We start from the raw sequence: 110,774 nt of genomic DNA, 5'->3' as shown, positions 1-110,774 counted from the left end.
TTCTTGTGACAGGCTGGCGGGGTCGGCGGCGGCGAAAAAGGCTTCATCCTCTGTCAAAAGCCAGCGCGCATTGGGGCCATCGTTCATCAAGACGGCGCACTGGCAGGCGGCCAGTTCCAGCGGCATCAGCGACAGGTTCGTGCCGCTTAGTACTACCCCAAGATCACTGCGGCGAAACACATCGCCAAGCTGCGCCTCGGGCATTTCCCCCAATAGCTCGTACTCAAATGGCATATCGATCCCGGACATATCGCCGCCCACGAACAGCACTTTGAAATCAGATCGTCTTTGCGCCAGCCGCATCAATGCGGCCAGGCCAAGCTCCACAAGGCGTCGTTGGGTCACATGGCGGGCATAAAATAAGATGACCTTTTGCGCACCCTCTGACTTGCGACCCTTCGGATGGTAAATCTCGTGGTTGACGCCAAAGGAGATAGCATGGGTTTTCATGCCAAAGTCCTTCGCGAGTTTTTCGGCCAGCCAATCGCCCGCCGTGACCCCGATCAGGCCCAGCCGATAGGTGCTTTCGGCCATGTAGCTTTCGGAGGAGACCGGGAAGAAATAGGGTTCGTAATCCTGCACGAAATAAAGTCGATGGGTCGCTCCACGATAGGCGGCGACCGTATGCGCAGTTTGATGGCCGGTCGCGATCAAAGCATGGCAGGGCAGGATCGATTCACGACCGAGAACTACTGTGGCATTGAGCGGCATATACCACTCGGCAATAGCGCGTTGGGCGTCTTCTGCTGTGTTGAAAGAGTGCGGCGGCAGGATCACCACGCGCTGTGGATGCCCGAGTGCGGCGAGATTGTTGATGAAGCGAAAAATCGTCATGTGGCCACCGGAGCCGAAGCCGAAGCTGGGGATCACCCATTGCATGAGGTTGGAATTCTCACCCGTCGCCTCAGGGCCAAATGGATCACAATAGACCGCATTCAAACGCGCTACCCTATCTGTCATGCCGGTGGGAGTTTGGCCGCCGCCGCCGGAAAGATAGCGCAGAGCGATGGTGGCCGCGTGGCGTACCCCGCCCTGACGGGCATGACGCATGAATTTTCGAAGGTTCGAACGCGTGATCATGGCGACTTTCGTAACCGATTGTCCCGTGACAGGAAAGACAGGGTGCGCCCATCGCTATGCGCAGCGAGGGTTCCGAAATATTGACCAAGGGGTCGCATGAAATCGACCCCAATCCGGCGTAAAACGCGTTTGGGGTGAGTAACAATCCACCCGCGCCGTAGGCCTAAAGCCAAATCTCGAAGGATTTGAGTGAGGATCGAGCGGAGTGCGTGCAGAGGGCCTCGGATCATGCGATATCCGAAGTTTCTGCGAAAAGAGCGTGCTTCGTCAAAACTGCGTTGAAAGCTTTCCCACGGGCCGAAATCGTGACTGTGTCGTACCGGTGCATCGGCAGCATAAGCAATGGCATAGCCCGCATGGAGAGCCGCAAGCGCCCAAAGCTGATCCTCGGCGAAATCGACATCGGGGTAGGGCAAGGTCACCCAGACGTCACGACGCATGATTGAGGCATTGTCGGAATAAAAATGACAAGTTTGGCGCAGGCGCTCGTCCTCATCGAAGCGGGGAAAATCGCGTTTGCGAACAACCGGCGGCGTGATGCGTGCCGCAAAATGGGCGTTCAAATCTCGTATGACGTAGGGGTCTGTCCTGAGATGCGGAAGGTGACGCCCATAGGCCCCGGCGATATCGGGAGCGCTCTGCAGTGCCGTCACGAGGTGGCGTAGCCACGCGGCATCGACAGGTACTGCATCATGAGTGAGAAAGGCGACGAGAGGGCTGTCGCAGAGTTCAAAAGCGAGATTGCGCGTCCGCCCGTGACCAAAGTTCTCCGGTGAGATTTGGTGCAGGCGAAATCCGTGTTCGCGGACGATGTCGAGACTGCCATCCGAAGAGCCGGAGTCGATGCAGAGCACGTCAAAGCCAGGGTAGTCTTGATCCCGAAGCGTTGCGCAGACTTCGCGAAACCTTGCGCCGCCATTCCGGACGGGGATCGCGACGGTGACATGTGGCCATTCAGACGGCCGGTCATCGGAAAATGAGGTAAGCGGCTGTTTCATTGCCGCTCACCTTAAAGCGTTTCTTGCGGAAGCTGAATCACAGAGTTCACACTCTGGTTTAGGCAATCTCGATATAGTTCAGGAGTTCGTTGGTGTCGCTGATCCCTTCGACAATGAGCACATCGCCGTTCCCGAAGTCGAAGATTACATTGCCACCAGAAACGGTGGCATAGCTCAGAGCATCCTCGGCACTGGAAGCCAGAGTTGAGGAAAACTCCAGTACATCGCCTTCAGCAGTCGAGAAGTCGTAGATTGTGTCCGTGTCGTCGCCAAGTTCGAACACGAATGTGTCTGCCCCCGACCCGCCATACATGCGGTCGTCACCTTCGTTGCCTCCAATCCGGTCATTTCCCCTGCCGCCAGACAGGCGGTCATTCGACGTGCCTCCATAAAGCGTGTCATTTCCAGAGCCACCGAAAATATTGTCTTTGCCTTGCGCGCCATCGACGAAATCGTCACCCGCGCCGGCTTCAACGCGGTCACGGCTTTTGCCAGCTTCGATGGTGTCGTCCCCGTCTTCGCCGTAAAGGTAGTCAAACCCGTAGCCGCCGTATATCGTGTCATTGCCTTCGCCGCCATTCAGCTCGTCGTTGCCACGGTTGCCGCGCAGGGTGTCATTGCCGTCGTTGCCATAAATGATGTTGTCGTAATCGTCGCCAATCAGAACATCGCGTTTCTGGCCGCCCATGATATTTTCGAAGTCACCTAGAGTGATGGTTCCCGACCCCACTGTGCCGAGATCCATTTCGCCCGTGTCCAGACGAACGGTCAAAGACACGTCTAGCATTGCGTAGTTCAGCCAGTCGGTGCCGCCGTTGTCATCGCTGATGACGGTACGGCCGCCTTCTTCTGCGGCCAGCGCGCCGTAGTCGGCGGTGAAGTGATAGACATCGTTGGTGTCATAGGTGTCACCGTAAAATTCGATGGTCATATCGTTGATGGTTGTGGAGTAGCCATCGCTCTCGTTGTCGATCACGTAAAGCTGCCACGTGCCGGAAGAGTCCATCCCGTGCAGGCCGTTCACATGGAATGTGTATTGATAATTGTAGAGGTTGCCCTGAGTGGCGTTGTAGATGTTTTCCTGATCGAGCAACATCATCATGTCTCCATCAGGTGTAACGAGATACACGCTGACAGATTCCAGATCATAGCTCGACAAATCCACGGTTACATAGGCGCTGTCGATTTCGAAATGCGACGTCGTGGTGATGCTGATGCTATTGCTGCCGCCATCGCTCACGGTTCTGCTGGAGCCGGTGTAGTTCAGGGTCAAGGTCTCTTCGTTGGCGGATGTGCCATAGTCATCGTAGAGAATGTCCCAAACTTCTGCCAGGCGCGTCGCGGCAAAGGCATCAACCATGCCGTAGCCGTAGGAGAGGTGATAGGTCATGCCTCCACCGTTCCAATTCGTTGCGCCATTGGAGAACCAGGTTCCATATTCATAGCCACTGGAAGCGGAGCCAAAGGCCGAGCCGGTCTGTTGCGCGGAGAGAGCGAGAATCTCGTTCACGTCACGCCAGCCCAGATCCTCGTTGGCATCGAGGATGAGCGCCACGACGCCAGCGGTCACGGGCGTCGCAGCCGAGGTCCCGCCAAAGCTTGAGGTGTAGTCATCCGAGGAATAGCCATCTGTGCCTGTGCGGTCCGTCGTGACCGATGCGGCGGGGGCCGTCACCATCAGGCTGACGCCGTAATTGGAGTAATACGTCACATCGCCGTTGGAGTCCGTGGCGCCAATGGTCACTGTGGCCCGGCTGTTTGTTTGGTAAGATCCGGAGGCATTGATCCCGTCATTGCCCGCAGCATAAAGCGAAATCGTTCCCAGACCGCCACGACCGGTTTCCAGCGTATCCATCATGGTGTTGATGTAGAGATAGACGTAGTTGTAGCCGGACGTGCCACCGAGAACCGAGTAACCGGGGTCGAAATCGGCATATATTGCAGGCAGGCCGAAACTGTTGTTCACGATGTCGAAGTTCCCCGACTGGGTGAACGCGGCGAGCTGCATATAGTAATCAGCAGAATACTGAATCGTCTCGAGATAGTCGAAAGATGTGAGCGATACGTCATAGGCGACGCCAACGCCGCCGATACCGTTGTTTTCGGCGCCAATCAGCCCCGCGACTGCTGTGCCGTGATTGGAGTTTACGCCTGCCGGTAGGCCATCGTAGGTAATGCCACCGTAGGTGAAGTTGTAGGTTCCATCGTAATTTCCGTCGAGATCCTCGTGCGAGAAATCCACGCCATCATCCATGACCAGCACACTGATGCCGCTCCCGGTGTAGTCGTCCCATACCTGTTCGATGTCACCAATTAAGTCGAAATGCCACTGGGATCCGTATAGAGGATCAGTTGGAGTAGTCATAGCGTCGTCACCCTTTAAAAAATCATCGGCATGCTGGCGATGGATCGACCTTGGTTCTGTTGGGGCAGCTCCATAGGTTTACCTTATGTTCTATCTCAAACCATTATGTCAGCAAAATGGAAATTACGGCATTTATCTTCCGTAAATGATTGTTAAGCATTCCTTGCGCGCCGTCTCATTTAGATTCAATTTCGGAAAAATTTTTCATCTAACCTGCGGGAAAAGCGCCAGTTCGGCCATATTCTGGTACCGCATTTATCCCCCATGCGCGCCCATCTTGCACCTATCAATATGGGCGAATGGGGGTTCGATCATGGTGGGTTTGATCAATAGCAAGCACTTCGACATAGACACTCTGGAACATGATATCAGGTTTTCCGACTTGAATCTGGTGCAGACTCCGAACGGGCTTTTCCTTGTGGCCAGTTCACGCGAACTCGGGGTCGTCATCACTTACGCCTATGATCCCGCAAGCGGAGCGTTGAGCCATGTGGACGAGGCCTATTTCGTCAGTTCCGCTGCGCCCCCTGACGGGGTGACCATTCAGGAGATCGGCGGGGTTTGGCATTTTGCGCTAGAAGGCACGGACACACTTGCGGGTTTGTCTATCTCAATGGACGCTCATGGTAATCTGACGCGTGGCGCCTCCGCCGGGGCCGAGAGCACCGCGCTCAACATGACCGCCGTTGGGTTCGCCGAGGTGGACGGGATCGGGCATGTTATGATCGGCTCTGCTGTCGGATCGGGCGCGCTGACCAGTTACACGGTCGATGCGGCAGGGCATCTCACAGAAGTCTCATCTCTTGTGCTGATGGGGGGCGATGGTGTCGCTGCACTGGCCACATTCGAAGTGAATGGTACGGATTTCGTCATCTACGGCACACTCAATGGCAACAGTATCACCTGCGCAACAATCGATGAGACCGGCGCCCTGACAGCGTCGGCCTCTTTCGGCGCTGCGCAAGGTCTGGGCATCAACACGATTCAGGACATCTCTATGGTCGAGCAAGATGGGACTACCTATGCCATCGTGGCCTCCGCGGGCAGTTCTTCCCTGACCGTGATTGCGATCTCCGAGACGGGCGAGATGATGCTGACCGATCATGTGATCGACAGTTTGAACACGCGTTTCATGAATGCTGATCAGGTCGAAACCATCGTGATCGACGGTGTGGTCTTTGTGGTGGCGGTCGGCTCCGATGACGGGGTCACCGTGTTCAACCTTATGCCAGACGGAACCCTCGTACATCGGGTGTCGATCGTAGATGCCGCCGAGTTCGGGCTCACGAATGTGTCAGAGATTCAGCTCTACAGCGATGGCAATACCCTTACGATTCTTGCGGCTTCAGATGCCGAAACGGGCCTTCAAAGCCTGACATTAGACACCGGTTTCGACGGTGTTGTCCTTTTCGCCGATGGCACGGAAAGTCAGCTGATCGGTACGGCAGAGTCCGACCATATCGTCGGAAGCGATTTTGCCGATGATATTTGGGGAGGCGGAGGAAACGACTTTATCTACGATGGCGCGGGCTCCGACACGTTGTCGGGTGCGACGGGATCGGATGTCTTTGTCTTTGCTGCGGATGGCGAGACTGACACCATCGTCGACTTTGAATATAGCAAGGATCGTCTGGACCTTTCGGCTTTTGATTTTCTGCGCAATGTCGATCAGCTGACCTTCGTCAGTACGGCGACCGGCGGACGTCTGATCTACGGCGACGAGGTCATCGAGCTGGTCACCCGCAATGGAATGCCTCTGACTTGGGAGCAGGTCTCAGGTGCCATTGATCTGGATTTGTCACACTACATGCCCGAAATCGGCAATGGAGTAATCATGCATCCGGAGGGGACTTACGAGGGTGTGCTGTATGGCACTTCAAATAGCGATGTCATCACTGGAGGCAGCGGCGACGATATTCTGATCGGTTTTGGCGGTGGCGACACCTACAATGGTCAAGATGGGGTGGATACGGTCGACTATTCGGCGCTGGGCTCCAAGGTAATCGTCGATCTGGCAGATTCAAATCACAATGCTGGGGCGGCCTACGGCGATAGTCTGAGCAATATCGAAAACATCGTCGGTACGAGTTATGATGATCGGGTGGCCGGGGATCCTGCGGACAACCACATTTACGGTGGTTTGGGCAATGATACGATCTATGGCCAGACCGGGCGCGATCAGATCTATGGCGGCGATGGCAATGACAAATTGCATGGTGGCAAGCATAAAGATCGTGTGTACGGCGACGACGGGGATGATCGGGTCTACGGGTACTGGGGCCACGATTATCTCAAGGGCGGCGATGGCAACGATCTCCTTCGCGGACATAGCGGCAATGATCGTCTCTATGGCGGCAATGGAGATGATCGCCTAGAAGGCGGCGAAGGCGATGATTACCTTTCCGGAGGACGTGGAAGCGACGAGTTCGTGTTTGACCTCGGGCACGATTACATCCGCGATTTTAACTCAGGCATGGACATCTTGATTCTGGACAACGCCCTCTGGGGTGGGGCTGATTTGACCAGCCAGCAAATCATAGAGATCTATGGCGTGTGGGATGGAGACCTATTCATGCTTGTGTTCGATGAGAAAAACTCTTTGGCCTTTGAGGGTATCACGGACCCAAACGACTTGGTCGGCGCCATGGAATTTATCTGACGCTTTGTGGCGACACGACAAGGATGTCTAGCCGAAGTGGCGCTCGCCTCGTGCCTTCGCCAGTGCAATCTGCTTCTGACGCTCGCGGAAACGTTCCTTGCGGTCGTCATCCGTTTCATCGATGCACTGATGGCAGGACACACCATCCTCATATTCCGGGCGCGCTTTGTCCTCAGGTAGGATCGGGCGGCGGCAGGCGTGGCACAGCTCATGCGGCCCCTCGGTCAACCCATGCCCGATGGACACGCGTTGATCAAACACGAAACACTCACCTTCCCAAAGGCTCTCCTCCTGCGGCATCTCTTCGAGATATTTCAGGATACCGCCCTTGAGGTGGTAGACCTCTTCGATGCCCTGTCCCAACAGGAAATTCGTCGATTTCTCACAGCGGATACCTCCGGTGCAGAACATCGCGATGCGTTTGTTGTGGAAGCGATCCTTGTTCTCTTCCCACCATTGCGGGAACTCGCGGAAGCTCTTTGTCTTCGGGTCGATCGCGTCTTTGAAGGTGCCAATCTGCACTTCGTAATCGTTGCGCGTGTCGATGATCGCGACGTCATCCGCTGAAATCAGTTCGTTCCATTCTTCGGGGCTGCAATAGTGCCCAACCCGGGCTTTCGGGTCGACATCGGGTTGCCCCATGGTGACGATCTCTTTCTTGAGCCGCACTTTCATTCTGTTGAACGGTTGTTCGGCGGCGGTCGAAAGTTTGTATTCGAAATCGGCACATCCCGGCAGGCTGCGAATATGTGCAACCAGCCGTTCAATTGCGGCGGGCGTGGGCCCTGCAACCGTGCCGTTGATCCCCTCTTTCGCCAACAAAAGCGATCCGGTGATGCCCTCGGCCATACAAAGATCCAAGAGGCCCGACCGCAGGGCGGCGGGGTCTTCGAAGCGGGTGAAGTGATAGAGCGCGCAGACTGTAAACATGTGCTGTTCGATACGCCTGTGTGTCACATCAGGCAAGCCCTCAGTGCATCCATGTCCTGTGCATCCATGTCCTGTGCGTCCGTGTCGCAGCCTTTGCGTCCTGAGCCGGTGTTTATGCCTGCGCTATTTGCGCCGCTCCTGCCGTCAACGTCTCCACGAGACCGGAAATTTCCGATGTCAGGGCGTCCATCGGCACGCCGACAAAGCGGCCCTGTAGGGCAAGATAGACCACGCCATGCACGGCGGCAAAAGTGGTGCGGGTTCGTAGGATCAGGGCCTCTTGCGTCATGTCTGGGCGTAGTTTTGCCAGATGTGGCGCGATGACTTCGACGAGAACCGCATGCTCCTGTTTGTGCCAGTCGGGGATGTCCTGACCTTCGGGCAGGCGATGTTCGAACAGCGAGAGCCAAAGCGGCTGATGCGCGATGGCGAAATCGGCGTATCGCAGGGCGAGCGCCTGAAGCGCCTGCTGCGGCGTGTCGCCTGCCTGTGTGACTGCTTCGGTCAGCGCCGTGCCCAATTCGGAAAGGGTGCGCGAATTTACCTCGATCACCAACATGTCGAGATCTTCGACCACCGTATAAAGCGACCCCAAGGCGCAGCCCGCCCGGGCTGTCACGGCCCGTGCTTTCAGTCCCGCCAGACCATGTTCGATGATCTCCGCCTCGGCGGCTTCGATCAGGCGCTTTTTCAATTCGGCTTTTTTAGCTTCGCGCGTGGTGCTCACATCGACCCTCGAAATTTTTTTGAACAACGTTCATTTTAGTCTTGAACAACGTTCATGATTGCTGCATACAGGTTTCATGAACAGCGTTCATAAAGAAGGAGCTTACGATGTTCAAGATGTTTACGACCCTCGTTCGGGCCCGTTCGTATGATGCGACAGAGGCCATTGAGGACGCAAATGCGCTGACCATTCTGCGCCAGCAATTGCGCGACGCCGCCGATGGGCTTCAAGGCGCAAAGCGTGCTGTCGCCATTGTGATCGCATACGCCGAGCGTGAAAAAAAGAACGCCGCCAAGATTGCAGATCAGATCAATGATCTTGAGGTGCGTGCCGTTGAGGCCCTGCGGCAAGACCGCGAGGATCTGGCCACAGAAGCCGCCTCGGCGATTGCCGAACTCGAGGCCGAAGCCGCCGCCTCGGCGCGGGCTACGGCCCACTATGATGCGGAAATCCGCCGCCTGCGCGAACAGGTGAGTTTGTCTGAGCAGCGTTTGCGCGCATTGCAGCGGGGCAAACAAATCGCTGATGCCGCCGCCCGCACTCAAAAGCTGCGCGGCACCATGCCGGACGGCGTTGTCTCAAGCCTGCGCGAGGCCGAAGCCACCTTGGAGCGCCTGCAATCCCGCCAAGAGCACGCCGAGGCTGTCGATGTTGCCCTGCGTGATTTGACCACGGGGCCCTCAGCGGAGGGCACAGTGGCCCGCCTTGCTGCCGCCGGCTGCGGCGCGCCGCTGCGACCGGAAGCCGCCCATGTGCTTGACCGTCTGCGCGCCAAAACTGCCTGACACTCGACCTATTTCGCTAAGCCCAATCAAACACACAGTCAAAGGAACCTAAAAAATGTCGAAATCCTATACCCCCAAAGTGTCCAACGCCTGGAACCTCTTCACCTATTTCAATTTCTCTATCGCGGCCTTGATGATGGCCGGTGGCATCTGGTCGCTGGAGGCCAGTTTCTCTGCCAAAGGCTATTACGCGATGGCCGCCTTGATGCTCGTCTACTCGACGGCCTCGATCACCAAGGCTCTGCGCGATAAAGAAGAATCAGAACGCCTCTACAACAAGCTTGAAGACGCACGCACAGAGCGCCTCTTGGCTGAAGCCCGCGGCGACACCGACGTTTGACCCGTCTTGGGCGGCCCCGAACGATGCGGGCCGCTTCCCAAACCTTTTGAGATATGAGTGCTCCCATGACCCGTTTGATGAAATATACGGCCCATGCCCTCTTTGTTCTGATCGTTGTCGCAGGTACGGCCTGGAGCGCGACCGCGCTTTGGCTGCACCTCACCGGCGGGCCGCGTATTCTTGCGCTTTCTGGTCTGGTCGGGCTCGCACTTTCGGCGCTCGCTCTGCGGTTTGTACGCGCGCGTCGGTTGGGCTGGGCCGTCTTGGCGCTCGGAGGGCTTGCGGTGGCGGGGTGGTATCAAACCATCACACCTCAGCAATCGCGCGATTGGGCGATGGATGTGTCCAAAGGTGCGCTGGCGGATGTCGAAGGCGATCAGGTGCGGCTCGCGAATATCCGGGATTTCGCATGGCAGAATGAGACCGAGGCAACGCCGCGTTGGATCACCGAAGAGTATGATCTGAATGACCTTGAGACGGTTGATATGATCACCTCGGTCTGGGACAATCCCGACATCGCCCATCTCTTGGTGAGCTTTGGCTTTGCCACGGGTGAAAACGTGGTCTTCTCGGTCGAAATCCGCCGCGAGGCAGATGAAGAGTTCAACGAGATCGGCGGTTTTTTCCGCGAGTTCGAATTGGTCCTGATTGCTGCGACCGAACGCGACATCGTCAAGCTGCGGACCAATTACCGTCAGGAACAAGTGCGGCTCTATCCGGTGCATCTGACCGCAGAGCAGCGCCGGACCCTGTTCCTGTCCTATGTCGAACTGGCACAACGGCTCGAGGAAGAACCGGGGTTTTATAACACGATCACGGCCAATTGCACGACGAGCGTCTGGATGTTGGCCCATGCGTTGACGCCCGATCTGCCAATGGATGAGCGCCTGATACTCTCCGGTCGCCTGCCGGACTATCTCACTGACCTCGGCGTGATTGACGTGACTCCAGCCAAAGAACGCGATGCCGCGGCGCTTATCACGCCACTGGCGCTGAACGACACCAGCGGCGCGCCCTTTTCATCTGTCATTCGTCGTAAATGAGCCAGTCATGGCGACAAGGGCATGGCGTATGTAGGAAATCAGCAGCGCTTCGATATCTCTGAGAATAGAAGAAGGCCGCGGAAGCGGCCTTCAATTTCGTTTCACTTCCCGACTTTGGGAAAATCAAATGAGAACACTTATATGATATAAATGCGCTTAATATATTAAACGCACATCTTAATGATCAGTAAGGGCTGTCCTCGAAATAAAAATCGGCTGCATTCTCTTGAGTGATGAGCTCAGAGGCGATGATGAAATCACCCGTCATTGGAGCGCTCGTGGTCAGGCCCAAAACCGTCATCTCAATCGCGGTTGCAATCATCGACGGCGGATAGGTCACATCGACGGGCACGGTCGCGTCGCCTTTGCTAATACGGTCTACCATTTCTTTCATGCCAGCGCCGCCCACCACGATCATTTCGTCCGTGCGGCCAGCCTGTTCGATGGCTGCGAGCGCGCCGACCGCCTGGTCGTCATCTGCGGCCCAAACGGCGTCGATCTCGGGGAAGCGCGACAGGTAGTCTTGCATCAGCGTGAAGGCTTCGTCGCGGTTCCAGTTGCCGTGATCCATCGCGACGACTTCGATCCCGGAGCCTTCGATGGCTGCTTCGAAACCGGCGACGCGCTCATTGTCCACGACGGAGGGAATGCCGCGCATGACCACGACCTTTGCGCCTTCGTCGAGCGTGTCGGCGAAGTAGGCGCCAGCGGTGTGACCAAAGCTCGTGTTATCGCCCGCGACATAGAGGTTTTCGATGCCCTCTTGGGCAAGGCCGCGATCGACGACTGTTACCCAGGTGCCGCTCTCCGCAATGCGCTTGATCGGACCGGTCATGGGCTCCGATTCAAATGGTAGGACGACGAGGGCGTCGATGCCACGGGTCGCGACCATATCTTCGAGGTCGGAGACCTGTGTCGCGGCATCTGGCGTGGTCGCCAGAACGAAATCCATGTCCGGATAGGCTTCTTCTAGGCGTTCGATGGTCGCCTCTGCGTGGTAGTTCAGAGCCCCGGCCCAGCCATGGGTTGCGGCCGGGATGGAGACGCCGATGGTTTCTGCCGAAGCTGCGCCCATAACGCCCAGCGATACAGCCCCCGCCAAAGCGGTCGTTGTGAAAAAGGTCTTCGTCATTGGTTCCTCCCTTTCGACGAAAAGTTAGCGGTTATCTGTCAGTGGATCGGCTGCGTTGCAGCACCACCGCCAGAATGATGACCACCCCTTGGATCGCGCCGTTCAGATAGGGGCTTACGAAATCCGTGAGGTTGAGAATGTTGCCGATGAGGCTCAGGATCAGAACGCCGACCACCGTGCCCCAAACGCGTCCGAAACCGCCCTTGAGAAGCGTGCCGCCGATGATGACCGCCGCGATCGCCTCGAGTTCCCACAACAGACCCGTAGAGGAGGAGGCGGAGCCGAGGCGCGGCACATACATCACGACGGCAAAGCCGACGAGCAGACCCAAGAGGGTGTAAGTGGCAAGGCGGACTTTCAGAACGGACACGGCCGAATAGCGCGCAACCTTTTCGTTCGACCCGATGGCGGCGCAGTGGCGTCCAAATGCCGTGTGGCGCATGACGATTTCGCCGAGCAAAGCCACGACGAAAAACGCGATGATCGGCCAGGTGACGCCAAAAATTCCACCGTAATAGACGGGGCGGTAGAGTTCGCGCATCTCAAAGCCGAGGCTCAAAGTGCCACCGTCGGCCAGCCATGTGATGAGCGAACGATAAATGCCCATCGTCCCCAGCGTCACGATGAAGGCTTCGATCCCGACTTTCGTGATCAGCAACCCGTTCACAAGCCCGGCGATCAGACCCGCGACAAGAGACAGGGCGATCCCGATCAGGATCACATCGACGCCGATCCCCATGCTGTCGGTGAGCAGATTCATCGTCAGGATCATGAGCCCCGCCACAAAAGCCGCCATCGAGCCGACCGACAGGTCGAGTCCGCCGGCGGTGATGACAAAGGTCATGCCGACAGCGATGATGCCAATGAACGCAGAGCGTGCGAGCACATTTGTGATGTTGGCGTAGCTGAGAAAGTTCGGGTTAAGCGACATCCCGATCAGGATCAGCACGATCAGCGCAACAATCGGCCCGATCACTTTGAGATCAAGCTTTGCGCCACGCGGCTTTTCGGTCGTCTTCGCGCTGCTCATAGTCATGCGGCATCCTCTCCGTGACCCGTCAGGCCCATGGCAAGACGGACGATATTCTGTTCTGTGACCTCCTCGCCTGCGACCTCTCCGACGACATGGCCCGCGTGCATAACGAGCGCGCGCGAGGCGAGGCCGATGAGCTCTGGCATCTCCGAGGAAATGACGATGATCGCATGGCCGTCAGCGGCAAGTTTGGCGATCAGGTCGTAAATCTGTTGTTTGGTGCCGATGTCGATGCCGCGGGTCGGCTCGTCGATGATGATGACCTGCGGATCGTTCAAAAGCGTCTTGGCGAGCAAAAGTTTCTGTTGGTTCCCACCAGACAGATTGCCGACCAGCATGTCCGGCGACGGCACCCGAATGGCAAAATCAGCGATCGCTTTCTCAAGCGCGGCCTCTTCGGAGTGTCGGTCGATCAACGGGCGACCGAATTGCTCCAGATAGGGCAGCGTCAGGTTTTCACGCAGCCCTTTCTCAAGCAAAAGCCCCGCGCCTTTGCGGTCTTCGGTCAGATAGACCAGTCCGGCGTTCATGGCGGCACGCACATCGTCTGCTGGCAACTCTTGTCCGTTCAGTCTCACTTGGCCCGACCGTTTGCGCAGGCCCGCGATGGCTTCGGCAAACTCGGTACGCCCGGACCCGACCAGACCGCCGATCCCGAGAACTTCACCTCGACGCAGATGCAGGCTCGCATGGTCGACCTTGCCGGGCACGCTCAGGTTTTCGACCTCAAGCAGGATCTTGTCCTGCGGTATGGCTTTGGCGGGATACAGATCGGTGAGTTCACGCCCGACCATGGCGGTCGCCATCTCGTCTTCGCTGATCTCGGAAACCGGACCGGATTTTACCATCGCCCCATCGCGCAGCACCGACACGCGGTCGCAGATGCGTTTGACCTCGGAAAGCTTGTGCGAGGTGTAGAGAATGGCGACGCCTTGATCCCGCAAACGCTCGACCTGCTGGAACAGGATTTCACATTCGCGCTCGGTCAGAACGGCGGTCGGCTCATCCATGATCAGAACCCGCAAATCGCGTGACAGCGCCTTTGCGATCTCGACCATTTGCTTGTCGGGGACGGACAGGCTCGACACCGGCTGAGACGGGTCGATCCGGCAATTGAGTTGATCCAAAAGCTCCTGCGTCTTTTGGCGCATCGCTGCGTGGTCCAGACGCCAGCCTTTTTTGATCTCGCGGCCCAGAAAGATATTCTGATCCACGCCCAGATGTTCGGCGAGATTGAATTCCTGATGGATCATGACGATGCCACGGGCCTCGGCCTCGCGCGATGAGGTGAATGTGGCGGGCGCACCATCGCAGGTCACCTTGCCACCGGAAGCATCGAGGTAGCCGGCAATGATTTTCATCGTCGTCGACTTGCCCGCGCCATTCTCACCGATCAACGCGTGGATTTCGCCGGGCCGGAGCGCAAAATCGACGCTGTGCAGAATTTCAATCGGCCCAAAGGACTTGGAGACCCCCTCGAGGGCAAGGATCGGCGAGGTCATGGCATAAGCTCCACCCATGCCGCGTCCTTGGCGTTGGAGCGCAGGCAGGCGTCAATGAAACGTAGGCCTTCGATGCCGTCCTTGATGCCGGGCAAAAGCGTTTCGATAGCTTGACCGGCTTGATAGGCCCGGATCGCATCCGCCGCCTCGCCATAAAGCGTGGCGAAGCCTTCGAGGTAGCCTTCCGGGTGACCCGCGGGAACGCGACTGCCGATCATTGTGCCTTCGGGGCCGCCACGGCGCAGCTTGCGTGCGGGCTCGCCGAGTGCCGTGAACCAGAGGGTTTCGGGCGTTTCATGCGACCATTCGATCCCGGCTTTTTCCCCGTAGATGCGCAGTTTCAGACCGTTTTCCGTGCCCGGCGCAACCTGTGAGCACCAAAGCGTACCCTTGGCGCCAGAGGCGTAGCGCATCATCACATGCGCATTGTCATCCACGCGCCGACCGGGGACGAAGCTGGTCAAATCGGCCGCAATTTGTGCGGGGCGCTGGCCGCTGACAAAGCGGGCAAGTTGGAACGCGTGGGTGCCGATGTCACCGATCGAGCCACCGGCTCCGGCGCGCGCCGGATCGGTGCGCCAATCGGCCTGTTTGCTTTCGGTCGGCTCCGCAAGCCAATCCTGCGCATATTCGACCTGCACAAGACGGATCGGGCCAAGTGCGCCGGACTGAACCAACTCCCGCGCCAGACGCAGTTGCGGATAGGCGGAGTAGTTGTGCGTGAGGACAAACAGCGCATCGGCCTTGCGGGCAATCTCGCCCAGCTCAAGCGCCTGTTCTAGGGTCGAGGTCATCGGCTTGTCGCAAATGACGTGAATGCCCTGCTCCAGAAAGGCTTTGGCCGCTGGGAAATGCAGGTGGTTGGGCGTGCAGATCGACACAGCTTCGATGCCATCGGTGCGCGCCGCTTCCGCGCGGGCCATCTCGGTGAAATCCGAATAGGTGCGTTCCGGGGCGATGCCGATTTTGGCGGCGCTCTCTTCGGCCTTCTCAGGCGTCGAAGACAGCGCGCCCGCGATCAGATCAAAGCTGTTGTCGAGGCGGGCGGCAATGCGGTGCACCTCGCCGATCATTGCACCGATCCCGCCGCCGACCATGCCGAGACGGATTGGAATATGACGGTCCATGATCAGCCCTCCAGCCCAAGCATTTTGCGATTGGCCGCCGCATCCGTGCCCGCCGCTGCAAAGTCGTCAAACGCATGTTCCGTGACGCGAATGATGTGGTCGCGGACGAATTGTGCACCTTCGCGGGCACCGTCTTCGGGGTGCTTCAGCGCGCATTCCCACTCGACAACGGCCCAGCCGTCGAAACCCATCGCGGTGAGTTTGGAAAAGATCGCTTTGAAATCGACCTGACCGTCACCCGGACTGCGGAAACGTCCGGCGCGGTCGGTCCAGCCTTGATATCCGCCATAGACCCCTTGGCGCCCGGTCGGGTTGAACTCGGCGTCTTTCACATGGAACATGCCGATCCGGTCGGCGTAGATGTCGAGGTGATCAAGATAGTCGAGCTGCTGCAGCACATAGTGCGAGGGATCGTAGAGCATCATCGCGGCGGAATGCTGATCCAGGCGGTCGAGAAACATCTCGAACGTCACGCCATCATGCAGGTCCTCACCGGGATGGATTTCGTAGCAAATCTTCACGCCTTTTTCTGCGGCATGATCCAGTAGAGGTCGCCAGCGGGCTGCCAATTCGTCAAAGGCTGCCTCGATCAATCCAGCAGGGCGCTGGGGCCAAGGGTATAAATACGGCCAAGCCAGAGCGCCGGAAAAGGCGGCCATTCGGTCGAGGCTGAGATTGGCTGAGGCGTCGATGGTCTTTTTTACCTGATCGACGGCCCAAGCCTGACGGGCTTTCGGATTGCCGCGCAGGGAGGCGGGGGCAAAGCCGTCAAAGGCGAGGTCGTAGGCCGGATGCACGGCGACCAACTGGCCCTGCGTGTGGGCGGACAGTTCCGTGATGGTGATGCCTTGGTCCGCCGCGCGGCCTTTCAAGGCGTCGCAGTAGTCTTTTGAGGTCGCGGCTTTGTCGAGATCAATGAGGGTGTCGGCGCCGCTCGGCACCTGCACGCCCTCATAGCCACAGTCGGCCGCCCACTTTGAGATCGCGTCGAATGTATCAAACGGCGGCGTGTCGCCGACGAATTGCGCCAGAAACAGTCCTGGCCCTTTCATGGTCTGCATAGTTCCTCCCGCCGATTCCATCAATGTAATCGGTTTCATTTAACCTCACACAATATGTAAAGGTTTTCAAGGCCCGAAAATGACACTAGGCTGAAAGAGCTGTGGAGGGCCAAGAACGTTGAACGAACACCAGAAAACACCGCGTATCCAAGACGTCGCCAAACGGGCGGGCGTTTCGACCGCAACGGTCAGCCGGGTTCTGTCGAATCCGTCCATCGTTTCGGAACGCACACGAAAAGCCGTTGAGCAGGCGGTCGCGGAAACCGGGTATACGGTCAATTTGACGGCTCGCAATCTGCGCCAACAACAGGTTGGTGCGGTGCTCGCGTTGGTGCCCAAATTGGCCAATCCGTTCTTTTCGGAAATTCTCTCGGGCATTTCATCGGCATTGCGGCAAGAGGGCATTAACCTTCTTGTTCTGGACACGCAGGCTGGCGATGGACCGCCCGATCTCTCCGCGATCGCCCCCTATCTCACCCGCTCTCATGCTGACGGGGTGATTGTTCTCGATGGCAGTCTGGACGCGGGGTTGTTCAAGCATCATGGCTGCCCGCCGGTCGTGCAGGCCTGTGAATGGGTCGAGGGTCTCGATGCCCCGCGCGTGCTTGCCGACAACGAGGGCGGCGCGGCGCTCGCGATCTCGCATCTTATCGAGCTGGGTCATCGCAAGATTGCGCATCTTTCCGGACCGAGTGCGAATACTTTGACAAAGTCCCGCTCCAAAGGCGTCGAGGCCGCGATGCGCGCGGAGGGAGTTGACCTTGTGGCGCGCTTCGAGGGGGATTTTAAGCTGAAATCGGGTCACGATGCGGGCGTGTCGCTTTTGGCCCTTTCGGATCGTCCGACAGCCGTGTTTTGTGACAACGATGAAATGGCGCTCGGTCTTCTTCAGGCGCTGGTGCGCGGCGGGCTTCGGGTGCCGCAAGACATCTCCATCGTTGGCTTCGACAATATCGAAATCGCGGCCTACGCTTTGCCGCCTCTGACCACCATTCGTCAGAAGCGCGCGAGCATTGGGTCGCGCGCGGCCGAGATTTTGGTGGGCTTGATGAAGGCATCTAAGTTCGATGTGCAGACGGAGATCATGCCCACGGAACTGATCGAGCGCGAAAGCTGCGCGCCGCCTCCCGGTCTTGAGCATCAGGACTGAGCACGCAGTTCGCCTTACACCTGCCGCCCTTTCGTAAGAAGCGGCGGCAGGCGTTGTGTGTGTCAGCGGGTCTGTTCGATCCGGGCTTTTACGATCTCATTGAGAACGGCGAGACGCTTTTCCGCGCTCTCTTCTGCGGCACCCTCAAAGGCTTCGACATCCGCTTGAAACATGTCGAAATTCCGCTCGAGCTCTTCGCTCGAGAGCGGCTGACGTTCGTGTAGATCGACGAAATTCTCCGCGCTTGTCGCGAGGAAATAGAACGCGGCGGTATGATCGGGTTCCGTCACAGCGCGTTCGAATGCCGCTTTTGCGACGGCGGAGTAGGCGTGGATGCCGCGACCTTTTTCTTGGGTCAGATCGAGAAGGAAGGTGAACATGGCTGTCTCCTTAAAAACAGAGGTTAGAATGTCAGGCTGCGCGCGCCACCATGGGCGGCAGACCAGTCCAGAGGGGCGTCGAGAAACGCGGCGATGGTGTCGCGCTGCTCGGCGGTAAAGCGGTCGTGCGTCCGGGCAACGTCGAGAATGTCCTTCCACGTCGCCAAGGCATTAAGCCGAATACCCGCGCGTTCCATCGCGCTTCGGGTCTCCGGGAAGATGTCATACTGGAACAGCATGAACACATCCTGGACCACGAGACCCGCCGCTCGCAGGGCCTCGCAGAAACGGAGTTTAGAGGCGCCATCGGTGGTCAAATCCTCGACCAGCAGCACGCGCTGGCCGGGCTCCCACAGGCCCTCGATATGCGCCTCTGGGCCGAAACCCTGCGCACGTTTGCGGACATATTGCATCGGCAGGCCGGTCTCCGCGGCGATCCACGCGGCAAAAGGGATGCCAGCGGTTTCCGCACCTGCGATGGCGTCCAGATCAGCGCGCCCGATTTCGGCGTCGATCACTTCGGAGGCAAACCCCATAAGCTTTTCGCGCACCGCCGGGACGGAGATCACCTTGCGCACGTTGATATAGACCGGGCTGGCGATCCCGGAGGAGAGGATGAAGGGGCGCGTTTCGGCCACTTCGACGGCGTGAATGTCGAGCAACGCAAGCGCTGTGCGGCGGGCGAAATCGGCGCGGGTCTCGGGGCTGAGTGGCATGGTCTGGGGCATAGCGCGAGGCTCCTTCATGATGCCGCCTCCATATAGGTGGAAAGGATATCGACGCCCACCATGAAATCGGCGATTTCCATTGCTTCCTCTGGATTGTGAGAGCCATTGCGATTGCGGACAAAAACCATGCCAGCGGGCACGCCGGCTTGGGCAAAGACCGCCGCATCATGGCCGCCACCGGAGGCCATCGAAAATGCTTCGCCAGTGACCTCTGCCATGGCCGCTTCCAGCCCCTGAACCAGATCGGCATCCATCAAGGCGGGCGCAACCGCGACCTCGGCCCCAAGTTCAAAGCGAACGCCACGGGAGCGCGCGATATCCGCCATTTCGCCTTTCAGGTAGCTGCGCATCTGGTCGAGCGTTCCGGCGTCTTGCGAACGAATGTCGAGGGTAAAGGCAATCTCGTCGGGAATGCGGGCAATCGCATGGCGCGCCGGATCGGTGCCGACCACACCGGAGGTCAGCACGAGATCCTTGCCGGTGTTGAGCAGGTGCTGCCATGTGCCGTCGAGCCGGTGCATCAGTTCGGCAAAGGCCAGAACCGGGTCGTGGCGATAGGCGCGCGGTACAGCGCCGGAATGCCCGGCCTGCCCGATACAGCGGCTGTCTCGATAGCGGAAATTGCCGCGAATGCCGGTGACCACGGCGGCGGGAATATTGCGCTCGACGAGAAGCGGGCCCTGTTCGATATGAAGCTCTAGATAGGCTTCGATCTGGGACAAATCACAGATCGGCTCCTGCGCCTCAATCGGCGCGGTGTTGATGCCGAGGGCCTGCAAATGGGCGCCCAATGTCCGACCATCGCCTTTGTGTGCGGCGTTGAACTCTCCCTCGGGCAAGCTGCCCGTCAGCATTTTGGAGCCAAGATAGCAGGCGCCGAACCAAGCACTTTCCTCACCGCGCATGGCCAGAACCCTGACCGGTCGGGACAGATCGCGCAGGCCACGGCGGGCGGCGATCAGGACCATCAGCCCGGCGATGACCCCCGCAAGCCCGTCGTAATTGCCGCCCATCGGAACCGAGTCCACATGGCTTCCGATGACGGTGAACCGTTTGGCCGAGGCGTGTTGCGGCAAATAGAACAAGAGGTTTCGTCCGGCGTCTTCTTCGACACAGATCCCTTCGGCACGCGCCTGTTTGGCGAGATAGTCGAGTGTCTCGGTCTCGATTTCGGAAAAGGCGGGACGACTAACGCCCGCCGCATCGCGTGAGAGGGCGCGGATGTCCTCAAACAGTTCGGCGGCCTTGGCGGACAGGTCCGCTGTGCTGGTGGTTTCTGAGCGGTGATGTTTCATTCGAACACCCCGGCCTCAGAGCCTTCGATGGAGCCGATGACTTCTTCGAGCGAGGTGATCTCCTGCGTCGTCATCCAACCTTCCAACTCCGCGATCAGGCGCGCCATGACCGTGGGCGATTGGAAGGTTGCCGTGCCGACCTGAACCGCCTGCGCCCCGGCGATGAGGAATTCGAGCACATCGTTTAGCGTCGAGATTCCGCCGCAGCCGATCACCGGAATGTCGCAGGCGCGGGCGCATTGATAGGTCATCCGCAGCGCAATGGGTTTGATCGCCGGACCGGACATGCCGCCCATGACATTGCCAAGACGTGGGCGGCGGCTGTCGACGTCGATGGACATGCCCAGCATGGTGTTGGCCACGACCAAAGCATCGGCCCCCGCCTCTTCCGCGGCGCGGGCCACCTCGACGGGTTCGCCGGTGTTCGGCGTGAGTTTGGCCCAAAGCGGCAGATCGGTTTCGGTGCGCAGACGCGTCACGATCTCTTGCGTTGTGTCGGGCCGCATGGCGAAGGCGTTGCCGTCCGCCTCGATGTTCGGGCAGGAGATATTCGCCTCGATCGCAGTCACGCCGGGCAAGCTGACTTCACGACAAAGTCGGGCGAATTCATCGTAGGAATGCGCAGAAATCGACACCACGAGCGGGGCTTTGAACTCTGACCAATAGGGCAGCATTTCATCGCGGAAATAGTCGATGCCTTTGGAGGGAATGCCGATGGCGTTGATCATGCCCGACTGAATATCGCACACCCGCGGAGTCGGGTTGCCCGCGCGCGTGCCATGCATGATGGTTTTGAGCACATGCGCACCCAAGACATCGAGGTCGAACACATCTGCCAAATCTTCGGAGAAGGTGCCAGAGGCGGGCATGATCGGATTCTTGAGGGTCAGCGCACCAATGCGGGCGCTAAGGTCGATGGTTTGCAGGTCTTTCATCACATCGCCTCCGAAATAGGGAACACCGGGCCTTCGCGACAGACGCGGCGTTGAATGATGCGGTCGCCGACCCGGAAACTGCGCACACAGGCCTGACACATGCCGAGACCACAGGCCATTTGTTGCTCCATGGCGATCTCGCCGGGGATGCCATGGCTCTCACCGAGGTCTTGCAGCATCCGCAAAAGCCGCGAGGAGCCGCAGGTGTAGAAGGCATCTACGTCTCCTTTGGCGATCCGTGCCTCGATCAACGGGCGCAGCGCCTCGGGCGTAGAGCTTCCATCCTCGTCGTGGACGACGATCACTTCGGCGCCATAGCTTTCGAATAGCTCGACGGACATTGCCAATTCCGGTCGGCGCGCGGAACAGATCGCGGTCAGCTTGCGCCCCCTCTCCTGCGCCATGCGGGCGAGCGGAGCGAGGGTCGCAAGGCCCACGCCGCGTGCGACGAGCATGAGATTTTGCCAGTCGTCGGGCATAGAGAACCCCTGTCCCAGAGGGCCAAGCACATTGAAGGTGTCATCGGGGCGCAGCGTGGCGAGACCGCGCGTGCCGGCGCCCGCAATTTTATAGAGAAACTCCAGACGGCCCGCCGATTTGTCATATCCGTAGATACTCATCGGGCGACGCAGAAAAGGGTTCTCCCCTTCGGGCGCAGGGCAGAGCAGTTGGAAAAACTGACCCGGCTGACAGTCGAGAATGGCCTCGGGTGCGTCGAGAGTGAGCAGGCGATATTCGCCATTTACAGGGGTATTCGAGACCACGCGACAGGTGGCTTCGGAACAGCGGGGCCGTAGCCCCTGCGGAACAGGGACGGACACGGTGGTCGGAATGTAGGTCATTGGTCTGCCTCGGATTAGCCGTAGATCAGCTTTGGAATGAAGAGGGAGATTTGCGGGATATAGGTGATCAGCAGGAGCACGATCAGGTTCACCAGCACGAAGGGCCAGACGCCGCGAATGATGTCCGCCACAGGTTTATTGAGCGTGGACGATGCGACGAAGATATCGAGGCCGAAGGGCGGCGTGATCATCCCGAGGCTGACATTGAGCGTCACCAACATGCCGAAATGCACCGGATCGATACCGAAACTCATGGCGACCGGATAAAGCGGCGGCACCAGAACCAAAAGTGTTGAGTTCGGATCAATGAACATGCCTGCCACGAAGAACAGCACGTTGACCGCGATCAGGAAGGCGATCTTGCCCGCGCCGGTGGCCTCAAGGAAGGCGATGATTTCATTGGGCACTTGCGCCAAGGTGACGAAGAAGGAAATCAACCCGCCCATGGCCAAAAGCACGAAGATGATTGAGGTATTCACGGCGCTGTCTTCGGTGATCTTGGCGAGACCTTTGAGATCAAGCGCGCGGAAGACGAACATCTCGACGAGGATGGCATAGACCACACTGACTGCGGCGGCCTCTGTGGGGGTGATAAAGCCGGAATAAATGCCGCCCAGAATGATCACCGGCATTCCAAGCGCCCATTTGGCGTCCCAGATCGCCTTGAAGCGTTCGGACCACGGCAAGCGCGGATCATGGCTGACGCCGTCGCGCGCGGCTTGGATACGGACGTAGACGGAGAACGCGAGGCCAAGGAGCAGGCCGACGGCGAGACCGCCCGCGAAGAGTTTGGAAATCGACGTGCCGGTGATCCAGCCGTAGACGATCAGCGTGATCGACGGCGGAATCAAAAGCGCAGTTTCTGCCGAAGAAACCAGAAGCCCAAGGCTGAACCGGTCGGAATAGCCCGCTTTGCGCAGCTCCGGGTAGACCATGCGGCCCATGGCGGCCACCGTGGCAGGTGCAGAGCCAGAGACCGCGCCAAACGCCATGCTGCCGCCGACGACGACATGGCCCATGCCGCCCTTGGTGTGACCCACGAGGGCCTTAACGACAGAGATGAGTTGGCGCGCGATTTGGCCGGAGCCCATGAGATTCGCCGCGAAGATGAAGAAGGGAATGGCCAGAAGCGTCGAATGGTCGATGCCACCGACAATCTTTTGCACCACGGCCGCATCGGGCAAGCGGCCATAGAAAGCTTCTTTGTAAGCGAGTGCGGGGATACCCAGCACCAAAAGCATCTCAAAGCCAGCCACCAACAAGAGGATGGCCAAAACGATAATGAGGGCGAAGATCATTCGGAGGCCTCCTGATAACGGTCGATGAGGCCCAAAAGGCTTAGCCCATAGCGCAGGCCCAAGAGGAGAAAGCCAGCAACAGGCGCGAGGTAGATCACGCCCATGGGTACGCCAAGGGTCGGGGATTTCTGGCCGGATTTGAGCACGAATTGCACCAGATCGACCGCCAGCCACGCGACATAGAGGCTCATGCACAGCCCGACGAGATCAATGAGTTTCAACACCCCCTTGAGCAACGGCGCGGGCAGGCGATCGCGCATATTGGTGATGCCCACATGCTTGCCCCGTTCAAGCGCCAGCCCGAGAGCCAGGAACACGAGGAACAGGTTCATGATCCGCACTGCTTCCTCGATCCAGGCAAAACGGCTGGCAAAGGTGCCACCGATTTCGCGGGTCACGACCGAGCCGCTGTAGAGAAACACCATGATCAGGAAAAGGGCGATGAGAACGGTTCTTTCGACCGTTCGGAGCAGATTGAGAGCTTGCATGAGGGGGCTTTCGATCACTGTGGAAAGAGACGCTCCGCATCTGGATCGGAACCGATGCGGAGCGGAGAGACCCGAGGCGGCGCGCCCCGGATCCGTCAGGTTTTACAAATCGCCGTAGGCTTGCGTGTAGATGTCGAGCAGGGTCTGACCCGCGTCGCCGGTTTTGGCAACGTAGGCGGCAGAGGCCGGGCCGAACATCGTGTCGCGGAATTCTGCGCGCTCAGCCTCATCGGCGACGCGCACGTTGGTGCCGGCTTCGGTAATGGTCTCAAGCGCGGAGTCGACGGCAGCGGTTTTGTGAGCGGTCAACTCGGGGATGACTTCGGCAAAGGCGTCCTTGATGATGGTCTTGTAATCTTCCGGGAGGCTCTCCCAGAACATCGGGTTGAAGAGGACCACATCTTCCATCGCGCCGTGATCGGAGACGACGAGGTTTTTCTGAACCTCGTAGAATTTCATCGCCTTGATCGTGTCGAGCGGGTTTTCTTCGCCGTCCACAACGCCGGTTTGCAGCGAGGTGTAAAGCTCACCGAACGGCAGAGCGATGGCGGAGGCGCCAAGTGCGTTGAACTGTTCGATCAGGATCGAGCTGTCCATGACACGGAATTTCTGACCGGCGAAGTCGGCGAGCGTGTCGAGCGGCTCGTTGGAGGTGAACTGTTTCTTGCCGTTGGGCCAGAGATCAATCGCCACCATGCCTTTGTCGGAGAAGCTGTCGAGCAGGGCCTCACCGAAGGGGCCGTCACGCAGTGCGGCGGCTTTGTCGGCGTCTTCGGGGATCAGGTAGGGGATGTCGAGGATCGACACCAGCGGGTTAAAGCCGCCAAGGAAGGCCGCGGGTGCAACGGTGGCCTCAATGGTGCCGAGTTGCACGCCTTCGTTCATTTGACGCTGGTTGCCGAGTTGGCCCTGCGGGAAAATCTGAAACTCCACATCGCCGTCCGTGCGTTCGGCGACGAGCTCTGCCACTTTTTCGAGGTGAACGTGACGGCTCTGCTGCGTGCTTTCGAGGTGTCCGATCTTGGCCACATACTCTTGGGCAAGCGCGGGGCTGGACAGGGCCAGTCCAGCGAGCAGCACGGCGGACAGAAGGGGTTTGGGTTGAGACATGGAGCGCTCCCGGTTGGTTTGGTTCTGATCATCATAGACTCCCCAAAGTGGGGGGGAGGTCAATAAAAAAGTCTAAAAAATGAGACGAAACCCAAAATTGACCAGTCGTTTAAATTTTTTGCTGAATTTTTAGGCTGAAATCTCCGCCTCAATACCCTCGCGCGCAATCAGCGCTTCGACATGCTCGGCCGCCTCGCGCCCTTTGAGCGAGGTGTTCCAAAGCCGCTCGGCAATGCCTTCGTGAAGCTCGAGGGCTTCCGGCGCAGAGGTGATCATGCCGACACCGATGCGAATGTTGGGGTTATGACCAAGGCGGAAAGGGCTGATCGTGAGGATCGAGCGCCCGGCTTGGCGCATGATCTGGAAAGAGGTCGAGGGAATCGGTTCGCGGGCCACGCCGATCTGGATGCCAATATCAGGCGCGCGCAACATTTCGACGATATGGCGCACCTCCGCCAAAGCCATCCGGCGTCGCTGTTTGCGGATCTCGGACGACAACTCGGGGCTGCCCTCCAATCCTTCGCGAAGGAATTTGCGGATGTCCGCATCCGAAATAATAGAGGCCAGAAGCGGGCGCCTTTGAGCAAAGCGCTGTTTTCTTTTCTCAAGAATATCAAGGATTTTTGCAATATCGTCATGTTCTGAACTGGGTACGGATTCGCTTAGGACATCCTTGAGAACGGCATCATAGCGATCCGTTGTCACCAGATAGGAAATCGGGCTGAAGAGGCCGATGATTTGCTCACATTCATCTTCGATTTGGCGCATGCGTTCGAAGAAACTAAGGGCGTTGTCGACGTATTCGATTCCAACCCCGAGAAGGCTCGGCAAAGACACCTGAAGTTCCTGAGCGATGGCGGAGAGCATGTCGATCTTCGCGATCTCGCCTTTTTCCGCACGATAAAGCGCCGCACGGGAAATGTGCAGGCGGGTGGCGACATCTTCCGGCGACAGGTTGCGGCCCAGGCGGTGGGCCTTTAGGCGCGCGCCGATGTCTTTGAAATTGATCTGTGTTTCTACCAAGGTGCGCTCATTCGAAAACATGTAAGATACCTGTGCGTCGTCTAAACTTTGAGCGCACATCGAGATTTGTCGCAATTATGAGACAATCACGCTTTTCGAAAGGTCGCAAGGGGCATTTGCGAGCCACGAATCTCAAAATGAAAGACGCGCCGCGATCTTTTCCCTGAAGCTGGCAGGCTCCAGTCGCGTTTAGACCATCTTGATCACATCGCGCGGGCAAGACAGCATGTAGCCTTTGCGGGCGATGTTTTTGACCAACAGCTCGCTCACCATCTGATTTCCCAAAGTATCGCGCAGGCGTTTGATCCGAGTGGCGCCGGCGGCCTCGTCGCAATCCGCGGAATTGCGTCCGGAAATTACCGCTTCGATTTCGGCACCGGACAGGACGTCATCATCGAGACGCGCTTCGGCCAGAACCGACAGGGTTTCGATGGCGGCGGGGGTGAGTTTGAATTCCATGTTGTTCAGATAAACCGTGTTCTCCGCGCGTGAGATCAACAGGGAGGACACTTCGATCCCTCGCTTCTCGATCTCGCTCATCCGCTTGTTGAGCGCGATGATCACAACGAGGAACACAAGGGCTGCGATCAAGAGGGCGGTGGAAAACACCAGCAGGACAAAAATCACCATACGGTAGGAATTGAGCACGCCGGAAAAGGACGTCCCCGATTGCGCGAGAATTTCGAGCAATTTGATTTCCGCCTGGGTGGTCAGGTCGTTCTCAACGAAAATACGCTCGACCCGCGCGTTAAAGGCGTTCGCGTCCGGCAGGTTCACGAACAACAACACGGCAGCGATCAACAGGATCGCGACAATCGCCACGATTCCATAGATCGCCACGCGGGACACTTTGCGGCTGTCAGTATCGGAGGAAATAGTCGCCAGCATCGGCTTTGACCTCGCCCAGTTTCTCTTCGGGGATCATCGCGACGATGGAGAGAAGATGCCAGCCTTCTTTCTCGAGGCGCGGACCAATCGCGTCGGCGGCGGCGCCTTTTGAGCATTGCGAGTCGCCCACCTCGGCTACGCCGAAGTGCAGCTTGAGCGGATTGTCACGCTTGGCTTTGTAGCTGGCGTAACAGGACGCACTGGCCAGTCCGGGAAGGGTGACGAGCGCGATCACGAGAGGAAGAAGGTGCTTTTTCATGCTCGCGATCCTGTGAGTTTGGCCGATGTTATTCAATAGCAAAGCCGGTTTTGTCGTCTGCTATCAAATGACAGGCCGCTGTTATTGAGCGATTTTCCCGAAACCGGCCATCACCGTCCCATCAACGTGCCCCAAACTTCGTAATGCAGATTCGAGACATGCAGAAACGAGGCGGGCCGCAGGCTTTGAAAGGACGACCGATGAGACTGACAAAATTCACCGCTGGGCTGCTTGCGCTTTCCATTGCCACCGCGGGCTTCTCCGCTGCACCGGCCCGCGCCGGAGACAATGATGCCGCTTTGGCACTGGGCGGGCTTTTGACGCTCTTCGTGATCGGCAAGGCGCTGGATGACAAGAACGACAAGAAAGCCAGAGCCACGCGGCCACGTCATGATGATGAACGCAAGCCAAGACCTGACTGGGGTCACGATCTTCGTATCCCGAACACCTGTGTAATGAGCGCGGGCCAAGGCAACAAACATCGACTGGTCGTCCTGGAGAACTGTGTGAAACGCGAAACGCACCAAAACCGTGTCCGGTTGCCGCGCGCCTGTGAGACCCGGGTGCAAACCCGTCAGGGTAAAAAAGACGCCTATGACGTCGGTTGTCTGAGCAATTTTGGCTACCGCATCGACCGCGACCGCAACCGCGGCTACGTCCATCGCTGAGTTATATAAAAATCGAGCAGATACGCGGTTTCATGTCCCCATGTGTCGCGTCAACTTGCGGGTGGGTTCATGCGTCCCACCCGCTTTTTTCTTGCGCCACTGCCCGGCTTCGGCTTCACAGGGGTATGACAAAAACGATCCCTGATTACAGTTTCGAAGAGGCCGCCCAGCGGCGTGGCTACTCCCGCATCGTTGGTGTGGATGAAGTGGGGCGCGGGCCTTTGGCGGGACCCGTGGTGGCCGCAGCAGTCTGGCTCGACCCGGAGCACATTCCCGAAGGTTTGAACGATTCCAAGGCGCTGACGGCAAAACGGCGCGAAAAGCTTTTTGAAGAGATTCTCGCGAAGTCCGATGTTTCCATCGCCTCCTGTTCGGTCGAGGAGATTGATGAGATCAACATTCTACAGGCGTCTTTAAGGGCGATGGAGCGCGCCGTCGCTGGGCTCACGGTCAAGGCGGATTATGTACTGGTGGACGGGAATAAGGTGCCGCCCGCCTTCGGGCTGGATGCCGAGGCCATCGTCAAAGGAGATGCCCGGTCGATGTCGATTTCTGCGGCTTCAATTGTGGCCAAAATATGGCGCGATCGTCTTATGGTGGATTTGGCGCAACAGTATCCGGGATATGCCTGGGAGAAAAACGCGGGTTACGGGACCAAGGCGCACCTCGAAGGACTCCGAGATTTTGGTGTGACCCCGCTCCATAGACGTTCGTTCAAACCGGTCCACAATATATTGTATCAAGACAAAAACATAAGTGACTGATTCGAAAAAGAAATTGACTGCGAATCCCGGATGACTCATCTTTAGACCCATAAATGACGTCAAAAATGGCGCGTTAAAACGACGTCCCTTAAGGGGCGCGATATGAGGCAGAACATGAAGAATACCATCCGCAAGGGGGCCAACGCGCTCCCTCTCAATGAGATATTGTCCGGTGATTGCATCGAGGTGATGAACGCCCTCCCTGAGGAAAGCGTCGACCTGATTTTCGCCGATCCGCCCTATAACCTGCAACTGCGGGGCGATCTGCACCGTCCGGACAATTCCAAAGTGGATGCGGTCGACGACGCGTGGGATCAGTTCGACAGCTTCAAGGTTTATGACGATTTCACCCGTGAATGGCTTAAGGCCGCGCGGCGCATTCTCAAACCGAATGGCGCGATCTGGGTGATCGGCTCCTATCACAACGTCTTCCGCCTCGGCGCCGAGCTTCAGAACCAAGGCTACTGGATTTTGAACGACGTCGTGTGGCGCAAATCCAATCCGATGCCGAACTTCCGGGGCAAGCGCCTGACCAACGCGCATGAGACCCTTATTTGGGCGTCGAAGGGTGAAGCGGCGAAATACACCTTTAACTATGAAGCGCTCAAGTCGCTCAATGAGGGCATTCAGATGCGCTCTGACTGGGTCCTGCCGATCTGTAACGGTGGCGAACGCCTCAAAGACGACAATGGCGACAAAGCGCACCCGACGCAAAAGCCCGAGAGCCTTCTGCACCGCGTGATCGTCGGCACCACCAATCCGGGCGACGTGATCCTCGATCCATTCTTCGGCACGGGCACCACAGGCGCGGTCGCCAAGATGCTTGGCCGCGAGTTCATCGGCATCGAGCGCGAAGAGAAATACCGTGAGGTGGCCGCTAAACGCATCGCTTCCGTGCGCAAATTCGACAAGGACGCGCTTCGTGTTTCCACTTCGAAACGCGCTGAGCCGCGTGTGCCGTTTGGTCAGCTTGTGGAGCGTGGCATGCTGCGTCCGGGCGAAGAGCTTGTGTCCATGAACGGTCGCCGCACCGCGAAGGTGCGCGCCGACGGGACGCTGGTTTCCAATGACGTGAAGGGCTCGATCCACCAAGTCGGCGCTCACCTCGAAGGCGCGCCGTCGTGCAACGGCTGGACCTATTGGACCTTCAAGCGCGATGGCAAACACGTCCCGATTGATGTGCTGCGCCAGCAAATCCGCGCGGAGATGCAGTAAGTCTCTCAATAAAATTCAAAGTTACCGCCTGGTGCCTGCGGCCTGACTTCGCGGCACCACCTTCTGCCCCGCTGTCTGTTCAGCGGGGCTTTTTTTAAAGCCGAGGCAGTGGATTGGTGCCGTTTTTATAAGGTTCCCAATCGGCAAATGTAGCCAGGTCGGGATAGTAGCGCTTGCGCCAAGCTTTAACCTTCGGGTTCATCATCCTGCGCCAGACGGGCGGCACCATCGCGGCCACGCCCATCAACGTATAGCCGTAAGGGAGCTGCGGCGCTTCGGTCTCGTCGTAATTCTGCAAAAGCGGAAAGCGACGGTCTGGTTTGTAATGGTGGTCCGAATGGCGTTGCAGATTGATCAGCAACCAGTTCGTCGCCATATGCGCCGCGTTCCAGCTGTGATGCGGTTTCACGTGTTCGTATTTACCTTCACCCAGATGCCGCCGGGTGAGGCCGTAATGTTCGACGTAATTGGTGAGTTCCAACTGCCATATCGCGACGATGGCCTGCCAGACAAAGAGCATGAGCCCCGGCACACCGCCAATCAGCGTGGCTAAGATCAGCATCATGAGCTGCAGCGTCCAATAGCGGAAATGCGGATTGCGCGGATGCCAAGCCGACAAGCCTCTGCGCGCAAGCAGTGCCTTTTCCGCCTCCCAAGCGGACCGCGGACATTCCCGCAGCACGCGGAAGAAATAGTGATGAAAGCCCTCATTATAGAGCGCCGTCACCGCATCGCGCCGTGTGCCTACATGTTTGTGGTGGACCAACAAGTGCTCGGTGCGGAAATGGGAATAGAGAACGGAGGCCAACAGCAGATCGCCCAGCCAACGCTCCATATTGTTACGCTGATGGCAAAGCTCATGGGCATAAACCATGCCGGTCGTGCCGGAGGAGACGCCAAGACCAAAGAACACCACGAGGGTTTCCAGCACGGAGAGGTGATCCGTGTGGGTCACAAACCAGATCAGCCCAAAGATGTTCACGAATTGCACCGGGAACCAGATGATCGTGATAGCGCGATACCAGAAAAGCTCGCTTTCCGCTGTGTTCGGATCTGGATTGTCGGTGTTGAGCCCCAGAATTCCGTCGAGAAATCCGAACATATACCACGCATAAAGCGGCACAATGATCACGGTCCAGCCGCCGACAATGGCGCCAAGCCAGATCAAGGGCACAAGGGTGAGCGACAGCCAAAAGGGGATCGCATTTCGAAAACTGATTTGGGCCATATTCATCGGATCAAACTTCCAGACGCCAGCGGGACTGGCGCTAATCCTCTAGGCTCTGATGGGCGAGGTCAAACGCCTTTCGCATTACGGTCGGAAGATCAGAGGCGCGGAACGCGTTTTGGCCCCGCAAGGCAAGTCCTTCGGGTGGATTTGTCACATCTTTCGCGGCATGAACCGTCAGGATCAGATGGAAATGCGTGAAGGTATGACGCACCTCGCCAAGCTCGATCCAATTCCCCTCAAAAGGCGCCTCTTTGGGGTGCTCTTCCTGCCATTCGGTACCGGGCCAGCCCAACATGCCGCCCAAAAGACCCCTCTCTGGCCGTTTCTCCAAAACCCATTCGCCGCGCGACGTACGTCCGATATAGGCGTGGCCATGCCGGGTAGGTTTCGGCTTTTTGGGCGTTTTCAGCGGGAATCGAGCCGCATCTCCGGCCTCTCGAGCCTCGCAATCATCCATCAAGGGACAAAGCGCGCAGGTCGGAAATTTCGGGGTACAGATCGTCGCCCCCAGATCCATCATCGCCTGCGCGTGGTCGCCCGGACGTTCTTTGGGCGTCAAAGTGTCGGCCAATTCCGTCAATTCTGGCTTAGCCGAGGGAAGCGGTGTTTCGACCCGAAACAGGCGCGAAACGACCCGTTCGACATTGCCGTCCACGACCGTCTCTGATTGGTCAAAGGCGATGGAGGCAATGGCGGCAGAGGTATAGGGGCCGACGCCTGGAAGGGACTGCAACTCAGCTCTCGTGCGGGGAAATTCGCCCTTATATTTGTCCCGGATCACGCGCGCGCATTTCAAAAGGTTCCGTGCGCGGGCGTAATAGCCAAGGCCGGCCCACTCTCCCATGACTGTCTCATCTTCGGCATTTGCGAGATCGATGACGGTGGGCCAAAGCGTGGTGAATCGCTCGAAATAGGATTTCACGGCGGCCACTGTCGTTTGCTGCAACATGATTTCAGACATCCACACCCGATACGGATCAGGTATGACGCCGCGCACGCGATCCGAGGGCGATGTGCGCCAAGGTAAGACGCGCGCATGGGCGTCGTACCACCCCAAAAGCTGCGTCGCGATATCGTCGTGTTTCATGTCGTCACGCAATCTTTAGGTCCTGTCATCTGCTTTCTTCTGGCGTGTTGCGCCTGTGGCAATAGAATAGGGTTCAGAAGCGAAGAAACCAGACGGGAAATCATGACCGAGGCGCAGCCATATGTGAAAAGACGCAAGAAGGGGTTCGAGAGAACCGCCAGTCTTTTGCAGCGCCGTATCCAGGAGGCGTCCGAATCCCGTGGGTTTTCGCAATCCAAATTGCTCACCCATTGGGAAGAAAGCGTCGGACCGGAGATTGCGGCCATGTCGCGCCCTGTCAAAGTGTCCTACGCCAAGGGCGGCTTCGGCGCCACGCTTACGCTTTTAACCACCGGCGCTTACGCGCCGATGCTTCAGGCAGAACTTCCGAAGATTCGCGATCGCGTGAATGCCGTCTACGGTCACAACGCGATCAGCCATATTCACATCACGCAAACCGCGCCGATGGGGTTCTCCGAAGGCCGCGCCGTTTTCGAGACCCAAAAGCCTAAACCCAAACCGCAAATGACGCCGGAGACCCAAGCCGAGGCCAAATCCCTCGCCGATGGGGTTCATGATGAGGCTCTGCGTCAGGCGCTTGAGAAATTCGCCGGGACATTCCTGACCCGACACAGCACTACAACAAAGGAAAACTGATGAACCGCCGCACCTTCATGATCACCACCGCACTGGCAACACTCGGTGGCGCGCTTTTGCTGAAACCCTCTGCCGTCACGAATTTCATCGTGTCTCCGGCCGCGGCTCAGGATGCTGACACCTCCGAGATCGCCGATCTGGTTCTTGGCGATGCAGATGCGCCGATCGAATTGATCGAGTATGCGTCCTACACCTGCCCGCATTGTGCGAACTTCCACAGCGCCGTGTTCGAGCCGTTGAAGAAAGACTATATCGACACTGGCAAAGTAAAATTCGTTTATCGCGAAGTCTACTTTGACAAATTCGGTCTCTGGGCCTCTATGGTCGCACGTTGTGGCGGGGAAATGCGCTACTTCGGCGTTCAGAAAATGCTCTACGAAGAGCAGGCCGAGTGGCTCGCAGGTGGCAAAGACACGATGGAAATCGTCGAGAACCTGCGCAAAATCGGCAAGCGCGCCGGTTTGACGGACGAGAATCTCGATGCCTGCCTCAACGATGGCGAGATGGCGGAACAGCTCTACGCGAAATTCACCAAAGAGATCGAAGAATACGACGTGAATGCCACGCCGACGCTGGTCATTGATGGTGAGAAACATTCGAACATGAGCTACGCGGACCTCAAGGAAATTCTTGACGCGAAACTTGAGGGCTAAGACCCTAATCCAGCCCCAAACGGCTCAAATGTGCATCAATCTCTGACCAGTCGGAGACAGTGAGCCGCACGGGCAGGGTGACCACCTTCATACGAAAGGCGCGGGGCAAACGCACCGCGTCTTTTTCTGTGGTTACCATCTGTGCTCCCAGTGCCATGGCTTCGATTTCGAGCCTTTTCATCAGTGGAATGGACAGCGGTTGGTGATCTTTGAGCGCCTCAGTTCGCAGAAGATCGGCGCCCAGATCGCGCAGGGTTTGAAAGAACTTTTCGGGATGACCGATGCCTGCGAAAGCCATGACCTGAAGCCCCTGCCAATCCAGCCCGGTCGGCAGCGGTTGCAAGGTCGCCTGAGCGCGCGAAATAGACACAAATCCAGCCCAATTCGACGTAAACCGCTCCTGTGCAGCGGCATCACCGATGGAGATCAGAACATCGCCACGCGCCATGCCGACAGAAACGGGCTCACGCAACGGTCCGCCAGGCAAAACACGCCCGTTGCCAAAGCCACGATGGGCATCGACCACAACGAGCGTGAGGTCTTTTTCGACCGAGGGGTTCTGCATGCCGTCATCAAGGAGGATCACATCTGCCCCAGCCGCTTCGGCCGCGCGCACGCCTGCGGCACGGTCTTTGGCGACCCATACCGGCGTGAAGGCGGCGATCAGAAGAGGTTCGTCGCCAGTATCATCGGCGCTATGGGCGCGCTCATCGACGCGCACAGGGCCTTCGAGCTTGCCGCCGTAGCCGCGCGAGACGACGTGGGGCGTGTGCCCGCGTTCGATCAATCTCTGCACCAATGCGATAGTGGTGGGTGTTTTGCCCGTCCCGCCCGCGTTGATGTTGCCGACACAGATCACCGGCACGGAGGCGCGATAGCCGGGCTTTTTGAGCCGCTTGGCCGTCGCCTTAGCGTAGAGCGCGGAGAGCGGCGAAAGCAAACGCGCCTGCCAACCCGGGTTTTCCGCAGGATTAGACCAGAACAGAGGCTGTTTCATGGCGTGATCCTTTCCCGAAGATCAAGGAAATCCTGCACCAAATTTGCCACGCGATCCGTGACCTCGGCGCCTGTGGAGGCCACTTCCCATGCCGCACCCGCCATCAACGCAGCCTGATCGGGGGACATCAAACGTCCGACCTCTTCGCCAAGCTCAAATCCATCATTCACAGCGCGCACCGCATTTCCGGCCGCAAGGCGGGCGTAGGCGGTGGTGAAATCGGAGACGTTGCGGCCATGTAAAATCGCGGAGCCCATCGCGGCGGCGGGATAGGGATCACTGCCGCCGAATGGCCCGAGAGAGCTTCCCATGAAGCTGATCGGTGCGATCCTGTGCCAGAGACCTTCCTCGCTGTGATGGGGTTCATTCGCGAGAATGACGACCTGATCCGATTCGGAGATGGGGTGGTCTGGGTCGAGAATTGCGGCAGTCAGGCCCGCAGTTTCCATCTGGGCCAACACGCTGTCTCGCGTTGAGGGATCGGACAGGGATAGCGCCAACAACAGTCGGTGCGCGCGGCGCAGCGCACGTTTGTGGGCGCGGATCACCTCGCTGACTTCTGAACGATCCAGTCGCGCCGCATACCAAGTGGGGCGCGTGCCGATCTCCGCCATCCGGCGTGTCAGCTCCTCTTCATCGACGCTGGGCGCGATGCCGCCCTCTTCGAGATAGCCCAAAACCTCGATCTGCTCAGCGTTAAGACCCGCACGACGCCACGGATACGCGGCCTCGGATGTGGCGGTGATCACGTGATCGAAACCGCCAAGCACGTGTTTGCGCAGGCCGGGAACGGGGCTGGTCAGATCGAGCGTGGTTGGGCTCTCGGGGGCTTCGATCGCGAGTGTGGGAATATGCCGTTCATGCGTTTCGCGCAGCAGGTTCGGGCGGAACTGGCCTCCGATCCAAACGAGACTGTCGGGGGACCAATGGTCGAGAAACCGTCGCGCGATGGCGCTGTCGTCCTCTGGCAAGATCGTGAGATGGCCATTTTCGAGTGCAGCGCCTGCGAGCGGCTGCACATCTGGGGATAGCGTGATCAGTCCGAACATATCGGGCCGGTCCTCGCTGATGCGACACATGAGCTCCATCGCGGGGCGAAGCGCAAAACTGGTTGCAGCGTGCAGCCAGAGCACTTCGCCTTTGGGGCGGTTTGGCAGATTTTGCGCAAGTCGCTGATCGCGGGCACTCTGGGAGAGCGCTCCGTTTTGGACGAGGCGATCAAGCCGTTCGGCGCGATGCCGTCCGCTTTTACGGCTTAGCCCGGAATAGAGCAGATAGGGAAAGGGTCGGGCCATGTGGCCTTATCCTCAGGCCCCAAGCTCTTCGGTGGGGGAGGCGTTTTGTGCTTCGTCGCGCAGTCGGTGCAGGTGGGCGATGAAATAGCGCATGTGGGCATTGTCCACGGTGCGCTGTGCTTCCGCTTTCCACGCGTTGTGCGCCGTCTCGTAATCGGGGAAAATCCCAACGATGTGAATGTCGTCGACATTGCGGAACACGGTTTTGGACGGGTCAATCAATTCGCCGCCGAACACGAGGTGCAGTCTTTGTGCCATGGAAACTCTCCGAATGTTATGGGCGCACCCTAGTCCAATCGCCGGGGGGGTCAAGCGGTCGACGCCATGCGCTTAATTCTTGGGCGGCATATTGCGGTTTTTTGACCTTTTTCGCGATGAACTGTTTTCCTCCCTCTGTGCTGCGGTCATCATGAGGCCATGAAGACCGAGAAGACCGCCCCCCGCCTGATCGTATTTTCCGATCTCGACGGCACGTTGCTGGACCATGACAGCTATTCATGGGCCGCGGCTGAACCGGCGTTGCAAGAGATGAAACGTCTCGGCCTTCCTCTGATTTTGGCGAGTTCGAAAACCGCTGCCGAGATCGCAGAACTGCGCTCTGAGATGGGGTTCGACCATGCGCCTGCGATTGTCGAAAATGGCGCGGGTATTCTGGCACCGGGCACTGGCGCTTTGTCGGATCGGACAGCGCACGATTCCCTCCAAGCGGCCTTGGCCGATCTGCCGCAAGACTTGCGTCAGCACTACACCGGCTTTTCCGATTGGAGCGTCGAAGAGGTGGCACAAAACACCGGGCTTCCTTTGGCGCAAGCAACGCTGGCCGCGCAAAGGCAGTTTTCAGAGCCCGGACTTTGGAGTGGATCAGATGAAGATCTGTCGCGCTTTGAGGCTGCGCTGATGGAACAGGGCATCCATGCTCGGCAGGGCGGGCGCTATTTGACCCTGTCGTTCGGCGCGACCAAGGCGGATCGCATGGCCGAAATTATCGCAGATTACACCCCGCGGCCTATCACGATGGCTCTGGGCGATGCGCCTAATGATGTCGAAATGATCGCCGCGGCAGATTACGGCGTTGTCGTGCGCAATTCACATGGGCCGGGTATCCCGACCCTGCCCGGAGAGGCGACGGGCCGGATCGTGCGCACAGGTGCGCCCGGCCCCGAAGGTTGGAACATTGCGGTGCTCTCACGCATCGCACAAGACTATCAAAGTACCGAGAAAGGCTAAGACATGGCGGATTTTCATCAGGGCGGGCATGTCGCCACATTGCACAATCTGCGCATCAATTCCGAAGAGGACCTGAGCCGGGAACTCAATGCCTTTTCCTCGACGCGTAAAATCACGCTGATCCTGCCGTCGCTGTTTTCCGAGCTCGAAGGCGATGCGCTGACGAATATCGTCGATGAGTTGAACAAGGTCGATTTCATCCATCGCATCGTCATTGGCCTCGACCGCGCCACCGAAGAGCAATATCGCTACGCGCTTCAGTTTTTCTCGCGTCTCAAGGCCGATCATGTGGTGCTTTGGAATGATGGTCCGCGCCTCTCTGCAGTGGATGCTCGTCTCAAAGAGCTGGACCTTTCGCCCTCTGAGCCGGGTAAGGGCCGCAATGTTTGGTTCTGCATGGGCTACACGATTGCCCGCGCCGACAGCGCCGTGGTCGCCGTGCATGATTGCGATGTGGTGACCTATTCCGCCGAAATGCTGGCGCGTCTGGTCTACCCGGTCGCGAACCCGACCTTTCCCTATCAGATGTCCAAAGGTTTCTACCCCCGCGTGGCCGACGGCAAGTTGAACGGTCGAGTGACGCGGCTTTTGGTGACGCCGATGATTCATGCGCTGGCCAAGGTTCTGGGGCCGCGCGAGTATCTCGATTTCCTGTCGGATTTCCGCTATCCGCTGGCCGGCGAATTTGCCATGCGCACCTCGATCCTTCCGGATATGCGTATCCCTTCGGATTGGGGGCTTGAGATCGGTTTGCTCTCCGAGGCTTGGCGCAATCTCAGCCCGCGTGCGGTCTGTCAGGTCGAAATTTCCGATCGTTACGATCACAAACACCAAGATCTCAGCGAAGAGGATGCCAAAACCGGCCTGTCTCGTATGTCCGTGGACATCTGCAAAGCCCTCTATCGCAAGCTCGCGGCAGATGGCACGGTGTTTTCCGAAGAGATTTTCCGCTCGATCAAAGCCACGTATTATCGCGGCGCGCTCGATCTCATCGAGACTTATTTCAACGATGCGCGGATGAACGGGCTGCATGTGGACCGTCATTCCGAGGAAAAAGCGGTGGAGCTGTTTGCGAACAACATCATCCTCGCGGGCAGTGTGTTCCTCGACAATCCGATGGAGACGCCCTTTATCCCGAACTGGTCGCGGGTGCATTCGGCGGACCCGGACATCATTGCCTCCATGACGCGGGCCGTCGCCGAGGATATGGAAGAGTATAAATAAGCTGGATTAGGCTCTATTTCAGCCGTGCGAGGATGCCATCCGCCAGATTGGGGCATCCCGCCACCAAGCCGTTCAGTTGCGGCCTCGGTTGGTTGAAAACCGGTGCCTTTCCCTCGCGATCCGTGACTTGTCCCCCGGCTTCGGTCAGGATCAGCGTGCCGGCGGCCACGTCCCATTCCCAAGTGTCGCGAAAGCTGAACATCGCGTCATAGCGCCCCTGCGCCACAAGTGTCAGCCGGTAGGCGAGGGAGGGTCGGTATTTGTGAATGAATTTCGGCGCGCCTCCCTGCCAATGTTCGTCGTCCAAATGCTGGCGCGGGGCCAGAACGGTCGCGCCATCGAGATCGCAGCGTTCCGTCACGATCAGAGGGTCGTCGTTAAGATAGGCACCCTGTCCTTTGACGGCGTGAAACAACCGCTCACGCAGCGGCAAAAACACCACAGCCGCGATCACCTCGCCCTCTTCGGCGATTGCCAAAGAATGTGCCCAATTGTGGTCGCCATGGATAAAGCTGCGGGTGCCGTCGATCGGATCGACGATGAACACGCGTTCTTTGCCGAGGCGCTCGGAGGTGGTGTCGACGGTTTCTTCGGAAAGCCAGCCATACTCAGGCCGCTCAGACAGCAGATACTCGTGGAGCATCCTGTCGACGGCCAGATCGGCCTCCGTTACCGGACCTTGCCCGCTGCCCTTGTCCCAGACCTCCGGATCGGCGCGCCAATAGGGGCGGGCGATCTCGCCAGCGTTGCGCGCGGCCTCTATCAACAGTTCGAGATCTTCTTCTGCACCGACTGCCACCTGCTTAATCTCCGGCAAGTGTCATCCCTTCGACCAAAAGCGAGGGCACGACGCGGCTCAGATGTGCGCGCGCGTCATTCGCGGGCACGATGGTTTTCAGCATATCGCGCAGGTTCCCGGCGATGGTGCATTCGTTGACCGGATAGGCGACCTCGCCGTTCTCGATCCAAAATCCGCTCGCTCCACGGGAATAATCACCAGTTGTAGGGTTGATCGAAGAGCCGATCATGGAGGTGATCAAAAGTCCGGTGCCCATCTCGCGCATCAACTCGTCGCGGCTCTGTGTGCCCTGAGTTAGGCTCACATTTCCAGAAGTCGGTGAGGGCGGACCCGACACGCCACGCGAGGCGTTAGCTGTGCTCTCAAACTCCAGTTTGCGGGCGGTCGCGAGGTCGAGAACCCAAGAGGTCAGCCGTCCGTTTTCCACTAAAGCGCGTTTCTGTGTCGCAAGCCCTTCGGCATCGAACAGACGCGAGGCAGAGGTACGCGGGCGGTGCGGGTCCTCGATGACGGAAAGACCACTCGGCAAGACATCTTCGCCCATCGCGTCCCGCAGCCAGCTTGCGCCGCGTGCAATCGCGGAGCCGTTGATCGCGGACAGAAGATGCCCGATCAGCGACGAAGAAATCCTCTCGTCGAACAGCATCGGATAGGCGCCGGTCTTGGGCTTGCGTGCGCCGAGACGGGCGACGGTGCGTTCGGCGGCCAGAAGGCCGATCTCTTCGGGGCTGGGCAGGTCCGCGCCGAAAATCCGGCTTTCGCCGCAATAATCGCGCTCCATCCCCGTGCCTTCACCTGCGATGGCAACGGTGGAAATCATCCGGTCGCTGCGGGCATAGCCGCCGCTGAACCCATTGGTCGCGGACAGGTAAATCTGACGACGCCCGTAAGCTGCGGCGGCGCTGTCGACCTGCGATACGCCTTTGTAGCCGGCGGCTGCCGCCTCGGCGCGCAGGGCGTCCTCTTTAAGTTGCTCGGGCGATGGCTCTTCGGAGGGATCGAACAGTTCCAAAGAACTTGCGTCGGTGTTCGCGGTGATTTGTGTCGGATCGGCAAGACCAGCAGTCGGGTCCTCTGGCGCTAGACGCGCCATGGTAACCGCGCGTTCGGCCATGGTGGCCAGTGTCTCAGGACGGGTGTCGGAAGCAGACACGCAGGCCTGTCGTTTGCCGATCAGCACCCGCAACCCGATGTCCACCCCTTCGGAGCGCTCCGCCTGTTCCAATGCGCCTTGACGCACATTGATGGACAGGGAGGTGCCGTCGATGGCCATCGCATCTGCGGCCTCGGCCCCGGCACTCATAGCGGCCTCAAGAAGCGCCTCGGTCAGGTCTTTGAGGTTGCGCGTCATGACGGGGTCTCCTGTTTCGTCTGAATTGCGTGTCAGATGCACCGCCCGCCCGCAAAGCGCAAGCAGGCGGTGCGTCTTCGTGTTTAGAACGGCAGCGGTTGCCCGTTGGCGATGATCTGGCCGTCTTCGGTCATTTCGATCTCGGACACCAACTCGCCTGCGGTCTCACCCGGACGGGCAAAGAGGCCCAGCATCATTTGTGCCGACATGGCTTGTTCCGGCGGCATGATGCCAGCGGAGGACAGTTTGGTGATCAGATCGGTCACGCCCACCATATTGAGCGAGAGCTTGCCCGCGAAAGGCGGCAGGCCACCCGGCACGGCCGGTTCCTGATCGAGGAAGTGACCCGCGCCTTCGCCCCGGATCGTAGCGCCCGCGAGATCGAGGAAAATTTCTGGGATATTCAGTGTCTCGACCTTGAACGGCATCTTGGCGCCGCTCTCTTCCATGGCGGTCAGCGCGGCGACGTCAAATAGATCGATGCCATTCTCCAAGGTGCCATCCAAAGCAATGCGCAGGCTCGCTGGGTCATGCGGAAGCTGACCTGTTGGGTCCGCGATCATCCACGCGATCTCCGGCAGGACCAATCCTTCCAACCCGAGACGAAGCTCGAAGGGCTGCATCTCTTCGGAGGCGGCCAGCGGGAAAAGCAGGGCGGCGTTGTATTGCTGTAGAGAAACATTTGCCTGACCGCCGGGAATTTGCGCGCCAGCGGCAATGACGTTGAGATCGGCTGCTTTGGAGTCATAGCCAACTGCACCGTCGTTGAGTGTCATATCCAGAGTTGTGGAGCCTGTTGTGGCGTCGATGGTCATTCCGCCGCCCGGAGTCTCGCTTACGATCGCCATGGAGTAGGTGCTGCCTGCCATTTCGATGGTGACATCCATGGAGCTGTCGCCGAGTAGGGTTTGCATGAAGTCGACATTCTCGCCTTCGGGCAGTGTGAAGGAGCCCGTCATCTTCATGTCATTGGCCGCAAAGCCCATCTCGACCTTGTCGCCAGTTTCGGTGTCCATCGGATCGAAATCATAGGTCAGAGTATTGGCGTTCAAGTCCATCTCTGAGCTCAAGCCGTCTTCGCCCTCCACAATCGTATAGGTGCCGCCGATGCCGATCATGGCGACCGAGAGCCCCGGTTGGATCACCATGTCATCAATGACGACGGCTTCGCTTTTTGACGTTACAGCGTTGTTCTCTAGGGTAAACATAAGGCTCTCGGGAGTTCCCGAAACCATCGTGATCCCGTCAATGGTCATGGTTGAGCGGGTTTCGATCATGTCTGTCTCTGCAGCGCCGTCGAACCCCGGGCCCACCGGCGTGACCGAAATCGAATTCAGCGGTTCGACAAACCGCACCGCGACTGTGCCGCCGTTCTGCTCTTGAAACCGAATCTCCGGGGCCGTGGTGGTGGTGGTGACTGAGGTTTCACCCAGGTCCATCTCCAGGCCATAGACCATATTGCGCACGACCAACGTGTCGCCTTCGCGCGTCACCTCGGCGGTCGGTTCCATGCCCATTTGGGCCATCTGGCCACGGTAGGCCTCCCAGGCCTCTTCCGGCGTGATGTCGGCAAGCGCCGGGGTGCCCATCAGGCAAAGCGCGGTGAGCGCGGTGGTCGAAAACAGGGTACGCATAAAAATCTCCTTGAACAGTTGCGCGTACAGTTTCGTGCTTTGCGCGGAGGGTCAAGACTGGAACCCCGGCTCGTCAGACCTTATGGTCGCGGAGAATTATGAGAGAGGCCAAACTATGTCAGACGTCACTGGAAAAACCGTTGTCATCACCGGGGCGAGCCGTGGCATTGGCGAGGCTGCGGCCCGTCTTTTTGCCGCATCCGGCGCGAAGGTCGCGCTTTTGGCACGAAGCGCGGACGCGATCACCAAGATCGCCGAGGACATCGGACCGAATGCTTTGGCGGTGCCCTGCGACATCTCAAAATTTGTGGAGATTGACGCCGCGATGAGCGCGGTCGAGAGCCACTTTGGCACCATCGACATCCTGATCAACAACGCCGGTGTGATCGACCCTATCGGCGATCTCAAAACCTGTGATCCCGAGGCTTGGGGCCATCTGATCGACATCAACGTCAAAGGTGTCTTCTATGCCATGCGACGTGTCGTGCCGGAGATGGTGGCCCGTGGTTCTGGCACGGTCTTGACCATTTCGTCTGGCGCCGCGCACCACCCGGTCGAAGGCTGGAGCGCCTATTGTAGTTCCAAAGCTGGCGCGGCGATGCTGACCTCCATGCTCGATCTCGAAGAACGCGCCAATGGCATTCGCGTGATGGGTCTGTCTCCGGGCACTGTTGCGACCCAAATGCAGCGTGACATCAAAGCTTCCGGCATCAATGCGGTGAGCCAGCTCGACTGGTCCGACCATATCCCGCCTGAATGGCCCGCGCAGGCTTTGCTCTGGATGTGCGGTGCCGAGGCGGACGCGCATCTGGGCGAAGAACTGTCCCTGCGGGACGAAGGGCTGCGTCGAAAGATCGGGGTGATCTCATGATCGATTTGGCGCGCGACGGTGATCTGTGGATTGTGACACTAAACCGGCCTAAAAAAGCTAATTCCCTGACCTCCGAGATGCTATCTCGGCTCATCGAAATCGCGGATGATGCGGCGGGAGAGGCCAAGGTTTTCGTGCTGACAGGTGCAGGCAAGGTGTTTTCCGCAGGCGCCGATCTCGATGAGGCGCGCGCCGGTCTTGCAACCTCGCCTCTGTGGGAGGATTTGTCGGGAAAGATCGCGGCCTTGCCTTCCCTGACTATTGCGGCGCTGAATGGTACTCTGGCGGGCGGTGCCTTTGGCATGGCTTTGGCTTGTGACATCCGCCTGTCCGATCCGTCTGCGAAATTCTTTTACCCGGTGATGAAGCTCGGCTTTCTGCCGCAGCCCTCCGATCCGGTGCGACTTTCGACCCTAATCGGGCCTGCGCGGGCGAAAATGATCCTTATGGCGGGGCAGAAGATCACCGCTGAGGAGGCGCTGTCTTGGGGGCTGGTGGACCGCTTGGTTCCTGCAACGGATCAGAAAGAGGCTGTCGTAGAGCTGTCTCTGGCGGCGCTTGAGGCTGTGCCCGCGCATATCGCCGGGATCAAGGCCCTGATCCAGCCGTGAGTGAGGCTTCTCTTCAGGTTGATGTACTGGTCGTGGGTGCCGGCCCTGCCGGGCTCATGGCGGCGGATGTGGTGTCCAAAGCGGGCCGCAGCGTTCTGATCGCCGAGGCCAAACCCTCGCCCGCGCGCAAATTCCTCATGGCCGGAAAATCGGGTCTAAACCTGACGAAAAACGAACCTTTGGATGCATTTTTACAGGCCTATGCGCCGTTGCATGCGGCCCTCCACGCGGCCCTGAAGGACTTCGGTCCGCAAGAGGCCATCGCTTGGGCGGAAGCCTTGGGGCAGGAGATGTTCACGGGCTCCACGGGCCGGGTGTTTCCCAGGGTGATGAAGGCGTCGCCTTTGCTCCGGGCATGGCTTGCGCGGCTGGAGGAACAAGGCTGTGACCTTCGTCGAAATTGGCGCATGGAGGCCCTCGGCGACACGGTGCGTTTTTCGACGCCGGAGGGGCCGCGCGAGGTTTTGGCGAAACGTGTGATCCTGGCGCTCGGAGGGGCGAGTTGGGCCAGATTAGGGTCGAATGGAGCTTGGGTCGATGCCGTCTCGCCCTATGTCGAGCTTGCTCCGTTTGAGCCGTCAAACGTCGGTCTTTTAGTCGACTGGAGTTCTCACATGACCCGCCACTTCGGGCATCCCGTCAAAGGCGTGACCCTGCGCGCCGGGGCGTATGAGAGCCGAGGCGAATTTGTTATCTCCGCGACCGGCCTTGAGGGCGGCGGGATTTATAGCGTCACGCGCGGGCTGCGTAATGGCGCGCCTTTGATGCTCAATCTCTTGCCAGACTGGTCGGAGGATAAAGTCAAACAGACCCTAATCCAGCGAAAATTGAAGGAAACTCTGACGAAGTTCCTCAAACGCGCTTTGCGGCTCACGCCGGAGAAGGTCGCGCTGGTCATGGAGTTTGCAGGGTCTAAGCCTGATGATCTCATCACCGCGCTCAAGGCTCTTGAGATCAAAGGTCTCAAATTCCGCCCGATGGATGAGGCCATTTCTACGGCTGGCGGCGTGACCTTCGAGAGCCTCACGGATCATCTGGAGGCCATCGCGAAACCCGGTCTGTTTTTCGCAGGCGAGATGCTCGACTGGGACGCACCGACAGGCGGCTATTTGTTGACCGCCTGTCTCGCCACCGGACGTCTAGCCGGGCTTGGCGCGCTCAGATCTCTTTCATAACCTCGGCGGCAATCTCGAAGGAGCGCAGCCGTTTCTGATGATCATGGATATTCGCCGCAAAGATGATTTCATCCGGCTTATAACGGTCGATCAGCGCCGTGACTTTGTCCTTCACCATCGGTTTCGTACCAGTCGCCGAGACCGCAAAAATTGCATCGAGCGAGGGCAGGAACTGCGCGGGCACGACCGTGGAAATATCCTCGACAGGATAGGGCAATTTGCCGGGGCGGCCCATGCGCAGATTGGCGAAAGTCTGCATCATCGACGAGCGCAGATAGACGGCTTCTTCGGCGCTCTCGGCGGCAAAGACATTGGTGGCCAGCATGAAATAGGGCCTGTCGAGATACTCTGATGGCTGGAACAGATCGCGGTAAATTTTCACTGCCTGATCCAGCGCGGCAGGCGCGAAATGAGAGGCGAAGGCGTAGGGCAGGCCCAATATGGCCGCCAGTTCCGCACCATAGGTCGAAGAGCCGAGCATCCACACCGGGACATGGGTGCCAGTTCCGGGAAAGGCGCGAACAGCGGCGGTTTCGGGCATGTCACCGAGATAGGCCATGACCTCCTGCACATCTTGCGGAAAGGTTTCGCCATTGGCATGGCCTGGCGTCAGATTGCGCCGGAGCGCGCGTGCTGTCGGCATATCCGTTCCCGGCGCGCGACCGAGGCCCAGATCGATACGATCACCATACAACTCCCGCAACGTGCCGAAGGCTTCGGCCACTTGCAAAGGCGCATGGTTCGGCAACATGATCCCACCCGCTCCGATGCGAATCGTCGAGGTATGCGCCCCGATATGCCCGATCACCACGGCGGTCGCGGCGGAGGCGATCCCCGGCATGTTGTGATGTTCGGCCAGCCAGAACCGGTTGTAGCCCCAGCCTTCGGCACGTTGCGCCAGATCGACGGAGTTCTTTAACGCGTCAGCGGTGGAGGTGCCTTCGGGCACGGGAGAGAGATCGAGAAGGGAATAGGGGGTCATGTGCGGCTCCTTTCCTCTACATCTGGGGCGTTTCGGAGCGCGAACAATGGTGGTTTTCGCTCAGCGCCGTTGCGCGAGCATGGCAAGTCGGATGAGCGCGCGTTCCATAACGGCCATGGTCGGAGCCTTGGATGAGGAGCGCAGCGTCAGGTCAGTGTCGGTCAGAATGGAGAGTGCGGTTTCCAGTTTGTACATGCCCCAGCCGGAGGCCTGTTTCGTCATCCGGTCCCGGCGCGGGCCAAAGATGGGCGGGCGCGCTGCGGCAATGCCTGCGCCCGCGCCATTCGGATGCGAGGCGGCGGCGTGCAGGCTTCGGAAATGCCGCATGGCAAAGATCGAAAGCGCAACGGGATCGCTGCCCTGCCCCGCGAGTTTGATCATCAGGGGGCCAAGTTCATTCGCGCGCCCTTCGGCCACGGCGTTGAGCACATCGTCCACCTCGGCCTCCGTGGTGGCGGGGGCGCAACTTTGCACGTCTTCGCTAGAGACGGGCGTGGCGTCGCCCAGTTTGTAGAGCGCGAGCTTTTCCAAGGTCTGGCGAAAATCGCCGGGATCAATCGTGCGGGCCAGCGCTTCGATGTCGGTCATGGCGTCGCGGGAAATGTCCGTAATGCCCGCTTTCGACAAAGTGGCCTCGATCTCCGCACGCGATGGCGGATCGGCGTAGATGGCGATGGCGTAGGCGCTCGGGTGGCCTTCAAAGAGCTTGCGCAGTTTCGAGGTGGCTTTGAGCTGACCGGCGGTGACAACGATCTGCGCATCCCCGTCACGCCAGTCGAACAGAGCATCCTTGGCAAGATCGGCGATCTGGTCGGTGGCATCCTCGACAAAGGCCACGCGCGGACCGGGGAAAAAGCCTTGGGATTTCAGCGCGTCCATTAGGAGCGTCTTGTCTTTGCGCAGCTCAGCGCCCGACATGCGGGTGAGGCGCATTTCCTCTTCGCCTTCTTTGCCGATCAGACCCTCAATCACCTCTTGGCGGCGCAGTGCGATGCGCATGGCGTCGGGGCCATAGAGCAGCACGCCTGCCTTCCCGGGGTCGGGCTTGGCGAAGTAGGAGATCGCATCCCGAGCGGAAAGCTTCATGCGGGCAGCTCAACGGTGGCGATGATCTGGCTCACCATCTGATCGGCGAGAATGACCATCAGGCGTTCGTAGGCATCGCGCGAAGCGGTCAGCGTATCGACCGACGACCCGGTGGCGGAATAGGCGGTAAAGCTCGAGGCCTTGCGTTTGGCCAACAGACGCCCTGTCGCAATATCGGTCAGGGTGTAATTGACCTCACCGGTCACATGGTAGCGCAGGATTTCCTGATCACGGGTGATGCCGATCTGATTCTGATTGGTCGAAATCGTATAGCCGAGGCGATAAAGCGGCGTTTGCGTCGGACCGAATTGCTCGGTGAGGCGATTGACCAGATTGTAGCTTTCGCGCGTGCTGGGGGCGGCAATGTCGACCTTGCCACGCAGCGCGGAGCCGCTGCTTCCCGGCCCGTAAGCCGGGGTGAACCCGCAGCCCGCGAGGGCTGCGAACGAGATCAGGAGAGTTCTGCGATCAAATGACGACATTGACGATGCGGCCCGGGACAACGATGAGTTTCTTCGGCGACCCGCCATCGAGCGCCTTTTTCACAGCATCGTTTTCCAGCACCAGCTTTTCAACCTCTTCCTTCGGCATATCTTTGGGAACAGAGATTTCGTCGCGGCGTTTGCCGTTGATCTGGATCGGAAGCGTCACCGTGTCCTCGACCAGCATCGCCTCGTCTGGCTTGGGCCACGGCGCTTTCGCGATGAGGCCCTCGCCACCCAGCATCGACCACATGTCTTCCGCGAGGTGCGGGGTCATGGGGGACATGAGCTGTGCCAGCGTTTTGAGCGCAAAGCGTTTCGCCTCGCGGCCTGCTTTGGACCTCGCAATTGTGTTGGTGAAACCGTAGAGCTTCGCAATCGAAGCGTTGAAGCCAAAGCTCTCGATGCCTTGCGTGACTTCGAACATCGCCTTGTGGGCGGCGCGCATCAGCTCGTCGTCGCCTTGGCCCTGTTCCGGCGTGGCGTCGAGCTCTGCGGCCAGACGCCAGACGCGCCCCAAATGTTTGTGCGAGGCTTCGGCGCCCGAGGCGGTCCATTCCACGTCACGTTCCGGCGGACTATCGGAGAGCACGAACCAGCGCGCAGTATCGGCGCCGAATTGTTTGATGATCTCGACCGGGTCCACCACGTTGTTTTTGGACTTGGACATCTTGGCGGAGGGCACAATCTCGACTTCTGTGCCGTCTTCCAAGTAGCCTTTGCCGTCCCGCAGTTCGACCTCTTCCGGGTAGTGATACTTCGGACGTCCATCGGCACCCACGGTTTTGTAGATCGCGTGGGTCACCATGCCTTGCGTGAACAGCGCGTCAAACGGTTCGCGCGCGCTGTCGGGCAGATGCCCTGTCTCGTTCATCGCACGGGCGAAGAAGCGGGAATAGAGAAGGTGCAGAATCGCGTGCTCGATGCCGCCGATATATTGATCGACGTTCATCCAATACTCGGCGTCCTCGGCGACGGTCGGTGTCGTGGCATGCGGCGCGGTGAAGCGGGCGTAATACCACGAGCTGTCGACAAAAGTGTCCATCGTGTCGGTCTCGCGCAGAGCCGCGCCGCCGCATTTCGGACAGGTCGTGTTGCGCCAAGACGGGTGACGGTCCAGCGGGTTGCCGGGGATGGAGAAATCAATCGCTTTGCCATCTTCATCGAAGGGCAGCTCGATCGGCAGGTTCTCTTTCTTCTCCGGCACCACGCCGCAAGCCTCGCAATGCACCACCGGGATCGGACAACCCCAATAGCGCTGACGGGACAGACCCCAATCGCGCAGGCGGAACTTGGTCACGCCATGGCCGACACCGTTCGCTTCGCAGAAATCGACGGCGGTGTTGACGCCCTCATCGCCGGTCTGAACCTCTTCGCCCGCGAAACCACGGATGTATTTCACGGTTTCGGATTTCGTCGGAACAAAGGCTTCGGCCTCGTTCAAATCGCCCTCAACCGGCGCAAAGACATAGTTGATCGGCAGGCCGTATTTGGTCGCGAAATCAAAGTCGCGCTGGTCATGCGCCGGGCAGCCAAAGATCGCGCCGGTGCCGTAATCCATGAGGATGAAGTTGGCGATATAGACCGGCAGTTCCCACGCCGTGTCGAACGGATGGCGCACGGTCAGGCCGGTGTTGAGGCCCAGTTTCTCGGCCTTCTCGATGGCTTCCTCTGTGGTGCCACCCTTGCGGCACTCCTCACAGAAAGCTGCGATCTCCGGGTTCTCGGCGGCCAGTTCTTTGGCCAGCGGGTGATCGGCGGAGATGCCCACGAAAGACGCGCCCATCAGAGTGTCGGGACGGGTGGTGTAGACTTCAATCCGGTCGTGATGGGCGGGGGCATCGACAATCGAGAAAGCAAACTGAAGACCGCGCGATTTTCCGATCCAGTTTTTCTGCATCGTCTTGACCTTGTCAGGCCAATTGTCGAGATGGTCGATAGCCTCCAACAGGTCTTCGGAATAGTCGGAAATCTTAAAGAACCATTGCGTCAGTTCCTTCCGCTCCACCGGCGCGCCGGAGCGCCAGCCGCAGCCGTCGATCACCTGTTCGTTGGCCAGAACCGTCATGTCGACCGGGTCCCAGTTCACCGTGGCGTTCTTGCGATAGACGAGACCCTTTTCCAGCATATCGAGGAACATGGCCTGTTGTTGGCCGTAATAGTCCGTGTCGCAGGTCGCGAACATGCGCGTCCAGTCGATGGAGAGGCCCAGCGGCTTCATCTGGTCGACCATCGTGTCGATGTTGTTGTAAGTCCAGGTCTTCGGATGCCCGCCAGAGGCCATCGCGGCGTTCTCTGCCGGCATGCCGAACGCGTCAAAGCCCATCGGGTGCAACACGTTGAACCCGGTCGAGGATTTGTAGCGCGCCACCACATCGCCCATGGTGTAGTTGCGCACGTGACCGATGTGGATGCGGCCCGACGGATAGGGGAACATCTCAAGCACGTAGTACTTCGGCTTGCTCTCGTCACGCTTGGCGAGGAACACATCCGCCTCATTCCAGGCAGACTGCCATTTCGGTTCGATCTCGCTGGGCGCGTAGCGGCTCATGTTCACATCCTCAATCTCAGACAAACGCCGGGCAAGTAGGCCCGGCGTGGTCATAAATCCTTGGCTCTCCGGGGTCCAGAGGCCTTGTGTTGCTCGCCTCAGTTTCCTGAACGAAGCTGGCGGGCGCGGGTCAAAATCGCATCTTCCACGGCCTGAACCGTCTCCTGGCTTACCGCGCCGCCGCGGGTGTAGAGCGAAACGTTCAGGGTGCGCGCATCCAGCGCCGGATCGGTCACGTTGATCACCGCACGATAGGCGCGGCCGCCGCCCGGCGGGGTGCCGTAGCCGGTGATGATCACGCCGGTGAAGGGATCGGCCTCTTGCACAGGCAGGAAGGACAAGACGTCAAGCGCCGCGTTCCAGATGTATTTGTTGACTTGCACGGTGTCGGACACAGAGCCGCGACCGCCGCCAAAGATAGTGCGGCGTTTCGGCTGTTCGATCACGATGGTTTCGCCGTTGGGAATTTCGACAACCTGACCTGTAGAGCGCGTGTCCACGGTTTGTGTCTGGGGCGTGCTGCCTTCGACCGCGACAACGGTCTCTTTCTTGCCGCCGGAGAAAGGCAGCGAGCCCATGCTGTCACCAAGGGAACCGACACTGTCAAACGCGCCACAGCCCGCAAGCGAAAGGGTCGCGATCAAGGCGGTGGTCAGAAAGGATGGGCGAAACATCTACGGCTCCCTTACAAGATATCGCCGCAACCGTATCGCTCAGGGGCAAAAGGAACAAGGCCCCAAAATGCCCGATTAAAAAAGGAATTGGACAAAAGGAAAGGGCCGCTCCGAAGAGCGGCCCTTAAGAATTTCAATTCCGTTAGGAATTAGAATTCGAAGGACAGGGACACGGTGGCGCCGGAGTACAGCTCGTAGCCGCCGAGGCCGGTGTCGATGTCGTCGGTTGCACCGAAGAAACCGTCTTCGTAGTTGGTGTGGTCAGCGTAGGACGCGAGGAAGGTTGCGCCGCCGCCGAGGTCGTACTCAGCCACAACGTAAGCAGCGTAGTCGTTGTCGTTGTAGTCGTCGCCGTCGATGTAACCAGCGGTCACAACCAGGCCGTTGCCGAAGTCGTACTGACCTTCAACAGCGTACTCGTCAGCGCCGTCGATGACGTCGAGGCCGTCGAAGATCACGCCAACTTCGTAGTAAGCAGCGATGGTGAGCGGGCCGTCAGCGTAGTCAACGGAGATGCCGTAGGACGGATCGATGCTGCCGCCGCCGGAGATGTCGTAGGCGGTGTAGTAAGCGCCGAGGGTCACCGGGCCAACCGGGTAAGCAACTTCGATACCGTAAGCGTCGATGTCGCCGAGGCCGAAGTAGTCGGTGGTGCCGTAGGAACCCATGACCTCAACGCCAGCGAAGGTGCCAGCAACGGTCAGAGCGTAGGTTTCGGTGGCCATTACATCGTCAAAGTCTTCTTCTTGGTAGAAGAAGCCAACTTCAACCATGTCGAAGTCTGCGCCGAGGTACAGTTGCTGCGCGCCGAGATCACCACCAACGGTGACGGAGGAGTAAGCAGCGGAGAACTGGTTGTAGGAAGCGGTGACCAGGAGGCCGGCGTTGGCGGACTCGGCATCAACCACGGCGTAGTAGTCGTCCCAGCTCATGTAGTCGCTGGAGTCGTCGGACAGGGTGTCGATGCCTTGGAAGTCGTCGATCGCGTCAACAACGTCGAACAGGCCGGTGACGTAGTCGAAGGACGCCAGAGCGGTGTCAACGTCGCCGAAGGACAGGCCGAACATGTCGTTGGACAGGGAGAGAACCCAGTCAGAGGAGTCGACGGTGCCGAGGCTGTAGGTGGAGCCTTGAGCGTCTTCTTCGAGGTCGATGTCGAGCGAAGCAGAAGCGGTCCAGCCGTTGTTCAGCTCTTGGGACAGGTTCACGTAGAGGCCGGCATCCCAGTAGAAGCCGTCTTCGTAATCGTCGTTGTAGCCGATTTCTGCGTCACCGGACCAGGTCACTTCAGCGGAAGCGGCGCCAGCAAGCAGGGCGATCGCTGCGGAAGAAAGAAGGATGTTTTTCATTTTTTTCCCTCGTGGAATTTTATGAATATCAGGCATGCCGGCTTACCCGACACATGGCGAGAGAAATGCGCCGAAGTGCGCTTTGGGTCAAGCAAAGGCGCTTTTCTGAACAAAGCTCTCTGAAAAATGATGCAATGAGGTCACACACCTGTTGCACGGCGGAGCGACAACATTCTAAGAAACCTAAGGAATGTAGGCCGATAGGGCATAGGAGGCAGATATGGGGTTGGCGGACATAAAGGCGCGGGTTGCGGGTGAGGCGGAGCGTGTCGGGCGTGCACCGGAAAGCGTGACTTTGATCGCTGTGTCCAAGGTTCAGCCCAATGAACGAGTCGCATCCGTGCTAGAAGAAGGCCATCGTGTTTTCGGGGAAAACAAGGTTCAGGAGGCCGCCGGGAAGTGGCCAGCCTTCAAAGAACAGTATGAAGGCGTCGAGCTGCATCTCATCGGTCCGCTTCAGACCAACAAGGCGCGTCAGGCAATGGAGTTGTTCGATGTGATTCACACGGTGGACCGTCCGAAGCTTGCCAAAACCATCGCGCGGCTGGCCGAAGAACTGGATCATTGCCCGCGTCTGTTCATTCAGGTGAACACTGGCGAGGAGCCGCAAAAGGCGGGGGTTCTGCCCGCTGATGCGGACTCTTTCATCAATGAGTGTCGTGATCTGGGCCTCGTGATCGAGGGGCTGATGTGTATTCCGCCCGCCGAGGAGGAGCCGTCTTTGCATTTCGCGCTGTTGAAAAAGATCGCCCTTCGCAACGGGCTTGAGGGCCTGTCGATGGGCATGTCCGGTGACTTCGAAACCGCGATTGCACAGGGCGCGACGCATGTGCGGGTCGGTTCAGCAATCTTTGGCGAGCGGGATTATTCCTGAGCGCTTTAGCGGATGATCAGCCGGGTCGCGGGCGTGATGCGTTCCGCGATCCAGCGCAGGTGATCGGCGCGAAAGGCCACGCACCCTTCGGTCGGATGGCGCGGCTTGCGCCAACGATGCACGAAAATGGCCGAGCCTTTTCCCGGCGTGGCGTCCGGCCAGTTCCAATCGGTGATAATCACCAGATCATAAAGCCGGTCGGCTCGGCGCATCTTTTCATGGCTGGCTTTGAACGGCGCGCGCACGAGGTGGTTGTAGGCGGGGTGATCGCCCGCATCGCACCAAAGATCGCCTACGCGGATTTTCTCGCCTGTTATCGCCGGAATGCGATCCGCCCTGTAATAGAGCGCGGGCATATGATGCGCGCCGCGCGGGCTGGCGCCATCGCCTTCGCGTTTGTCGTCACGGATGCCGCCCTTGCCGATGGAACAGGGGAGCCGCCGCCCCAAAAAGCGCGCGCCCCAGCGAGTCACCACGATGTCGGTGGCTTTGAACATCATAACAGGTGTCCGGATTTGCGCGCCTTGGTGGCGAGGTAGGCTTCGTTATAGCGATTCTCGCCGACCTTGAGCGGCACGCGTTCGGTGACCTCGATGCCTTGATCTTTCATGCGCGCGATCTTGTTCGGGTTGTTGGTCAAAAGCCGCACGGCGCCGAACCCCATCTCTTTGAGAATCGCCGCCCCAATGCGAAAATCGCGTTCGTCATCCTCAAAGCCCAGGCGGTGATTGGCCTCCACCGTGTCGAATCCCTGATCTTGCAATGAGTAGGCGCGCATCTTGTTGGCATGGCCGATGCCGCGGCCCTCTTGGTTCAGATACAACAGAATGCCTTCGCTCTCTTCGCCCATCTGCGTCAAAGCGGCGTTCAATTGCGGGCCGCAGTCGCATTTCATCGAGCCGAAAATATCGCCGGTGAAACAGGCGGAATGCAAGCGGGCCAGAACCGGTTTCGCGCGATCCGGGCGGCCGACTTCGACGACATAATGCTCTTCGCCGCCATCCTCGGGGCGGAACACATGCACGCGGGATTTCTCGGCGGCGAGCAAGGGCACGCGGGCGTGGACCATATCGTGCAGCGGCGCGAGATCGGCCATCAGCGGCAGGGCGGTCTCGACCGGCAAGACGGTCAGACCATGGGTGGCAGCAATCTCATAGGCGTTGTCCAGATCGACCATCACGGCGGCGGGCAAAAGCCGCGCGGATTTCGAAAGGGCGATCGCCGCCTTCGCGCAAAGCGCGTTGCCGCCGCGCAGGGATTGGAACGGGCCTTTCATCGGGTGGGTCAGATCGTCCGCCGGATTGGCGACGGCTTCGATCCAATCGACATCGACGTCTTTTGGCAGGATCAGGCGGGCCAAAGTGCTGTCATAGGCGCGGGCCGACAGTGTTTCGGCGCGGCGGGCGGTGATCGCCAGATAGGCCTGACCCAGTTTGCGCAGGTCATTCAAACGCGCGGAAGACAGATCCTCGGCCGCAATCGCAAGTGCTGCCCCCGCCTCGGATCGCAGCACAACCGGCACGCCCATACGCATGTCAGCGCGGGCGCGGGCGATGAGTTCTGAGAGGCTGGGCGCAAGGCTCATGGCGGTATCCGTCCTGTGATCAGGCCTCTCCTGTAGCGATTTTTGACATAAAGTGAAACATTTCCGCGCGATTTGACACGCTTGCGTGATGGGTTTGTTGCAAATCTTGTTTTGGCGCATGGTTCACCTCAGATCACGGACAAGGCACAAACAAAGGAGGCCCGCGTGATGGCCACTCTCAAGAAAATTCTTCTCGTGGATGATGATGACGATCTGCGCGAGGCGCTGAGCGAGCAACTGGTGATGACCGAGGATTTCGATGTCTTCGAAGCCGACAGCGGCGCCACCGGGATGGAGAAAACCAAAGAGGGTCACTACGACCTGATCATGCTCGATGTGGGCCTGCCGGACACGGATGGGCGCGAGCTGTGCAAGCGGATGCGCAAATCCGGGGTGAAAGCGCCGATCCTGATGCTCACCGGCCATGACACCGATGCCGATACGATCCTTGGCCTCGACAGTGGCGCCAATGATTATGTCACCAAACCGTTCAAATTCCCGGTGCTTCTGGCCCGCATTCGCGCCCAGCTTCGCACCCATGAACAATCCGAGGCCGCTGTGTTCCAGTTGGGGCCGTACACGTTCAAACCGGCGCAAAAGATGCTTGTCACCGAAGACGACAAGAAAATCCGCCTCACAGAAAAAGAGACCAACATTCTCAAATTCCTCTATCGCGCCACCGAAGGCGTCGTGCCGCGCGATGTCTTGCTGCATGAGGTCTGGGGCTACAACGCCGGTGTGACGACCCACACGCTTGAGACCCACATCTATCGCCTGCGCCAAAAGATCGAGCCCGATCCCTCGAACGCACGCCTTTTGGTGACGGAGGCCGGTGGCTATCGCCTCGCCTCCTGATTTGAAAAAAATGAATTTGCGCAGGAACCTTTTGGCACCTGCGTGGGTTCCATTCAGGAAGATCCCTCGCACATCGGGACAATGATGTGCAGTCCCTCGTCCCTCGACTTACGCCCGGCCTTCGTGCCGGGCATTTTTTTGCGGTTTTGTCGGGAGCGCCTTGCACCGCTTTCGGGTGGCGTCATACGCGGCGGGCGGGTAGGGTTCGGGGCAAATCTGATCCGAGGTCCCGAAATGTCGTTCACCCTTGCAACCTGGAACATCAACTCAGTGCGTCTGCGCGAGCCGATCGTGCTCAAACTGCTCGAAGAAGAAGCGCCCGATGTGCTGTGCCTTCAGGAGTGCAAATCGCCGGTCGAGAAAATCCCGATGGAGGGCTTTCGCGCGCTAGGCTACACCCACATGGTCGCACGCGGGCAAAAGGGCTATAACGGCGTCGCGATCCTGTCCAAGATTCCGATGGTCGAGGCCGGTGCCGCAGATTACGCCTCCCTCGGTCACGCGCGTCACATCGCAGGCAAGCTGGAAAACGGTGTGACCATCCACAATTTCTACGTTCCAGCGGGTGGCGATGTGCCGGATCGCGAAGTGAACGAGAAATTCGGCCAAAAGCTCGATTACCTGACCGAGATGCGCGATGCCTTCCATGCCGACACGCCTGAGAAAGCCATTCTCGTGGGGGACCTGAACATCGCGCCGCGCGAAGATGATGTCTGGGATCACAAGAAACTCCTGAAGATCGTGTCGCACACCCCCATTGAGGTCGAGCACCTCGCCCAGACCCAAGACGCAGGCAACTGGGTCGACATCACCCGTCAGGATATTCCTGAGGGGCTGCTCTATAGCTGGTGGTCGTACCGCGCCAAGGATTGGGATGCCGCCGACAAGGGCCGTCGTCTCGATCACATTTGGGCCACGCCCGATATTTCCAATGCGGCTCACGGATCGCGGGTGCTGCGGGCTGCGCGGGGCTGGGACAAACCGTCGGACCATGCGCCGGTTTTTGCAACCTTCGATCTCTAAAGCCGATCTTTAAAACCCATGCGACAAGGCGCATATATGCGCCAAGCAACCAGATAGAGGAGAACCGATATGGATCTCGGACAAGCCAACGGCGCCGCCCATGGCGCCTATGTGAAAGACGTCACCGAAGCCGATTTCATGGCAGAGGTGATCGAAGCCTCGCAAGAAACCCCTGTGATCGTCGATTTCTGGGCGCCGTGGTGTGGCCCCTGCCGTCAGCTTGGCCCGGCTCTTGAGGCCGAGGTCGAGGCCGCCGGTGGCGCCGTCAAAATGGCGAAGGTCAATGTCGATGAGAACCAGATGATCGCGGGCCAGCTGCGGGTGCAGTCGATCCCGACCGTCTATGCCTTTTTCAAAGGTCAGCCGGTGGACGGGTTCCAAGGTGCGCTGCCGCCTTCGCAGATCAAGGAATTCGTGACCAAGGTCGCGGCGCTGAACGAGGACGAAAGTCTTGCCGATGCGGTGGCTGCCGCCGACGAAATGTTCGAAGCCGGTGAGATCGACGACGCGGCCCAGACCTACGCCGCAATCCTCGAAGAAGACGACAAACTCGCCAGCGCCTATGCCGGTCTCGCCAAATGCCATCTCGCCAAAGGTGAGGTCGATCAGGCTGAAGCGGTGATCAACGGCGCCCCTGCCGAGATCGCGACCGATGCGGCCATCGAGGGTGTTCACGCCCAGATCGCTCTGGCGCGTGAAGCCGAAAATGCCGGCCCAGTTGGCGAACTCGCGGCCAAGGTCGAAGCTGACCCGACCGATATGCAGGCCCGTCTTGATCTTGCCGTGGCGCAACACGCCGCTGGTCAAATTGAGGAGTCTGTCGATACCCTTCTGGCCGCCTTCAAACAGGACCGCGAGTGGAACGATGGTGCCATCAAAGAGCAGCTGTTCAAAATCTTCGACAGCCTCAAGCCCAACGATCCGATCGCCCTCACCGGTCGCCGCAAATTGTCGTCGATGCTATTTGCCTGATCGTCCGTGCGATCTAGCTATAGGGTATGTTGACCGCTGCGAGCCTTCCTGAGACGATCCCCGTCTTCCCGCTGCCCGGTGCGCTTTTGCTGCCCCGGGCACGGTTGCCGCTGCATATTTTCGAGCCTCGCTATTTGCAGATGATCGAAGATTGCATGAAAACTTCCGCGCGTCTCATCGGCATGGTGCAGCCGCGCAGCGGGGCAGGGGAGGGCAAGCTCAACCAAATCGGCTGTGCCGGGCGTTTGACGGCATTTTCCGAGACCGAAGACGGACGCTACATGATCACGCTCTCGGGCGTCTCGCGTTTTCGACTGATCGCGGAAGAGAGCGGATTTTGCCCGTATCGCAAATTCTCGGTCAATTGGTCTGATTTCTCACAGGATCTCGGTGCGGCAGAAACCGATCCGCGCATGGATCGCGCCGGCTTCATGGACTTGCTCAAACGCTATTTCTGCGAGGAAGACCTGCAAACCGATTGGGACAGCCTTGGTCAGGCGGATGATGAATTGCTGATCAACTCGCTCTCCATGCTATGCCCCTTCGGTCCCGAAGACAAACAGGCCCTTTTGGAGGCGCCCTCTCTTTCCATCCGGCGTGAAACTCTGGTAACCCTCATGGAATTCGCCCTGCATGGCGGCTCTGATGAGGATATGATGTGATGAGCAGTGATACGACCCCACAAGCGCAACAGGCCTTTGATCGCCGCATGTTGGAGGCGCTCGTCTGCCCGCAAACTCATGGGGTTTTGACCTATGACGCCGAGGCGCAAGAGCTGATCTCGAAAACCGCAGGGCTCGCCTATCCGATCCGTAACGGCATCCCGATTATGCTGGTTTCAGAAGCGCGCAGCCTCGAAGACTAAGACGCTTGGGCGCGGTTCAGTGCCCGCGCCCCTTTTATTCGCGTTTAGGTTAATCAGATTAAGGTTAGCGCCAGAAAGTAGGGGCGTTTCCTTTGTGCCAAAAATACTCAAGCGGCATCTGGCCTCAAAGCGGTACGCCCCGCAACAGCTTTGGCACATCACCATTGACCCCTGCCGCCTCGCGGATTGCCGCGCGGCGCAGACCCGTCACGGAATTCACCACCCCCATGCCGATGTCACGCGCGATGCGCAGCAGCGGATTGTCGTTGGAAAACAGCTTGTTGAAGCTGTCGGTCATCAGCGCCATCGTGGCCACATCAAACCGCCGCCACTGTGCGTAACGCTCTAGAACATCCTCGCGCCCGATGTCTTCGCCGCGTCGATGCGCTTCGACCAAAACCTCGGTCAGTGCGCCGACATCCTTGAGGCCCGCGTTGAGACCCTGTCCGGAAATCGGGTGCATCCCATGCGCAGCATCCCCCACAAGCGCGATGCGCGGTGCGATAAATTGGTTCGCGAGAGTGATGTTCAGCGGATAGGTAAAGCGTTTCCCCGCGAGGGAAATCTCGCCCAGAAAATCCCCAAAGCGCGGGCGCAGCACCGCGAGGTAATCCTCATCGGACAGCGCCTGAATATCCGCCGCCATCTTGTCCTTTTCGGTCCAGACGATGGAGCTTTGGTTGCCCGGTAGGGGCAGGATCGCCAGCGGCCCGGAGGGCAGGAAATATTGATGCGCGGCGCCGTTATGAGGCAGCTCATGCGAAATCGCGCAGACGAGTGCAGTCTGACCATAGGCCCAGCCGGTGCGCTTGATCCCGGCGCGCTCCGCCGTGCCAGATTTGCGCCCGTCACAGCCGACGATCAGTTTCCCCTCGATCTCTGCGCCACTGTCCAAAGTGACATTCGCGCCATGCAGATCGACCTCTTGCGCCACCACAAGCCCCTCAACCTGCGTGATCCGGGGCTGCGCGTCGAGCGCGTCCAAAATGGCCTGCCGCAGGAACCGATCCTCGACCATATAGCCCATCGGGCTTTCGTCGATTTCCCCGTCCCGGAATTCGAGCATGAAAGGCGCGGGGCCTTCACCGGGCTTGCCGTCGGTGACCTTCACGTCGAGAATGGGCTGCGCATTCGTGCTGACCCGATCCCAAAGCCCAATCGCTTTTAAGAGCTTATGAGACCCAAGCGAGAGCGCATAGCCACGTCCGTCAAACACATCACTGGTGCGGGTCTCTTTCGGGAGGCTGTCGATCAAGGTCACGCTCAGCCCGGCATTCGCGGAGGCAAGTGCAAGCGCCGGACCGTTCAAACCGCCGCCGACAATGATGAGATCGCTTTTGGGGGTGATGTTTTGGGTCATGGCAGTCTCCTTGCCGCAAATATGACGCGTAAAGCGGGATTGTCCATGCGATGTTGCGCCGCTAGTTTGCATCGGCAACAAGAAAGGGCGCAAAATGGTCGAGTACACAAAGATGAGCATGAGCGATCTGGGACGGGCCATTGGCACCGGCGACATCGACCCGCGCGATCTGGCGGCGGCGTTTCTGGACATGGCTACGGCGCATCCCTTCCGCGATCGCATCTATGCGCGCCTAATGGAAGACCGCGCTATGGCCGAGGCCGAAGCGGCCTATGATCGTGCCCAAAATCGCGTGCGCCGCAGCCTTTTGGATGGCGTTCCAGTGTCGTGGAAAGACCTTTTCGACACGGCTGGTGTCGCGACTGAAGCGGGCACTGCTTTGCTCAAGGATCGCATCCCAGCCCGCGACGCCGAAGTGCTGCGCCGTGCGTCTAACGCCGGTCTGGTCGCGTTGGGCAAGACGCATATGTCAGAGCTGGCATTTTCCGGTCTCGGGCTCAATCCGGTGACAGCGACGACGCCCTGTGTGAATGATCATGATGCGGTATCGGGGGGCTCCTCCTCTGGCGCTGCGGGGTCTGTCGCTTTCGGGCTTGCCCCCGGTGCGATTGGGTCTGACACTGGCGGTTCGGTGCGTATCCCGTCGGCTTGGAACGATCTTGTGGGCCTGAAAACAACGGCGGGGCGCATCCCTCTTGATGGAGTGGTGCCGCTGGCTGCTGCCTTCGACACGATCGGACCGCTGGTCAAAACGGTTGAAGACGCGGCAGAGACCTTCGCCATTCTCGACGGCTCCCCCGCGCCGGACCTCAAAGGTGCGACACTCAAGGGCAAGCGCCTTCTTGTTCTCGACAATGTGGTTTTCGATGACATTCGCGATGCGCCGCTGGCCGCCTTCGAGGCCTCGGTCGAAAAGCTGCGTGACGCAGGGGCCGAGATCACCCGCGCTCCCGTCGCGGCTGTGACCGAGGCGATGGACCTCTCCGGTATCCTGTTCACGACGGAGGCCTATGCCGAGTGGCGTGACTATATCGAGGCCAATCCAGAGCTGATGTATCCGCGCATTCTCGAACGCTTCCGGGCGGGTGGGGCCTTTAACGGAGCGGATTTCGTTGCGGGCTGGAAAAAATTGAACCATCTGCGCGGGGAATATCTGCGCGAGACAGCGGGCTACGATGCGGTCATTCTGCCGACCGCGCCGATCTTGCCGCCCAACGCGGAGCGCCTGATGAACGACGCGGACTATTATGTGACGGAGAACCTGTTGGCGCTCCGTAATACCCGTGTCGGCAACCTCATGGGGCTGGCGGCTCTGACACTTCCGACCGGCGTGCCGTCCTGTGGTTTGTTGATGCAAACGCCGCCAATGACAGAGGCTGCGTTGTTGCGACTGGGGGCGGCGGCGGAAAAGGCGCTGGCCTAAAAGTCACAACTTCCGCGGGCGCACCCCTGTCAAGAACGTCTTTCTCTGGACCAAATCAGTCTCGACGGTTATCTTGGCTGCAATCACCCGGGCAAAAAGATCCGGAAAAACAGAGGCAGTAGCAGTTTCATGACGTTCCCTGAGCGGTTTTCCAACCTGCCGGAATACGCGTTCCCGCGTTTGCGCACGCTTCTCGACGCCCATGCGCCGGGGGGTGAGGTTATGCATATGACCATCGGCGAGCCGCGCCATGCGATGCCGTCTTTCGTTGGTGACGTGCTGGCCGAGAACCTCGCGGGATTTGCGAAATATCCGAACAACAACGGCACGGATGAGTTGCTGGGGGCCATCGCCGGTTGGCTCAAACGCCGTTTCGGCGTGACGGTCGAGCCGACCACCGATATTATGGCGCTGAACGGCACGCGAGAGGGGTTGATGAACGCCTGTCTTGCGCTCTGCCCCGAGATAAAGCGCGGCAAACAGCCGGTCGTTCTGACGCCCAATCCGTTTTATCAGGTCTATGCCGTTGCCGCCGTCACCATCGGTGCCGAGCCGGTCTTTGTGCCCGCGACCCGCGAAACCGGGTTTCTGCCGGATTATGCCGGGCTGCCGACAGAGGTTCTGGATTGCACGACGATTGCCTATATTTGCAGCCCCTCGAACCCGCAGGGCGCGATTGCGACCCGCGACTATCTACGTGACCTGATTGCCTTGGCTGAAAAGCACGATTTCAAGGTCTTCTCCGACGAGTGCTATTCCGAGATTTACCGCGATGAGGTGCCCGTGAGCGCCCTCGAAGTTGCGCGTGAGATGGGGGCGGACCCCGAACGCGTGGTGATTTTCCATTCGCTGTCGAAACGGTCGAACCTTCCGGGGCTGCGCTCTGGCTTCGTGGCGTCGGGGCCGGAAAACATGCTCCGTATTCGACGGCTGCGTTCTTATGCAGGCGCGCCTTTGCCTGGTCCGATTCAGGCGGTGTCCGCCCGCGTTTGGGCTGACGAGGATCACGTCATCGCCTCGCGCAAGCTCTATGTCGAGAAATTCGATCTGGCCGATGAAGTGTTTTCCGGCATTCAAGGTGCGGAGGCCCCACAGGCGGGGTTTTTCCTCTGGCTGCCGGTCAATGACGGCGAAGAGGCCGCAATGAAACTTTGGACCGAGACGGGAGTGCGGGTTCTGCCCGGCGCTTATCTGTCGCGGGACGTAAACGGGGACAACCCCGGCAAGCATTACATCAGGGTCGCGCTCGTGGCCCCAAAAGAAGAAACGCAGCGCGGGCTCATTACGCTTCGCGACTGTTTGTACGGTTAAGGTAAGAGGCAGGCATGGCATCCTATCAGGCGCGCGGTCGCGACCCGCTTTTCGACAGAAACACCCAGGCGCTTTTGGAGCGTCGCGGGCGAGAACTCATTGGCCTCGGCCTTATGGGGGTAGGGTTCCTGATCGCGCTGATGTTGGGGTCTTATGTGCCTGAGGATCCGAGCTGGCTTTCCGCGACCGAAGCGCCGGTGCATAATATTTTGGGCCGTCTTGGCGCCTCCGTGGCCTCGCCCTTGATGATCATTGTAGGTGTGGCCTCTTGGGGCTTTGTTCTGGGCTTCGCGGCTTGGGGCCTGCGCTTGGTGCTGCATCGTGGGGCCGAACGCGCCCTGTCGCGCGCGGTTTTCGTGCCGATCGCCATTGCCGTGGCCGCGATCTATGCCTCTACCCACGCGTCCACCGCGCCGCAAAGCTATGGCGGTTTGTTCGGGGACACTGTCCTGGCCGCATTGATCCAGATTTTGCCCTTGGGCGCTGCCTTTAGTCTCAAGGCTCTGGCACTTCTGTCGTTCTTTGGCGCGCTGGCACTGGGCCTCTTTGCACTCGGCGTGACCGTGGCTGAGATGAAGACGGCGGGCCGCTTCCTGCTTGTCGGCTTGGTGTCGCTTTACGCTTTGGTCTTGCACCTTTTGGGGCGTGGCGCGCGGGGCTCTGTCGTGATGGGGCAACAAATGGCGCGCACCGCCGCGACCAGGCGCGAAGAGCGCCGCGCCGAGCGTCAGATGCTGGCCGAGCAACAGGCCGCCTTTGAGGCGCAAATGGCACAGGCCGAGCCGCGCGCGACCGGGCGTGTGATCCGTGCGGAACAGCCGGTGATCGAAACCGTTCCGATGGAAGTTGAGCAGAAACCGTCGCTCTTGTCCAAGATGCCGGGTCTCTTGAAACGCACTGCGCCCGAAGATTTGGAGCCCGAGTTGATCGAACCTGATCTGGCGCCCGATGTGGACATGGGGCCGGGGCAGGATGATCGTATTCGCTCGAAAATCTCCTCCGCCATCAGTGCCCGCGCTCGCGCCGTGCCGCGTGGGGCGATGATGGGGCAGGGCAACGGCCGTGTTGAGCCGCCTTTGACCGCCGCGCAGAAGGCCGCGCAGAAATATCGAAAAGGTCCGGCGCCGATCATTTTTGATCAGAACACTGTCGGCGGGCCTTTGACCTCGTCCACGGCGGCACCTGCCGCGCAGGCGGATTACGCCTATGAAGAACCGGCGGAGGTCGCCTATCACGCCGACTATTCCGACTATGAGGCGGGCTATGCGCAAGCGGAATATGGCCAAGCTGACTACGCCGACCCTTATGCGGATGAGGCGATGATGGAGGATGCTCTGGTCGAGGATGCGTTGGAGACGCCGGAATATGTCGCGCCGCAGCCTGCGCGCTACGAACCCGCCGCCCCCGCCGTACCCGAACAGAAACGCGTTGTGCAGCATCCTGTGCGCAAACCCGTTGCGGCCTCGAAACAGGCGCAGGCGGAGGCGCAGCCTTCGTTGAAATTCGATCCGAAAGAGGCCGAATACGAGACGCCGCCGCTGTCTCTCTTGGAAAACCCGACCAACATCGTGCGTCACACGCTGTCCGATGAGGCGCTGGAAGAAAACGCCCGGATGCTGGAAAGCGTACTCGATGACTATGGCGTCAAGGGCGAGATCGTCTCTGTGCGTCCCGGCCCTGTCGTGACCATGTACGAGTTGGAACCCGCGCCAGGTCTCAAGGCCTCGCGCGTGATCGGTCTGGCCGATGACATCGCGCGCTCGATGTCGGCGCTCTCTGCGCGTGTGTCCACCGTCCCGGGACGCTCCGTGATTGGGATCGAATTGCCAAATGATCACCGCGAAATGGTGTCCTTCCGTGAGATCCTCTCGACCCGTGATTATGGTGACGGCAAGCTGTCGCTGCCGCTTGCCTTGGGCAAGGACATCGGCGGCGATCCGGTCGTCACCAACCTTGCGAAGATGCCGCACCTGTTGATCGCGGGGACCACCGGTTCCGGTAAATCCGTGGCGATCAACACGATGATCCTGTCGCTCTTGTACCGCCTGACGCCGGAAGATTGCCGTCTGATCATGATCGACCCGAAGATGCTGGAACTCTCCGTCTATGACGGCATTCCGCACCTGTTGAGCCCGGTTGTGACCGACCCGAAAAAGGCCGTTGTGGCGCTGAAATGGGTCGTGGCCGAGATGGAAGATCGGTATCGCAAAATGTCCAAAATGGGCGTGCGCAACATCGACGGCTACAACGGTCGCGTCAAAGAGGCGCTGTCCAAGGGTGAGATGTTCTCCCGCACCGTGCAGACGGGCTTTGACGACGAAACCGGCGATCCGATTTTCGAGACCGAAGAATTCCAGCCAGAAAAACTGCCCTTCATCGTGGTGATCGTCGACGAGATGGCCGACCTGATGATGGTCGCAGGTAAGGAGATCGAAGCCTGTATCCAGCGTCTGGCACAGATGGCGCGGGCCTCGGGCATCCACTTGATCATGGCGACGCAGCGTCCCTCCGTGGACGTCATCACCGGCACGATCAAGGCGAACTTCCCGACTCGGATTTCCTTCCAGGTGACCTCGAAAATCGACAGCCGCACCATTTTGGGCGAGCAGGGCGCCGAACAGCTCTTGGGCATGGGCGACATGCTCTACATGGCGGGCGGCGGGAAAATCCAACGCTGCCACGCGCCCTTTGTGTCCGACGAAGAGGTCGAGAAAATCGTGTCTTACCTCAAGGCCTATGGCCCGCCCGATTATGTCGGCGGCGTGGTCGAGGGACCGGAGTCCGACAAGGAAGCGGATATCGACGCGGTTCTGGGCCTGTCCACCGGTGGCAACACCAATGGCGAAGACGCGCTCTACGATCAGGCCGTGGCCATCGTGATCAAGGATCGCAAATGTTCGACCTCCTACATCCAGCGCAAACTGGCGATCGGCTACAACAAAGCCGCGCGTCTGGTGGAGCAGATGGAGGACGAAGGTGTCGTTTCGGCTGCGAACCATGTCGGCAAACGCGAGATTCTGGTGCCGGAACAGTAACTTCAGCTTAGGCGATAGGCGCTCACACGCCTGTCGCTCTCTTGTGAGCAGAAGAGATATGGAAGGTTGGAGAATCTGACGTATATCTACGTCATGAAACGATTTCTGACCGCGCTTGCGCCCGCCGCCCTGATTGCTTTGTCCACTGTCGCCCCCGCGGCGGCGGAAAAGCTGTCCCTGTCCACACTCTCCAATTATCTGAACAGCCTCAGCACGGTTCAGGCGGATTTTGTCCAAACCAACGATGATGGCTCTCGCTCCGCCGGCAAGGTGACGATCAAACGCCCCGGCCGGATGCGCCTCGAATACGGTTCGGCGGACGATGCGCTTGTGTTGGTGTCCGGTGGTCAGGTTGGGATTTTCGATCCGGGCTCGAATGAACCGCCGCAGAGGTTTCCGCTGTCGCAGACCCCTCTGTCAGTGATCCTCAAGCGCAATGTCGACTTGAATGCCGCCAAGATGGTGGTGTCGCACCGTGAAAAAGACGGCGACACGATTGTGCGGGCGCAAGACCCTGACAATCCTGAATACGGCTATATCGATCTGATCTTCAGCGCGACACCTGTGCTCAAGGCTTGGGTCATCCACGATGAGGCCGGAGGCTCGACCACGGTTCAGTTGACCAAGATGTCTCTGGGTGGCGCTGTCTCTGACCGCAATTTCAACATCCGGTCAGAAGCCGACCGGCGCGGAACGCCGCTCGACTAACCCTTTTTCTCAAAGCTTGCCGCAGGCCATGAGTTGACTCCGATAGGTGTCAGAGCGTGCGGCAACCTGAGAGGAGACGCGCAAGAGCCACGGCTTGGCATTATAGGACCCGCGTGCATAGCCCGTGCGGCCCTCGTGGTAGGCGAGGTACTGCGCGCGGGCGTCGGCTTTGGAAATGCCCAGAGCTTCGGTGGTTTTGTCCATATACCAGCCCATGAAATCGGTCGCGTCCTCGATCCGGTCACGCTTCGCGCCGCGCCGACCTTCTTCGTCGCGGTATTCGTCCCATGTGGCATCGAGCGCCTGCGCATAGCCGTAAGCCGAGCTTTGGCGGCCCATCGGGATCACATCCAGGACAAAGCGATAGGGTGTGCGCGCATCACCGATGAATTTGCTTTCCTGATAGAATGTCGCCATCTGGACATAGACCGGCACGCCCCATTTGCGTTCGGTTTGCTTCATGGCCCGATGATATCTCGGGCGTTCGGATACGATTGCGCACGCATTGTCGAGGTCGCGCGGCGCGGAATAATTCCCGCCGCAGGCTGCAACCAACAGACAAAAACCCAATGCGCGAAGACCTCTGCTCATACCTGCCTCTCGCTCTTTACTTTGGCGAGATCATACCGAATTTCACCGGTCTGTGAAATGGCATTCCTGTGATCGTACCGAGCAGAGGTTCTAAATAACGAGGGCCAAAAGCAGCGGCAGGTAGAGAACGGACAGGAGGGTGGAGGACACCACGAGGGCCGCGACCGAGTCCGAATCCGCGCCGTATTTCTCCGCCAGCATGTAAGAGGTGACGGCCACTGGCGTGGCGATTTGCACCACAAGCACCGCAAAAGGCACAGGCGCGAGATCGAAATACATCCCGGCCAAGGCCGCGATGCCCGCGCAGAGCACCACTTTGCCAAGCGAAATCAGCGTGGCGCGACCAAGTCCCCGCGGATGCAGGCGCGCAACCGCGACGCCCAATGTGATGAGCATGAGCGGAATGGCGATCTGGCCCAGCATTTCAAGCGTGTTCATTGCGACGCGCGGCAGGGTCCAGCCTTGCCAAAGAAAAAGGGCGCCGAGAGCCGTGGCCCAGACAAGAGGTTCCTTGAAGGCCTTACCAAGCGATCCACGACCGGCCGTGACATAGATGCCGAAGGTGAAAGACCAGAGTGCCATGGCGGCAAAAACGACGACCGCGTAGCTCAAGCCCGCTTGGCCGAAGGCAAAGAGCGCAAGGGGCAGCCCGAGGTTGCCGGTGTTGCCGAAAATTAGTGGCGCAAGATAGGTGCGGGTGTCGAGTTTCAAGGCTTTGACGGCGATCCACGCAGCGATGGTGACGCCGCCGTAGGCCGCGACGGAGGCCATCGATAGGGCGGTTAGGGCGGCCGGATCAATGTCGGCTTTGACCAAAGCTGTGAAGATCAGAGCAGGCACGGAAAGTGTCATGGTCAGCTTGGTGACAAACTCCAAACGGTACTCGTGACCCGTCTTGACCCAAGTGAAACCGATCAACGCCAAAAGGAAAACAGGGGTGACAATTTCCATCACTGTTAAAATGAGGTTCACAGACTGTTTCCCATTTCTTTGGCCCTCCCCCGTGGACAGGCCCCGTTTTTAGGGTCTACTAACCTAATATAGGGGTTGCAATGTTATGATGAAATCGCGGGCGAAATATCATCTGGGGCAAGTTGTGCGCCACAGAAAGCTCAGCTTTCGGGGGGTCGTGTTCGATGTGGACGCGATCTTCTCAAACACGGACGAGTGGTACGCCGCCATTCCCGAGGACGTCAGACCCAATAAAGATCAGCCCTTTTATCATTTGCTCGCCGAGAATGACCAAAGCTATTACGTGGCTTATGTGTCCGAGCAAAACCTTGTAGCGGATTATTCGGGAGTCCCGATTGACCATCCGGATTTGTCGGATTTGTTCGGCCCGTTTTGCGATGGTTCTTACCCTTTGCATTTCCAGCTGAACTGAGCAGGCCTTTCGGAATTGGGAAAAAGGTCGCTTTTGCGTCCTTGCGCACACTGAAGGAGTTGGCGCTATCGACGCGAGAGGTCTTTTGGTTGGTGCGCTACGTCCGGATCTTCTGACCGATCGCCATTCTAAAGCTCAATTTGTTTTCCCCGTCGGTATGCGTGTAGTCCAACTCATGCGCCAATTCGCGGATCAGAAACCATCCAAATCCTCCCTCGGGCAAATCGGCAACGTCGCAATTCAGGTCGACTTTCAACCCCAGCGGCGGCTCGCCACCGGGCATCATTTTGCCTCTGTCCGAAATCATGCAATGCAATCCGTCGTCTGCCTGAGACAAACGGATATCGATCTGACCTTCTGGGTGTCCTGCATAGGCATGTTCGACGATGTTGTTGAGAATTTCCGCCAAGACGATTTCAAGGCTGGCAACCTCATCTGGGGCGAGGCCCTTCGGCCCAAGTCCATCCTTGATGGTTTGAAGTCCGCGTCGGACCGCGGCATCCGTCGCTGGCAGAATGAGTCTCAAGTCATGTTCTTTCGATTGGGGAGACACCTCCCAGGAATTCTGGTGGGTGAGATTTCCCTCAGGACGCATTTGCAATCCCGTCAACAGCAGTTGCGACGCTGGTGTGGATGGTGAACACGGTATCCATGCGAGTCAGGTGAAAGACACGTTGCACCGTGGGATGCAGCGCGGCGAGTTCTAGACGCTGACCATGACGCACGGCCTTCAAGGCGGCGACCACAGCGCCAAGCCCGGAACTGTCGAGAAATTCGACGTTTTGCAGATCAAGAAGAATACGCGCAGGGCCGCTGTCGCTCAGCGCGCGCATTTCGTCTTTGAACTGGATGGCACAGGCGGCGTCAATTCGGTTTTCACCGACGCAAACCACGCGCACGTCATCAAAGTCCTGATGTGTCAGTTTCATATGGCGTACCTTTTTCCTGCGAAGCGTCTGTGATCAAACCTCCGACGGAGCTACCCGGAAAGCGGAAAGACGCTGTATTGGGCTTGATCCTAAGGCTGAAATCTTACCAATGGGTTTGCGCCGATAGGAAAATGGAGAAAATTATGACCGACTACGCTGGTTTGTCCGCGCGCCTCAAGGCGCTCTGCGAGGGAGAAACGGATGAGGTGGCTCTGATGGCGACCATGGCCTGTGAGGTGCATCAGTCGGATGATCGGTTTCATTGGACGGGATTTTATCGCGTGGTTGAGGAAAACCTCTTAAAAATAGGCCCATATCAGGGCGGTCATGGCTGTCTGGTGATCCCGTTTTCACGTGGTGTCTGCGGAGCCTGTGCCCGGACACGCGAGGTGCAACTGGTTCCGGATGTTGAGGCCTTCGAGGGCCATATCGCCTGTGCCTCATCAACACGCTCGGAACTGGTCCTGCCTGTGCAAAATGCCAAAGGCGAATTGTTGGGGGTTTTCGATCTCGACAGCGATTTTTCTGCCGCTTTCACCGAGGAAGATGCGGAGCAACTGACCCTTATTCTCAATCGCGTTTTTGCCAATGTCACACGGGCATGATAGGCGCCTCTCATGAGTGACGATTACAATCCTCCGCAAGACCCTCTGGATGTGCTCCACATGGATCATGAGATTCTCGTGGTGAACAAACCGTCGGGGCTTTTGTCCGTACCGGGTAAGGGCGAGCATCTGGCCGATTGCCTCATGTCGCGCATTCAGACGGCGTTTCCGGAGGCGTTGCTGATCCACCGGTTGGATCGGGATACCTCTGGAGTCATGGTCTTTGCTCTGACGCCTCACGCACAACGTCACATCGGGCTTCAGTTCGAAAAGCGTCAGACCAAGAAAACCTATGTCGCTTGGGTCCACGGGCATATCGCGGAGAAAACGGGCACGGTGGATTTGCCATTGATCGTCGATTGGCCGAACCGCCCGAAACAGATGGTTTGTCACGAAACCGGCAAGCCTGCCGTCACCGATTGGCGGGTGGTGCGGTATCAGGACAATCAGACGCGGGTACGGCTGATGCCGAAAACGGGTCGTTCTCACCAGCTGCGTGTGCATATGCTTGCGATCGGGCATCCGATCATGGGTGATCCGTTTTACGCGACGGGTGAGGCGCGTGAGGCTTCGCGCTTGATGTTGCACGCAGAACAGCTACGGTTCCGGCACCCGGACGGAGGCGCCGGGCTGTCTTTTACGGCGAAATGCCCGTTTTGAATAAACCCGAGTAAAATTGTCGCGGCGGTCGCGGTCGGGGTAGAAATTCGAAATTTAGAATGTATCTAAGTTTCCAGACGAGTTACTAAAACATAGAGGAGTTGACCATGGGTCTTCGCATCAACGACATCGTTCCGAACTTCACCGCCATGACCGATCAGGGCGAAATCACCTTCCACGACTGGATCGGTGACAGCTGGGCGATCCTGTTCTCCCACCCGAAAGATTTCACCCCGGTCTGCACCACCGAATTCGGTGCCGTGGCGCAGCTTGCTGACGAATGGGAAAAGCGTGGCACCAAGGTGATCGGTCTCTCCGTCGATGGCGCCGAAGAGCACGTGCAGTGGAAATCCGACATCGAAGGCTTTGCCAACGCCAAAGCCGGTTTCCCGATCATCGCCGATACCGATCTGGCCGTGTCGAAAGCCTTCGACATGTTGCCGGCTGAGGCCTACCTGCCGGACGGCCGCACCGCTGCGGATTCTGCCTCTGTGCGTTCGGTGTTCATCATCTCCCCGGACAAAAAAGTTCAGCTCATCATGACCTACCCGATGTCCGTGGGCCGGAACTTTGCCGAAGTTCTGCGCGCCCTTGATGGTCTGCAAAAAACCTACGGCGTGCCGCTTGCGACGCCTGCGAACTGGACCATTGGCCAGGACGTGATCGCCGCTCTGTCGCTGACGGACGAACAGGCCGCCGAGAAATTCGGCGAGGTGGACATCAAGCTGCCGTACCTGCGTTTCGTGAAAGCGTAAGCGTTTCGGTCAAAAGCCGCTGAAATCGCCCCTGTTCGCCTGTGCCGATCTTTCCTATGGTGCTCGCGAACAGGGGTTTTTTATGTTTTCAGCACTGCGCCGCACCAAATCCATCTCTCGAATTGCATTCGATCCTCCCAAGGCTTTGCCCGACCGCGAAGGCCTCGCGACTGTCCTGATCGTGCGCGACGAAGAGGCCCATATCGGCGAATGGGCGCGGTTTCACCACAAGGCCGGGGTGCGCCATTTCTATGTCTATGACAATGGCTCAACCGACGGCACCTTGGTGCAAATTGTGGCCGCTGTCGGTGTTCGGAATGTGACGGTAATCCCCTGGAATCAAAAGCTGCGCGATGGGAATTCGGGCGCGGAAATTCACAATCAAGTGCTGGCCTACGCCCATGCGGTGCGCAACTTCGGCGATCAATTCCGATGGATGGCCTTTATCGATGTCGATGAATTTCTAGTGCCGAAATCGGGTGAGACGTTGATGGAGTGTCTGGCGCATCTGGACGCCGAGGTGAACATTTCGCTGCCTTGGCATATGTTCGGACGCAACGGTTTTGAGGACGCGCCGGAGGGCGGCATCGTCGAAAATTATACCCGCCGTCACCCCGACCCGATGAGCCCCCTCAAGGGCATGTGCAATTTCAAGATGATCGTGGACCCGTGCCACGTTACCGCGATGAAAGTGCATTCCATCGAGACGGATGGCTCAAGCATGAGTGTGAACGACAGGGGCGAGAAAGCCTCTGCGTCTGATCGCAAAAAGCCGGGCTTTTATTCCGCCGATCATATCCAGCTCAACCACTATTACACCCGTTCGACTGCGGAGTTGATGGCCAAAATCACGCGCGGCTCCAACATGACCCAAGACGCAAACGACCACCTCCGCCGCGTGATGCGTAAGGTGGATCAGATCGAGGCGGAAAGCGTCGAGGATCTGGCAGCGAAACGGTGGTTTGGGGGGAGCTAGCCCTCACAAGCTTAGTGCCCGGTGGTCTTGGCGTAATGTTTGAACCACACACCCACAGCGGCATTCAGTTTTCCCCAAAAGCCGCCCGCCATACGCGCAAGTCGCAACGGGGCGGTTTTATGCGCGAAGGGGATGATCAACAAAAGAAAAACAAGCTGGATCAGCTTGCCGGGAATGCGCAGGAAAATCGTGTATCGACTAAGCGGTTTTTTCGACATGTGGCGATGAAAGCTTGTGTTGGCTTGGTCTCGCGCGCGTCGAAATTGGTAGCGTAGGCTGAGGCGATCGGTCGGGATGGTTTCATAGACATAGGCGTCTTTGATCCAACCGACGGTAAAGCCACGTTCCATCACATCCACGAGAAACTGTGTGTCCTCGCCTCCGGAAAACCGCAGCGCCTCATGGAACCAGATATTTTCATCGCGAAACAAACGGGTTTGAGCGACCCAGTTATTGGTTGCGATGACACTCCGTCCCCGGGTGTTCAGCGTCGCCGTCTCTGCTGCGGTATCAGCCCTTTTTTGATAGACTTCGGTCAAGTTTGTTAGGACGAGAGACTGCATATAGGTCAGTGGTTCGTTTTGCGGCGCGACAAGCATAGGTGCCCCCAACAGTACGGCTTCGCTTTGCCGGTAGCCTTCGATCAGTTTGACCAGCCAGTCTTTCGCGACGGCTTCGTCATCATCCACAAAGACCAAAAGATCAGCGCCTTGTGCCAGAGCCTCTTTTGCGGCGCGGTTGCGGCCGAACGGGATGCCCGCTTCGGTTTCGAGCACGTAGTCGAGCGGCACGCCGTTCGGCAAAACAGGCTGCGTCGTGACAAGTGAACGGGTTTGCGGTTGCTCGTCGTTTTCCACGATCAGACAGCGTATGTCGCAATGCGCGGGCAAATCCATCTGACCCCAGGATGTGATCAGAGCTTCCACCATATTGGGACGCCTGCGGGTGAGCGCGGCGACGGTAATGCGAAAATGTTGAGTAAGGCGATTGGGAGGCATCAGGGTCTTCTAAAGCTTGGTAGGGGCTTAGACGCTCTAGCCTGTTTGTTTCCGGAAATAAAAGCGACCTCGCGTCACCTGGGTCATTTTAGGCGAGTTTCCCCTGTTTCCTTTGCTGCCGCAAATACTGAAACAAAAAGCCCCGCCAAAAGCGGGGCTTTTCTATCTCTCGAACAGAAGAACCGATTACTCGGCGTCTTCCTCTTTCTTGATCTCTTCGCCAGTTTCCTGATCGACCATTTTCATGCCAAGGCGCACCTTGCCACGGTCGTCGAAGCCCAGAAGTTTCACGTAGACTTCCTGACCTTCTTTCAGGACATCCGACGGGTGGTTCAGGCGACGGTTCTCGATCTGAGACACGTGCACCAGACCGTCACGCTTGCCGAAGAAGTTCACGAAAGCGCCGAAATCGACGAGTTTCACGACCTTGCCTTTGTAGACCATGCCCTCTTCCGGCTCGGCCACGATGGAGTAGATCATGTCGTAGGCTTTCTGGATCGACTCACCGTTGGCGGAGGCGATTTTGATGATGCCTTCGTCGTTGATGTCGACTTTCGCGCCGGAGGTTTCGACGATCTCGCGGATCACTTTACCGCCGGAGCCGATCACTTCACGGATCTTGTCGGTCGGGATCTGCATGGTCTCGATGCGCGGAGCGTGGGCGGAGAATTCGCCAGCGCCGGACAGCGCTTTGTTCATCTCGCCGAGGATGTGCATACGGCCCTCTTTGGCCTGAGCCAGAGCTTTCTTCATGATCTCGGGCGTGATGCCTGCGACTTTGATGTCCATTTGCAGGGACGTGATGCCGTTTTCGGTACCTGCGACTTTAAAGTCCATGTCGCCGAGGTGATCCTCGTCGCCAAGAATGTCGGTCAGGATCGCGAATTCGCCATCGTCTTCGAGCACTAGACCCATGGCCACACCGGCCACAGCGGATTTGAGCGGCACGCCGGCGTCCATCATCGACAGGGAGCCGCCGCAGACGGAAGCCATCGAGGAGGAGCCGTTCGATTCGGTGATCTCCGAGACCACGCGGATCGTGTAGGGGAAGTCGGTGGCGGCGGGCAGAACGGCCTGAAGGGCGCGCCATGCCAGTTTGCCGTGACCGATTTCACGACGACCCGGGGAGCCGACACGACCCACTTCACCGACCGAGTACGGCGGGAAGTTGTAGTGCAGCAGGAAGTTGGAGCGGAAGTTGCCATGCAGCGCGTCGATGATCTGCTCATCGTCGCCGGTGCCGAGCGTGGTCACGACGAGGCCCTGAGTTTCACCGCGGGTGAACAGAGCAGAACCGTGAGTACGCGGCAGAAGACCGGTTTCGCAAACGATCGGGCGAACCTGATCGAGAGCACGGCCATCGATGCGCTTGCCTTCTTTCACGACGGTAGACCGCAGCACGTTGGATTCGAGCTTCTTGAGGGCGGAGCCGAGGTTCTCGTCTTCAAGCTGCTCTTCGGTGAGACCGGCTTTGATCGCTTCCTTGGCGGCGGCAACGGCGGCAACACGCTCTTGCTTGTCGAGGATCGAATAGGCCTCTTTCATGGAGGCTTCGCCAGCGGCTTTCACCACGTCATAGAGCGCGGAGTAATCCGGAGCGGCGAATTCGAACGGCTCTTTCGCGGACTCTTCGGCCAGATCGATGATCAGGTCGATGACCGGCTGGATTTGCTCATGAGCAAAGGTCACAGCGCCGAGCATTTCGTCCTCAGAAAGCTCGTAAGCCTCGGATTCCACCATCATAACGGCGTCTTTGGTGCCGGCGACAACGAGGTCCAGACGCTGGTCCGGGTTGTTGCGCAGCTGGTCCATGTCGTCCACGGTCGGGTTCAGGATGTATTCGCCATCCTCGAAGCCCACGCGGGCGCCAGCGATCGGACCCATGAAGGGCGCGCCGGAAATGGTCAGAGCGGCAGAGGCCGCGATCATGGCCACGATGTCCGGGTCGTTAACCAGGTCGTGCGACAGAACGGTGCACATCACCAGAACTTCGTTTTTGAAGCCGGGGACGAAAAGCGGGCGGATCGGACGGTCGATCAGACGCGCGGTGAGCGTCTCTTTTTCCGTCGGACGGGCCTCGCGTTTGAAGAAGCCACCCGGGATTTTACCGGCGGCGTAGTATTTCTCTTGGTAGTGCACGGTCAGCGGGAAGAAGTCCTGCCCCGGCTTTTGTTGCTTGGCGAAGGTGACGTTGGCCATCACGGAGGTTTCACCAAGGGTGGCGATGACGGTGCCATCGGCCTGACGGGCAACCTTGCCCGTTTCCAGAGTGAGGGTTTCTTCGCCCCACTGGATCGATTTTTTCACTTCGTTGAACATTCAGCGTATCCTGTTTGGGAGCACTCGCGAGCCCTCTCGCGTCTCCCGTTTTGCGTGGCGGCCCCATTGCCGCCGACCCCATATCTTACTTTCACAACGCCGGGGTCTTTTGCGTTACGTCTCAGATGGGGCTCGCATACAGGAAAATGCGCTCTGCGCCAAGTCGCGAGTTGTGGGTAGGGAAAATGAAACGGGCGACCCGAAGGCCGCCCGCGTGTTACGTTCTCGATGTGCAGGGATCACTCCGCAGGTGTTTCCATCGCGCGGAATTCGCCTTTGTCTTTCGTCAGGAGGCTGACGACGACAATCGCGATGGCGGAGGCGACGAAACCGGGGATGATCTCATAAAGACCCTGACCCATGAAGCTTTTGTTTAGCCCGGTGGAAATCCACAGCGCCACGGTGCCAGCCCCCACGACCAGACCCGACACGGCGCCTGCGCCGGTCATGCGTTTCCAGGTCAGAGAGAAGATCATCAGCGGACCGAACGCGGCACCGAACCCGGCCCAGGCGTTGGACACGAGGCCAAGCACGGAGCTGTCCTGATTGGAGGCGATGAGGATTGCCACGAGACCCACGAGCGCCACACTGATCCGGCCCACGTTGACCAGTTCCTGATCCGAGGCTTCGCGGCGGAAGAAGACTTTGTAGAAATCTTCGGTCAGAGAGGACGAAGACACCAGAAGTTGCGAGGATACGGTGGACATGATCGCGGCCAGAAGGGCGGCGAAAAGGAAGCCGGTGACCAGCGGGTGGAACAACAGCTCGGAGAGCACGATGAAGATCGTTTCCGGGTCCTCAAGCGTCAGACCATTGCGCTCCATGTAGGTGCGACCGAAGACGCCGACACCGATGGCGCCCACGAGCGAGATCGCCATCCAGAGCATCGCGATGTTGCGCGCGACGGGCACTTCTTTGACAGAACGCACGGCCATGAAGCGCACGATGATATGCGGCTGACCGAAATAGCCCAGACCCCAGGCGACCGTGGACAGGAAGGTCAAAAGCGTCAGGCCGTGGGTCATCGACAGGTAGTTCGGGGCCACCTCGGTCGCGAGACGTTCGGCGGCTTGTTCGACGCCATTGCCCTGACCGGTGGTGAGGATCATGATCGGCATGATGATCAAAGCGAACATCATGATGCAGCCCTGCACGAAGTCGGTGAGCGACACGGCCAAGAAGCCGCCAAACACCGTGTAGACCAGAACCACACCCAGAGTGAGGATCACGCCGGTCATGTAGGCGCCATCAAAGGCCGAGGCGAAAAGCTTGCCACCGCCGACGAGGCCCGAGGCGGTGTAGACCGCGAAGAAGAGCACGATGATCACCGCCGAGACGACGCGCAGGGTGGTGGCCGCCGTTGGGAAGCGATTGGCGAGGAATTCCGGGATGGTCAGGCTGTTGTCATAGCGTTTGGTCTGTTCACGCAGGCGCGGGGCCACCACGACCCAGTTGATGAACGCGCCGACGAAGAGCCCGATGCCGATCCAGGCCTCGATCAGGCCGGAGGCATAAAGCGCGCCGGGCAGGCCGAGCAAAAGCCAGCCGCTCATATCGGAGGCGCCAGCGGACAGGGCTGCGACGGCCGGGTGCAAATTGCGCCCGCCGAGGACATAGCCTTCGGCCGTATCTGTGGACTTGCGCCATGCGTAAAAACCGATGGCAAGCATCAGCACGAAATAGAGGATCAGACTGATCCAAACTCCCAATTCCATAACTCTTCCCCTTGTTGGAATTTTCCGGGGAAACATGCAGATGTATAATCCGGAAACAAGAAAAGACTATTTGTCAGAAAAAATAAGGACATTTGGTCATTCTTTGGTAATTTTGCTGCGTTATGATCGCAGACGAACAGTGAACATTGGGGTGTTTGACCACGCCTCATTTGCCGATGTTTTCGGTTTTCATGAGAATGTGGGCTATCGTATAGCCTCGCCAAGTCTGGGTGAGCCGGAGAATCTTTGTGATGCCAAGGACGAAGAGTGCCATCATGTACAATGCGCAACTGAAGCGCCGCCTGATCCAAGCACCGATGCTGGCTTGCGTGGCTTTGACCGTTCTTCTGATCTCTCTCGGCGTAACAGCCCATGCCAATGGTCATGAAATTGCCTCGCGCGCCGCACCTCCGAACGAAACGCTGCAGATGAGTGATGCGCGCATTCTGACGCTCGGGGATTCGATGATCGCCTGGCATTCCGTGTCGAAAAACTCGATTGCCGATGCTCTGGCCGAAAGCCTTGGCGAGCCGGTCGAAAACCGGGCCATCGGGGGCGCGCGGATCATCTACGGGCTGCCTATCACCGGGGCGATGGGGATGAAAATTTCCAAACAGTATCGCGGAGACGAAGTCGATTGGGTTGTGATCAACGGCGGTGGCAACGATCTTTGGCTGGGCTGTGGCTGTGGTGTCTGTGATCGTAAGATGGCGCGGATGATTTCGCAGGGTGGAACAAGCGGTGAAATTCCCAAGCTGGTGCACGACATTCGTAAAACGGGCGCCCGCGTGATCTATCTCGGCTATCTGCGCTCACCGGGCGTGGACTCGGTGATCGATGCCTGCCGTGCGCTGGGCGATGAGTTCGAAACCCGCCTTTCGCGCATGGCAGCCGCGCAGGATGGGGTCTATTTCCTCGATGTGTCGGGGCTTGTGCCCAATGGGGATAGGTCCTTTCACGGGGTAGACATGATCCACCCGTCGCGCAAAGCGTCCCGGATCATCGGGCAAAAGCTTTCTCACATTATTAAGACTTACGACTGATCTTTCGCGGGTTTTTCCAAGAACAGTTTGAGTGCGCGGATGTCCTGCGGCCAGCTGAGTGTTTCGAAAGGAGGCGCGGCCTGTGACGGGCTTGCGCCCCAGATAACGATGCGCGCGCCGCGTTGCTCGAGTCTGTGTCCCAGCGAGCCGGCGTTGACCTCTGAGGCGGGCAGGGCGAGAAACGCGGCCGTCACCTCCGATTGTTTCGTAATTTCCACAAGGGCCTCGCCTGGTGTTGTCGCCCATAGGATCAGCGCCTCGGGTGTGACGCTCAGCAACGCGAGCCTTAAGCTCTCCCCAAGATTCCATTCGTCACAAAGGATCAAAAAAACCGCACTTGGCGGCGTGGATTGGGCAGTTTTGCCGAACATGTCAGGAAGGTCCGTATCAGGAAATTATATCCCAGAATGAACCAAATGGCGTCTTCGCGAATTAAACTATGACATAGTGGAGTGCGAAGAATGACGACGAGTTGTAAAAATTGCCCGCTGCGCCAAAAAGAGTGTTTCTCCCCCTTCTCGGCACAGGAACTGTACTTCATGGAGGGGTTCAAAAGCGGTGAGCTGAGTGTCGATGCGAAAACCACGATTCAGATCGAAGGCGCGAAAACACCACATCTTTACACCGTGTTGAGCGGCATGGGGGTGCGCTACAAGACACTCGAGAATGGCCGCAGGCAGGTGATTAATTTCCTTATGCCTGGTGATTTTATCGGCCTTCAGGCCGGCGTCATGGGCGAGGCGGGTCATTCGGTCGAGGCAACGACCCCGATGGTGCTTTGCACCTTTCAGCGACAAGATCTTTGGCGGTTGTTTCAATCGCATCCGTCGCGGGCCTATGATCTCGTGTGGCTGGCGGCCGCAGAGGAAGCATTTCTTGGTCAAAGTCTTGCCACTGTTGGCCAGCGCACCGGGCTGGAACGCGTGGCATGGGCGCTTTTGAAACTCTACGACCGTCTGAATTACCGCGGCTTGACCAAGGGCAACAGTGTGGCCTTGCCCTTCCGTCAGCAGGACTTGGCGGATGCTTTGGGGCTCTCTCTGGTCCATACCAATAAAACGCTGAGCCAGCTTCGGTCGCGTAAGGTGGCGGATTGGACCAACGGGGCGCTGACCATTCTCGACCGAGAGAAATTGCAAAACAGTGCCATGATGGAGGTCGAAGAGATGGAACAGAGGCCGCTGATATAAAAAAAGACCCTCCGAAGAGGGCCTTTTCCTGTTCCGATCCGTCTCCCCACCGCAACAGTCGCCGTGGCCGGGGCTTCGGAGGTACTTTCGTCTTAGCGACGGATACCGAGACGCTTGATCAGGTCGAGGTAACGGGCTTCGTCTTTACCTTTGAGGTAGTCGAGAAGCTTACGACGCTGAGCCACCATCATCAAAAGACCACGACGACCGTGGTTGTCTTTTTTGTGGGTTTTGAAGTGCTCGGTGAGCGTGGAAATGCGCGAGGTCAGAATTGCGACCTGAACTTCGGGGGAACCGGTGTCACCTTCTTTGGTGGCGAATTCCTTGATCAGGCGGCTTTTCTCTTCAGCAGTGATCGACATCGGGGTCTCCTTTCGAAAACAAAGGGTTATGGCACAAGCCGGGATGTCGTCCAGCAGGGCCCTTGGAGAAATTCCCGGACTCTTTCATCCGAGAATGCGCGCGTTTAGCCGGATTCTCTGTGAAAATAAAGCATTTTCGTCGCGTGCGCCTATGTCGGGCCGCTTACTGCCCGGTCTCCACGCGCTGGGTTTCACTCATGATCTCGCCGGCCAACTGCTTGGCCCAGTCCCCGATGATGGGCACCACTTCCATCTGGTTAAGCATGTAGCCGACGATGGACACGACAATCGACGCACCCACGACCGAACCGAAGCCGAAAGCGAGCCCTCTGAGGAACTGAACCCACATCATGCGCAAATTGGAATTGTGAATGCGAATAAAACGGTGATTGTTCAGCCGCTCCAGTTCCTCTCTCAGGTCGTTGATATCCTGAGATAAAATGTCTTTTCCTTCTGACATGTCCTGCCCTTCGTTGCGGTCGCTACACTTCGGTTTACCCGAAAATTTCGGGAAATGAAAATTAACCTTTGTTAACAGCTGTTTAGATTGAATTTTTTCTATATTTTTCTTCCATTTACATCAGAAAGGTCTAAGCGTTCTGCGGGGTTTGTTCTGTTTAAGGGTATGAGCAGATGTTATGGGCTTTGGCATTGCTGGGATTGGTTCCTGCTGCATTCGCAATAACCGATTTGGCAGAGGAAAGCACTCAAGAGAGCGCTGACAACTCCGAAGAAGGTGCGGAGGATGTTACGGTGGATGAAAGCCCCGCCGGAGAGGGCAATCTTCTGGATTTCACCGGTGATGATCCTGCGGATCAAGAGGATATTCCGGTCGCCGACGAAAGCGATGACGGTCTCGGCGATGATTATGCCGTCGCGGTCGGATCCGGCGAGACTCTTTTTGCGGATTTCGTGGCCGAAGAAGATCATGTGACATTGACGCTCGATGGCGGCGACACGGGCGAATTCGTCGTCGAGCCACTGTTGGACGAGAATGGCGACGAGATCGGGACAAGCCTCTCCTATGTGACCGATGAAGACGAGACCATTCTGTCCTTCCTCGGCTATGACACCTTGCCCGTTGGCGATATTTCCGTCGAGATCATTGACCCCGAAAGCGGGGAGACGACGCTTTATGCGCTGAGCGAATTGGGGGATTTCGGCGCGATTGAACCGAATGATCCGGATGTGCCGGATGAGGCGGGTTCTGAGGGCAGCTCAGATGATGATGTATTGGCAGTCAACGATCCGGACATCCCTGGTGAGCCCGGCCCTGAAGGCAGCGCAGAGGATGACGTGTTGAGCCCGGAAGAGGAGGAAATCGTATCGACCGGCGCGCCGACAGGAGAGACGGTCGAACATATCCTCTCCGATGCGGGCGAGGCCTTTATCCTGCCGGATGACCAGATGCAGGGTGGCACGGACGCAACCCTGACATTGGATGACAACGGCCAGCCGACCATTGAGACTGAAGGCACGCTGAACATCGTAACGGGCGGTGTAGGGGACGACGTGATCGCTACCGGGGATGATGCTGCAATTGTCCATGCGGGTGCTGGCGATGACACGATCTACGGGGGAGATGGCACTGCGATCCTTTCCGGGGGCGGCGGCAACGACACGATCTATGCCGGCAATGACACCGGATCTTCCTATGTGCTGTCCGGCGATGCGGGCGCCGATACGCTCTACGGCGGCGACGGTGATGATACCATCTTGATGGATGCCGAAGACGCTGCTGCGGGTGGCGCAGGCGCTGATGAATTCTGGCTCTACTATGATGCAAACTCTGATGTCGGACATGCCGAGATCACGGACTTTTCCGGGGACGAAGACCTGCTGCGGGTGACCATCGATCCAAGCGACGGCTTTGATGGCGCGCTTGATGTCGAAGTCAGCCAGACCGCCGATGGTCTGTCCAGTCAGGTGATCGTCAACGGGGAACTTGTGGCCGTGCTCTATGGTTCGCCGGATGTGTCGCACGATGATATCGTGGTTGAGGTGAGCCCTACCGCTCTGTCTGCGGCCTGATCAGACCCAAAGCTCCGGCTGCTGGGTGTAGGCGATGTAAAGCGGATGTTTGGGATGCCCGGCTTTTGAGAGGCCAAGGTGATATAAATCCCGCCCTGTGGCCCGCAAAAGTCGCTCGACCTGCGCACCGCGGTCCAGATGCGCACCATGGGTGCCCCAGGCGCAGATGATCTGATCCGACCAGAGCGCCCAGTCATGAATGGCCTGATCGTTCTCGGGCCCGACCGGATCGCTTGCGGCCCGCATTTTCTTTGGATCGGTGTCGCGCCAGGCGAAGATATTCGTCACACAAAACGACCCGAACCCAAGCGCGCGGGCCCGCCGTTCGCAGCGCTCGACTGTGGGATCGTTCTGCACTTCAGTGGCGGTCGAGGGATTGAGCATCACAAAGAACGCCTTGCGCCCTTCCGGGTCCCATGTCCGCACCAAAGAATAACGATAGCGTTCGCAATCGGAATAAACGGCGGTCGAGGGCGCGTCGCCCTTGGTATGTGTACGGGTGATCATGCGCTTTGAATGGCCGCTCCGTTTGGGTAAATCAAGCGATCAAAGGTTGAACACCCGAGAGGGATGCAATTCGCCGCCTTTGTATTGGCCGACGGCCACAGGTTTGCCCTCGAAAGAGGCCCAGACCTCATCGCCATATTCAACACCATCTGCCGGATAGACCATGCCGGGGTTGCCGTTTCTGAGACGCGTCGCGCCTTCTGGCGTGCACACCACCTCATCAAGATCGGCCAGCCCCTCTTCGATAGGGCGCAGGAATTGGTCGATCTCTTCGCTTTTCGCGAATTCTTCGATCTTGGCCAGCGACACGCCCTCTTCGACATCCCAAGGCCCGGACCATTCCCGGCGCAGCCATTCGACGTGGCCATAGCATCCAAGCGCTTCGCCCAGATCACGGGCGATCGAGCGCACATAGCCGCCTTTGCCACAGACCATTTCCAAAATCGCGTGATCTTCGTCGACGCGCTCATGGAATTTCAATTCGTCAACGTAGAGCGGGCGGGCGGCGATCTCGAACTCTTCGTCATCACGTGCCAATTTATAGGCGCGCTGCCCGTCGATTTTCACGGCGGAGAATTTCGGCGGCACCTGCATGATGTCGCCCTCGAACTGGGCCAGAGCATCAAGGATTTGCGCATCCGTCGGGCGCGCGTCACTCTCGGAAATCACTTCGCCCTCGGCATCGTCTGTGTTCGTCGCCTGCCCGAAGCGCACGGAGAAACGGTAGCATTTCAGCGCCTCGGTGATGTAGGGCACGGTCTTCGTCGCCTCACCCAAGGCCACGGCCAAAACACCGGTCGCATCCGGGTCGAGCGTGCCCGCATGCCCCGCTTTTTGCGCATCAAACGCCCAGCGCACTTTGTTGACAACAGCGGTCGAGGTCATGCCAGCGGGCTTGTCCACAACCAACCAACCGTGAACTGCGCGCCCCTTCTTGCGTCGGGCCATTACTTTTCCTCGTCGCTGTCTGTGTCGTCTTTGTGCAGGTCGCGTTGGACGCGCTCGTCGGCAAACATCCGCCGCGTCGCGTCCATCCGGTCAAAGGTGTCATCGAGCGCAAATCGCATCTCGGGGGTGTGCTTGATGCCAAGCGCCTTGCCCATCTGATGACGAATTTCGCCTTTGTTGCGCCGCAGCGCCTCAAGCGCCTCTTCGGCATCCTTACCTCCCAGAGGCAGGATGAACGCCGTGGCCACCCGCAAATCCGGGCTCACGCGGACCTCGCCCACCGTGATCGACATCGCGGTCAGGTCGGGGTCATGAATTTCGCCACGGGTGAGAATCTCCGACAGGCGACGCCGAATGGCCTCGCCGACGCGAAGGGTGCGATGGGACCCGCCGGGGCCACTGGAATGAGAACGCTTTGCCATAAAGGCCAGATAAGCCCGAACCGCGCGCCATGCAAGCGGGCTTTGCCAAAACCCCTGCGACACGCTAAAGCTCGCGCGATAGAATTTCAGGAGACGAAAACCATGAGCGAGCTTCCCGGCATTGTCATCACCGGCGCTTCGGGCCGGATGGGCCAGATGTTGATCAAAACCGTTCTGGCCTCTGACAAATGCAAACTCGTGGGCGCCGTCGAGCGCGCGGGCAGCGATTGGATCGGTCGGGATGTCGGCGAAGCCATGGGGGGCGCGGCGCTCGGGATCACAGTCACGGATGACGCGCTAGAGGCCTTTTCCCACGCGCAGGCGGTGCTCGATTTCACTGCACCCGAGGCCACGGTTGCATTTGCAGCTCTCGCGGCGCAGGCCCGCTGTGTCCATGTGATCGGCACCACGGGCATGAGCCCCGAAGATCTCAAAAAGATCGAAGCCGCCGCGCGTCATGCCACGATCATTCGCGCGGGCAACATGTCTCTTGGTGTCAACCTTTTGACCAAGCTCACGAAAATGGTCGCGGCCGCTTTGGATGCCGATTACGACATCGAGATTATCGAGGCGCATCACAACCGCAAAGTCGATGCGCCTTCTGGCACGGCCTTGATGTTGGGCGAAGCCGCCGCTGAGGGGCGTGGTGTTAAACTCGATGAGGTGAGCGACTCGGGCCGCGATGGCATCACCGGCGCGCGCAAAAAAGGTGATATCGGCTTTTCCGCCATCCGGGGCGGCGACATCATCGGCGAGCATGACGTGATGTTCGCGGGCGAGGGGGAACGCATCATTCTGCGTCACGTCGCTTCGGATCGTTCGCTGTTCGCCAAAGGCGCCCTGAAAGCCGCGCTTTGGGGGCAGGGGCAGAAACCGGGCGAATATGATATGCTCGACGTGCTCGGCCTCTAAAACTCATCTGATCTTCATTTCAGATTAAATATTCAAAATAAAACCCGCAGGTGACTGCGGGTTTTTCTTTTAGAAATCGATGGCGAGGCCTTTTTTCTCCCAGTCGCCATAGCGCACAGGCTCTGGTCCATCGCGTCCGCCCAATTCGGTGGGCATGGCGTTCACCGCTTCTTCGCGGGCCTTGCGCCGCTCTTCCGCTTCGGCCAGCGCGCGCTGGGCGGCGGGGGGCAGGTGAGACATATCTTGTTGTTCGGGTTGCTCACTCATCGGGCGCTCCTTTCGGATGATCTTGTCCGGCTTGCCCTTGTGATATACGGGGTTGGACCATGAAAACAAGATCATCAGATGTCGCTGGGCTCATTGCCCGCCGGGCCGCTCTGGCCCTTCTGGATGCCGTGCTCGTCGAGAAGCGGCTTCTTTCCGAAGTGCTGTTGCAGCGCACCAAAGACCTTTCGCCTGAGGATCGCGCGCGCGCGCAGCGTCTGGTGACCGAGGTGTTGCGGGTCACGGATCGGTGCGATCGCATGCTTGGGCCGCATTTGTCGAAACGCCCCGCGCCACATGTGATGAATGCGCTGCGGCTCGGGGTGTTCGAGATTTGCGCGATGGATGAGGCCGCGCATGGCGTGGTGAACGCCTATGTGACGCTGATGCAGGAGCGCCCGAAATCCAGCCACTTCAAAGGGCTGGTCAACGCGGTGCTGCGCAAGATTGATGCGGACAAGGCGAAATGGGATGCTCTGCCCGCGCCGATGCTGCCGAAATGGCTGCGCAAGCCTCTGGTTGCGGATTTCGGCAAATCTGCCGTCAGCGCCATGGAGGCGGCGCAGGCCAAGGGCGCACCGCTCGATCTGACGGTGAAAAGCGATGCCGAAGGCTGGGCTGAAAAGCTTGGCGGCGAGGTTCTTCCGACCGGTTCCGTGCGGTTGGATGGCTCTGTGCAAGTCACGAGACTTGATGGATTCAAAGAGGGTGACTGGTGGGTGCAAGACGCCGCCGCCAGCTTGCCTGCCCGAATTCTGGCGCCGGAAAACGGCGCGCGCGTGCTCGATATGTGTGCCGCTCCCGGCGGCAAAACCATGCAACTCGCCGCGATGGGCGCCGAGGTCACAGCGCTCGACATTTCCGAATCGCGCATGAGCCGCGTGCAGGAAAACCTGTCCCGCTGCGGTCTCTCGGCGGAAATTTGCGTTGGCGACGCGCTGGAATATGAGGGCGGGCCGTTTGATGCGATCCTGCTCGATGCGCCTTGCACTGCGACGGGCACGATCCGGCGGCACCCCGACTTGCCACATGTGAAAGACGGATCGGATTTTCCGGGTCTTTTCGAGTTGCAGGAACATCTGATCGACCGGGCTTTGGGGATGCTCAAACCGGGCGGAAAACTGGTCTACTGCACCTGTTCTCTGTTGATTGACGAGGGCGAGGAACAAGTGCGGGACGCCATTGCGCGGCATCCGGAGCTGCGCGTCGATTTGGACGCGCTGGCGATTCCCGGTGTCGACCCCGAGTGGATCGGAGAGGAAGGTTTGCGCACACGTCCCGACTATTGGGCAGAGCGCGGCGGGATGGATGGTTTCTTTATCACGGTCCTGCGACGGGGATAACGGATCGGCATTTCCCGATGACATCCGGGGGCGTGCTCGCTATCTTCCCGAACAACGATAACGAACCGACAGGCTGGGGCAGGCAATGTCGCAAAGCGAGGATTGGCGCGCGAAGAACGTCCGCCGCATGAACAAGTATCATGCGTGGCGCGCAGCGCGTGCGACGCCCGCTTTGGGATTCGTGTCACAGCCCGAACCAAAATCCATCGGTTCTTTCGCGCGCGGCCGTCAGTTGATCGGCGGCAATTTCCTGTTTGCGGGCTTTCTGGTCGAGGCACCGAATGCCTCGATTTGGGATATCGAGGCGCCCGCGCCGGGTTTTGTCGAAGAAATTCATGGCTTTGCCTGGCTCGACGATTTGGCCGCCGTGGGCGATTATAATGCACGCCACAGGGCGCAGGACTGGATCAAGGATTGGGTTGAACGCTTTGGCGGTGGCAAAGGGCCGGGCTGGACGCCGGATCTCACGGGACGGCGGCTTATTCGCTGGATTCACCACGCGCTGTTTTTCCTCTCCGGGCAGGAGGCGGAGGTCTCGAACGCTTTCTACAAAACGCTTGGCCAACAGACGATTTTCCTGTCGCGCCGCTGGCGCACGGCCAGTCCGGGATTGCCTCGGTTCGAGGCGCTGACGGGCCTGATCTATGCAGGGCTGTCTTTGGTCGGCATGGAAGAACATGTTGCTCCCGCCGTCAAAGCACTGGCGCAAGAATGCGATGCGGAGATTGATGCGGAAGGCGGTTTGCCGACTCGCAACCCGGAGGAGTTGTTGGAGGTCTTCACGCTGTTGACCTGGGCCGCGTCGGCGCTGTCGGAGGCGGGAAAGATCGCCGAAGAATCGCATCTTGCCGCGATTGAGCGGATTGCGCCCACGCTGCGCGCGCTGCGCCACTCCGATGGTGGGTTGGCGCGGTTTCATGGCGGCGGTCGCGGGATCGAAGGGCGTCTGGACCATGCTTTGGCGAGTTCCGGCAATAAAGTGCCGCCGGGGCAAGGGCTTCACATGGGCTTCCTGCGTCTGGCGGCGGGACGGACCTCGATCATTATCGACGCCGCCACCCCGCCGAAACTTGAAGCCTCGTTCAATGCGCATGCCTCGACCTTGGCGTTTGAGCTGACCTCCGGGCGCAGGCCTTTGATTGTCAATTGCGGTGCTGGCAGCAGTTTCGGTCCGGATTGGCGCCGTGCCGGACGCGCCACGCCCTCGCATTCCACGCTAGGGATCGAAGGATTTTCGTCGTCGCGTCTGGGCGCGAAACGGATGATCGGCGGGCATCTGCGCGAATTTTTGGCTGATATTCCGACCGAAGTGCGCCTTGAGCTGCGCACCAATGACGATGGTGGCGGTTTCGTTGCGGGCCATGATGGCTATGTCAAAACCCACGGGCTCACGCATATTCGTCAGATCGAGCTGTCGAAAGACGGGCGCGGGATTGCGGGCGAGGACACTTTGGCGACGATCACCGGCGAGGACGAGCGGCAATTCGACCGGATGATGGACAAGCTCAAACTCCAGGGCATTCCCTTTCAGGTCCGGTTTCACCTTCACCCGGATGTGGACGCGGAACTGGATATGGGCGGCGCTGCGGTCTCTCTGGCGCTCAAATCCGGTGAGATTTGGGTGTTCCGCCACGACGGTCGCGCGAAATTGAGCCTGGAGAGGTCGGTTTATCTCGAAAAAAACCGATTAAAGCCGCGTGCGAGCAAACAAGTGGTTCTATCTGCGGCGGCAATGGATTATGCGACGCGTGTCCGTTGGACATTGGCCAAGGCGCAGGAGACGCCGACGACGCTCCGCGATCTTGAGATGGACGACGAGACTCTGATCTGACCGCCACAAAGATGGACTGCCACCATGACCGACCTTTATCCCGTGAAGCGCGCGCTTCTTTCCGTATCCGACAAAACCGGCCTTGTTGATCTGGGCAAGGCGCTGTCTGCCAAGGGGGTTGAACTGCTCTCCACCGGCGGGTCGGCGAAGACGCTGCGCGAGGCGGGGCTTGAGGTCAAAGACGTCTCCGAGGTCACTGGCTTCCCCGAAATGATGGACGGCCGTGTGAAGACCCTGCACCCGCGTGTGCATGGCGGTCTTCTGGCGCTGCGCGACAATGCCGAACATGTGTCTGCGATGGACGAGCACGGCATCGGTGGCATAGACTTGTTGATCGTGAATCTCTACCCGTTCGAGGCCGCTTTGGCCCGTGGCGCGGATTACGATGAGATGATCGAGAACATCGACATCGGTGGCCCGGCGATGATCCGCGCGGCGGCGAAGAACCACGGGTTCGTCACCACTGTTGTGGATGTCGAGGATTACGATGCGCTGATCGCCGAGCTTGACGCCAATGACGGTCAGACCTCCTATGCCTTCCGTCAGAAAATGGCACAGATCGCCTATGCCCGCACCGGCGCTTATGACGCCGCTGTGTCGAACTGGATGGCCTCCGCGATTGGCGAAGACGCCCCGCGTCGTCGTGTGGTCGCGGGTCAGATCAAACAGACGCTGCGCTATGGTGAAAACCCGCACCAGTCGGCGGCCTTCTATGTCGATGGCTCCGAGCGTCCGGGTGTGGCGACCGCCGTCCAGCATCAGGGCAAAGAACTGTCCTACAACAACATCAACGACACCGATGCGGCGTTTGAGCTTGTTGCCGAGTTCGACCCTGCAGAGACCCCGGCTGTAGCGATCATCAAGCACGCCAACCCCTGCGGTGTGGCCAAAGGGTCGACGCTTTTGGAAGCTTATAACAATGCTTTCGATTGTGACCGCACCTCTGCCTTCGGCGGCATTGTCGCTCTGAACCAAGTGCTCGATGCGGAAACCGCGAAAGCCATCGTTGAGATCTTTACCGAGGTCGTCATTGCCCCCGGTGCCACCGATGACGCAAAAGAGATTTTTGCCGCGAAAAAGAACCTGCGCCTGCTGACCACCGAAGGTCTGCCGAATGTCATGGAAAAACCGAACACGATCCGTCAGGTCGCGGGCGGCTATCTGTTCCAGGATAAGGATGCGGGCTTTGTCGGCATGGATGACCTGAAGGTCGTGACCGAGAAAGCGCCGACGCCGGAGCAGATGAAAGACCTTTTGTTTGCTTGGAAAGTCGCGAAACACGTCAAGTCGAACGCCATCGTCTACGTCAAAGACCAAGCCACTGTTGGCGTGGGCGCCGGGCAGATGTCGCGTCTCGATTCCGCGCTGATCGCCGCCAAGAAAGCCGAGCGTATGGCCGAGGCCATGGGCTTGCCGGAGCCGTTGACCAAAGGGTCCGCTGTGGCTTCTGACGCGTTCTTCCCCTTTGCCGACGGTCTTCTCGAAGCTGCTGCCGCTGGCGCGTCCTGCGTGATCCAGCCGGGTGGTTCGATGCGTGACCAGGAGGTGATCGACGCTGCCAATGAGGCCGGCCTCGCCATGGTCCTCACCGGCATGCGCCACTTCCGTCACTAAGGACACATCATGCGGATCACGGCACTGACAGCGCTGATCACCTTTGTGATCGACCAGCTCTCGAAATGGGCCGTGGTCCAAGTCATGAATCTCAAAGAGGTGGGGCAGATCGACGTTCTGCCCCCTTATCTCGTGTTCCATATGGCGTGGAACCGGGGCGCGAATTTCGGGCTTTTGTCCGGCCACGGAGATCTGTTGCGCTGGGGCTGGGTGGCGCTGGCGGTCGTAATTTCGATCTGGGTGTTGCTCTGGGTGCGCCGCGAACAGTTTTCCGCGCTGGGCCAAATCAGCGCCGGGCTTTTGGTTGGCGGTGCTCTGGGCAATGCCATCGACCGGATTGTTTATGACGCGGTGGCAGATTTTCTCAACATGTCTTGTTGCGGCTTTTCCAACCCCTATTCGTTCAATGTAGCCGATATTACGATTTTCGCGGGTGCCTTTGGTCTCATCCTTTTCACGGGCGAGACAAAAAACCGGACGTGACCTCCGGCTCAGTCTGGTCTAAACATGCTCTGACGCGATTTGCGGAGGAAGGTTTTCATGGTCTCGAATGTGTTCAAAACGGCTCTGTGCCTTGTGGCTTTGACCGCGCTTGTGGCCTGTGGTCAGAACAAGGAACGCGTTCCGAACCGGATCAAAACCGGCCCGGATGAGTTTTCGATCCTGCCCTCGAAGCCTTTGCAGGAACCAACCAATTATAGCGCTTTGCCCGCACCGACGCCGGGTGGAACGAATTTGACCGATCCGACGCCCAAGGCGGATGTCATTGTTGCATTGGGCGGGCGTGTGCCGACCGGCGGCGTTGACGGCGGCATCGTATCCTATGCTTCGCGCTATGGTGTCGATCCCGCGATCCGCGCGGAGCTTGCCGAGGCAGATGAGGGTCGTCGCACTGGTCGAGGCAAGTATGAGCGCGCCTACAAGCGCCTTGCGCTCGACCCCTATGAGGAGTGGCTGCGTCTGCGCGCGCTTGGCGTCGATGTGCCGACAGCCCCCGAAAAGTGAGCGGATCGCGGCGCTTCACGTCCGCGTCAACCCGGTTGTGCTGGCCTCGGCTTTTGCGCACACTTGCCGCGTAAATTGACCTGACGCACAAAGGTGCTTTCATGAGATATGGACTGGCGGCGGCACTTGTTGCGCTTGCATCTCCCGTAGTGACCCCGGCCCAAGCGGCCGATGTGAGCCATTATACCCTGGACAATGGCATGGAGGTCGTCGTGTTGGAGGACCACCGCGCCCCCGTGGTGGCTCACACGGTATGGTATAAAATCGGCGCCGCAGATGAGCCCGCGGGCAAAAGCGGCATCGCGCATTTTCTTGAGCATCTGATGTTCAAGGGCACGGACGATTTGGACTCTGGCGAGCTGTCGGAAACCGTGACGCGCAATGGCGGGTCGGACAATGCCTTCACCTCTTGGGATTATACCGCCTACTATCAAAGGGTTGCGGCGGATCGTCTGCCTTTGATGATGGAAATGGAAGCAGATCGGATGCGCGATCTGGAGATGACCGAAGACGATGTGAAAACTGAACGTCAGGTCATTCTCGAGGAGCGCAATCAACGCGTTGACAACGATCCCGGTGCTCTGTTCCGCGAACAAACCCGTGCGGCGCAGTATCTGAACCATCCTTACGGCGTCCCGATCATCGGCTGGCGTCAGGAGATGGAGCAGCTTTCGCGCGACGATGCTTTCAACTTTTACAACCGCTATTACGCGCCCAATAATGCGATTCTCGTGGTCGCCGGTGACGTCGATCCCGAAGAGGTTCTTGATCTTGCCAAGACCTACTACGGCCCTGTCGCGCCCTCACCCGATCTCACCCCGCGTCTGCGTCCGCAGGAGCCGCCACAACTGGCGGAGCGGCGCATGACCATGAGCGATCCGCGCGTGGCGCAGCCCTCAATCAGTCGCACCTATCTGGCTCCGGAACGCGATCCGGGCGATCAGGAAAAAGCAGCCGCGCTGCAAATTCTGGCCGAGCTTTTGGGCGGCAATTCCACGACCTCCTATCTGGCCCGCAACCTGTCCTTTACCGATCCCAAGGCGATCTATGTCGGCGCCTATTACGATGGCACGTCGATCGACGACGCCACTTTTGGCCTTATCATGGTGCCGAGCCCCGACGTGTCGATGGAGGAGGCCGAAACCGCGCTCGACGCGACGCTCGCGCAGTTTCTGAAAGACGGCGTCGATCTCGCGGAATTCGAGCGGCTGCAAACCCAGCTGCGTGCCAGCCGGATCTATGCGGAGGACAATATCGAGGGCCTCGCCCGTCAATATGGTCAGGAACTGGCCATAGGCCTGTCGCTCGACGACATCGAAGCCTGGCCGGATATTTTGCAAGCGGTGACGCCCGACGATGTGATGGCCGCCGCCCATGAGGTGTTCGACCGCCGCCATGCCGTCACCGGCTGGCTCATGCCCGCGACTTCTGAAGGAGCCGAAGGATGAAACATATTCTGAGTGCAATCGTTGCGGTGCTTTGGCTGAGCCTGCCCGCGCAGGCCGCCGTCGAGGTGCAGACCGTGGAAACGCCGGGTGGCATTAACGCGTGGTTGGTCGAGGAACACTCCATCCCCTTCACCGCGCTGGAGATTCGCTTTCAGGGCGGCACGGCGTTGGATCGTCCTGGCAAACGCGGTGAGACAAATCTGATGATGGCGACGCTCGAAGAAGGCGCGGGCGAATTGGATGCACAGGGCTTTGCCGAGGCGCGTGACGCGTTGGCTGCGAGTTTCAAATTCGACGCCTATATGGACTCGGTGACCATCTCGGCCCGCTTTTTGACCGAGAATCGCGACGAGGCGATGGCGCTATTGCGCACCGCCTTGATGGAGCCGCGCTTCGATCAGGAGGCCGTGGATCGCGTGCGCGGTCAGGTCCAGTCGATCCTGCGCAGTGCGGACACCGATCCGGGCGATATCGCCTCGAAAATGTTCTACAAACAGGCCTTCGGCGATCACCCCTATGGCAGCGACGACAATGGCACAGCCGAGAGCGTGGCCGGTCTGACCCGTGACGATATGTTCCTCGCGAAAGACCGCGTGATGACCCGTGATCGTCTCTATGTCGGCGCCGTCGGGGATATTTCTGCCGAGGAACTTGCGACGCTTTTGGACGATCTTTTGGGTGATTTGCCGGAGAGCGGTTCGGAGCTGCCGGAACGCGTCGAACCTGCGCTGGCTGGTGGTGTTACGGTCGTGCCTTTTGACACGCCGCAATCGGTGGTGATGTTTGGGCAAAAGGGCATCACGCGCGATGACCCGGATTTCATCCCGGCCTATATCGCGAATGAGGTGCTGGGCGGTCACGGTGAATCGCGGCTGATGGATGAGGTGCGCGAAAAGCGCGGCCTGACCTATGGCATCGGCTCGTATCTCGTGCCGTTCGATCACTCCGAATTGGTCATGGGTCAGTTTTCTTCCGGCAATGCCGTGGTGGCCGAGGCGATTGATGTGGTCAAAGACGAATGGGCGAAGTTCGCTGAGACGGGGCTGACCGCCGAAGAGTTGGAAATGGTGAAAACCTATCTCACCGGCGCCTATGCGTTGCGGTTTGATGGAAACGGTCCGATCGCCCGCATTCTCGTGGGTATGCAGATGGATGGGCTTTCGCCGGACTACATCACCACGCGCAATGAGATGATCGATGAGGTGACGCTCGAGCAGATCAACGCGGTGATCAAGCGACTTTATGACCCTGAAAACCTGTCTTTTGTGGTGGTTGGTAGCCCCGAAGGTCTGGCGACCAACTAAAAGCGACGCGCTCTGAAACCGCTCGATTTGCCCGGATTTCATCATGGTCGAATCGGGCGGTGTCATGCTACGCCTAGTGGTATGAATTCTCCGACACGCAACATAAGCCAAGAGACCCCGCGCCCCGTTATTCGTCAGCTTGACGAGGGCGCGATCAACCGTATTGCGGCGGGTGAGGTGGTCGAACGGCCTGCCTCCGCTGTCAAAGAGCTTGCTGAAAATGCCATCGACGCCGGCGCGCGGCGGATCGAAGTGGACTATGCCGATGGCGGCAAGACGCTCATCCGTGTCACGGACGATGGCTGCGGGATGACGGCGGATGACCTGCCTCTCGCGCTGTCGCGCCATGCCACATCGAAGATCGACGGTTCCGATTTGCTCGACATTCACACCTTTGGCTTTCGCGGCGAGGCTTTGCCCTCTCTGGGTGCTGTCGGTCGGTTGAAAATCACCTCGCGCGCCGAAGGGGCCGAGGGCGTGACGCTCTCCGTGTCGGGCGGCAAGATGGAACCGGTGAAACCCGCTGCCCTCACCCGTGGCACCGTGGTCGAGCTGCGCGATCTGTTTTACGCCACGCCCGCGCGGCTCAAATTTCTGCGCACCGACCGGGCGGAGTCACAGGCGATTTCCGATGTGATCAAGCGTCTCGCCATGGCCGAACCCTATGTCGGCTTTACCCTGCGCGATGTCTCGGGCGGCGGCGAGGGGCGTGTGACCTTCCGCGCCGATCCGCAATCGGGCGATATGTTCGACGCGCTGCATGGGCGGCTCGCCACGGTGTTGGGCAAAGATTTCGCGGAAAATGCGCTGGCGATTGACGCGGAACGCGAGGGGCTAACGCTCACCGGATATGCCGCTTTGCCGACCTATTCGCGCGGCTCTGCCGTGGCGCAGTATCTGTTCGTCAACGGGCGTCCTGTGCGGGACAAATTGCTTGTTGGCGCGTTGCGGGGTGCCTATTTTGACTTCCTGTCGCGCGACCGGCATCCTGCGGCGTGCCTGTTCATCGATTGCGATCCGCATCTGGTGGACGTCAACGTGCACCCAGCGAAATCCGAGGTGCGGTTCCGGGAGCCGGGCCTCGCGCGCGGGCTGATCATTTCCGCGCTGCGCCATGCTTTGGCCGAAGCCGGGCATCGTGCCTCGACCACGGTCGCCAATGCAACGCTTGGCGCGATGCGGCCCGAAGTGACCGAGCCGCGTGTCTATCAAATGGACCGCCCGTCACAGAATTATTCCGCGCCCTATCGTCCATCCTCCGAGGTGGTGGAGCAAAGTTACAGCTGGCAAGCGCCGGAACGTCCCGAGCCGATGACCACCCCGGGCTTCGCTGAGATGTCCGTGCCCTCGGCACGCATGGAAGAGGTCGACGCGGCGCCCGTGACAGAGGCTTTGCCTTTAGGCGCTGCCCGCGCGCAGGTGCATGAAAATTACATCATCGCCCAGACCGAACGCGGCATCGTCATCGTCGATCAGCACGCCGCACATGAGCGTTTGGTCTATGAAAAGCTGAAACATCAGATGGCCGAACATGGGGTCAAGGCGCAGGCGCTTTTGATCCCGGAGATTGTCGAACTCTCTGCCAATGATGCGCAGATGCTTTTGGATCTGGCGGAGGATCTGTCCAAGCTGGGTCTTGGCATCGAGCCTTTCGGCGGCGGGGCCATTGCCGTGCGCGAGACGCCTGCCATTTTGGGGCGTGTCGACGCCAAGGCGATGATCGAGGACATTCTCGATGAGCTCTCCGATCTGGGCGACAGCTTCACGGTGCAGGCCAAAATCGAAGCGGTTCTGTCGCGTGTGGCCTGTCATGGTTCGATCCGCTCAGGGCGCCGAATGCACGCCGAAGAGATGAATGCGCTTTTACGCGAGATGGAGGCCACACCGCACTCCGGGCAATGCAACCACGGTCGGCCCACCTATGTGGAGCTGAAACTTTCCGACATAGAACGGCTTTTCGGACGCACATGACACTCGATTTTTCCGATCCCCTCACACTGGCCGCCGTGATCGGCGGGGCGGTGTTTCTGGTCTTTTTCATGCTTCTGATCGTGGTGCTGAAACGCTCCGGTGAAGCGGCGAAGATGGCGTTGCCGATTGCGCAACAGATGAGCCAGCTTGGACAGCGGGTGCAGATGCTTTCTGACGGGCAACAACAACTTGCCGGTGGCCTGACCCATGTCTCCGAGGCGCAAGTGGCGTCGCAGACCAAGATGCTGGAGCTGATGGAAAAGCGGCTGGCCTTGGTGACCGAGACGATGAACGTGAACCTGCAAGGCTCGGCGCAGCGGACCGCGAAGTCCTTGGGCGCGTTGCAGGAGCGGCTGGAGACCATCGACAAGGCGCAGGCCAATATCGAAAAGCTGTCGGGCAATGTGCTGTCGCTTCAGGACATCCTGTCGAACAAGCAAACGCGCGGGGCGTTCGGGGAAATTCAACTGAACGACATCGTCGGCAAGGCCTTGCCGCGCGACAGCTATACGCTTCAGGCGACTCTGTCGAACGGGCGTCGGGCGGACTGTTTGATCCACCTGCCGAACCCTCCCGGACCGATTGCCATCGACAGTAAATTCCCGCTGGAGGCCTATGAGGCGCTTCGCCGTGCCGACACGCAATGGGAACTCAACGAGGCCGCGAAACTGATGCGGCAGGCGGTGAAGAAACACATCGCCGATATTTCCGAGAAATATATACTTGAGGGTGAAACAGCCGACGGCGCTTTGATGTTCTTGCCGTCCGAGGCGGTATACGCAGAACTTCACGCCAATTTTCCGGAACTGGTGCGCGAGGGGTTCGAGAAACGGGTCTGGATCGTTTCGCCGACCACCTGCATGGCAACGCTCAACACGATGCGCGCGATTCTCAAGGATGCGCGGATGCGTGAACAGGCGGGCGCCATTCGCAAGGAATTGTCGCTTTTGCACGCCGATGTCGAACGTCTCGGCACCCGTGTCGGCAATCTCGATCGGCATTTCGGACAGGCCGCAAAAGATCTCGAAGACATCAAAATTTCGGCCGAGAAGGCGGGCAAACGTGCTCATCGCCTCGACAATTTCGATTTCGAGGAACTGGCGAATGATGCCGCGCCTGCAACCCCTGCGACGCTTGTGCAGAAATCGTAAAGCGCGCTTCTCAAACCTGATTCTTTGACTTAGGTCATGTGCCGAAACAGATGTAAGATGCACACTCAGTCAGACGAATGGAGGACCCCTGTCATGGATATCAGCCCGCACAAAGTTGCTTTTGTCATCGTGCGCGCGCGCGAGCTTGGGGCAAAAGTCGGTCGTTGGGATACGCCATCGGATGATGCCGATGGGGATACGATCCTTGAATCCCGCCCGTCGGATGGAACGGGACGCGAATTGCAAAGCTTCATCCGCGGTTTGAACGAGGATGAGAAAGCCGCGCTTGTGGCGATCATGTGGATCGGTCGCGAGACCTTCGATGATTACGCCGAAGCCTTCGAAACAGCGAAACAAGAGGCCGTCGGCCCGACCGAGAAATACCTCTTGGGCATCCCGCTTTTGCCCGATTACCTCGAGGACGGGCTGGAAAGCCTCGGCGTGGATACGTCCGAGATCGAGGACGAGATTTATCGCAAAGTCTGAGGACCTCACGAGAGATTTTTCAGAGGGCGCTGCGCGATTGCGTGGCGCCTTTTCTGTTCGAGAGTGCCGAGGGCCGGATTACACAGCATCGTGTGCAATGGCACACATTTCCTTTTGAATAAAAGAGCTTAGGTCATGCGATGTGGCTGGCACGAAAGGTGCGAAAGCCCACGTCCCTGCGGCGCCGATATGTGGCCGGCAGGGGCAAGATTGATTTAAAAGGAGACCTCCCCATGAAAGCTCTTAGGTTCTACGCCGCGAAAGATCTTCGCATCGAAGAGATTGACGATATTCCCCAGCCGGGGCCCGGGCAGGTGGCGATCAAGAACAAATATGTCGGCATTTGCGGCACCGACCTGCATGAATATGTCGCCGGTCCGATTTTCGTGCCCTCAGAGCCGCATCCCTTTACCAAAGCGCAAGCCCCGCAGGTTCTGGGCCATGAGTTCAGCGGCGAAGTGACCGCCGTGGGCGAAGGTGTGACCCATGTGAAGCCGGGCGATCGCGTGTCGGTGCAACCGCTTGTGATGCCGCGTTCGGGCGATTATTTCGCCGACCGTGGGTTGTTCCATCTGAGCGAAGATCTGGCGCTAGTGGGCCTGAGCTGGATGTCCGGCGGTATGGCCGAAGCGGCCATCGTGAACGATTACAACGCTGTGAAAATTCCCGACAACATGAGCTGGGAAGAGGGTGCGCTGGTCGAGCCGACGGCTGTGGCAGTCTATGCCTGTGAACGTGGCGAAGTGACTGCGGGTGACAGTGTTCTCGTGACTGGTGCGGGCCCGATTGGCATGCTGGCAATGCTCTCGGCGAAAGCCTATGGGGCCACGAAAATCTTCCTCTCGGATGTGAATGAAACCCGTCTGAAACTCGCGCGTGAGATCATGCCAGAAGTCATCACCTTTAACCCGATGAAGGATGACGTGGTGGCTGAGATTCGTGCCCAGACCGAGGGTGGCGTTGGCTGTGACAAAGTGATCGAGGCCTCGGGCAACGAAGCCGCGCTCAACACCGGGCTTCAGGCTGTGCGCAAACAGGGCACGATTGTTCAGGTCGGTCTGCACACCAAGGACAGCAAGCTGCATTGGCATGATGTGACCTTCAAAGACGTCGACGTGCGCGGCGCCTGGGCTTATCCGACGCATTACTGGCCGAAGGTGGTCGATCTGATCGCGTCGGGTGCGATTCCGGCGGAGAAAGTCGTGACCAAGAAAATCGTGCTGGACGATGCCGTGACCGAAGGGTTCGACGCGTTGCTTGACGCTTCTGGTGAACACGTCAAAATTCTGATCGATGTGACGAAATAAGCAAAGTGATCTCGGGCGCGCTCTTTTGAGTGCGCCCGTCATCCGTTTCCGCACTCTGAAGACACAAAAAAACCGCCCGAAAATCGAGCGGCTTTTTTTAGGTGATCGCTGCTGATCTTAGCCCTGACGGGCTTTGAAGCGGCGCTGCGTCTTGTTGATCACGTACACGCGGCCTTTACGGCGCACGACGCGGCAGTCGCGGTGCCGGTTCTTCAGCGAACGAAGCGAGTTACGAACTTTCATGTCCAGTCTCCTTGTCGCGGCGCCTGCGTGCGCCAGTTAAAACCAATCTGACCGGTCGGATGGTGGGCGTAACAAGGTTCGAACTTGTGACCCCTTCGATGTCAACGAAGTGCTCTACCACTGAGCTATACGCCCGTCCGTCCGTCCGTGGGAAACTGCGCCTTATTCGATGTTTCGCAAGCTGTTGGGCGAGCGGCGTAACGAACAAGACGCGGGCATTTCCCGCGTCAGTCCGTGGGCGTATAAAAGGAGTCGGATGATTGTTCAAGAGCTTTTGACAGAGATTTTCGGGCAAGCCGCGTGTTTCTCTGGTTCACAGGTCGCTTCTGCCAGAGAAAAGGGCGGCGAGCGAGGTATTTTGGATGAGTTTTTTTCATGAAATGAAGGTCTTCGGATTTTTATAAAAGTCCCTATACTCATGTCTTGAAAGGACTTTAGATGATCCCAGCCCCCTATCTTTTGCAGCGACCCGAGCAGAGAACTTCCTCTGTCGTCTTTGCGTCGCCGCACAGCGGGCGGGCTTATCCGAAAGAGATGTTGGCGCATGGGCTGTTGGATGCGTTGCAGTTGCGCTCCTCCGAAGATGCCCATGTGGATCGTATTTTTTCGCGTGTGCCGGAATTCGGTGCCGTTTTGATGTCCGCGACCTATCCAAGGGCCTGGGTCGATCTCAATCGCCGCTCTGACGAGTTGGACCCCGCGCTCATTGAGGGCGTGCCGCGTGTCGGAATGAACCCGCGGATCGCCTCAGGGCTTGGGGTGATTCCGCGCGTGGTTTCAGGTGGGCGGGCGATTTATCGCGGCAAAATGAGCCGGGCCGCCGCGCAGGACCGGTTGGATCAGGTCTGGACGCCCTATCATCGGCTTTTGCAATCCGTGCTCGAAGAATCGCATGCGCTTTTCGGACAGGCGATTCTCATTGATTGCCACTCCATGCCGCGCGAGGCCCTGTCGACGGTGCGAACCGGACAAAAGAAACGTCCCGAGATCATCATCGGAGATCGCTATGGCGCCTCTGCACGCCCCGACATCGTGAAAGCGGTCGAATCGGCGTTTCGTGCGCAGGGTTTCGTGGTTTCACGCAATGTACCCTTCGCAGGCGCCTATGTGACGCAGCATTACGGGCGCCCCTCGCGCCAGTTTCACGCCATTCAGGTCGAGATTGATCGCTCGCTTTATATGAATGAGGCGACACTTGAGCCGCGCCGCGATTTTGCGGCGTTTCGCGACCGGATCACGGCGGCGGTTCGGATCATCACGGAGATCGGCACGGAACGACTGCCGCTGGCGGCGGAATAATCGCTTTCAGCGCAGCGCGCGGCCTTTCACAATTGCATCTGCGCCAAACCTTTTCCGGATTTCATCGCTGGCGCGTTCCGCTTTTGCGCGCTTGGCGGCGTCCGGATCGAGCAAGTCGGGCGAGAGATCGGCCTGCGAGGCGGGCACGAGATCGGAAATGCCGACGCCGATCAGGCGAAACGGCCCCTGATCCAAAGCGGGGATCAGCAAATCGCGCGCGGTGCGGAACATTTTGTCCGCGATATTCGTCGGCTCATGCAGTGTCACACGCCGCGTCAGGCTGGCGTGATTGGCGCGTTTGAGTTTGAGTGTCACGACCCGGCCCGCGATCTCCTTGGCTTTGCTGCGGTCCGAGACCTTTTGTGCCAGCCGCCAGAGATGACCTTCGAGCTGGTCGAGCGTGGCGATGTCCTCGGAAAATGTGGTCTCATTCGAGATGGATTTGACCGGGCGATGGGCCGAGATGCGGCGCTTGTCCTCGCCGCGCGCCAGATGCCAGAGCCGGTCGCCCATAGCGCCAAAGCGATGGTGTAGATCGTCTTTTTCCCAACGCCGCAAATCTGTGAAGGTGCGAATGCCCGCCTTCTCCAGCGCGCCGCGCGTTGCCTGACCGACGCCCCAGATGAGACTCACAGGCTTGTCGGCGAGAAAGTCCATCGTCTCCGCCTGACCGATCACGGAAAAGCCGCGGGGTTTATCCAGATCGGAGGCGATCTTGGCGAGGAACTTGTTGTGCGACAGTCCGATGGAGCCGGTCAGCTGCAATTCATCGCGCATCCGCTTCACCAGACGGGCCAGCATGACGGCGGGCGGTTGGCCATGGAGTTTCGTGGTGCCGGTCAGGTCCATGAAAGCCTCGTCCAGAGACAAAGGCTCCACATCCGGCGTCAGCTCGTTCATCATGTCGCGAATCTCGCGCGAGGCGGCAACATAGGCCTCCATACGGGGTTTCACGATGACGGCTTCGGGGCAAAGGGCGAGCGCCTTGAACATCGGCATGGCGGAGCGCACGCCTTTGATGCGCGCAATGTAACAGGCGGTGGTCACCACGCCGCGTTTGCCACCCCCGACGATCACTGGTTTGTCGCGCAGCTCCGGGTTGTCGCGTTTCTCGACCGAGGCGTAAAACGCATCGCAATCCATATGCGCAATCGACAGCTTGAACAGCTCAGGATGCGTCAAAACACGCGGTCGCCCACAGGCCGGACAGCGCGGGCCGGTCTCAAATGTTGTCAGACAATCGCGGCATATGGCGGGCATGTTTTGCTTCCTTGATGCGCACACATCCTATACCCATCAGATCAGAGGGGCCATGTGCCTCGTGATATCAGTTTGGGGGAAGGTTTCTCATGAATTCCATTGATCCGCTTCAGTTTTTGAACGGGGGCAACATTGTCACCCTGGCTCTGGCGGCCTTTGTCATCCTGCTCGTTCTCAAGGGTGTGCGCATCGTGCCGCAATCCGAGAAATACGTCGTCGAACGCTTTGGCCGTTTGCGCACCGTTTTGGGGCCGGGGATTAACTTTATCGTGCCTCTGATTGATGTGGTGGCGCATAAAATCTCCATCCTCGAACGTCAGCTGCCGAATGCGCTGCAGGATGCGATCACTTCGGACAACGTGTTGGTCAAGGTTGAAACCTCCGTGTTCTATCGCATCATCGAGCCGGAAAAGACCGTGTACCGTATTCGCGACATCGACGGCGCAATTGCCACAACAGTAGCGGGGATCGTGCGGGCCGAGATCGGTAAGATGGAACTTGATGAGGTGCAATCGAACCGCTCGCAATTGATTTCCACCATCAAATCCTCTGTTGAAGAGCAGGTGGACAACTGGGGCATCGAGGTGACGCGCGCCGAGGTGCTTGATGTAAACCTTGATGAGGCGACCCGCGCCGCAATGTTGCAACAGCTTAATGCAGAACGTGCCCGTCGCGCTGCCGTGACTGAGGCCGAGGGTGAAAAGCGCTCTGTCGAGCTGAACGCCGACGCGCAGCTTTACGCCGCAGAGCAAGCCGCCAAGGCCCGTCGCGTGCAAGCTGAAGCCGAAGCCTATGCAACCGCTGTCGTGGCCGAGGCCATTACGGACCACGGTATCGAATCCGCGCAATACCAAGTGGCGCTGAAGCAGGTTGAGGCCTTGGTTGCGCTTGGCGCGGGGCCGGGGCAGCAGACCGTTGTCGTGCCCGCGGCAGCCCTTGAGGCCTTTGGCAACGCGTTCAAACTCTTTGGCGGCAAATCCTGATGGAGACACCTGCCATGGAAAACGTCATGCTGTTGCAGCAATGGTGGGTTTGGGCGGTGGCGGCCATCGCCCTCATGGGGCTCGAAATTCTGGTGCCGGGGTTCATTTTTCTGGGCTTCGGTGTGGGCGCAGGGATTGTGGCGCTTTTGCTCGCGCTGGGCCTGTTCGGCAGCAACATCGCCGTGATTCTTCTGATCTTCGCCGTGCTGTCTTTGATTGCATGGCTCGCCATGCGCCAAGTGTTTGGCGTGCGCAAAGGTCAGGTGAAAATCTGGGACAAGGACATCAATGACGATGTCTGAGGGTTTTGGCCCCTTCGATGGGGCCAAGATCGCCATTTTGCGGGGCGATAAGGTTCTGACGCTGTTGCGCGATGATCGCCCCGACATTCCCTACCCCAATCACTGGGACCTGCCAGGTGGCGGACGCGAAGGGAACGAGACGCCTTTCGAGACCGTGGCCCGCGAATTGTTTGAGGAACTGTCCTTAAAGATCGAGCCTGCACATGTGATCTATCAGGTCGAGGAACAGGGCCACACCGATCCGAACTCCAAGGTGTACTTCTTCGTCGCCCGATGGGAGGCGCTCACCGACGCGGCCATCCGTTTGGGCGATGAAGGTCAAGCGTGGGGTTGGATGCCTTTAGAGGATTTTGTGCGCCGGGACGACGCGGTGATCTCCCTGCGTCAGCGGCTGGAACGCTACATCCTCTGGCGGGACCGGAACTGATCCGGGAACTTTGCCGCGTGTCTTTGCGTTGTTTCCCTGAATGGAAATGAAACGCAAAGGAAAAGCTCATGGCACAAAATGAGACTTACAACCAAAGCTCCGGCAACGGTGGTCTGTACTTTATTCTTGGCGCAGTGGTCGTTGTTCTGGGCGTGATCCTCTACGTGGTCATGGGCGGTGACACGACGCCGATGACAACGGAGACCGGCGAAGGAGCCTCCGTGACGATCAACAACGATGCGCCGGACAACGGTGGCTCTGCCACTGTGACAACTGAGGAACCCGCCGCAGATGACGCGCAGCCTGCGGAATAAGCCTACACATATCTAAAAGAAACGGCGCCCTGTGAGGCGCCGTTTTTGTGTCAGGCTTTGGAAATTTCGTCCTGAATGTCCAGCGCAGCCTTGCGCGGGTCCTTGGCCTGCCAGATCGGGCGGCCGACGACGATGTGGTCGACCCCGTCCTGAATGGCCTGCGCCGGGGTGGCGACGCGTTTCTGATCGCCAAGGGCAGCCCCCGCCGGACGTACGCCGGGGGTGACGATGAGCTTGCCCGCCGCTTCGGGCAGGGCACGGATCAATGCGGCTTCTTGCGGCGAGGCGATGATGCCATCGGCGCCAGCGGCAAAAGCATTGCCCGCACGCTCCTGCACCAGATCGCGAATCTCGCCCTCTTTGATCAGCGCACCATCAAGATCGGCGCGGTCCAGAGAGGTCAGGATGGTGACGGCGAGGATTTTCGTTTGCGACCCGGAGGCGCCTTCTTTGGCGGCTTTGACCACATAGGGGTCGCCATGCACGGTCAGGAAATCCATGTCATATTGCGCCACGCCGCGCACGGCGTTTTCGACCGTCGCGCCGATGTCGAAGAATTTCATATCGAGGAAAATCTTTTTCCCCTGTTCCTGTTTCAACTCGTTGGCCAGCGCAAAGCCGCCGCCCGTCAGCATGCCAAGCCCGATCTTGTAGAAAGACACGGCGTCCCCAATGCGATTGGCCAGTTCCAGCCCCTGCACCACGTTGGGAACGTCGAGGGCAACAATCAGTCGGTCGTCTGCGGTCATGTCTGCGGCGGTCATGGGGCATATCCTTTAAAAGACAGGTTGCCCCTCCATCCGCATTTATACCTGTGGGGTCAAGCCCTAGGGTCCCGCACGCGGGATCGTTTGCTTATGCTGTCAATCGCCCGCTGTCGGCGGCCGTGTCCGCCACGCGCTTGAGATGCGCGAGGTTGACACCGCGCCCGCGCGCCCGCAGCGCTCGTGCTCGCAGAACGAGCCCTCGCGAGATGGTTTTGAAATTGGCGGTGATCGGTGCCTTGATGTCGACAGGGTAGGTGACTTTCTCGAAGGCCTCATGAAAGACGACCTTTGCCTCATAGCGCTGGTCGGCGGCATTATAGGTGAGGCCCTGAACTTCTGCTCCATAGCTTTGCATGGTCTGAACTCCTTGCGTGCTGTTTTGATACCAACGCGGCCAGCCCGATTTTGTTCCAATTTTGCAACAGGTCCTCTTGCGGGGGGCGGGCGCGATCCCCATTTAGGAGTGGAAGGCCCCGACCCTCATGCGTGCCGCAAAGCGGGCGCGGAAATCCAAACGGGGCGCTTGGAAGAGGAGAGACGGTATGAACATGGAAAAGTTCACCGAACGGTCGCGTGGTTTCCTTCAAGCTGCGCAAACGATCGCGATGCGGGAGAGCCATCAGGCGCTGAAACCCGAACATCTTTTGAAGGCTTTGCTTGATGATGAAGAGGGCTTTGCCGCCAACCTGATTTCGAATGCAGGGGGCGATGCGAAAGCTGTGCTGGCCGCCAATGAGGCTGCTGTAAATAAAATCCCGAAGGTCTCCGGCGACAGCGGTCAGACCTATCTGGACCAACAGACCGCGAAAGTGCTCGATGAGGCCGAAAAGCTTGCCAAGAAGGCAGGCGACAGTTTCGTGCCGGTCGAACGTGTGTTGACGGCTTTGGCGATCACCAAATCTGGCGCGAAAGATGCGCTGGAGGCCGGTGGTGTCTCGGCGCAGAAACTCAACGCCGCGATCAACAATATTCGTAAGGGCCGCACTGCCGACAGTGCCTCCGCCGAAGACGGCTATGAGGCGCTGAAGAAATATGCGCGCGACCTGACCGAGGCCGCTGAGGAAGGCAAGATCGACCCCATTATCGGCCGCGACGAAGAAATTCGCCGCTCGATGCAGGTTCTGTCGCGTCGGACCAAGAACAACCCTGTTCTCATTGGCGAGCCGGGTGTGGGTAAAACCGCGATTGCCGAAGGTCTTGCTTTGCGGATCATCAACGGTGACGTGCCCGAGAGCCTGAAGAACAAGCGTCTTCTGGCGCTTGATATGGGCGCGCTGATTGCCGGTGCGAAATATCGTGGTGAATTCGAGGAACGTCTGAAATCCATCCTGAAAGAGATCGAGGCCGCCGCTGGCGAAATCATTCTCTTCATCGACGAAATGCACACGCTTGTGGGCGCGGGCAAATCGGACGGGGCGATGGATGCCGCCAACCTGATCAAACCTGCGCTGGCGCGTGGGGAGCTTCACTGTGTGGGCGCGACCACCCTCGATGAATACCGCAAGTATGTGGAAAAAGACGCGGCTCTGGCCCGCCGCTTCCAGCCTGTGATGGTTGAGGAGCCGACGGTCGAGGATACGGTCTCTATCCTGCGGGGTATCAAAGAGAAGTACGAACTTCACCACGGGGTGCGGATTTCCGACAGCGCCTTGGTTGCGGCGGCGACGCTCAGCCATCGCTACATCACGGACCGGTTCCTGCCGGACAAGGCCATCGACCTTGTCGATGAGGCGGCATCGCGTCTGCGGATGGAAGTGGACTCGAAACCCGAAGAGCTTGATGCACTCGATCGTCAGATCCTTCAGCTTCAGATTGAAGCCGAAGCCTTGAAAAAAGAGGATGACGACGCGTCCCAACATCGTCTGGCCAAACTCGAACAAGAGTTGGCCGATCTCATGGAGAAATCCGATGCAATGACGGCGAAATGGGAAGCGGAGCGTCAGAAACTCGAAGGCGCGCGTGATCTCAAGGAACAGTTGGACCAAGCCCGTGCGGCTCTGGAAATCGCCAAACGCGAAGGCAATCTGGCGAAAGCCGGTGAGCTGAGCTACGGCGTGATCCCGCAGCTTGAAAAACAGCTTGCGGAGGCCGAAGCCGCCGAAGCCGATCTCGATGGGGAGCTCATGGTCGAAGAGGCCGTGCGTCCCGAACAGATCGCTGAAGTGGTCGAACGCTGGACCGGGATTCCGACGTCGAAGATGCTTGAAGGTGAGCGGGAGAAACTCCTGCGGATGGAAGAAGGCCTGCACAAACGGGTCATCGGTCAGGAAGCCGCCGTACATGCCGTTGCCAATGCGGTGCGCCGTGCGCGGGCGGGTCTCAATGACGAAAACCGTCCGCTGGGCTCCTTCCTCTTCCTCGGGCCGACGGGTGTCGGGAAAACCGAGCTGACGAAAGCGGTCGCGGAGTTCCTGTTTGACGACGATACGGCGATGGTCCGCATCGACATGTCCGAGTTCATGGAGAAACACGCGGTGGCCCGTCTGATCGGCGCGCCTCCGGGTTATGTTGGCTATGACGAAGGCGGGGTTTTGACCGAAGCCGTGCGGCGCCGGCCCTATCAGGTAGTGCTGTTCGATGAAGTCGAAAAGGCGCATCCGGATGTGTTCAACGTGCTGTTGCAGGTCTTGGACGATGGTGTGCTGACCGATGGTCAGGGCCGCACCGTGGACTTTAAACAGACGCTGATCATCCTGACGTCGAACCTCGGGTCGCAGGCGCTGAGCCAGTTGCCCGAAGGTGCGGACAGTTCGGTCGCCAAACGCGACGTGATGGACGCGGTGCGGGCGCATTTCCGCCCCGAGTTCCTTAACCGTCTCGATGAGACGATCATCTTTGATCGCCTTGGCCGTCATGACATGGGCGGGATCGTTGAGATCCAGCTGGCGCGGCTCGAAAAACGTCTGGCGAAACGCAACATTTCGCTGGCGATTGATGAGGGCGCCAAAACCTGGCTTGCCGACGAAGGCTATGACCCGGTGTTTGGTGCACGTCCGTTGAAACGCGTGATCCAACGCGCGTTGCAGGACCCGCTGGCCGAGTTGCTGCTCGCGGGCGATGTCAAGGATGGCGATGCGATCCCGGTCTCTGCCGGTTCGGATGGGCTGATCCTCGGCGAACGCTCGGGCGCCACGCATAAGCCGAAGCCGGATGATGCCGTCGTCCACTAAGGACATCGGACAAAAGATAAGAGGGCGGCCCTTCGGGGCCGCCTTTTTTGTTCGTTAGGGCCGGATGTAGCTGTAGCCGTCTTCCTGTAGAAGCACGAGCCGTGCGACACCGGATTCGACCACGGTCGCTTCCTCCAAAATTTCCAGCGGACGGTCGAGGTTTTTGCTCATGTTCCTGAGTGTATTGCCACAGGCGGAGAATTGGATGTCGTCATATTCCAGCGCCATCGTCTCGATCCGGTCGGCGACCGGACTTTGCCCTTTCAGGAACATCTGAAGCCCCGGACCGTAGGCCACGATCTCCAAGACCACTTCATCGCCGATGGACTGGAAATAGTTGCGGGCGTTGTTCGCATTGTTGAGCGCCATGTTCATCAGGCGCATGTCGCTCTCGTCGATATGGATGGCGATCTTATGGGTGATGCCTTCGGCCATGGCAAAACCTGACGAAAGTAAAAGGGCCAAGCAAAAGGCCAGTGTGCGTCGCATCGAAATATTCCTCCCTATTTATGTGTTGAGCCTAAGCAGACCGGAGCAAGCCTGTCACGCTGCAGTGCAGGATGTGGAGCGCAGCTCAAGTTTGCGCTAACGAATTGGGAATACCGGTTGTCTTCTGCGCCTCCTGTGTCAGGGTCGGGCCAAAGGACTTGGCAAGCAAAGAGGTAATCCATGACCGTCTGGCATTGGGCAATGATGGCGCTTCAGGTTTTGGCGTTGGTGTTCGTTGTGGCGATCGGGGTGATCGCCTTGGTGGCGATTGCGCTTTATGTGATCGACAAACGACAGACCCGTGACGCGATCCTGCGGAACTATCCGGTGATCGGCCATTTTCGGCACTGGTTCTCAACACTGGGCGAATTCTTCCGTCAGTATTTCTTTGCCATGGACCGCGAGGAGATGCCGTTCAACCGGGCGCAGAGGGATTGGATTTATCGGGCCTCCGACGGCAAGGGCAACACGGTGGCCTTCGGGTCGACGCGCTCTCTGTCCATCCCCGGCACGCCGATTTTCATGAACGCCGCCTTTCCGCCGCTCGACGACCAATTTGCGACAACGGACCCGATGACCATCGGTCAGCATTGCCGCGTGCCTTATAATGCCACGTCGATTTTCAATATCTCCGGCATGTCCTATGGCGCGATTTCCAAGCCTGCGGTGCTCGCGCTCTCGAAAGGTGCGAAAGAGGCGGGGATTTGGCTCAACACCGGGGAAGGAGGGCTGTCGCCCTTCCATCTCGAAGGGGGCGCGGATCTGGTTTATCAGATCGGCACTGCGAAATACGGCATTCGCGATGAAAACGGCAATCTTGATGACGACAAGCTGCGCGCCATGGCGGCGCATGAGCAGGTCAAGATGTTCGAGATCAAACTGTCGCAGGGTGCCAAGCCCGGTAAGGGCGGCATTCTGCCCGCCGCCAAGATCACGCCGGAGATTGCGCAAATCCGTGGCCTGCGTCCGGGTGAGGACGGGATTTCCCCGAACCGCCACCGTGAAGTGGATGACTTCAACGACCTGTTGGATTTCATCAACCACATCCGCGACGTGACCGGCAAGCCGGTCGGCTTCAAATTCGTGGTCGGCTCCTCGCGGCCTTGGGCCAAGTTCTTTGAGCTGATCAAAGAGCGCGGCGATGAATATGCGCCGGACTTTATCACCATTGATGGCGGCGAGGGCGGCACGGGGGCGGCGCCGATGCCGCTCATCGACCTCGTGGGCATGCCCATCAAGGAGGCGCTTATTCGTATTGTGGACCTGCGCGACAAATACGGTCTGCATGATCGGATTCGGATTGTGGCCGCCGGCAAGCTTGTGAACCCGGCCGATGTGGCTTGGGCGATCTGTGCGGGCGCTGACTTTGTCTGTTCCGCGCGGGGCTTCATGTTCTCTCTGGGCTGTATTCAGGCCTTGAAGTGCAACAAGAACACCTGTCCCACCGGCATCACCACCCACGACCCGCATTTGCAGGCCGGTCTCGTGGTGCATGACAAATATAAGAAAGTGGCGGCCTATGCGAAAACCACAACCAAAGAGCTTGAGATGATCGCCCACTCCGTCGGGGTGCTTGAGCCGCGCCAGATGCGGCGGCGCCATGTGCGGATCGTTCAGGCGGACGGGACCTCAATTCCGCTGGATCGGATTGTGCCGAGTTTCCATCGCGAAGAAGCGGAAAGTTACAAAGTTCCAACGTAGTTGTGAGATGAGTTTGGTTTGTGGTGGCGAGCTTCCGCGCTAGCGTCTGAGTAACGCACAGGAGGAAGTCATGTCGGCCAAGTACAATCTGCCCTATTCGCATGTGACGCCGGAAACGGTCTATCTCAACCGCCGTGCCATGATGGCCGGGTTTGCCGGAGCGGGTCTTTTGGCGGCGACGGGCGCCCAAGCACAGGACGTGCCCGACTTCGAGATCAAAGGGTTCGACACCACCGAGACGCCGAATACATTCGAAGAGATCACCAGTTACAACAATTTCTACGAATTCGGCACGGGCAAAGAAGACCCGATGCGCAATGCGCATACGCTGACGACGGATCCTTGGTCGGTCGAGATCGACGGCATGGTCGAGCGGCCCGGCTCCTACGGTTTGGGCGATATTCTGGCGAAGGTCGACATCGACGAGCGCATCTACCGGTTCCGCTGTGTTGAGGCCTGGTCGATGGTCATTCCGTGGAACGGGTTCGAGTTGAACCAATTGCTTAATCTCGCGGGCGTTCAGCCCTCCGCCAAATATGTGCGCTTCGAAACCCTCTTTCGCCCCGAGGAAATGCCGGGGCAGCGGCGGCCTATTCTGGACTGGCCCTATGTCGAGGGGCTGCGTCTCGATGAGGCAATGCATCCGCTGACGATCATGGCGACCGGGCTCTATGGTCAGGAGTTGCCAAATCAGAACGGCGCGCCGCTGCGGTTGGTGGTGCCGTGGAAATACGGGTTCAAGTCGATCAAGTCGGTTGTGAAGATCACGCTGCAAGAAGAGCAGCCGGTGAACACGTGGAAAGCGACGAACCACCGCGAGTATGGATTCTATTCCAATGTGAACCCGGAAGTGAGCCACCCGCGTTGGTCGCAGGCCACGGAACGGCGTATCGGTGGCGGGCTCTTTGCCTCTCGCATCGCGACGGTGAAATTCAACGGCTATGAGGAGCAGGTCGGCGATCTCTATCGCGGTCTGGACCTGACGAAGAACTACTGATGATCGGCCGCCTCAACCACCTCGCGCGCAAACTCCCGACTTGGCCGCTCTATATTGGTGCCCTGATCCCGCCCGCATGGTATTTCTATGCGGGCCTCACCGGCCAGTTGGGTGTCGATCCCGTCAAAGCGATGGAGCACAAGATCGGGCTCTTGGGGCTTCAGGTCCTGATCGCCTCTCTTTGTGTGACGCCTTTGCGCCTTCACCTCGGGTTGAACCTCATCAAATTCCGCCGCGCGCTGGGCTTGATCGCCTTCTTCTATATCGTTCTGCATCTCACGGTCTGGATCGTGCTCGATGTGCAGATCATGTCCCAGATCATCGCGGACATCTATAAGCGTCCCTATATTACGATTGGTATGGTGGCTTTCGTGCTGATGATCCCCTTGGCCGCGACCTCCTATAATGCCGCAATCCGCAAACTCGGTCGGAATTGGCGCCAGCTGCACAAGCTGGTCTATCCGGCGGTGCTCTTGGGGGGGGTGCATTTCGTGATGCTGCGCAAAGGCTGGCAGTTGGAGCCTCTGCTCTATGTCGCGGCGATTGTCGTGCTTTTGTTTCTGCGTGTGCCGATGCGGCGCAAAGTGATGCGTCCGACCTAAGCGATTCCATGAGATTTGCCCGTATGTGCCGTGAGTCGCGAAGCGAGTCGCCTGATTCACGCCTGATTCATCCCGATCTTAGGGGGTGAATCGCGGAGTTTCGGCAAGCGGATACCAAATGTTGCGTGAAGCTATGTGGGTAACCGCAATTCATTTCGTTAGCGCCTTAGATATTGCTCTGCGGTGAGTCCCCTATTTTCTCTTTTTCTGTATTTTCCTATGATTTTTATGTAGTTATATCAGTGGCTTGTTTGATTTTGGGGTTGAGTTGTCACTTTTCTTATAAAAAGCGCTTGCGGGTTCTGGGTGTTCGCCTTAGAACCCCCTTCACCGGCGGCGCAGACAGCGCAGCACGGGACGCCAGACGGACTGGCCGGGGTGCTCGAGAGGGTGACTTG

The 110,774-nt window shown here is 58.8% G+C and carries 112 protein-coding genes and 1 tRNA gene (1 of these 113 running past the window's edge); 55 read left to right on the top strand and 58 right to left on the bottom strand.

Translation table 11 applies throughout. The annotated features are described in order from the left end of the window. The 3 genes in view from J5Y17_RS00560 to J5Y17_RS00550 are tightly spaced (at most 58 nt apart) and all read right to left on the bottom strand, a layout consistent with a single transcriptional unit that may run on beyond the window. Positions 1-1,080 carry the 5' portion of a glycosyltransferase family 4 protein gene (locus tag J5Y17_RS00560; protein ID WP_219783263.1) on the bottom strand. The gene continues 126 nt to the left of window position 1, outside the view, so only the first 1,080 of its 1,206 coding nucleotides appear in the window; it begins with the start codon at positions 1,078-1,080; the stop codon falls past the left edge of the window. Continuing rightward, on the bottom strand, positions 1,077-2,078 hold the full coding sequence (locus tag J5Y17_RS00555) for a glycosyltransferase family 2 protein (RefSeq protein WP_219783262.1): 1,002 nt from the start codon (positions 2,076-2,078) through the stop codon (positions 1,077-1,079). The genes J5Y17_RS00560 and J5Y17_RS00555 overlap by 4 nt, the downstream gene beginning before the upstream one ends. 58 nt (positions 2,079-2,136) lie before the next feature. Further along, positions 2,137-4,443: a S8 family serine peptidase gene (locus tag J5Y17_RS00550; RefSeq protein ID WP_219783261.1), complete on the bottom strand. Its 2,307-nt coding sequence runs from the start codon at positions 4,441-4,443 to the stop codon at positions 2,137-2,139. Between the two features lie 391 nt (positions 4,444-4,834). On the opposite strand from J5Y17_RS00550, the gene J5Y17_RS19270 reads away from it, so the two are divergent. Next, positions 4,835-7,102 (top strand): hypothetical protein, encoded by a 2,268-nt coding sequence (locus tag J5Y17_RS19270; protein WP_370628828.1) that lies wholly within the window; start codon positions 4,835-4,837, stop codon positions 7,100-7,102. A gap of 27 nt (positions 7,103-7,129) precedes the next feature. Here the strand turns inward: J5Y17_RS19270 and J5Y17_RS00540 are convergent, their stop codons facing one another. Further along, positions 7,130-8,032, bottom strand: a complete 903-nt coding sequence (locus tag J5Y17_RS00540; RefSeq protein ID WP_219783259.1) for a rhodanese-related sulfurtransferase — start codon at positions 8,030-8,032, stop codon at positions 7,130-7,132. A gap of 112 nt (positions 8,033-8,144) precedes the next feature. Beyond that, positions 8,145-8,759 carry a TetR/AcrR family transcriptional regulator gene (locus tag J5Y17_RS00535; protein ID WP_219783258.1) on the bottom strand — a complete coding sequence of 205 codons (615 nt, stop codon included), beginning with the start codon at positions 8,757-8,759 and terminating at the stop codon, positions 8,145-8,147. Positions 8,760-8,866: 107 nt separating this feature from the next. On the opposite strand from J5Y17_RS00535, the gene J5Y17_RS00530 reads away from it, so the two are divergent. The 3 genes from J5Y17_RS00530 to J5Y17_RS00520 all read left to right on the top strand — a co-directional run bounded on the left by J5Y17_RS00530 (position 8,867) and on the right by J5Y17_RS00520 (position 10,927). After that, positions 8,867-9,544 (top strand): PspA/IM30 family protein, encoded by a 678-nt coding sequence (locus J5Y17_RS00530; protein WP_219783257.1) that lies wholly within the window; start codon positions 8,867-8,869, stop codon positions 9,542-9,544. A gap of 55 nt (positions 9,545-9,599) precedes the next feature. Beyond that, positions 9,600-9,884, top strand: a complete 285-nt coding sequence (locus J5Y17_RS00525; RefSeq protein ID WP_219783256.1) for a YiaA/YiaB family inner membrane protein — start codon at positions 9,600-9,602, stop codon at positions 9,882-9,884. 65 nt (positions 9,885-9,949) lie between these two features. After that, entirely contained in the window at positions 9,950-10,927 is a 978-nt protein-coding gene (locus tag J5Y17_RS00520; protein ID WP_219783255.1) for a DUF4105 domain-containing protein, read from the top strand. A 184-nt stretch (positions 10,928-11,111) separates the two neighbouring features. Here the strand turns inward: J5Y17_RS00520 and J5Y17_RS00515 are convergent, their stop codons facing one another. Genes J5Y17_RS00515 through J5Y17_RS00495 form a run of 5 tightly spaced genes read right to left on the bottom strand, consistent with a single transcriptional unit; the run spans position 11,112 to position 16,782 of the window. Further along, complete coding sequence (locus J5Y17_RS00515) at positions 11,112-12,059, bottom strand: substrate-binding domain-containing protein (protein ID WP_219783254.1); 948 nt, start codon at positions 12,057-12,059, stop codon at positions 11,112-11,114. Positions 12,060-12,090: 31 nt separating this feature from the next. Further along, positions 12,091-13,095, bottom strand: coding sequence for an ABC transporter permease (locus J5Y17_RS00510; RefSeq protein WP_219783253.1), 1,005 nt, complete (start codon positions 13,093-13,095; stop codon positions 12,091-12,093). After that, positions 13,092-14,594, bottom strand: coding sequence for a sugar ABC transporter ATP-binding protein (locus J5Y17_RS00505; RefSeq protein WP_219783624.1), 1,503 nt, complete (start codon positions 14,592-14,594; stop codon positions 13,092-13,094). The genes J5Y17_RS00510 and J5Y17_RS00505 overlap by 4 nt, the downstream gene beginning before the upstream one ends. Then, positions 14,591-15,721 (bottom strand): Gfo/Idh/MocA family protein, encoded by a 1,131-nt coding sequence (locus J5Y17_RS00500; protein WP_219783252.1) that lies wholly within the window; start codon positions 15,719-15,721, stop codon positions 14,591-14,593. The genes J5Y17_RS00505 and J5Y17_RS00500 overlap by 4 nt, the downstream gene beginning before the upstream one ends. A gap of 2 nt (positions 15,722-15,723) precedes the next feature. After that, positions 15,724-16,782: a sugar phosphate isomerase/epimerase gene (locus J5Y17_RS00495; RefSeq protein WP_219783251.1), complete on the bottom strand. Its 1,059-nt coding sequence runs from the start codon at positions 16,780-16,782 to the stop codon at positions 15,724-15,726. Between the two features lie 118 nt (positions 16,783-16,900). Between J5Y17_RS00495 and J5Y17_RS00490 the strand changes: the two genes are divergently transcribed. Continuing rightward, positions 16,901-17,932, top strand: a complete 1,032-nt coding sequence (locus tag J5Y17_RS00490; RefSeq protein ID WP_219783250.1) for a LacI family DNA-binding transcriptional regulator — start codon at positions 16,901-16,903, stop codon at positions 17,930-17,932. Positions 17,933-17,994: 62 nt separating this feature from the next. Here J5Y17_RS00490 and J5Y17_RS00485 read toward each other — a convergent pair whose 3' ends face one another. From J5Y17_RS00485 to J5Y17_RS00435, 11 genes are all read right to left on the bottom strand, one after another. Beyond that, positions 17,995-18,312 (bottom strand): hypothetical protein, encoded by a 318-nt coding sequence (locus J5Y17_RS00485; protein ID WP_219783249.1) that lies wholly within the window; start codon positions 18,310-18,312, stop codon positions 17,995-17,997. A 23-nt stretch (positions 18,313-18,335) separates the two neighbouring features. Next, entirely contained in the window at positions 18,336-19,040 is a 705-nt protein-coding gene (locus tag J5Y17_RS00480) for an orotate phosphoribosyltransferase (RefSeq protein WP_219783248.1), read from the bottom strand. Positions 19,041-19,054: 14 nt separating this feature from the next. Next, complete coding sequence (locus tag J5Y17_RS00475) at positions 19,055-20,335, bottom strand: Zn-dependent hydrolase (protein ID WP_219783247.1); 1,281 nt, start codon at positions 20,333-20,335, stop codon at positions 19,055-19,057. Continuing rightward, positions 20,332-21,270, bottom strand: coding sequence for a dihydroorotate dehydrogenase (locus J5Y17_RS00470; RefSeq protein ID WP_219783246.1), 939 nt, complete (start codon positions 21,268-21,270; stop codon positions 20,332-20,334). Before J5Y17_RS00470 ends, J5Y17_RS00475 begins: the two co-directional genes overlap by 4 nt. Beyond that, a complete protein-coding gene (locus J5Y17_RS00465; RefSeq protein WP_219783245.1) occupies positions 21,270-22,112 on the bottom strand; it encodes a dihydroorotate dehydrogenase electron transfer subunit in 843 nt (280 codons plus the stop codon). Before J5Y17_RS00465 ends, J5Y17_RS00470 begins: the two co-directional genes overlap by 1 nt. Positions 22,113-22,126: 14 nt before the next feature. Further along, a complete protein-coding gene (locus tag J5Y17_RS00460) occupies positions 22,127-23,410 on the bottom strand; it encodes a TRAP transporter large permease (RefSeq protein WP_219783244.1) in 1,284 nt (427 codons plus the stop codon). Then, the gene (locus J5Y17_RS00455; protein ID WP_219783243.1) at positions 23,407-23,898 is read right to left on the bottom strand and encodes a TRAP transporter small permease; all 492 of its coding nucleotides are present in this window, start codon (positions 23,896-23,898) and stop codon (positions 23,407-23,409) included. The genes J5Y17_RS00460 and J5Y17_RS00455 overlap by 4 nt, the downstream gene beginning before the upstream one ends. Before the next feature lie 102 nt (positions 23,899-24,000). Next, entirely contained in the window at positions 24,001-25,008 is a 1,008-nt protein-coding gene (locus tag J5Y17_RS00450) for a TRAP transporter substrate-binding protein (protein ID WP_219783242.1), read from the bottom strand. A 129-nt stretch (positions 25,009-25,137) separates the two neighbouring features. Beyond that, entirely contained in the window at positions 25,138-26,031 is an 894-nt protein-coding gene (locus J5Y17_RS00445; protein WP_219783241.1) for a helix-turn-helix domain-containing protein, read from the bottom strand. Between the two features lie 189 nt (positions 26,032-26,220). Continuing rightward, positions 26,221-26,919 carry a hypothetical protein gene (locus tag J5Y17_RS00440; RefSeq protein ID WP_219783240.1) on the bottom strand — a complete coding sequence of 233 codons (699 nt, stop codon included), beginning with the start codon at positions 26,917-26,919 and terminating at the stop codon, positions 26,221-26,223. Beyond that, positions 26,891-27,178: a hypothetical protein gene (locus J5Y17_RS00435; RefSeq protein ID WP_219783239.1), complete on the bottom strand. Its 288-nt coding sequence runs from the start codon at positions 27,176-27,178 to the stop codon at positions 26,891-26,893. Before J5Y17_RS00435 ends, J5Y17_RS00440 begins: the two co-directional genes overlap by 29 nt. Before the next feature lie 200 nt (positions 27,179-27,378). Here J5Y17_RS00435 and J5Y17_RS00430 point away from each other — a divergent pair, with 200 nt between their 5' ends. From J5Y17_RS00430 to J5Y17_RS00420, 3 genes are all read left to right on the top strand, one after another. Beyond that, positions 27,379-27,846 carry a hypothetical protein gene (locus tag J5Y17_RS00430; protein WP_219783238.1) on the top strand — a complete coding sequence of 156 codons (468 nt, stop codon included), beginning with the start codon at positions 27,379-27,381 and terminating at the stop codon, positions 27,844-27,846. 125 nt (positions 27,847-27,971) lie between these two features. Continuing rightward, entirely contained in the window at positions 27,972-28,610 is a 639-nt protein-coding gene (locus J5Y17_RS00425) for a ribonuclease HII (RefSeq protein WP_219783237.1), read from the top strand. 114 nt (positions 28,611-28,724) lie between these two features. Then, complete coding sequence (locus J5Y17_RS00420; RefSeq protein ID WP_219783236.1) at positions 28,725-29,825, top strand: site-specific DNA-methyltransferase; 1,101 nt, start codon at positions 28,725-28,727, stop codon at positions 29,823-29,825. 94 nt (positions 29,826-29,919) lie between these two features. Here J5Y17_RS00420 and J5Y17_RS00415 read toward each other — a convergent pair whose 3' ends face one another. Further along, on the bottom strand, positions 29,920-31,059 hold the full coding sequence (locus J5Y17_RS00415; RefSeq protein WP_219783235.1) for an alkane 1-monooxygenase: 1,140 nt from the start codon (positions 31,057-31,059) through the stop codon (positions 29,920-29,922). Between the two features lie 34 nt (positions 31,060-31,093). Further along, positions 31,094-32,143, bottom strand: a complete 1,050-nt coding sequence (gene mutY / locus J5Y17_RS00410) for an A/G-specific adenine glycosylase (protein ID WP_219783234.1) — start codon at positions 32,141-32,143, stop codon at positions 31,094-31,096. Positions 32,144-32,266: 123 nt separating this feature from the next. Here mutY and J5Y17_RS00405 point away from each other — a divergent pair, with 123 nt between their 5' ends. Together J5Y17_RS00405 and J5Y17_RS00400 are read left to right on the top strand one after the other, a co-directional pair. After that, positions 32,267-32,779: a DUF721 domain-containing protein gene (locus J5Y17_RS00405; protein WP_370628794.1), complete on the top strand. Its 513-nt coding sequence runs from the start codon at positions 32,267-32,269 to the stop codon at positions 32,777-32,779. Then, the gene (locus J5Y17_RS00400; RefSeq protein ID WP_219783232.1) at positions 32,779-33,432 is read left to right on the top strand and encodes a DsbA family protein; all 654 of its coding nucleotides are present in this window, start codon (positions 32,779-32,781) and stop codon (positions 33,430-33,432) included. The genes J5Y17_RS00405 and J5Y17_RS00400 overlap by 1 nt, the downstream gene beginning before the upstream one ends. A gap of 4 nt (positions 33,433-33,436) precedes the next feature. Here the strand turns inward: J5Y17_RS00400 and lpxK are convergent, their stop codons facing one another. From lpxK to J5Y17_RS00385, 3 genes are read right to left on the bottom strand one after another with little or no spacing between them, the layout of a single operon-like run. Beyond that, a complete protein-coding gene (lpxK, locus tag J5Y17_RS00395) occupies positions 33,437-34,429 on the bottom strand; it encodes a tetraacyldisaccharide 4'-kinase (RefSeq protein ID WP_219783231.1) in 993 nt (330 codons plus the stop codon). Next, entirely contained in the window at positions 34,426-35,724 is a 1,299-nt protein-coding gene (locus tag J5Y17_RS00390) for a 3-deoxy-D-manno-octulosonic acid transferase (RefSeq protein WP_219783230.1), read from the bottom strand. The genes lpxK and J5Y17_RS00390 overlap by 4 nt, the downstream gene beginning before the upstream one ends. Positions 35,725-35,736: 12 nt before the next feature. Continuing rightward, entirely contained in the window at positions 35,737-35,982 is a 246-nt protein-coding gene (locus J5Y17_RS00385; RefSeq protein WP_167601300.1) for a DUF4170 domain-containing protein, read from the bottom strand. A gap of 159 nt (positions 35,983-36,141) precedes the next feature. On the opposite strand from J5Y17_RS00385, the gene J5Y17_RS00380 reads away from it, so the two are divergent. Together J5Y17_RS00380 and J5Y17_RS00375 are read left to right on the top strand one after the other, a co-directional pair. Further along, positions 36,142-36,951 (top strand): mannosyl-3-phosphoglycerate phosphatase, encoded by an 810-nt coding sequence (locus J5Y17_RS00380; RefSeq protein ID WP_219783229.1) that lies wholly within the window; start codon positions 36,142-36,144, stop codon positions 36,949-36,951. 3 nt (positions 36,952-36,954) lie between these two features. After that, positions 36,955-38,175, top strand: coding sequence for a glycosyl transferase (locus J5Y17_RS00375; protein WP_219783228.1), 1,221 nt, complete (start codon positions 36,955-36,957; stop codon positions 38,173-38,175). A 13-nt stretch (positions 38,176-38,188) separates the two neighbouring features. Here J5Y17_RS00375 and J5Y17_RS00370 read toward each other — a convergent pair whose 3' ends face one another. From J5Y17_RS00370 to J5Y17_RS00360, 3 genes are all read right to left on the bottom strand, one after another. Further along, complete coding sequence (locus tag J5Y17_RS00370; RefSeq protein WP_255571768.1) at positions 38,189-38,992, bottom strand: 3'(2'),5'-bisphosphate nucleotidase CysQ; 804 nt, start codon at positions 38,990-38,992, stop codon at positions 38,189-38,191. After that, the gene (locus tag J5Y17_RS00365) at positions 38,979-40,325 is read right to left on the bottom strand and encodes a TldD/PmbA family protein (RefSeq protein WP_219783227.1); all 1,347 of its coding nucleotides are present in this window, start codon (positions 40,323-40,325) and stop codon (positions 38,979-38,981) included. The genes J5Y17_RS00370 and J5Y17_RS00365 overlap by 14 nt, the downstream gene beginning before the upstream one ends. A gap of 83 nt (positions 40,326-40,408) precedes the next feature. Beyond that, entirely contained in the window at positions 40,409-41,959 is a 1,551-nt protein-coding gene (locus J5Y17_RS00360) for a hypothetical protein (RefSeq protein ID WP_219783226.1), read from the bottom strand. A gap of 115 nt (positions 41,960-42,074) precedes the next feature. On the opposite strand from J5Y17_RS00360, the gene J5Y17_RS00355 reads away from it, so the two are divergent. The 3 genes from J5Y17_RS00355 to J5Y17_RS00345 are packed head-to-tail and all read left to right on the top strand — an operon-like array spanning position 42,075 to position 44,616. Further along, entirely contained in the window at positions 42,075-42,830 is a 756-nt protein-coding gene (locus J5Y17_RS00355) for an SDR family oxidoreductase (protein WP_219783225.1), read from the top strand. After that, positions 42,827-43,441, top strand: coding sequence for an enoyl-CoA hydratase/isomerase family protein (locus tag J5Y17_RS00350; RefSeq protein WP_219783224.1), 615 nt, complete (start codon positions 42,827-42,829; stop codon positions 43,439-43,441). The genes J5Y17_RS00355 and J5Y17_RS00350 overlap by 4 nt, the downstream gene beginning before the upstream one ends. Further along, positions 43,438-44,616 (top strand): TIGR03862 family flavoprotein, encoded by a 1,179-nt coding sequence (locus J5Y17_RS00345; RefSeq protein ID WP_370628792.1) that lies wholly within the window; start codon positions 43,438-43,440, stop codon positions 44,614-44,616. The genes J5Y17_RS00350 and J5Y17_RS00345 overlap by 4 nt, the downstream gene beginning before the upstream one ends. On the opposite strand, the gene J5Y17_RS00340 is transcribed toward J5Y17_RS00345, so the two are convergent. The 6 genes from J5Y17_RS00340 to J5Y17_RS00315 all read right to left on the bottom strand — a co-directional run bounded on the left by J5Y17_RS00340 (position 44,600) and on the right by J5Y17_RS00315 (position 51,776). Next, positions 44,600-45,598: an LLM class flavin-dependent oxidoreductase gene (locus tag J5Y17_RS00340; RefSeq protein WP_219783223.1), complete on the bottom strand. Its 999-nt coding sequence runs from the start codon at positions 45,596-45,598 to the stop codon at positions 44,600-44,602. The genes J5Y17_RS00345 and J5Y17_RS00340 overlap by 17 nt on opposite strands. Positions 45,599-45,658: 60 nt before the next feature. Next, a complete protein-coding gene (holA, locus tag J5Y17_RS00335) occupies positions 45,659-46,684 on the bottom strand; it encodes a DNA polymerase III subunit delta (protein WP_219783222.1) in 1,026 nt (341 codons plus the stop codon). Continuing rightward, positions 46,681-47,166: an LPS assembly lipoprotein LptE gene (gene lptE / locus J5Y17_RS00330; RefSeq protein ID WP_219783221.1), complete on the bottom strand. Its 486-nt coding sequence runs from the start codon at positions 47,164-47,166 to the stop codon at positions 46,681-46,683. Before lptE ends, holA begins: the two co-directional genes overlap by 4 nt. Continuing rightward, entirely contained in the window at positions 47,153-49,717 is a 2,565-nt protein-coding gene (gene leuS / locus J5Y17_RS00325) for a leucine--tRNA ligase (protein WP_219783220.1), read from the bottom strand. The genes lptE and leuS overlap by 14 nt, the downstream gene beginning before the upstream one ends. A 98-nt stretch (positions 49,718-49,815) precedes the next feature. Then, positions 49,816-50,391 carry a DUF3576 domain-containing protein gene (locus J5Y17_RS00320; protein ID WP_255571767.1) on the bottom strand — a complete coding sequence of 192 codons (576 nt, stop codon included), beginning with the start codon at positions 50,389-50,391 and terminating at the stop codon, positions 49,816-49,818. Positions 50,392-50,540: 149 nt separating this feature from the next. Next, positions 50,541-51,776, bottom strand: coding sequence for a porin (locus J5Y17_RS00315; RefSeq protein ID WP_219783219.1), 1,236 nt, complete (start codon positions 51,774-51,776; stop codon positions 50,541-50,543). 184 nt (positions 51,777-51,960) lie between these two features. On the opposite strand from J5Y17_RS00315, the gene J5Y17_RS00310 reads away from it, so the two are divergent. Then, positions 51,961-52,614 carry a YggS family pyridoxal phosphate-dependent enzyme gene (locus tag J5Y17_RS00310; RefSeq protein ID WP_219783218.1) on the top strand — a complete coding sequence of 218 codons (654 nt, stop codon included), beginning with the start codon at positions 51,961-51,963 and terminating at the stop codon, positions 52,612-52,614. A gap of 5 nt (positions 52,615-52,619) precedes the next feature. On the opposite strand, the gene J5Y17_RS00305 is transcribed toward J5Y17_RS00310, so the two are convergent. Then, on the bottom strand, positions 52,620-53,114 hold the full coding sequence (locus J5Y17_RS00305) for a L,D-transpeptidase (RefSeq protein ID WP_255571766.1): 495 nt from the start codon (positions 53,112-53,114) through the stop codon (positions 52,620-52,622). Next, positions 53,111-54,199, bottom strand: a complete 1,089-nt coding sequence (gene ribA, locus J5Y17_RS00300; RefSeq protein ID WP_219783217.1) for a GTP cyclohydrolase II — start codon at positions 54,197-54,199, stop codon at positions 53,111-53,113. Before ribA ends, J5Y17_RS00305 begins: the two co-directional genes overlap by 4 nt. A 168-nt stretch (positions 54,200-54,367) precedes the next feature. On the opposite strand from ribA, the gene J5Y17_RS00295 reads away from it, so the two are divergent. The 5 genes from J5Y17_RS00295 to J5Y17_RS00275 all read left to right on the top strand — a co-directional run bounded on the left by J5Y17_RS00295 (position 54,368) and on the right by J5Y17_RS00275 (position 57,914). Beyond that, entirely contained in the window at positions 54,368-55,054 is a 687-nt protein-coding gene (locus J5Y17_RS00295; protein WP_219783216.1) for a response regulator transcription factor, read from the top strand. Between the two features lie 234 nt (positions 55,055-55,288). Further along, on the top strand, positions 55,289-56,077 hold the full coding sequence (locus J5Y17_RS00290) for an exodeoxyribonuclease III (protein WP_219783215.1): 789 nt from the start codon (positions 55,289-55,291) through the stop codon (positions 56,075-56,077). Between the two features lie 69 nt (positions 56,078-56,146). Next, the gene (locus tag J5Y17_RS00285) at positions 56,147-57,049 is read left to right on the top strand and encodes a co-chaperone YbbN (protein WP_219783214.1); all 903 of its coding nucleotides are present in this window, start codon (positions 56,147-56,149) and stop codon (positions 57,047-57,049) included. Between the two features lie 26 nt (positions 57,050-57,075). After that, the gene (locus tag J5Y17_RS00280) at positions 57,076-57,711 is read left to right on the top strand and encodes an LON peptidase substrate-binding domain-containing protein (RefSeq protein ID WP_219783213.1); all 636 of its coding nucleotides are present in this window, start codon (positions 57,076-57,078) and stop codon (positions 57,709-57,711) included. Continuing rightward, positions 57,711-57,914 carry a Trm112 family protein gene (locus J5Y17_RS00275; RefSeq protein ID WP_219783212.1) on the top strand — a complete coding sequence of 68 codons (204 nt, stop codon included), beginning with the start codon at positions 57,711-57,713 and terminating at the stop codon, positions 57,912-57,914. Before J5Y17_RS00280 ends, J5Y17_RS00275 begins: the two co-directional genes overlap by 1 nt. Positions 57,915-58,038: 124 nt before the next feature. Here J5Y17_RS00275 and J5Y17_RS00270 read toward each other — a convergent pair whose 3' ends face one another. After that, complete coding sequence (locus tag J5Y17_RS00270; RefSeq protein ID WP_255571765.1) at positions 58,039-59,274, bottom strand: FAD-dependent monooxygenase; 1,236 nt, start codon at positions 59,272-59,274, stop codon at positions 58,039-58,041. A 94-nt stretch (positions 59,275-59,368) separates the two neighbouring features. On the opposite strand from J5Y17_RS00270, the gene J5Y17_RS00265 reads away from it, so the two are divergent. The 4 genes from J5Y17_RS00265 (at position 59,369) to J5Y17_RS00250 (ending at position 65,751) form a co-directional block, all read left to right on the top strand. Continuing rightward, a complete protein-coding gene (locus J5Y17_RS00265; RefSeq protein ID WP_219783211.1) occupies positions 59,369-60,697 on the top strand; it encodes an amidase in 1,329 nt (442 codons plus the stop codon). Positions 60,698-60,826: 129 nt separating this feature from the next. Further along, positions 60,827-62,008 (top strand): aminotransferase class I/II-fold pyridoxal phosphate-dependent enzyme, encoded by a 1,182-nt coding sequence (locus J5Y17_RS00260; protein WP_219783210.1) that lies wholly within the window; start codon positions 60,827-60,829, stop codon positions 62,006-62,008. Positions 62,009-62,022: 14 nt separating this feature from the next. Beyond that, complete coding sequence (locus tag J5Y17_RS00255) at positions 62,023-65,043, top strand: DNA translocase FtsK (protein WP_219783209.1); 3,021 nt, start codon at positions 62,023-62,025, stop codon at positions 65,041-65,043. Between the two features lie 66 nt (positions 65,044-65,109). Beyond that, entirely contained in the window at positions 65,110-65,751 is a 642-nt protein-coding gene (locus J5Y17_RS00250; protein WP_255571764.1) for an outer membrane lipoprotein carrier protein LolA, read from the top strand. A 9-nt stretch (positions 65,752-65,760) separates the two neighbouring features. On the opposite strand, the gene J5Y17_RS00245 is transcribed toward J5Y17_RS00250, so the two are convergent. Together J5Y17_RS00245 and J5Y17_RS00240 are read right to left on the bottom strand one after the other, a co-directional pair. Beyond that, positions 65,761-66,342 (bottom strand): lytic transglycosylase, encoded by a 582-nt coding sequence (locus J5Y17_RS00245; protein ID WP_219783208.1) that lies wholly within the window; start codon positions 66,340-66,342, stop codon positions 65,761-65,763. 90 nt (positions 66,343-66,432) lie between these two features. Then, on the bottom strand, positions 66,433-67,314 hold the full coding sequence (locus tag J5Y17_RS00240; protein WP_219783207.1) for an AEC family transporter: 882 nt from the start codon (positions 67,312-67,314) through the stop codon (positions 66,433-66,435). Positions 67,315-67,399: 85 nt separating this feature from the next. On the opposite strand from J5Y17_RS00240, the gene hspQ reads away from it, so the two are divergent. After that, positions 67,400-67,726, top strand: coding sequence for a heat shock protein HspQ (gene hspQ, locus J5Y17_RS00235; protein WP_219783206.1), 327 nt, complete (start codon positions 67,400-67,402; stop codon positions 67,724-67,726). A 97-nt stretch (positions 67,727-67,823) separates the two neighbouring features. On the opposite strand, the gene J5Y17_RS00230 is transcribed toward hspQ, so the two are convergent. Together J5Y17_RS00230 and J5Y17_RS00225 are read right to left on the bottom strand one after the other, a co-directional pair. Next, positions 67,824-68,252 (bottom strand): ATP-binding protein, encoded by a 429-nt coding sequence (locus J5Y17_RS00230; protein ID WP_255571763.1) that lies wholly within the window; start codon positions 68,250-68,252, stop codon positions 67,824-67,826. Positions 68,253-68,310: 58 nt separating this feature from the next. Continuing rightward, positions 68,311-68,655: an STAS domain-containing protein gene (locus J5Y17_RS00225; protein WP_219783204.1), complete on the bottom strand. Its 345-nt coding sequence runs from the start codon at positions 68,653-68,655 to the stop codon at positions 68,311-68,313. 143 nt (positions 68,656-68,798) lie between these two features. Between J5Y17_RS00225 and J5Y17_RS00220 the strand changes: the two genes are divergently transcribed. The 4 genes from J5Y17_RS00220 to J5Y17_RS00205 all read left to right on the top strand — a co-directional run bounded on the left by J5Y17_RS00220 (position 68,799) and on the right by J5Y17_RS00205 (position 71,651). Then, positions 68,799-69,260, top strand: coding sequence for a GAF domain-containing protein (locus tag J5Y17_RS00220; protein WP_255571762.1), 462 nt, complete (start codon positions 68,799-68,801; stop codon positions 69,258-69,260). Positions 69,261-69,272: 12 nt separating this feature from the next. Then, positions 69,273-69,920 (top strand): RluA family pseudouridine synthase, encoded by a 648-nt coding sequence (locus J5Y17_RS00215; protein WP_219783203.1) that lies wholly within the window; start codon positions 69,273-69,275, stop codon positions 69,918-69,920. A gap of 107 nt (positions 69,921-70,027) precedes the next feature. Continuing rightward, positions 70,028-70,675, top strand: a complete 648-nt coding sequence (locus tag J5Y17_RS00210) for a peroxiredoxin (protein ID WP_219783202.1) — start codon at positions 70,028-70,030, stop codon at positions 70,673-70,675. A gap of 82 nt (positions 70,676-70,757) precedes the next feature. Further along, the gene (locus J5Y17_RS00205) at positions 70,758-71,651 is read left to right on the top strand and encodes a glycosyltransferase family 92 protein (RefSeq protein ID WP_219783201.1); all 894 of its coding nucleotides are present in this window, start codon (positions 70,758-70,760) and stop codon (positions 71,649-71,651) included. Between the two features lie 11 nt (positions 71,652-71,662). On the opposite strand, the gene J5Y17_RS00200 is transcribed toward J5Y17_RS00205, so the two are convergent. From J5Y17_RS00200 to putP, 3 genes are all read right to left on the bottom strand, one after another. Further along, positions 71,663-72,580, bottom strand: coding sequence for a glycosyltransferase family 2 protein (locus J5Y17_RS00200; protein ID WP_219783200.1), 918 nt, complete (start codon positions 72,578-72,580; stop codon positions 71,663-71,665). A 255-nt stretch (positions 72,581-72,835) separates the two neighbouring features. Beyond that, positions 72,836-74,968, bottom strand: coding sequence for a polyribonucleotide nucleotidyltransferase (gene pnp / locus J5Y17_RS00195; protein WP_219783199.1), 2,133 nt, complete (start codon positions 74,966-74,968; stop codon positions 72,836-72,838). Positions 74,969-75,207: 239 nt separating this feature from the next. Further along, complete coding sequence (gene putP, locus J5Y17_RS00190) at positions 75,208-76,683, bottom strand: sodium/proline symporter PutP (RefSeq protein ID WP_219783198.1); 1,476 nt, start codon at positions 76,681-76,683, stop codon at positions 75,208-75,210. A 275-nt stretch (positions 76,684-76,958) separates the two neighbouring features. On the opposite strand from putP, the gene J5Y17_RS00185 reads away from it, so the two are divergent. Continuing rightward, a complete protein-coding gene (locus J5Y17_RS00185) occupies positions 76,959-77,726 on the top strand; it encodes an SGNH/GDSL hydrolase family protein (protein ID WP_255571761.1) in 768 nt (255 codons plus the stop codon). Here J5Y17_RS00185 and J5Y17_RS00180 read toward each other — a convergent pair. Further along, positions 77,717-78,097: a hypothetical protein gene (locus J5Y17_RS00180; protein WP_219783197.1), complete on the bottom strand. Its 381-nt coding sequence runs from the start codon at positions 78,095-78,097 to the stop codon at positions 77,717-77,719. The two genes, J5Y17_RS00185 and J5Y17_RS00180, sit on opposite strands and share 10 nt — an antisense overlap. A 90-nt stretch (positions 78,098-78,187) precedes the next feature. On the opposite strand from J5Y17_RS00180, the gene J5Y17_RS00175 reads away from it, so the two are divergent. Continuing rightward, the gene (locus J5Y17_RS00175) at positions 78,188-78,916 is read left to right on the top strand and encodes a Crp/Fnr family transcriptional regulator (RefSeq protein ID WP_219783196.1); all 729 of its coding nucleotides are present in this window, start codon (positions 78,188-78,190) and stop codon (positions 78,914-78,916) included. Between the two features lie 92 nt (positions 78,917-79,008). Here J5Y17_RS00175 and rpsO read toward each other — a convergent pair whose 3' ends face one another. Continuing rightward, positions 79,009-79,278 carry a 30S ribosomal protein S15 gene (gene rpsO, locus J5Y17_RS00170; protein WP_167601341.1) on the bottom strand — a complete coding sequence of 90 codons (270 nt, stop codon included), beginning with the start codon at positions 79,276-79,278 and terminating at the stop codon, positions 79,009-79,011. Positions 79,279-79,441: 163 nt separating this feature from the next. After that, a complete protein-coding gene (locus tag J5Y17_RS00165; protein WP_219783195.1) occupies positions 79,442-79,738 on the bottom strand; it encodes a DUF5665 domain-containing protein in 297 nt (98 codons plus the stop codon). Between the two features lie 293 nt (positions 79,739-80,031). Here J5Y17_RS00165 and J5Y17_RS19285 point away from each other — a divergent pair, with 293 nt between their 5' ends. Next, on the top strand, positions 80,032-81,309 hold the full coding sequence (locus tag J5Y17_RS19285) for a hypothetical protein (RefSeq protein WP_219783194.1): 1,278 nt from the start codon (positions 80,032-80,034) through the stop codon (positions 81,307-81,309). On the opposite strand, the gene J5Y17_RS00155 is transcribed toward J5Y17_RS19285, so the two are convergent. The 3 genes from J5Y17_RS00155 to rbfA are packed head-to-tail and all read right to left on the bottom strand — an operon-like array spanning position 81,310 to position 83,186. Next, positions 81,310-81,816, bottom strand: a complete 507-nt coding sequence (locus J5Y17_RS00155) for a DUF1643 domain-containing protein (protein WP_219783193.1) — start codon at positions 81,814-81,816, stop codon at positions 81,310-81,312. A 39-nt stretch (positions 81,817-81,855) separates the two neighbouring features. Next, positions 81,856-82,764: a tRNA pseudouridine(55) synthase TruB gene (gene truB / locus J5Y17_RS00150; protein WP_219783192.1), complete on the bottom strand. Its 909-nt coding sequence runs from the start codon at positions 82,762-82,764 to the stop codon at positions 81,856-81,858. Then, on the bottom strand, positions 82,764-83,186 hold the full coding sequence (gene rbfA / locus J5Y17_RS00145) for a 30S ribosome-binding factor RbfA (protein WP_219783191.1): 423 nt from the start codon (positions 83,184-83,186) through the stop codon (positions 82,764-82,766). Before rbfA ends, truB begins: the two co-directional genes overlap by 1 nt. A 102-nt stretch (positions 83,187-83,288) precedes the next feature. Here rbfA and dapB point away from each other — a divergent pair, with 102 nt between their 5' ends. Then, on the top strand, positions 83,289-84,098 hold the full coding sequence (gene dapB, locus J5Y17_RS00140) for a 4-hydroxy-tetrahydrodipicolinate reductase (protein WP_219783190.1): 810 nt from the start codon (positions 83,289-83,291) through the stop codon (positions 84,096-84,098). A 69-nt stretch (positions 84,099-84,167) separates the two neighbouring features. On the opposite strand, the gene J5Y17_RS00135 is transcribed toward dapB, so the two are convergent. Continuing rightward, positions 84,168-84,365 (bottom strand): DUF1674 domain-containing protein, encoded by a 198-nt coding sequence (locus J5Y17_RS00135; protein ID WP_219783189.1) that lies wholly within the window; start codon positions 84,363-84,365, stop codon positions 84,168-84,170. A 59-nt stretch (positions 84,366-84,424) separates the two neighbouring features. Here J5Y17_RS00135 and J5Y17_RS00130 point away from each other — a divergent pair, with 59 nt between their 5' ends. The 11 genes from J5Y17_RS00130 (at position 84,425) to J5Y17_RS00080 (ending at position 97,822) form a co-directional block, all read left to right on the top strand. Further along, a complete protein-coding gene (locus tag J5Y17_RS00130; protein WP_219783188.1) occupies positions 84,425-85,705 on the top strand; it encodes an RsmB/NOP family class I SAM-dependent RNA methyltransferase in 1,281 nt (426 codons plus the stop codon). Positions 85,706-85,832: 127 nt separating this feature from the next. Next, the gene (locus J5Y17_RS00125) at positions 85,833-87,536 is read left to right on the top strand and encodes a heparinase II/III family protein (protein WP_255571760.1); all 1,704 of its coding nucleotides are present in this window, start codon (positions 85,833-85,835) and stop codon (positions 87,534-87,536) included. Between the two features lie 24 nt (positions 87,537-87,560). Beyond that, the gene (gene purH, locus J5Y17_RS00120; protein ID WP_219783186.1) at positions 87,561-89,150 is read left to right on the top strand and encodes a bifunctional phosphoribosylaminoimidazolecarboxamide formyltransferase/IMP cyclohydrolase; all 1,590 of its coding nucleotides are present in this window, start codon (positions 87,561-87,563) and stop codon (positions 89,148-89,150) included. A 9-nt stretch (positions 89,151-89,159) separates the two neighbouring features. Continuing rightward, entirely contained in the window at positions 89,160-89,633 is a 474-nt protein-coding gene (gene lspA, locus J5Y17_RS00115) for a signal peptidase II (RefSeq protein ID WP_219783185.1), read from the top strand. Between the two features lie 57 nt (positions 89,634-89,690). Then, entirely contained in the window at positions 89,691-90,155 is a 465-nt protein-coding gene (locus J5Y17_RS00110; RefSeq protein ID WP_219783184.1) for a DUF3035 domain-containing protein, read from the top strand. Positions 90,156-90,256: 101 nt separating this feature from the next. Beyond that, positions 90,257-91,603 (top strand): pitrilysin family protein, encoded by a 1,347-nt coding sequence (locus tag J5Y17_RS00105; RefSeq protein ID WP_219783183.1) that lies wholly within the window; start codon positions 90,257-90,259, stop codon positions 91,601-91,603. Beyond that, positions 91,600-92,907: a pitrilysin family protein gene (locus J5Y17_RS00100; RefSeq protein WP_219783182.1), complete on the top strand. Its 1,308-nt coding sequence runs from the start codon at positions 91,600-91,602 to the stop codon at positions 92,905-92,907. The genes J5Y17_RS00105 and J5Y17_RS00100 overlap by 4 nt, the downstream gene beginning before the upstream one ends. Before the next feature lie 81 nt (positions 92,908-92,988). Then, positions 92,989-94,878, top strand: coding sequence for a DNA mismatch repair endonuclease MutL (mutL, locus tag J5Y17_RS00095; protein ID WP_219783181.1), 1,890 nt, complete (start codon positions 92,989-92,991; stop codon positions 94,876-94,878). Further along, positions 94,875-96,029 carry a DNA recombination protein RmuC gene (locus tag J5Y17_RS00090; RefSeq protein WP_219783180.1) on the top strand — a complete coding sequence of 385 codons (1,155 nt, stop codon included), beginning with the start codon at positions 94,875-94,877 and terminating at the stop codon, positions 96,027-96,029. The genes mutL and J5Y17_RS00090 overlap by 4 nt, the downstream gene beginning before the upstream one ends. 93 nt (positions 96,030-96,122) lie before the next feature. Then, positions 96,123-96,515: a DUF3775 domain-containing protein gene (locus J5Y17_RS00085; RefSeq protein WP_219783179.1), complete on the top strand. Its 393-nt coding sequence runs from the start codon at positions 96,123-96,125 to the stop codon at positions 96,513-96,515. A 233-nt stretch (positions 96,516-96,748) separates the two neighbouring features. Next, entirely contained in the window at positions 96,749-97,822 is a 1,074-nt protein-coding gene (locus J5Y17_RS00080) for a 2,3-butanediol dehydrogenase (RefSeq protein ID WP_219783178.1), read from the top strand. 117 nt (positions 97,823-97,939) lie between these two features. Here J5Y17_RS00080 and ykgO read toward each other — a convergent pair whose 3' ends face one another. Together ykgO and J5Y17_RS00070 are read right to left on the bottom strand one after the other, a co-directional pair. After that, the gene (gene ykgO, locus J5Y17_RS00075) at positions 97,940-98,065 is read right to left on the bottom strand and encodes a type B 50S ribosomal protein L36 (protein WP_005850168.1); all 126 of its coding nucleotides are present in this window, start codon (positions 98,063-98,065) and stop codon (positions 97,940-97,942) included. Positions 98,066-98,125: 60 nt separating this feature from the next. Then, a tRNA-Val gene (locus tag J5Y17_RS00070) sits at positions 98,126-98,200 on the bottom strand. 121 nt (positions 98,201-98,321) lie between these two features. Here J5Y17_RS00070 and J5Y17_RS19100 point away from each other — a divergent pair. Together J5Y17_RS19100 and J5Y17_RS00065 are read left to right on the top strand one after the other, a co-directional pair. Then, a complete protein-coding gene (locus J5Y17_RS19100; RefSeq protein WP_255571759.1) occupies positions 98,322-98,444 on the top strand; it encodes a hypothetical protein in 123 nt (40 codons plus the stop codon). 59 nt (positions 98,445-98,503) lie between these two features. Further along, on the top strand, positions 98,504-99,364 hold the full coding sequence (locus J5Y17_RS00065) for an N-formylglutamate amidohydrolase (protein ID WP_219783177.1): 861 nt from the start codon (positions 98,504-98,506) through the stop codon (positions 99,362-99,364). 6 nt (positions 99,365-99,370) lie between these two features. On the opposite strand, the gene J5Y17_RS00060 is transcribed toward J5Y17_RS00065, so the two are convergent. Further along, complete coding sequence (locus J5Y17_RS00060; protein ID WP_219783176.1) at positions 99,371-100,624, bottom strand: DNA polymerase IV; 1,254 nt, start codon at positions 100,622-100,624, stop codon at positions 99,371-99,373. An 89-nt stretch (positions 100,625-100,713) separates the two neighbouring features. Here J5Y17_RS00060 and J5Y17_RS00055 point away from each other — a divergent pair, with 89 nt between their 5' ends. From J5Y17_RS00055 to J5Y17_RS00040, 4 genes are all read left to right on the top strand, one after another. After that, on the top strand, positions 100,714-101,607 hold the full coding sequence (locus tag J5Y17_RS00055; RefSeq protein ID WP_219783175.1) for an SPFH domain-containing protein: 894 nt from the start codon (positions 100,714-100,716) through the stop codon (positions 101,605-101,607). Positions 101,608-101,621: 14 nt separating this feature from the next. Further along, the gene (locus tag J5Y17_RS00050; RefSeq protein WP_219783174.1) at positions 101,622-101,909 is read left to right on the top strand and encodes an NfeD family protein; all 288 of its coding nucleotides are present in this window, start codon (positions 101,622-101,624) and stop codon (positions 101,907-101,909) included. Beyond that, positions 101,896-102,336, top strand: coding sequence for an NUDIX hydrolase (locus tag J5Y17_RS00045; RefSeq protein WP_219783173.1), 441 nt, complete (start codon positions 101,896-101,898; stop codon positions 102,334-102,336). Before J5Y17_RS00050 ends, J5Y17_RS00045 begins: the two co-directional genes overlap by 14 nt. A gap of 68 nt (positions 102,337-102,404) precedes the next feature. Beyond that, complete coding sequence (locus tag J5Y17_RS00040; protein ID WP_219783172.1) at positions 102,405-102,650, top strand: hypothetical protein; 246 nt, start codon at positions 102,405-102,407, stop codon at positions 102,648-102,650. Positions 102,651-102,700: 50 nt separating this feature from the next. Here the strand turns inward: J5Y17_RS00040 and pyrF are convergent, their stop codons facing one another. Together pyrF and J5Y17_RS00030 are read right to left on the bottom strand one after the other, a co-directional pair. Then, positions 102,701-103,414: an orotidine-5'-phosphate decarboxylase gene (gene pyrF / locus J5Y17_RS00035; RefSeq protein WP_255571758.1), complete on the bottom strand. Its 714-nt coding sequence runs from the start codon at positions 103,412-103,414 to the stop codon at positions 102,701-102,703. A 91-nt stretch (positions 103,415-103,505) separates the two neighbouring features. After that, positions 103,506-103,772: a hypothetical protein gene (locus J5Y17_RS00030; protein ID WP_219783171.1), complete on the bottom strand. Its 267-nt coding sequence runs from the start codon at positions 103,770-103,772 to the stop codon at positions 103,506-103,508. A gap of 187 nt (positions 103,773-103,959) precedes the next feature. Here J5Y17_RS00030 and clpB point away from each other — a divergent pair, with 187 nt between their 5' ends. Then, on the top strand, positions 103,960-106,587 hold the full coding sequence (gene clpB, locus J5Y17_RS00025) for an ATP-dependent chaperone ClpB (protein WP_219783170.1): 2,628 nt from the start codon (positions 103,960-103,962) through the stop codon (positions 106,585-106,587). A gap of 54 nt (positions 106,588-106,641) precedes the next feature. Here the strand turns inward: clpB and J5Y17_RS00020 are convergent, their stop codons facing one another. Beyond that, positions 106,642-107,076 (bottom strand): DsrE family protein, encoded by a 435-nt coding sequence (locus J5Y17_RS00020; protein ID WP_219783169.1) that lies wholly within the window; start codon positions 107,074-107,076, stop codon positions 106,642-106,644. Positions 107,077-107,256: 180 nt separating this feature from the next. On the opposite strand from J5Y17_RS00020, the gene J5Y17_RS00015 reads away from it, so the two are divergent. The 3 genes from J5Y17_RS00015 (at position 107,257) to msrQ (ending at position 110,376) form a co-directional block, all read left to right on the top strand. After that, positions 107,257-108,777: an FMN-binding glutamate synthase family protein gene (locus J5Y17_RS00015; RefSeq protein ID WP_219783168.1), complete on the top strand. Its 1,521-nt coding sequence runs from the start codon at positions 107,257-107,259 to the stop codon at positions 108,775-108,777. Positions 108,778-108,847: 70 nt separating this feature from the next. Further along, on the top strand, positions 108,848-109,774 hold the full coding sequence (gene msrP / locus J5Y17_RS00010) for a protein-methionine-sulfoxide reductase catalytic subunit MsrP (RefSeq protein ID WP_219783167.1): 927 nt from the start codon (positions 108,848-108,850) through the stop codon (positions 109,772-109,774). Continuing rightward, complete coding sequence (msrQ, locus tag J5Y17_RS00005) at positions 109,774-110,376, top strand: protein-methionine-sulfoxide reductase heme-binding subunit MsrQ (protein WP_219783166.1); 603 nt, start codon at positions 109,774-109,776, stop codon at positions 110,374-110,376. The genes msrP and msrQ overlap by 1 nt, the downstream gene beginning before the upstream one ends. Positions 110,377-110,774 lie beyond the last annotated feature (398 nt).

Origin of the sequence: Celeribacter sp. PS-C1, assembly GCF_019429625.1 — a bacterium.
Lineage (GTDB): Bacteria > Pseudomonadota > Alphaproteobacteria > Rhodobacterales > Rhodobacteraceae > Celeribacter.
Note: the sequence above shows the minus strand (reverse complement) of the source record. Positions and strands in the feature narration are given on the sequence as shown.

Bases quoted from the DNA above. Each gene is read 5' to 3' on its own strand.
- J5Y17_RS00555 (WP_219783262.1), bottom strand. From the start codon at position 2,078: ATGAAACAGCCGCTTACCTCATTTTCCGATGACCGGCCGTCTGAATGG.
- J5Y17_RS00550 (WP_219783261.1), bottom strand. From the start codon at position 4,443: ATGACTACTCCAACTGATCCTCTATACGGATCCCAGTGGCATTTCGAC.
- J5Y17_RS00540 (WP_219783259.1), bottom strand. From the start codon at position 8,032: ATGTTTACAGTCTGCGCGCTCTATCACTTCACCCGCTTCGAAGACCCC.
- J5Y17_RS00530 (WP_219783257.1), top strand. From the start codon at position 8,867: ATGTTCAAGATGTTTACGACCCTCGTTCGGGCCCGTTCGTATGATGCG.
- J5Y17_RS00525 (WP_219783256.1), top strand. From the start codon at position 9,600: ATGTCGAAATCCTATACCCCCAAAGTGTCCAACGCCTGGAACCTCTTC.
- J5Y17_RS00520 (WP_219783255.1), top strand. From the start codon at position 9,950: ATGACCCGTTTGATGAAATATACGGCCCATGCCCTCTTTGTTCTGATC.
- J5Y17_RS00515 (WP_219783254.1), bottom strand. From the start codon at position 12,059: ATGACGAAGACCTTTTTCACAACGACCGCTTTGGCGGGGGCTGTATCG.
- J5Y17_RS00510 (WP_219783253.1), bottom strand. From the start codon at position 13,095: ATGACTATGAGCAGCGCGAAGACGACCGAAAAGCCGCGTGGCGCAAAG.
- J5Y17_RS00505 (WP_219783624.1), bottom strand. From the start codon at position 14,594: ATGACCTCGCCGATCCTTGCCCTCGAGGGGGTCTCCAAGTCCTTTGGG.
- J5Y17_RS00500 (WP_219783252.1), bottom strand. From the start codon at position 15,721: ATGGACCGTCATATTCCAATCCGTCTCGGCATGGTCGGCGGCGGGATC.
- J5Y17_RS00495 (WP_219783251.1), bottom strand. From the start codon at position 16,782: ATGCAGACCATGAAAGGGCCAGGACTGTTTCTGGCGCAATTCGTCGGC.
- J5Y17_RS00485 (WP_219783249.1), bottom strand. From the start codon at position 18,312: ATGTTCACCTTCCTTCTCGATCTGACCCAAGAAAAAGGTCGCGGCATC.
- J5Y17_RS00480 (WP_219783248.1), bottom strand. From the start codon at position 19,040: ATGCCCCAGACCATGCCACTCAGCCCCGAGACCCGCGCCGATTTCGCC.
- J5Y17_RS00475 (WP_219783247.1), bottom strand. From the start codon at position 20,335: ATGAAACATCACCGCTCAGAAACCACCAGCACAGCGGACCTGTCCGCC.
- J5Y17_RS00470 (WP_219783246.1), bottom strand. From the start codon at position 21,270: ATGAAAGACCTGCAAACCATCGACCTTAGCGCCCGCATTGGTGCGCTG.
- J5Y17_RS00465 (WP_219783245.1), bottom strand. From the start codon at position 22,112: ATGACCTACATTCCGACCACCGTGTCCGTCCCTGTTCCGCAGGGGCTA.
- J5Y17_RS00460 (WP_219783244.1), bottom strand. From the start codon at position 23,410: ATGATCTTCGCCCTCATTATCGTTTTGGCCATCCTCTTGTTGGTGGCT.
- J5Y17_RS00455 (WP_219783243.1), bottom strand. From the start codon at position 23,898: ATGCAAGCTCTCAATCTGCTCCGAACGGTCGAAAGAACCGTTCTCATC.
- J5Y17_RS00450 (WP_219783242.1), bottom strand. From the start codon at position 25,008: ATGTCTCAACCCAAACCCCTTCTGTCCGCCGTGCTGCTCGCTGGACTG.
- J5Y17_RS00440 (WP_219783240.1), bottom strand. From the start codon at position 26,919: ATGCTGGCGACTATTTCCTCCGATACTGACAGCCGCAAAGTGTCCCGC.
- J5Y17_RS00435 (WP_219783239.1), bottom strand. From the start codon at position 27,178: ATGAAAAAGCACCTTCTTCCTCTCGTGATCGCGCTCGTCACCCTTCCC.
- J5Y17_RS00430 (WP_219783238.1), top strand. From the start codon at position 27,379: ATGAGACTGACAAAATTCACCGCTGGGCTGCTTGCGCTTTCCATTGCC.
- J5Y17_RS00425 (WP_219783237.1), top strand. From the start codon at position 27,972: ATGACAAAAACGATCCCTGATTACAGTTTCGAAGAGGCCGCCCAGCGG.
- J5Y17_RS00420 (WP_219783236.1), top strand. From the start codon at position 28,725: ATGAAGAATACCATCCGCAAGGGGGCCAACGCGCTCCCTCTCAATGAG.
- J5Y17_RS00415 (WP_219783235.1), bottom strand. From the start codon at position 31,059: ATGAATATGGCCCAAATCAGTTTTCGAAATGCGATCCCCTTTTGGCTG.
- mutY (WP_219783234.1), bottom strand. From the start codon at position 32,143: ATGAAACACGACGATATCGCGACGCAGCTTTTGGGGTGGTACGACGCC.
- J5Y17_RS00400 (WP_219783232.1), top strand. From the start codon at position 32,779: ATGAACCGCCGCACCTTCATGATCACCACCGCACTGGCAACACTCGGT.
- lpxK (WP_219783231.1), bottom strand. From the start codon at position 34,429: ATGAAACAGCCTCTGTTCTGGTCTAATCCTGCGGAAAACCCGGGTTGG.
- J5Y17_RS00390 (WP_219783230.1), bottom strand. From the start codon at position 35,724: ATGGCCCGACCCTTTCCCTATCTGCTCTATTCCGGGCTAAGCCGTAAA.
- J5Y17_RS00385 (WP_167601300.1), bottom strand. From the start codon at position 35,982: ATGGCACAAAGACTGCACCTCGTGTTCGGCGGCGAATTGATTGACCCG.
- J5Y17_RS00380 (WP_219783229.1), top strand. From the start codon at position 36,142: ATGAAGACCGAGAAGACCGCCCCCCGCCTGATCGTATTTTCCGATCTC.
- J5Y17_RS00375 (WP_219783228.1), top strand. From the start codon at position 36,955: ATGGCGGATTTTCATCAGGGCGGGCATGTCGCCACATTGCACAATCTG.
- J5Y17_RS00365 (WP_219783227.1), bottom strand. From the start codon at position 40,325: ATGACGCGCAACCTCAAAGACCTGACCGAGGCGCTTCTTGAGGCCGCT.
- J5Y17_RS00360 (WP_219783226.1), bottom strand. From the start codon at position 41,959: ATGCGTACCCTGTTTTCGACCACCGCGCTCACCGCGCTTTGCCTGATG.
- J5Y17_RS00355 (WP_219783225.1), top strand. From the start codon at position 42,075: ATGTCAGACGTCACTGGAAAAACCGTTGTCATCACCGGGGCGAGCCGT.
- J5Y17_RS00350 (WP_219783224.1), top strand. From the start codon at position 42,827: ATGATCGATTTGGCGCGCGACGGTGATCTGTGGATTGTGACACTAAAC.
- J5Y17_RS00340 (WP_219783223.1), bottom strand. From the start codon at position 45,598: ATGACCCCCTATTCCCTTCTCGATCTCTCTCCCGTGCCCGAAGGCACC.
- holA (WP_219783222.1), bottom strand. From the start codon at position 46,684: ATGAAGCTTTCCGCTCGGGATGCGATCTCCTACTTCGCCAAGCCCGAC.
- lptE (WP_219783221.1), bottom strand. From the start codon at position 47,166: ATGTCGTCATTTGATCGCAGAACTCTCCTGATCTCGTTCGCAGCCCTC.
- leuS (WP_219783220.1), bottom strand. From the start codon at position 49,717: ATGAGCCGCTACGCGCCCAGCGAGATCGAACCGAAATGGCAGTCTGCC.
- J5Y17_RS00320 (WP_255571767.1), bottom strand. From the start codon at position 50,391: ATGTTTCGCCCATCCTTTCTGACCACCGCCTTGATCGCGACCCTTTCG.
- J5Y17_RS00315 (WP_219783219.1), bottom strand. From the start codon at position 51,776: ATGCCTGATATTCATAAAATTCCACGAGGGAAAAAAATGAAAAACATC.
- J5Y17_RS00310 (WP_219783218.1), top strand. From the start codon at position 51,961: ATGGGGTTGGCGGACATAAAGGCGCGGGTTGCGGGTGAGGCGGAGCGT.
- J5Y17_RS00305 (WP_255571766.1), bottom strand. From the start codon at position 53,114: ATGATGTTCAAAGCCACCGACATCGTGGTGACTCGCTGGGGCGCGCGC.
- ribA (WP_219783217.1), bottom strand. From the start codon at position 54,199: ATGAGCCTTGCGCCCAGCCTCTCAGAACTCATCGCCCGCGCCCGCGCT.
- J5Y17_RS00295 (WP_219783216.1), top strand. From the start codon at position 54,368: ATGGCCACTCTCAAGAAAATTCTTCTCGTGGATGATGATGACGATCTG.
- J5Y17_RS00290 (WP_219783215.1), top strand. From the start codon at position 55,289: ATGTCGTTCACCCTTGCAACCTGGAACATCAACTCAGTGCGTCTGCGC.
- J5Y17_RS00285 (WP_219783214.1), top strand. From the start codon at position 56,147: ATGGATCTCGGACAAGCCAACGGCGCCGCCCATGGCGCCTATGTGAAA.
- J5Y17_RS00280 (WP_219783213.1), top strand. From the start codon at position 57,076: ATGTTGACCGCTGCGAGCCTTCCTGAGACGATCCCCGTCTTCCCGCTG.
- J5Y17_RS00275 (WP_219783212.1), top strand. From the start codon at position 57,711: ATGAGCAGTGATACGACCCCACAAGCGCAACAGGCCTTTGATCGCCGC.
- J5Y17_RS00270 (WP_255571765.1), bottom strand. From the start codon at position 59,274: ATGACCCAAAACATCACCCCCAAAAGCGATCTCATCATTGTCGGCGGC.
- J5Y17_RS00265 (WP_219783211.1), top strand. From the start codon at position 59,369: ATGGTCGAGTACACAAAGATGAGCATGAGCGATCTGGGACGGGCCATT.
- J5Y17_RS00260 (WP_219783210.1), top strand. From the start codon at position 60,827: ATGACGTTCCCTGAGCGGTTTTCCAACCTGCCGGAATACGCGTTCCCG.
- J5Y17_RS00255 (WP_219783209.1), top strand. From the start codon at position 62,023: ATGGCATCCTATCAGGCGCGCGGTCGCGACCCGCTTTTCGACAGAAAC.
- J5Y17_RS00245 (WP_219783208.1), bottom strand. From the start codon at position 66,342: ATGAGCAGAGGTCTTCGCGCATTGGGTTTTTGTCTGTTGGTTGCAGCC.
- hspQ (WP_219783206.1), top strand. From the start codon at position 67,400: ATGATGAAATCGCGGGCGAAATATCATCTGGGGCAAGTTGTGCGCCAC.
- J5Y17_RS00225 (WP_219783204.1), bottom strand. From the start codon at position 68,655: ATGAAACTGACACATCAGGACTTTGATGACGTGCGCGTGGTTTGCGTC.
- J5Y17_RS00220 (WP_255571762.1), top strand. From the start codon at position 68,799: ATGACCGACTACGCTGGTTTGTCCGCGCGCCTCAAGGCGCTCTGCGAG.
- J5Y17_RS00215 (WP_219783203.1), top strand. From the start codon at position 69,273: ATGAGTGACGATTACAATCCTCCGCAAGACCCTCTGGATGTGCTCCAC.
- J5Y17_RS00210 (WP_219783202.1), top strand. From the start codon at position 70,028: ATGGGTCTTCGCATCAACGACATCGTTCCGAACTTCACCGCCATGACC.
- J5Y17_RS00205 (WP_219783201.1), top strand. From the start codon at position 70,758: ATGTTTTCAGCACTGCGCCGCACCAAATCCATCTCTCGAATTGCATTC.
- J5Y17_RS00200 (WP_219783200.1), bottom strand. From the start codon at position 72,580: ATGGTGGAAGCTCTGATCACATCCTGGGGTCAGATGGATTTGCCCGCG.
- pnp (WP_219783199.1), bottom strand. From the start codon at position 74,968: ATGTTCAACGAAGTGAAAAAATCGATCCAGTGGGGCGAAGAAACCCTC.
- putP (WP_219783198.1), bottom strand. From the start codon at position 76,683: ATGGAATTGGGAGTTTGGATCAGTCTGATCCTCTATTTCGTGCTGATG.
- J5Y17_RS00185 (WP_255571761.1), top strand. From the start codon at position 76,959: ATGTACAATGCGCAACTGAAGCGCCGCCTGATCCAAGCACCGATGCTG.
- J5Y17_RS00180 (WP_219783197.1), bottom strand. From the start codon at position 78,097: ATGTTCGGCAAAACTGCCCAATCCACGCCGCCAAGTGCGGTTTTTTTG.
- J5Y17_RS00175 (WP_219783196.1), top strand. From the start codon at position 78,188: ATGACGACGAGTTGTAAAAATTGCCCGCTGCGCCAAAAAGAGTGTTTC.
- rpsO (WP_167601341.1), bottom strand. From the start codon at position 79,278: ATGTCGATCACTGCTGAAGAGAAAAGCCGCCTGATCAAGGAATTCGCC.
- J5Y17_RS00165 (WP_219783195.1), bottom strand. From the start codon at position 79,738: ATGTCAGAAGGAAAAGACATTTTATCTCAGGATATCAACGACCTGAGA.
- J5Y17_RS00155 (WP_219783193.1), bottom strand. From the start codon at position 81,816: ATGATCACCCGTACACATACCAAGGGCGACGCGCCCTCGACCGCCGTT.
- truB (WP_219783192.1), bottom strand. From the start codon at position 82,764: ATGGCCCGACGCAAGAAGGGGCGCGCAGTTCACGGTTGGTTGGTTGTG.
- rbfA (WP_219783191.1), bottom strand. From the start codon at position 83,186: ATGGCAAAGCGTTCTCATTCCAGTGGCCCCGGCGGGTCCCATCGCACC.
- dapB (WP_219783190.1), top strand. From the start codon at position 83,289: ATGAGCGAGCTTCCCGGCATTGTCATCACCGGCGCTTCGGGCCGGATG.
- J5Y17_RS00135 (WP_219783189.1), bottom strand. From the start codon at position 84,365: ATGAGTGAGCAACCCGAACAACAAGATATGTCTCACCTGCCCCCCGCC.
- J5Y17_RS00130 (WP_219783188.1), top strand. From the start codon at position 84,425: ATGAAAACAAGATCATCAGATGTCGCTGGGCTCATTGCCCGCCGGGCC.
- J5Y17_RS00125 (WP_255571760.1), top strand. From the start codon at position 85,833: ATGAACAAGTATCATGCGTGGCGCGCAGCGCGTGCGACGCCCGCTTTG.
- purH (WP_219783186.1), top strand. From the start codon at position 87,561: ATGACCGACCTTTATCCCGTGAAGCGCGCGCTTCTTTCCGTATCCGAC.
- lspA (WP_219783185.1), top strand. From the start codon at position 89,160: ATGCGGATCACGGCACTGACAGCGCTGATCACCTTTGTGATCGACCAG.
- J5Y17_RS00110 (WP_219783184.1), top strand. From the start codon at position 89,691: ATGGTCTCGAATGTGTTCAAAACGGCTCTGTGCCTTGTGGCTTTGACC.
- J5Y17_RS00105 (WP_219783183.1), top strand. From the start codon at position 90,257: ATGAGATATGGACTGGCGGCGGCACTTGTTGCGCTTGCATCTCCCGTA.
- J5Y17_RS00100 (WP_219783182.1), top strand. From the start codon at position 91,600: ATGAAACATATTCTGAGTGCAATCGTTGCGGTGCTTTGGCTGAGCCTG.
- mutL (WP_219783181.1), top strand. From the start codon at position 92,989: ATGAATTCTCCGACACGCAACATAAGCCAAGAGACCCCGCGCCCCGTT.
- J5Y17_RS00090 (WP_219783180.1), top strand. From the start codon at position 94,875: ATGACACTCGATTTTTCCGATCCCCTCACACTGGCCGCCGTGATCGGC.
- J5Y17_RS00085 (WP_219783179.1), top strand. From the start codon at position 96,123: ATGGATATCAGCCCGCACAAAGTTGCTTTTGTCATCGTGCGCGCGCGC.
- J5Y17_RS00080 (WP_219783178.1), top strand. From the start codon at position 96,749: ATGAAAGCTCTTAGGTTCTACGCCGCGAAAGATCTTCGCATCGAAGAG.
- ykgO (WP_005850168.1), bottom strand. From the start codon at position 98,065: ATGAAAGTTCGTAACTCGCTTCGTTCGCTGAAGAACCGGCACCGCGAC.
- J5Y17_RS19100 (WP_255571759.1), top strand. From the start codon at position 98,322: ATGATTGTTCAAGAGCTTTTGACAGAGATTTTCGGGCAAGCCGCGTGT.
- J5Y17_RS00065 (WP_219783177.1), top strand. From the start codon at position 98,504: ATGATCCCAGCCCCCTATCTTTTGCAGCGACCCGAGCAGAGAACTTCC.
- J5Y17_RS00060 (WP_219783176.1), bottom strand. From the start codon at position 100,624: ATGCCCGCCATATGCCGCGATTGTCTGACAACATTTGAGACCGGCCCG.
- J5Y17_RS00055 (WP_219783175.1), top strand. From the start codon at position 100,714: ATGAATTCCATTGATCCGCTTCAGTTTTTGAACGGGGGCAACATTGTC.
- J5Y17_RS00050 (WP_219783174.1), top strand. From the start codon at position 101,622: ATGGAAAACGTCATGCTGTTGCAGCAATGGTGGGTTTGGGCGGTGGCG.
- J5Y17_RS00045 (WP_219783173.1), top strand. From the start codon at position 101,896: ATGACGATGTCTGAGGGTTTTGGCCCCTTCGATGGGGCCAAGATCGCC.
- J5Y17_RS00040 (WP_219783172.1), top strand. From the start codon at position 102,405: ATGGCACAAAATGAGACTTACAACCAAAGCTCCGGCAACGGTGGTCTG.
- pyrF (WP_255571758.1), bottom strand. From the start codon at position 103,414: ATGACCGCCGCAGACATGACCGCAGACGACCGACTGATTGTTGCCCTC.
- J5Y17_RS00030 (WP_219783171.1), bottom strand. From the start codon at position 103,772: ATGCAAAGCTATGGAGCAGAAGTTCAGGGCCTCACCTATAATGCCGCC.
- clpB (WP_219783170.1), top strand. From the start codon at position 103,960: ATGAACATGGAAAAGTTCACCGAACGGTCGCGTGGTTTCCTTCAAGCT.
- J5Y17_RS00020 (WP_219783169.1), bottom strand. From the start codon at position 107,076: ATGCGACGCACACTGGCCTTTTGCTTGGCCCTTTTACTTTCGTCAGGT.
- J5Y17_RS00015 (WP_219783168.1), top strand. From the start codon at position 107,257: ATGACCGTCTGGCATTGGGCAATGATGGCGCTTCAGGTTTTGGCGTTG.
- msrP (WP_219783167.1), top strand. From the start codon at position 108,848: ATGTCGGCCAAGTACAATCTGCCCTATTCGCATGTGACGCCGGAAACG.
- msrQ (WP_219783166.1), top strand. From the start codon at position 109,774: ATGATCGGCCGCCTCAACCACCTCGCGCGCAAACTCCCGACTTGGCCG.